The following is a 106,847-nucleotide window of genomic DNA, read 5'->3' on the forward strand; positions in this document are numbered from 1 at the left end:
TTTCTTACCTCTACATCGTCGGGATGAAGGGCGGCGTTATATTCATGGCTTGTTGCCGGTTTTTCGAGGCCAAAGATATGGGCGAAACGATCTGATGTGACCAGGTTACCATTTACGATATTCAAATCATAAACACCCAAATCAACAGCATCTGCAGCGAGCCTTGCCCGTTCTTCTGCTTCTTCTAACTTGTGCATGGCTTCCACTTTGGCTGTAACCTCTGTTGCTACTACAATCACACCCGTAATGGTATTGTTCTCTTCATAAAAAGGCTCAAAAACAAAATCAACATATACTTTTTCAAGAATGCCATTCCTAATCAAAGGTAATTCAACACCTATTCCTTCAAAAGTTTCACCAGTAACTCGGACATTATCCACAAGTTCTTCAAAGCCCTGTCCTTTTACAAAAGGTAAAACATCAAACACAGGATTACCCAACATTTCTTTAATTGATTTTCCATAGATATTGCATAAAGCATGATTGATCATGGTGACTGTCAAATCCGGACCTTTGAAAATGCCAATGCCGACCGGCGCCTGCATAAAAGTGGCATATAATTGTTTCCGCTGTAATTTTAAGCTTTCAATTCCAGCTTTTTCCCGTTTTTCCAGATAGTGATGAGCGGTAACATCCCTTGGCGCGTGAATAATGAACTGGATATCGCCTTTAGCATCAAAGATGGGGGTGTTTACGGTTATCCAATATTTTTCTATAAACTGATCTTCTCCCGGAACTGGTATATCATACCGGTACTTTTCCATGGTATGAGGTTGCCTGGTTTGGATGACCTGCTCAAAGGATAGCAGGGTTTGTTCGATGTTTTTTGATTCAGGATCTAAGGTGTTTTTAGGAAACACCGTAAAAACAGGTTTGCCGATCAGCTCCTCTTTTTTTGTGTTTGTAGCCTGCAGGTAGGTGTTGTTAGCGTCCAGTATAGTGAAGTCTGGGGTGGCAACGCTTAAGATTAGTTTGGCAATGGGGCTGTGATTAAAAATCTCTTTATATCCTTCTTCAAAAATGTTCATCTCATTATAACCATTAAGGGTGATTACCAAAGTTAAAAATAGAAGTTTTATTTACTTTTTCATGTAATATTGCAAGGTGATTCCTAAAATATGTAAATGTAATTACTTAAACCTAATGGATGTTAATGAATACAGATCGGCTTTGAGCTATGAATAATGTCATTGTAACAACTTACAAAGAATCGTTTAGGGGATTAAGCCGCGAAACCTGGTTGTTGAGTTTGGTGATGCTCATTAACCGAAGCAGTAACATGGCCGTGCCGTTTATGGGCCTGTATGTGACGCAGTATTTGTCTCGGCCTGTTTCCGATGCTGGTTTAATCATCTCTCTGTTTGGGATTGGCTCTCTTTTAGGCGCAGTAGCAGGAGGGAAGTTTACCGATGTATTTGGCTTTAGATCCGTTCAAATTTTCAGTACCCTCATTGGAGGTGCTTTTTTCATATTCTTTTCCACTGTCAGGCATTTCGAAACCTTATGTTTTTTAACACTGGTGATCAGTTTCTTTTCTGAGTCTTTTAGACCGGCCAATTTTGCTGCCATTGCTTCCTATGCAAATCCGGGTACTGAAACCCGTTCTTATTCTTTAAACAGACTGGCTACGAATCTTGGCTGGGCGGTGGGTAGTAGCGTGGGCGGTATTATTGCTTCCTATAATTATCAGTTATTATTTATTGTAGACGGTGGCGTAAACATTTTATGTGGTATTGCTATCTTGTGTTTATTGCCGGTCGTAAAAGGATATCGCAAAGCGATCCAGGAGAAATCAAAAGGATTAGTGGTGCGCAAGCCCTGGCAGGATGCTTTGTTTATGAAATTTATTATCCTCACGACCCTGTTTGTTACTTGTTTTTTTCTGATGTTCAGGGTGGTGCCTATTTTTTATAAAGAAGTGTGGCATATAGATGAATCGATGATTGGTATGATTTTGGGCCTGAACGGGATCATTATTGCTTTGTTTGAAATGGTCATGATCAGTAAAATTGAGCATAAGCGTTCGGCTGTTTTCTATATCATCGCAGGGGCTCTATTGGTAGGCTTCGCTTATCTGCTGCTATTAATCCCTGCAAAATTTCCTGTTGGTATAGCCCTCCTGGTAACGGTGGTCATCACTTTGGGAGAAATGCTTTCCCTGCCATTTATCAATACCTTCGTCATTAACAGAAGCAATGAATTTAACCGGGGCCAGTATGCTGCGGGTTATACCTTGAGCTGGTCGGCAGCACAGGTAATCGGACCAACGGCCGGCTTTTACTTAGCGGGACACTTGGGGTACAATGTTTTATGGATTGTTTTAGCACTGCTCTTATTGATTTCAGCCCTGATTTATAGCAAACTGGATATGACTGAAGATAAGTGATGATCGGTCTGGTGGCTGTATAAAGGAAAACGGGGATATTCCGTCCGAAATACCCCCGTTTAAATTAACGCTCTCACATATATAGACGACTTATTATTCGGTTTATTGTGTAAGCCTCATAAAAAAATTAAATAGGCTCATTTTTTTTCTTTCTTAAAAAAAAGTAAGTATGCTGGTTGTCCAGGTAATGCTGAAATTCAGGGCTGGTTTGTATATTCGGTGGTGTATTCTTAAATTGTTCTGGGGTAATGAATTCCCAGGTGAGGTGGTTTTCAGCTGTTATATCGATAATTCGGAGGGGAAAGTTCATTACATGCTGCATCAGGAAGATCCTTTTGCTGTCGGCCCAGGCTTGATGATCGCCAAGGTTTGCAGGCCAGGTGTATAGTTTGTGGGCCTCACGCTGATGCACACCATCATGAACATAGGCGGATGTTTTCTGGATGAGTTCAGAAATTTTTAAGGTCTCCACTGTACCAGTATACTGCCCGTCGGTTTCTGCGATCACCAAGGCTTTGGCAGTAAAATATGTGACATTTGAACCAAGGGAGGTTTCCTCTTTCAGGTCTTCGATAAAAACTAAATTTCCTTTTTTAAATTGCATGATTTTATTTTTGTGATGTCATTTCTTCCTCTTCTTCAATAGCCTGTTCCTCTTTTTTTACCGTAATCTTACCTTTCTTTAAATCAATACGGATGATGTTGTAAAGGCTCATGTAAATATTGGCGATCCAAACCAGTGCAAATCCCGCAATAAGGTAACCGCGCCAGTCGGTTAAATACAATTGGTAACCTGTAAGTATCAACATAAATGCGGTTACGTAATGACTAAAGCAATATTCGCAGGTGAGCATATAAAAGAACTTCCTTTTAAATATAAGCTTTTCTTCCTTGGATCTTTTAACACAATAGTCGCGTGGTTCACGAAACACTTCTTCATGGGTTACCGTCCAGGTGATGCAGGCAATGGGAATTGCTAAAATAAACAGCCAGTAAACAGAATGATCATGCATGTAACTATTACAATATACCTATCAGATTTGTTTTTTTAAACTTGCTACGTCCCCCGTCGGATCCAGGGCTTAGATGTGGGGTGTTACGATAGAAGGATGATTGCAATGCTTGGTTTACCAGAGATTATTACTAATTTTGTTAGCAATGAAAAGATCCGGAACTGCTGATTTACCCTTACATGGTGGCCATGTGCCCCTGTGGCTGGCTGAAAGGATGTCCCGTTTGGGCTTTGCGATCACGGAAGCGATCATTGCTGAATATGGTACTTCAGAAGTACTTCGTAGGCTAAGTGATCCATTCTGGTTCCAGAGTTTCGGTGCCGTGATGGGCATGGACTGGCATTCTTCGGGTATTACTACCTCAGTGATGGGTGCACTCAAAAGGGCTGTTAATCCACATGCCAAAGAGTTGGGCATCTATATCTGTGGTGGTAAGGGCAAACAATCCCGGCAAACACCGAATGAATTACTGGCTTTTAGTGAGCGTACCGGTTTGGATGGAAGAGCACTTGTTCGTTGCAGTAAATTAAGTGCGAAGGTGGACAACACAGCTGTGCAGGATGGATTTCAATTGTATCATCACAACTTCATAGTCAACAACGATGGCTTGTGGACTGTGGTTCAACAGGGGATGAGCCAGGGCAATTCGACCGCAAGACGTTACCATTGGCACTCTTCGGTACTGAAGTCATTTGTTGAAGAACCGCATACGGGTATTTGCGGCGTAAACCAAGGGCCTATTTTAAACATGGTAGCGCTGGAAGCACGGTCGTCAAGAGCTGCAGTGATGGCGATGGCTGCTGAAGATCCGCAAAAAATGCTTTTGGAAGTGCAGCATTTGACAATGCCCCGTCACCATGACGTACAGGCAAAAGATGTTAACCTGAAAAGACTTGGTGCGATGCTGTGGTTGACACATGACCGGCGACCTGTCGATTTTGAGGAATTGCTGTTGTTGGAAGGTATGGGGCCGCGTACCCTACAGTCTATGGCGCTGGTAAGTGAAGTGATTTATGGTACGCCATCGCGCTTTAAGGACCCTGCCCGGTTTTCTTTTGCCCATGGGGGCAAAGATGGGCATCCTTTCCCTGTGCCAGTCAACGTTTACGACGAAACTATCTCCGTGTTAAGCAAGGCGGTTGCTAAAGCTAAAATAGGGGAGAGCGATAAACAACAGGCCATAAAAAAGCTTGGCGAACTTGCCAGGGCTGCTGAAAAAAACTTTACACCTAATGAAAATTTGGAGGCGGTCCTGGAAAAAGAACGCAGAGATTCCTGGAAATACGGTGGCAGAACCATTTTTGGCAAAGCGAAACCACCTGCACGCTCACAATTATCTTTGTTTTGATTAAGCTCATCATTGCTGTTTGTAAGCTTATGATGGTGATCAGCCGATAACAATATGGGTGTTTTCAGCCGTAGGATGCCCGGTGCAGATTAAAACACGGCCTTTCTCTATTTCCTCGTCTGTCAGCACCTCGTTATAATCCATTCGCACACCACCGGCAATACAGGTGGAAGTACAAGTACTGCACATCCCGGCACCACAGCTATAAGGAAGATTGATCTTGTTTTCCAGTGCTACATCCAGGATCCTTTTAAAATAAGGGACCTTCAGCTCATGCCTCTTTCCATGGTAATCGATGATCACATTATAAGTGTTAGTGTCCTTAACTTTTTTCTCCGTCATGTCATCCTCATCAATCTCGTCTTCTGGAATGAAATAAGTTTCTCTCTTAATCTGCTCCTGTGGAAAACCCAGGGCACGCAAGGTGATTCTGCAAAGAACCATGTAATTAATTGGTCCACAGGTATAAAACAAGGCATCATCAGGATTGAATTCTAAATTGGTTTTCACCAAATGTTCAATTCGGACATTATTCAACCTTGCTGTCAGCAGGTTTTTTGACTCGCTAAAAAGGTATATAATTTTAAGCCGGTCGGGATACTTTACCTGCCATTCGTTTAGTTCCTGGTAAAACAAAGTATTGACCGCAGATTTATTGCTGTAGACCAGCACTAATTTACTCTGTTCTTCGGCAACCAGAGCGGTCTTTAATATGGAGAAGATAGGGGTGATGCCAATTCCTGCCGCAAATAAAAAGATGGTGCGTTTCTTTTCTTTTTCAGGAATATAGGTAAAGATACCATTGGGATTCAGCGCATGAAGCACATCGCCGACACCAACTTTATGATGCAGAAATTTTGTGATCTCTCCATTTTCTACCATTTTAACAGCAATGGCTAAAGGTTCATCCAAATCCGGACTACTGCAAATGGAATAAGAACGCCTGATTTCCCGTCCGTTGATGTTAAAAACAAAAGCTAAAAACTGACCCGGCAGGTAACTCAATTTTTGTCCGTTATCAGGCATCAGTTTAATAACTACATTATCTGCCGTTGCTTGTCTGTGTTCTATTATCCTGAGTGCTGTAGTCTGGGTCATTTTCTGTTTTTTATGCAAAGATCGGCATATCAAACCTATTTTAAAAGCTGGCTTTGCTACCTGTATCAGTTAATTTACGTTAAAATTAGTTAAAGAGATTTATGGTTTTAATTTAAATTATACCTTCGCGTAACTTAATTTCTTGTATGAAACTACTTTACGCTCTTTTGTTGCTTTTTTGTACCTCTGTCTCCTTATTTGCTCAAGAATCAAATACCATTAAAGGCTTTGTGGTGGATACCGCTTACACCACAAGGTTGGTTAATTCTTCTGTTTCCGTTTTAAACACCAAAGATTCCACGCTGGTAAACTTTACGAGGGTAGGCAGTAACGGTGCTTTTAATATTGGTGCTCTGAAAACCGGCAAATATATCCTGATGGTTACCTACCCTGGTTATGCAGATTATGTGGAAAAGTTTGCAATTGATTCCGCTAACCGCCAAAAAGATTTCGGAAAGGTAAACCTGACGTTGAAGGCCAAATTACTGCAGGATGTCATCATTAGGGGAACCGCCGGGGCCATTAAAATCAAAGGAGATACCACTGAATTCAATGCAGCAGCGTTCACCATAGAACCCAATTCGAAGGTAGAAGACTTGTTGAAACAGCTTCCGGGTATACAGGTGGATAAGGATGGAAAAATCACAGCACAAGGACAAACGGTGAATAAGGTTTTAGTGGATGGCGAAGAATTTTTTGGAGATGATCCAACCCTGGTGACCAAAAACATCCGTGGTGACATGGTGGATAAGGTGCAATTGTATGATAAGTCTAGTGATCAGGCTGCATTTACCGGTATCGATGACGGCCAGAAAACCAAAACCATTAACATCAAGTTGAAAGAAGATAAAAAGCAGGGGTATTTTGGTAAAATAGATGCTGGCCTCGGCACCAATGACAATTACGAGGGACAAGGGATGTTTAACTTTTTTAAAGGTAAAAAGAAGTTTTCCGCGTACGGCACGATTGGCAATACAGGAAAAACGGGTCTGGGCTGGGAGGACAGCAATAGATACGGCACTTCAGGAAATATGGAATTTAGTGATGATGGCGGGATCTATATGACTTCCGGCCAGGATGAGCTGGAATCTTTTGGCGGCAGGTATAATGGTGAAGGAATTCCTTTGGCACGCACCGGTGGTGTGCATTATGATGCCAAATGGAATGAAGACAAAGAGTCCATTAATACAAATTATAAGATAGGTTCCTTAGGTGTAACAGGCGAGAAAAATGTTCTTGTACAGAATAACCTTCCTACGGGAGTCATCAACAGTATTTCCAATCAAAACTTCGATAATTATGCCTTCAGGCAAAAACTCGATGGTATTTATGAAATTAAGCTGGATACTTCCTCCACTTTAAAAGTTTCGGTAGAGGGCACGCTTAAGACCAATGAAACAAATACCAATTACCAGGTGACCAGCTTAAATGGTAATGATGTGTTGCTGAATGCCAACGACCGCGACCTGAATAATACAACAGACCAGAAATTATTTAAAGCAACCGCCTTTTGGAATAAAAGGTTCAAGAAAAAAGGACGAAGTGTTTCGTTAAACGTGACCGGAAGTTTAAACCAATCCGATGGAAGGGGATTTTTAAAGTCGTCAGAAAGCTATTATAACAATACCGGTGATTTGGATAGCACGAATGTAACCGATCAATTCAAAACCAACAAATTGAATAGTACCGTTTTTAGCTCTAATCTTACCTACTCAGAGCCATTTTCGAAAACGTTTGCTGTCGTATTGAACTATGGCTTAGGTCTCAATAATACCGAGCAGGGACGCCAATCTTTCAATGCCTTAAATCCCGGTCAGTATACCCAACTGGATACCACTTTCAGTAATGACTATAAATTAAATCAGCTGTCAAACCAGGCAGGGGCCATTTTTAATTATAAAACCGACAAGACCGTTCTTAATTTTGGTTCTAAAGTAACGGCAGTGAATTTTGATCAGTTGGATGTCAATGCCAATGAAAATCTTAACCGAAATTTCATCAACTGGAGTCCTCAGGCATCTTACCAGTACAAATTTTCGCAACAGAAATCATTGCGTTTAAATTATAACGGTAATACCACCCAACCGACCATCAACCAGATTCAGCCCATAAGGGACAATACAGACCCTTTGAACATTGTGATGGGAAACCCCAACCTGAAACCCTCTTTCAGTAACCGTTTCAACGCAAGTTTCAACTCCTATAAAGTGTTAAGCTCCAGGTCGATCTGGATCAACGGTTCCTATGCCTTTACCATGAACCCCATTGTGAGTAACACCATGACTGATTCGACAGGTAAAAGCACCTACCAATCGATCAACTTAAATGATAAAAACACCTCTAATTTTTATATGTATGCTCACTATGATAAAAAAATCAAGGCAATTGATGTCAATGTGGGTTTTAACCTGAGTGCTAATGGCAATACTTATTTCAATTATGTAAATAATGCACTTAACCAAACCAAATCTTACAATTATTCCGGTGGCTTAAACCTGTCAACCTATAAAGCCAAAAAGTACCAGGTGTATTTAAGGGCTGGGCCAAGTTACAATACCAGCGAATCTTCTTTGCAGAAACAACTGAACAACAATGGCTGGGGATTTAATGGTAATGGAGCTTTCAAGGTTTTCCTGCCAGGGAAATTCGAAATCAGCAGCGAGGCCAATTACCAGTTTACCGCGAAAACGGAATCATTTGACCAGGATTTTAGGCGTTTCATTGTGGATGCTGCCATCTCCAAGAAGTTCCTTAAATCGGATGGCTTGCGTATTTCGATCACTGGCAGAGATTTGCTAAACCAGAATACAGGTTTCAACCGGTCTGCCTATGGCAACGTCATTTCACAAACTAATTACACCAACATCAAAAGATATTTTATGGGATCCATCACCTGGGATTTTAATCAAATGGGTGGCTCTAAAACTCAAAAATAATGGCTATGAAATTTATAACTGCAACTGCAGCCTTGTTATTCCTGATGATGGTCAATAACGCCCATGCTCAAAATGTCCGCTTTCCCTTAGAAGGTACCATAGAATACGAAAGGAAGGTGAACATGTTTGCCCTTCTCAAAAAAAACCTTGCAAACATTGGTCAAAATAGTTTTTACCAGCAGGCTTTCGATGCTTATAAAAAGAACCAGCCACAGTTTAAGGTGTTAAAGAGCACGCTTGCCTTTTCAAATAACAAGACTTTGTTTAGCCCGGTGGTTAGTAAGGAGGCACAAACCGGAGGATTTTTCAGCAATGAACCTTCGGCTAATCAATACAATACCATCTTCACAGATTTGTCTGCTGGCACCACCACCAGTCAGAAGAAGGTTTATGAAGAGACTTTTTTAGTGCAGGATTCTACAAGGAAAATTACCTGGAAAATTACTGATGAAGTGCGGGAAATAGCTGGTTATAGTTGTCGCCGGGCAAATGCAATCATGCTGGATTCTATTTATGTCGTGGCTTTTTATACGGACCAGATTCCTGTATCAGGAGGACCCGAATCTTTTTCCGGCTTACCGGGAATGATCCTTGGTGTGGCTTTGCCCCATGAAAACATCACCTGGTTCGCTACAAAGGTAAATGATGTACCGGTAGGCGCACAGGCGGTTGCTCCACCTACAAAAGGCAAGGCGATGAATTTCCCTGCATTTAAATCTTTTATAACCAATGCCTTGAAAGATTGGGGTGATTATGCCAAGGCTGCTTTGAAAGGTTTTATTCTATAGAAATACGCATCTGTGCGATGACCATGAAGTAAACTCTATGTAAAGTTTGTGCTTTGTTACCGACAATGATAACAAGGTTTCATAGCTTTGTAAGGCAATGAGTGGAGTTAAACATCATAACATCAGCAAACCGGTAATTAAAAAAGGCCAGCCGGATGATTCGTTCAAAATTCAACCCCTGCCAGCACCCTCAGGAAATTACCCTTACCATTTGAATTTCCCTGTAAGTGCAGGTCATCCAGCCAAAACTTTTGCCTTTAATTTGGTGGGTGATACCGGCGGATTGAAGTCCCCAAAGTTTCAGCAGCAGATCGCAGAAGAGTTGGGTAAACAAACAGCCGATAGCCTCTACCCAAGTCAGTTCCTGTATCATTTGGGGGATATTGTTTATCATTATGGCGAACGTGAACAATATGAAAAGCAATTTTTTACACCTTACGCTAGTTTTCCAGGGCCAATTTATGCGATTGCCGGTAACCATGATGCCGATGTAAATCCGCTTAACCCTGTACCCTATAAAAGTCTGGATGCTTTTACTTCCGTTTTTTGTGATGTGAGGCGAGGAGACCATTACTTCTCTGAAAACGTAAGCCGGAAAAACCAGTGCCAACCTAACGTGTACTGGACTTTAAATACAGAAATGGCCACCATCATTGGTTTGTATAGCAACGTGCCTAAGTATGGCTACGTCAGTGCGGAACAACAGGACTGGTTTATAAAAGAACTGATCAGGGCGGGGGAGATGCAGAACGACAAGGCCATCATTGTTTGTTTACACCATGCACCTTTCACAGCAGATACCAATCACGGTTCCAGCATTGCGATGATCGATTTTTTAGAGGATTCTTTTGCCAGAGCAGGGGTAATACCCGATATTGTTTTCAACGGGCATGTTCATAATTACCAGCGTTTCTCTAAAACCTATCCAGGTGACAAAACCGTTCCTTTTATTGTAGCTGGCTCAGGCGGGTTTGATGAATTGCATGTGCTGGCATCAAGTGACGACCCCGGTTTTACCAGTGAAGATCCCCGTTTTGAAGATGTAAGGCTTGAAAATTACAGCCTTTACCAGCATGGTTTTATAAAAGTGATCCTTGAGAAAACAGCAGATGAATTTTTTCTGACCTGCCAGTATTATACCATGGTGCATGAGGATGATAAAGACCTGCCAGCAACATTATTTGATTCCATTACTTTGGATCTGAAACGGAATAAAGAAAGCAGCCCCTCAGTCTTGAGTAACCATGCCTAATTTGTGCATTTCCTTTTTAATAATGTCATTGATGTCGGCTGATACATCATTGGCTATATACCAGCGAATTTGATTTTTAGGGTTGTAAAAAAGATAAATGACCACATCCTCGTAGATTGGGTCGACATATTCCAGGTGACGCAAACTAAAATGCTGCAATTCAGCAGCTTTCTCCAAGAGCCTTTGGTTAAAGATCTTAACTAGTAAGTGGTTTTCAGCATGCTCTTTAACTGGTGTCGTTTGAATAGTGATGATCAAGGTTGTTTATCCGTTAAGTACCAAGTAAAGATAGCTATATTCGCAAAAAATTTATATGCTAGAAATTGTTTACCAGGATGATCACTTAATTGCCATTAACAAGCCACATGGTTTATTGGTACACCGTTCTTCTATTGCAAATGATGCCAAAGAATTTGCCCTCCAGTTGTTAAGAGACCAGGTGAACCGGAGAGTGAGTCCTGTGCATCGCCTAGACAGAAAAACCGGCGGATTACTGTTGTTTGCTTTTGAAAAGGACGTTGAAATCGCTATGCATAAACAATTTCAGGAAGGGGAAGTCTGCAAGAAATATAAAGCAATTTTAAGGGGTTATGCACCGGATCAAATGGATATCGATTATCCTTTAACCAATGATAATGGGGTGGTGCAGGAATCTTTTACTTCATTCGTTACCCTTGCCCGGGCAGAACTTGCCGTAGCTTTTGGTAAACATGACAGTTCCAGGTATTCTTTAATAGAAGCGTGCCCAAGTACTGGTCGCATGCACCAGCTGCGCAAGCATTTTGCGCATATCTTTTATCCCATTATTGGCGATAGAAAGCATGGCTGCAACAAGCAGAACAAGTTCTTCAAGGAACAATGGGAAATGACAACCATGTTGCTCCATGCCTCAGAACTCGAGTTTCTTCATCCGGTTACAGGTTTGAAGCTACACCTCAAAACTGCCCTGCAACCGGAATTTAAAAGAATGATGGAGCTGATGAGCTGGGACGCTCATTAAGCAATAGGATCATTAAGCAATCGTGATCATCTTTAATCTATTTTCTGCTTCTGTCAACTGATTTTGAATTTCCTGAACGGCAGCTTGGGTTTTTAATTTCAAGTCGGGCACCAGGATTTTATAATAATTAATTCCTTCCTGCAATTGATTAGAAAACTTCTGGTAGTACTTTGCTTTTTTATCATTTAAAGCGCTCATCTGCGTAGCGATGTCTTTTTTGAGGTAATCAAGGTACAAGTTCAATTCATTGATGAACAAGTTCGGACGAATCGCATCTTTCAAGAGATTTTCTCTTCCATAAATATGATCCACCATTTGTACCAGTGAATATTTGCCGGAAAAATAAGCAAGGTTCGGCCCCGGACAAATGCTGACTGCATTGCTCTCCCGTGGTTTTAACATTGCATTTTTTAGATAAGTGGATGCGCAAAGCCCTTCGCATAAACATATTTTCTCTACAACAGCCTCGTATTTCTGCTGGTATTCTGTTTCTGACAAAGCCATTTCCTGCAGCTGTTTGATTTTAAGGTTCTGATATTCCCTTGATGCGGTGCATATCGGCTGTTCAGTAAACTCTGTGTTATTGACCAGGAACTTTTTCTTGCAGGGGCTGCCCGGTCTGCCTTTTGCTATCCGTTCCAGCCTTAAATCTTCTGCGCTACTTTTTCTGAAATTATTGAAAAGAACGCCTAAGGGAGAGGAGTTACTCAGGAAGAAATCTTTTTCTTCGGCGGTTACCAGGGCTTCCAAAGTAGTTTGGTCCACATTCGTTGCTTCAGGAACCAGTAAGAAAGGGCTTCCCCAGCCTGCAGCATCCAGCTGGTAATAGTCAATTAAAAAGTCATGCTCCTCGGCCGTTCCAATACCACCCTGCACGGTGATGCGCTGTTGAGGTTTGATGGCAAGTGGAATATCCCTGCTTTGAAGCACCTGTGAATAGATGCCCCAGAGTTCTTCCGAAAGCTCGTTTCTTTTATGTTTAAACTCTTCTAAAATCGGCCCCATTAAAAAGCCATCCGTCGCAAATGCATGTCCGCCACAGTTCAATCCTGATTCTACTCTGAATTCTGAGATCCACAATCCTCTTTTAGCCAGCATTTTTGCCTGGATGTAGGCAGAACGGTAATCGCTGACTTTTAGGATGATCTCTTTTCCTGGCTTCACGCCTTCATAGGGATAAAAAACCCTGCATTTTTCCATGTAAGCGAATAAGCGTGGGTTTAAACCCGCAGAAATAATGATGGATGCCTGTAGGTTGCTATCTGCAAAACCACGCATTGCTGCCAGTGCATCTGTATAATCGTCACCTGTATATTCGTTAGCGGCGTTGTAATTTGGTTTGTCCACTTTCGACATGATGTTGACATCAATAGATCCCGGGATGACCTGTTCGATCAGCGCTAAGCGCAATGATTGTCTTGCGCTTTCATTTTCCACCAGCATCGCTTCCTGATACCTTTTTTTCAAAGGAGAAGAGGAGGGCAACAATTCAAAATAACGCGTTAAATCGGTTTCAGGGCCAAAATCCTGCAGCTTGATCGTCGCGATTTGCTGCTTAACAATGGTGTCAAGTAAATTCAGGTAAGCAGTAATCCTTCTGGCCCTGCTGTCTTCCTCTTTTAGGGAGATAGCGTTATAAGGAATCTGATTAAGTTCAGCATGGTACTTTCTCATTCTCTCTGTTAATTCATCATCTACTATGGAAACGACAGAAGAGATACCATATTTGGCGACTTTTAAAGGGGTGTCAATAGAGTAGCCCAAGCCAAGAACGGGTATGTGGAAAGTATGTGTCATCATGGATTTATTTTTTATGTATCGCAAAATAGCGTACAATTTTCAGTATAAAACATGATATTCATCACTATATACTGCTGATCCTGCGCAATCTTGTAAGACGGATAAAAATTTTATATTTGTAAAAATTGTCTATGGAAAAAGCCAGGTTATTAGCTGCGATTATTGATAATGCCATTGATGGAATTATTACGATAGATATGCGTGGTCTTATCGAAAGTGTAAACCCGGCCGCCCTGAAGCTTTTTGGATATGAGCTTGAGGAGGTGGTAGGAAGAAACATCAATGTACTGATGCCTGAACCTGATAAAAGTGCGCATGACGGTTATCTTCATCGCTACCAGCATACGGGTGAAAAACGCATCATCGGCATTGGCAGAGAGGTAAGGGGCTTACGCAAAGATGGATCTACTTTTCCATTCCGACTGGCCGTGAGTGAAGTGCAATACGAGCAGAGAAAAATCTATACAGGTTTTATCCATGACCTTTCTAAAGAAAAAGAAGCAGAAGAACGTTTGCGGGAGTATGCCGCAGAGCTGGAAGAATTGGTCCAGGAACGCACCCGATCGTTACGAAAAACTGTGGTCGCCTTAAAAGAAGCGAAAGAAGAGGTCAGCATCTCTTTAATAAAAGAGAAAGAACTGAACCAAATGAAAAGCCGTTTTGTTTCCATGGCTTCACATGAATTCCGTACCCCCTTAAGTTCTGTACAACTTTCTGCTTCCCTGATCGAAAAGTATGCCCAGCCTTTTGATAATAAGAATATCCAAAAGCATGTAGGAAAAATCAAAAATGCCGTTGGTAACCTCACCACTATATTAAACGATTTCTTATCACTCGAACGCCTGGAAGCCGGCAATGTAGCGCCCTCCTTCAGTACTTTTGACCTGGTTAAGTTTTGTGAGGAGATCACTGAAGAAATGCAGATGATTGCCAAGCAGGATCAAAATATCATTTATCAGCATACAGGACTGCAGAGTATCACCACATTAGATCAAAATCTGCTTCGGAATTGTATGATCAACCTGATCAGTAATTCAATTAAATATTCGGGTGAGAACACTTTTATCGAATTTAATACAGAAATTACCGACAGTCAGTGTATCGTGACCATTAAAGACAACGGCATAGGCATACCAGAAACAGATCAGGTACATTTATTTGAGCCTTTTTTCCGTGCGCATAATACAGGCAATATCCCGGGAACGGGGCTGGGCTTGAACATCGTGCGGCGTTATGCTACCCTAATGAGCGGTAATGTTCATTTCGAAAGTACAATTAACCAGGGGACAACATTTATATTATCATTTTCTAAATAGATGAACAAAACGAGTATTCTGATCATAGAGGATAACAATGACATCAGGGAAAGCACCGCAGAAATTTTAGAACTTGCAGATTTTGAAGTTTTACAGGCTAAAAACGGCCGAATCGGTGTGGAAATAGCCACAAAAAACCTGCCTGACCTTATTTTATGTGACATCATGATGCCAGAACTTGATGGTTATGGTGTATTGTTCCTGTTGAATAAAAATCCGCAGACTTCTGCTATCCCTTTTATTTTTCTGACCGCAAAAGCAGAACGTATTGACATGCGTAAAGGCATGGAAATGGGTGCCGATGACTATTTAACGAAGCCTTTTGATGACGTTGAATTACTGAACGCTATTGAAAGCAGGTTAAGGAAAAAGACAAAGTACGAGGCTTTTTATAGCAAGTCTTTAGATCAGATCTCTGGCCTCATCAGCCATACCTCGGGCTTAAATGAACTTCAGAAATTAATTGCCGAACGTAAATTACGGCATATCAAAAAGAAACAGGTAATTTATTATGAGGGCGATGCAGTCACCGGAATTTTTTTAGTGGTCAGTGGTAAAGTGAAAACGGTAAAATTATCGGCGGATGGCCGTCAGCTGATGACCGGTATTTACAGTGACGACGAATATTTTGGAATTCCTGCTTTGTTGCTCAATGAACCCTATGCCGAATCTGCCGAAGCGATGGAAGATACTTCAATCTGTCTGTTGCCAAAAGACATGATAGAAGATTTATTATCCCAATATCCTGCGATCAACAAGCAGTTTATTAAAATATTATCCAATAACCTGATGGAAAAAGAAGAGCAGCTGATGCAGCTGGCCTACCATTCTGTGCGTAAACGCTTATCTGAAGTTTTAATTCGGCTGTCAAAACAAGAAAAGTCACCCGATCCCATGCTGCTAAAAGTTTCCAGGGATAACCTTGCCGCCCTTGCGGGGATGGCCACAGAAACCGTGAGCAGGATTTTGAGTGATTTTAAAGAGGAAAGCATTATTGAAAGAAAAGGCAGTCAGATCCAGATTCTGGATCTTCAGCGACTGCAGCAAATGAAAAACTGATTAACATCATGTTAATGATTGATCAGCCTCATTCCAAGGGCTACTGATTAAAGGTAATTTTGATCTAATAAATGATCAAGCATGAGAGCAGTAGCCTATAGTATCAAGTCTTATGAAAAAGAACCGCTGGCCATTGCCAACCGGAAGAAGCATGAGATTACTTTAATTTCGAACTCTTTAACCGAGGCTACGGCTGCTTATGCCGAGGGTAAAGAAGCTGTCATTGTATTGGATGACGATGAAGTGAATGCTGGCGTGATTAATAAACTGGCAGACATGGGCGTTAAATACATTGCCACTCGCTCTACTTCTATTGGCCATATCGACCTGCAGGCGGCTGAAAAAAGACATATAAAGATCGCAAATGTTCCTGCCGCAGCTGTCAGCCACCCTGCCTCTGAAACACTTTATACCATATCAGCCACCGAAACCATCCGGAACCTTGATCAATGGCAGGAAAAAAAATGCCTCGGCAATGCCTGCATCTGTTCGAAAACCTGCCGGAGTCAAACCCTTTAATCCGATGAACACCAAAGACCTTAGCGGCAAATACAATGTCGCAGCCCCGCGTTATACCAGTTACCCTACAGTTCCCTATTGGGACTCAGCTAGCTTTAGTAGTGAAAACTGGCAGAAGGCAGTTGTTACCTCTTTTAGTCAAAGTAATGCAGCCGACGGCATAAGCCTGTATATCCATTTACCCTTTTGTGAAAGCTTATGTACTTATTGCGGTTGCAATACACGCATTACCCGTAACCATGCCGTTGAAGATCCTTATATTCTTGCCGTTTTAAAAGAATGGCAGCTTTATACTGCGCTTTTGCCGAGCAAGCCTATCATTAAGGAACTGCACCTGGGCGGCGGTACCCCGACTTTCTTTAGTCCTGAAAACCTGGCAAAGCTGATCAATGGGGTTTTTAAACTTGCTGAACGTCATCCACAGGCAGCTTTCAGTTTTGAAGGCCATCCTGGCAATACCAGGAAAGCGCACCTGGAAACTTTGCATGCTCTTGGTTTTGAAAGGGTGAGCTTCGGTATACAGGATTTCGATCCGAGGGTGCAGCTGATCATTAACCGCATCCAAACTTACGATGAGGTAGAAAAAGTAACCGCACAGGCCAGGGAAGCGGGTTACAGCTCTGTTAACTATGACCTTGTTTATGGGTTACCGCTGCAGACCCTTGCGGGATTAATTGATACCATTGATTCGGTACTCACTTTAAGGCCTGACCGTATCGCTTTCTATAGTTATGCGCATGTGCCTTGGGTAAAACCCGGACAAAGAAGATATACCGAAAAAGACCTGCCCTCACCAGCGCTTAAAAAGCAGCTTTATGAAACCGGCAGGGCAATGCTAAAAGCCGGTGGTTATACAGAAATAGGCATGGACCATTTTACCTTAACTACTGACGGCCTTTATGCTGCGGAGGAAAATGGTACGCTGCACCGGAATTTTATGGGCTACACCGACCAATACAGCCGGTTAATGATTGGCCTGGGGGTTTCTTCGATCAGTGATACCTGGACGGGCTTTGCGCAAAATGTAAAAAAAGTGGAAGAATACCTGGAATTGGTGAATGCGGGGCAGATCCCTGTTTTTAAAGGACATATATTAAATGAAGAGGACTTGCTTTTACGCCAGCATATTTTAAATATCATGTGCAAGGGACGTACTTCATGGGCATTGCCAGCACAACAAAGTGAAGTGTTTTTTGAGGGGCTTGAACGGATGCAAATGCTTGCTGACGATGGCCTGGTAGAAATCGGTGAAACTACATTAACAGTAACCCCTATAGGGAAGCGCTTTTTGAGAAATATATGCATGACGCTGGATGCCAGACTTTTGGCGAATCAGCCCGCGACTCAGCTTTTTAGTATGGCAGATTAATCAAATTGGTATCGCTGATTAATCAGCGGCATTCCGCAACGCCGCTTGTCGGTTTGGATGGACTTAAATATTTGATATTTAGGTCCATTCCTCTTAGTATAAACCACATACCAAGGAAAAGCATCATAAAAGGGATTACCTTGTTGATCCGACGTCTGAATAAGTTACCGGTGAAACCCATACTTATGGTTGCCAAAAGCATTAAAGGAGCTGTTCCTAAACCAAACCAGAACATATATGCTGCAGCCTGGCCAATACCACCGGTATTTACAGCGCCCGCTAATGCGAGGTAAACAAAACCGCAGGGCAAAAGGCCATTGATCATGCCTATGATTAGATGATTCGCCTTATGCTGCAAAGCATAACTAAATAACTTGTTGAAAGGTTTGAGGAGGAAAGAGGAGTTGTTGCCTAAAGAAAGTTTGAAGATCCTGGAACAGGCCGCCGCAATAATCAACAAGCCAGTGAAAATACTAATACCCTGTTGCATATCCGAAAGCCATAGCTGACGGCCAATGAAGCCAATTAACACACCAAGAACACAATAAGAGATAATCCGGCCGGTTTGATACAATACCTTATCAAACACCAGAAAACCAACACCTGGTCTTAGTGACGGGACCGCAAACGCCAGGGGCCCACACATGCCAATGCAGTGTATACTTCCTAATAACCCAATCATAAAAGCCAGATACATTTCAGTCATTACAACATCACCTCCTTTTCATATAAATAAGCGGTACCATTACTTTTCCAATCCAGCTGCAATTTCCATAAACCACCGGCTTTACCGGTGATTGGCAACTGAAACTGATTTGCAGTATCCGTATTTAAAATCAAGTTCTGGTCCATTCTTTTATCTGCAGTCCTGATCAGTTTTACTGTTCCAGTTGCGCTATCTTTAAAAGTGATGACGATGGCGTCATGCTCGATCCTCACTTCTGGTGTTGCCTTATCCTTGATTACGTTTTCTTTTTTGTTGTAATCTATATTGTAGTGGATACCTTTCTCGTAGTAATCATTATCTACCAGGGCATCGCTGTCACTCCTGAACATCTGTACAACAAGTACGATGATAAAGCTCATAAAAGTGAGCATGCCTATAATAATTTTCGTTCCCCAGTTCATCTTTCTATTGTTTTTTTAATTATTAGGTGGTGCTATAAAAGTAGTCTTAAAACGGTCAATTACTTTTCCATCAGAGATCAACTTAAAGCTCATGTCAGACTTGTATTGCTCAATTGCATTTTGGGGCATCACCACAAAGAAGGTGATTTTTACGGAGCCACCATATTTCAACTGATCCTCTTTCTGGATGTACTGAATCGTGGCATTTTTGTCGTCCGGCTGGATTTCAAATTTAAGGTCCCTATTGGTTTTGTTAACCAATTCTGCATTATACAGGTTGCTTACCGTATGATCTTTTTTACGCAACTGGTAAAGGGTTCCGCTGGCCCTTAATATCGTCGCTTTAACGTCACTACGGCTAATCAACAGGTAACTCAGTACAGACATTAAAATGAGCAGTACGGCACTGTAGCCATAAATTTTGTTGCTCAGTTTAAAAGGTTGTTTGAGTTTAATCTCATCTTCCGATTTAAAGCCGATCAGGCGTAAAGGGCGGTCGATTTTTTCCATCACCATATCACAGGCATCAATACAGGCGGTGCAGTTGACACATTCCATCTGTGTGCCGTTCCGGATATCAATTCCCGTCGGACAAACCTGCACGCAAAGCTTGCAGTCGATACAATCGCCCAGCTGCTGTTCCTCTTTCTTTGATTTTTTACCCCTGGGTTCGCCACGCTCATAATCATAAGCGACGATGATACTCTGGTTGTCCAGTAACACGCCTTGCAGGCGGCCATAAGGACAGGCAACCGTACAAACAAGTTCCCGCATTCTGGAGAAGACCATGTAAAACATAAAGGTAAAAATGCAGATAGAGAGGAAACCAGAAAGATGCTGGGAAACCGGTTCAGTGATAATCTTGATCAGGTTTGCGGTGCCAATGACATAGGCCAGGAAGATATTTGCAATAAAAAAAGAGATGATTAAAAAGATGCTGTGTTTTAGCGTTTTTTTAAGCACCTTTTCAGTGGTTAAGGGGCCCTCATCCAGTTTTCTTTGTTTGAGGTAATCACCTTCGATCCAGTTTTCTATTTTGCGGAATACCATTTCCAGGAAAATAGTTTGAGGACAGACCCATCCACAAAAGACCCGGCCAAAAATTACCGTGAATAATACAATGAATACAATAAAAGTAAGCAAAGCCAATACAAACATGTAAAAATCCTGTGGCCAGAAAATGATTCCGAAGAATACAAACTTTCTTTCCAGCACATTGAGTAATACCAGTTGTTCGCCATTGAGCTTCATAAATGGCGCTGCAAACAGCAGCGCCAGAAAAAAGTAACTTACGGCCGAACGGTATTGGTAAAGTTTACCTTTAATGATTCGGGGATATATCCATTCACGGGATTGCGACATTTCGTTTATTGTTTATCACCTTCGGGTGCCTTGGCATTCGGAGGGTTACTGCCTTGTAATGATAAAATGTAATTGGTAAGATCAGAGATTTGCTGTGCACTCAGGGATTTTTCCCAGGACACCATCCCTTTCTCAGGTACACCATACTTAATGGTCTTAAACACATCAGCAGCGGCACCCCCATGGAGCCAGAACTCATCTGTCAGGTTAGGACCTACCGACCCTTCGCCAAGCTCGCCATGGCAAGGTGAGCACCTGTTCTTGTAGAAGCCCATTCCTGCATTAATTACCGCGGCATCGGTGCTTTGTACCATATTGTTTTCGTTGACGGCATTTTTAGCATTCCCTGGTTTGGAAAGAAAAGCTATTTTAGCTTCTTCAGCTTCCGCAAGTTCCGTTGCATATTCCTGTTCCTGGTTAGGCCCCCAGCCCAATACCTCATAATTGAACATATAAGCAATGGCAAATATAATCGAGCCATAGAATAACACCATAAACCAACCCGGTGTAGGGTTATCCAGTTCAGTAATGCCATCAAACTCATGCTCCATCACTAAGTTTTTCTCTTCCGAAAGGGGTTTTAAGCCCATCAGGCGATGCCAAAGGGTAGGTTTATCTTCTTGCTGGGCTCTTGCTTCTTCCTCCGCAAGCTTGCGTCTCGCTTTTTCCTCAGCCGTGGCGAAAGGAGTCGGACTAACCGTTTCCCTGATGTAAAATTTAATCACCTTGAGCATTAAAATGGAAACTCCAAGGATCAATACGGCGGCGATGCCGAGGGCGATCACTAATATATCTGCGTAGCTCATATCTTATCTTCTTCGTCTGTTAAAGGGAGTTGGCTCATATAGGTGACTTCTTCTTTTCTCATCACCAGCAGGACAACACCAACCAGGATGAAAAAACCGAGGAAAATACCAAGGGAAGTAATTAAATAAATGTTTTTATCGTCTACTTGTTCTAAAAATTGTCTAAACATAGCTGTATATATAAATAATTACTTGGCTTTAATATCTGTTCCCAAACGTTGCAGGTAAGCAATCAGCGCGATGATTTCTCTATCGCTTTTTACTTTAACATTGTTTTGCTGCAAGTCCAGTGCAATAGCTTTCGCCTGGATATCAAGATCCTTATTGGCCTGGTGCTCGTAACCCTCTGCATAAGGCACACCCAATGTACGCATGGCATTAATTTTGGCTATGGTGGTGGTGGTATCCAGTTGCTGTACTACCAACCAATCATAGGCAGGCATAATACTGCCCGGCGACATGGTTTGCGGGTCTAACATGTGGTTAAAATGCCAGGCATTTGAGTATTTATTACCTAAACGCTGCAAATCCGGACCAGTTCTTTTTGATCCCCACAAGTGCGGGTGGTCGTAAACAAATTCTCCAGCCTTACTGTATTCCCCATAGCGTTCTGTTTCAGAACGGAATGGTCTGATCATCTGCGAGTGGCAGTTCACACAGCCTTCTTTAATGTAAACATCACGTCCATGTAACTCCAATGGCGTATAAGGTTTCACACTGGCAATGGTTGGGATATTAGAATCAATGGTAAAAGTTGGCATCATTTCCACACCTCCACCAATCAGGATCACAATTAGGGAAAGCACCAGGAATACCATTGGTTTACGTTCCAACACACGGTGAAGCTTTTTGTCAGATCCTACAGGTATATAAGTTTCCGGTAGTGGTAAAGCTTCTGCGGGTTCATCTGCTAGTAATGTCCCTGCTTTTGCAGTTTTAATTAGGTTGTAAGTCATTACAATTACACCCATTAGGTATAAGGCGCCACCAATTGACCTTAACATGTACATAGGAAGAATCTGGATCAGTGTTTCCAGGAAATTAGGATACCTTAAAATTCCTTCTTCTGTAAATTCTTTCCACATTAATCCCTGGGTAAAGCCAGCAAAATACAAAGGAACCGCATAGAATATGATCCCGAGTGTGCCTGTCCAGAAATGGAAGTTGGCTAATTTTTTTGAGTAAAGTGTTGTTTTATAAATTCGTGGTATCAACCAATACAAGATGGCGAAAGTCAGGAATCCGTTCCATCCCAGTGCACCAACATGCACGTGTGCTACAATCCAGTCTGTATAATGTGCAATGGCGTTGATTTGTTTGAAGGCCAGCATTGGTCCCTCGAAAGTAGCCATACCATAAGCGGTAAGGCCGACCACCATAAATTTCAAGGTTGCATCTTCACGAACTTTATCCCATGCACCGCGCAGGGTAAGCAAGCCATTGATCATTCCACCCCAGCTTGGTGCAATTAACATCACCGAAAAAGCTACACCTAGAGATTGCGCCCAGCTTGGTAATGAAGTGTACAATAAATGGTGAGGCCCTGCCCAGATGTAAATAAAAATAAGCGACCAGAAGTGAAGGATACTTAATTTATAAGAGTAAATAGGGCGATTTGCCATTTTAGGAAGGAAGTAATACATCATCCCTAAATAAGGCGTAGTTAAAAAGAAGGCTACAGCATTGTGGCCATACCACCATTGTACCAGTGCATCCTGCACACCTGCAAACAAGTAGTAACTTTTGAAAGCAGAAATTGGTAATTGAAAAGAGTTTACAATGTGTAAAACAGCAACGGTAACAAACGTGGCAATGTAAAACCAGATGGCTACATACATGTGTTTCTCACGTCTTTTTATAATTGTGCCGAACATATTTACGCCAAATACCACCCATATCACTGTAATGGCGATATCAATGGGCCATTCCATTTCCGCATATTCGTGGGAAGTAGTAAAGCCTAAAGGAAGGGTAATGACTGTTGCCACAATGACAAGCTGCCAGCCCCAAAAATGAACTTTACTTAAGGTATCGCTAAACATCCTTGCTTTAAGCAGGCGTTGCAGCGAATAGTAAACACCCATAAAAATAGCATTACCCACAAAGGCAAAAATCACAGCATTAGTGTGCAGGGGCCTGATGCGGCCGAAGGTAGTGTATTGGTTTCCCAGATTCATGGAAGGAGCGAACAGCTGCGTGGCAATCAACAAGCCAACCGTCATGCCGATTATACCCCATACGATGGTGGCAACGGCAAAGTTCCTGACAATTTTATTGTCGTAGTAGAATTTTTCAGTCATATTAAAAAGTGGATGGTTTTAATGCGGGTAAAATTACAATTGCCCCCAAGTAGGGAGAATGATGTTAGTTGTGGCTAAATATGATCTTCATCACTTTTCTCCGGCGGACTTGCCGCGACTTCATCATCGAACAACATACGGATTGAAGGAGTGTAGGTATCGTCATGCTGCCCCGTTCGGGAAGCCCAGAAAAAGGCACAAAGGAAAATGAGTGCCAGCAGGATACTAATGCCGATCAGCAGATAAAGCATGTTCATAACAGGTGGTTTTTTTTAGCATATAACCTTGCGGTGATACTGGTGAACAAAATAATGGTAACGGTGCTGGCAGGCATCAAAATGGCGGCAAAAAGCGGCGACATGATTCCTTGTACAGCGAACAACAATCCAATAAAATTATAGGCCAGTGAAATGGCGAAACTCATGTGTATCACCTTTACAGCATCTTTAGCTTGCTGAATAAACTGAGGTATTTTGCTGAAATTAGCCCCATCCAAAATGGCATCGCAGCCGGGTGTAAAGTTGTTGATGTTGTCTGTAACAGCAATACCAAGATCGCTTTGTTTTAATGCACCTGCATCATTCAGGCCATCGCCAAACATGAGTACCTTTTTCTTGGCCTGCTGCAATTTCACAACATAGTTAAGCTTATCCTGTGGAGATTGCCTGAATTGCAATTGCTGAACCCTGGGAAAGAAAGGAATTAAATTGTTGCGGTCATGATCCTGGTCACCGGATAAAAGATGCAGATCTGCTCTTTTGCCAAGTTTTTGAATCAATTCTTTAAAGCCATCACGCCATTGCTGACTGGATAAGAAATAGCCGAGGTACTCGCTGTTGATCACCACATGTACCTGGCTTCCTTCAGGGAGGTTAGTTAGATTCAGACCTAAAAATGCAGCGCTCCCGAGTTTAATTTCATACCCGTTGATATTGCCCATCGTTCCGCGGCCCACTTTTTCTTTATAATCCGACACCCTGTATTTTGCGGGTAACTGAAGCCATTTAACCAGTTCACGACTTAATGGGTGTCCGGAGTTGCGGGACAGGTCACTGATCATTTGTTTTTGATCAGCTGTTAGGCTGCCCTTAAAGCTGAAGCCGGCAGCCTCAGGGTTGGTAATGGTTCCCGTTTTGTCGAATATAAAAGTGTCGATACGGGCGAGTTCTTCAATCACGGCCGTGTTCTTTAAATAGAATTTGTTTTTGTCGAAAACACTTAGTACCGCTGCCAGCGTAAAGGGCGAGCTCAATGCCAGGGCACAGGGGCATGCAATAATTAATACAGCGGTAAAAGAAGCCAATGCTTTGGAAGGGTCTGTAAATAGCCAGAAAGCACCAGCACTTGTGGCAACCAATAACAAGACAACGCTGAAATATTTGCTGGCCTTGCCGCTAAAGGTTTTTATACGGTCTTTATCTGCCGTGAAAGTTTCGTTGTTCCATAAACGGGTAAGGTAACTCTGTGAAACCGGTTTGATTACTTCCAATTCTATGGCGCCAGAAAGTTGGCGGCCACCGGCGTAGACTACTTCGCCCAATACCTTTTCAACAGGTATAGATTCACCGGTCACAAAGCTGAAATCCAGTTTCGCCTCCCCATTCAATAAGATGGCATCAGCAGGAATAATTTCGTTGCTCCTGATCAGAATCCTGTTTCCTTTTTTCAATTGATCTAAAGGCACAGGTTTATCCTTTCCATCCTCAATCACGGTTACTGCTACAGGGAAATAGGAACGGTAATCCCGTTCAAAAGAAAGGTGGTGATAAGTATGCGCCTGCATCCATTTGCCGATCAGAATAAAGAAAACCAGTCCGCAAAGCGTATCCACAAAACCTGCCCCTGTGCCCGTTGCAATTTCCCCCAGTGAACGCAGGAACATGACTGCAATCCCCAATGCAAGTGGGAAATCAAGGTTCAGGATGCCTTTTTTGAGATTCAGCCAGGCTGAAATGAAATAATCTCTTGCCGAATAAAATACCACTGGCAATGCAAAAGCGATGTTTAACCAGCCAAAGAAATTTTTAAACGCTGATTCGAAATTTGAAAGCCCAAAATACTCAGGAAAACTAAGTAGCATAGAATTGCCAAAACAAAAACCAGCCACAGCAATTTGGGTAATCAGCTTCCTGTCGCCAACCGATGTCTGTTGTTTTTTAACCACATCCTGCAGACTGATTAATGGCTCATAGCCGATGCTGGAAAGCGTTTCAACCACTTTTCTTAAAGTAAGGTCGGTATTATTAAACGTTATGGCTACTTGTTTTTTTAAGAAGTCAATTCTGGATTGTATAATTCCGGGATTGATTTTATAGAGGTTCTCCAATAACCAGATGCAGGAGCTGCAATGGATAGCGGGAATATATAAGGTGATTACCGTCATCTTTTCATCGCAGTAATCAACAAGATCAGCTACGATAGCCGGTTCATCAAGGTATTCAAAGTGTAAGGTTTGCTGTTGCTGCGTTTTGCCGGGCACATCATTGTAGGCATAGTAATTTCCTAAATTATGACTGGAAAGAATTTGGTAAACGCCTTTACATCCTAAGCAGCAAAAGTTTCGGTCGTCAAGCGTATATGGTCGTTCTGGTAGATCTTCCCCGCAATGGTAACAATTGGTTTCTATTGATAAAGACTTCGTTTCTAACATGGATATTCAATATGTTACAAATTTGCACGCTTCTGTCTCGCCCTAAAATGACCTAGCTTTAAACAAAATGTGATCCCCGTCACATTTAAACGGTATATATTGAACGAATATAATTAATTAAAAGGAAAATCACATAGAATTGTAAAATTTTTGGCATTTGCTGCAAAAAAAGGTTCTTCTGTTGGTTTTACCAAGATATACCTTTTGTAGCGGTAAATTACACCTGCCACAAGTCCTTTTTGCATGTGCAAGCCAGTGCTTTTTCAGGGTATATTCTTTTTTCCATTGCAGGAAATCGAAACTGTAATTTCTGGCTTCAGTAACGAGTTGCTTCAAAATAGCAGGAGGGAGGTCCCCGATTTTACTTGCAGGGTGAACTTTAATCCGGTATAAAACCTCATTTTTGATGATATTACCTACACCGGCAAAAATCTGCTGGTCAAGCAGGGCGTCACAAACCAGCGTATCAGGTTTCGAGAGCAGTTTTTGGATAGCCGCTGCCTCATTCCATTGATCAGACATGACATCGGCCGACCAGTCGTATATGGAATTGATATCACCCTCAATGATTAACAAGGAGCAGGTGTAGAAGTTGATTTCCGCATCTTCAAATTCGAGACGCAATCTTTCCTGCGTTTCCTTGCGTTCATTGATGCGGTAAGTTCCAAAAAGCATAAAATGAACACGCAGGGTAAACTCCTTAAAGCAAATCAGGAAGTGCTTGCCCCAAGTCTTAAATTCCCGCAATTGTTCATTTATCAGCCTTTCTTTAGCAATGGAGGTATTCCCACTTACCGCAAGAACAATTTTACCTTCGAGATGAAGAGGAAGCAATTGTTCCTTTAAAATTACGATAGAGGGACCCTCCGGCATACCTAGGAAGATAGAGAAGCCATGTCGATCACAAAACGGTAATGCACGTCACCGGCAAGGGTTCGTTCATAAGCCTCATTAATCTGATCAATATTAATCATCTCCACATCTGAAGTAATATTATGCTCAGCACAATAATCCAGCATCTCCTGGGTTTCTTTTAGTCCGCCTACGAGGGAGCCAACCAGGCTACGGCGGCCACCAATCAACTGAAAAGCCTGCACCTCAGATGGTTTTGGCGGAGCGCCTAATAAAATCATGACGCCGTTGGTGCGCAGCAGTGCCAGATAGTCATTGTAATTATGTGGTGCAGATACGGTATCAATGATGAAATCAAAACTGTTTGCTAGCCTGATCATGTTTAATTTCTCGGTTGTCAACTCAAAATGGTGGGCACCTAATTTTTCTGCGTCCTGTTCCTTGCCAGAAGAGCGGCTTAAAACCGTTACATCAGCCCCCATAGAAGCCGCTATTTTCACGGCCATATGGCCCAAGCCTCCTAAACCAACGATAGCAACTTTATCTCCCGCTTTTACATTCCAGTATTTCAATGGAGAATAAGTAGTAATGCCAGCACATAATAAAGGAGCTACTTTTTCTAAAGGTAAATTATCGGAAATCTTTAAAACAAACTTTTCAGTCACCACAATATGAGTGGAATACCCTCCGTAAGTGATGGTTTTTTTATCCTGCAGGTAAGAGTTGTAGGTTTGGGAGTGTCCATTCTCACAATATTGCTCATTGTTTTCATTACAGTTGTGGCAATGACCACAGGAATCCACAAAACAACCCACGCCAACCGTGTCGCCAACTTTGTAACGGCTAACCTGATCTCCTACACGGGTAACTGTGCCTACAATTTCGTGACCGGGTACTACAGGATACATCGTTCCTCCCCATTCATTTCTGGCGGTATGGATATCAGAATGGCATACCCCACAGTATAAAATTTTAATCTCTACATCTTCAACGCCGGGTTCACGACGATCCAATTGGTATGGTTCAAGTGGCTTATCTGCGCTTTTAGCAGCATATGATTTTATTCCATTCATAATCAGTTTCTTTCATGTTTAACCAATTATGCCTGCAAAAAGTTTAAGCTTTTTTACGCCAATCAGGAATTCATTAACAGGTTAACCATCTCTTTTAGATCTTCGAGTTCCTGTTCTAATTTTTGCACCCTTTGTTCAAGTTGTGCATTTACCTCTGTATTGGGCGGTGCAGGTTGGAAAATCTCTTCCTCCTGTATTTCCTGGAGTTTGTCGCCACCTAAAAGCTGCTGGTAACGTACTTCTTTCTGGCCTGCTTTTTTTCCTATTTGCTTCACATAGGGCGGTTCATCAGTCGCAAGTTTATGCAGGATTTCCTGTACCTCTTCAATACTTTCAAAATCTGACATTCTCGCTGCGTTGGTATTGATCTCTCCCGGGGTCAACGGGCCACGTAATAGCAACAGGCATAAAATGCTGAGTTCCTTGGGAAGGAGTGGATATTTAATGGCGAGGTTATGTTTGTATTTTGTGCTGCGGTTTCCTGCGCCGGTCGCAGTGCCCACCAAACCTTTAACCTTTAAAGTATTTAAAGTTAGTGTTACGGTTTCTTCATCATAATTAACCACAGGATTTCTGGAGGTTTTTTGATTGCAGGCGAGCATAATGGCATTGATACTCATTGGGTAATAGTCAGGTGTTGTTTTACTTTTTTCTATCAGGACACCCAATATTCTTTGTTCAGCAGCGTTAAGTATAACCAATGGTTTTATGTCTTCCATGTCGCTAATATAAAAATGATCTTTAAAACTTTAAATATTTTAGCGTGTTAAGGTAAACATAAATCAAAAATTATAACAAGAACGATAAATAAAAAAACACTTATGCCATCAGCTATAGTAAAGGAATGCAGTGAACTTTTAAAAGATGAGAATTTGAAAATTTCATTCGTTGAAAGTGCTACTGCAGGAAGAATTTGTTACGAATTTTCTTTGACAGAACATGCAGGTAAATTTTTGAAAGGAAGCCTCGTGTGTTACGATGCAGACGTTAAACAAGATCAATTGCAAGTGCAGCGATCACTTATTGATACTTACACACCGGAGTCTGCTGAGGTCACCGAAGCCTTGACCGAGGGAGCGAAAACAATAGTTCCATCTGACATTTATGTGTCTGTAACAGGATTAACTACCCCGGGAGGAAGTGAAACAGAAGAGAAGCCGGTGGGCACGATGTTTATCCATGGGAGATTCAAGGATAAAGTTTTTACAGACAGAACCGTTTTTCCAGGGGGGCCAGATGAAATTGTAATGCAAACCGTAGATCGCGTTGCTTTTTTAATTATCCGGGCAATAAAGTCTGCGTAAATGCGTATTATATACGAGAGCGTTAATTAGATGGCGGGGATATGGTTTTGATAACTGTATCCCCGTTTCTTTTTTATTTTCCAGGGATGTCCTTAAACGCTCTTTTGAAACTATTAAAGCTGCGGTCACCGATCAATAACTTTACAAATATGTTGATACTAAGTTTTTTTATTTGCTACAAAGTATCTAGCTTTAAGTTCAGGTATGAAAGAGAAAGAAAGGGATAACGAGGAAATATTACTCGGAATGGTGTCTCATATCCTGGGTTTCACCATAAGTGAATTTTGTAAGTATGGCTATTCACTTGCTTTCGAGCGAGAGTTATCGGATTTAAAAGGCTTAGTGAAGGTTGATTCAATCTATGAAAACGATTTTGAGATATTGGAATCTTTAGATGATCCTGCCGTAAATGTGCTGCTGAATTCTGTAAATAAGGTCATTAACCACGTCCAGATCTATTTCATGATCAATAGTCTGGATGAAGTAGAGGTAATGATGGATCGGGAATTCCATCAACATGCTTCTGACAACTTTCATTATTATATAAACGATGGTAGTGGCACAGATTACAAGATGCTGTTATTGGATACACATGACCTTTATTTTTCTGTGATGCACTTGATTTTCCATACTGCCTATCAACTGCGCTTAAAGGAAATCGATTTACCGGATGAAATATTCGATACTTTTTATTTTGATTTTTTAGATGTACTGGACTGTAATGCAGAGACAGAAGATAAAAACATACAATTGTTATACGACTTAATTGTGAGTTTGAATGATGATGCCATTGCCTTAAGTCGCCTTACCTGAACTTTTCCATGCCTGTTGCGGGTTGCCAGCCATAGTCAGGTTCATAATAATTCCACAACATTTTACTTAACGCTCTGATCAGCTCCCAACCCTCGTTTTCACCTTTCCAGGAAGTGTCCTGCTGATTCTTGGTGGCAATGCAAAATACATAATCTCCATGAGGAGCATTCACCAATACGACTTCAGACCGCGCCTCATCAACAGCACCTGATTTTGATGCTACCTGAATATAAGGGGGGATTTGCGATAACGCTACATCGTCATAATAGATACGGATCAGGTTTCTATAGATCCTTTCCGAAGCCGCGGGACTAATCAGCTGTCCATTTCTGATCATGGTGACCAGGTTGGCCATTTCTCTTGGGGTGGTTTGGCCCCAGCCATATTTTTGTTGATTTGCTACCCTGCCAGGCGTACGAGAATTGACCCTGGTATTATTCAAACCCATATTTTCCATCAGGTTATTGATCTCGGTACCTGTGCCCGCCAGACTTTGGCTCCATAAACTGGCGGTGTTATCACTGGTCGTAATCATGAGCATCAGCACCTTACTTAAGGCAATCTTCTCACCGTTTTTAAAACTTCCCAGGATATCTTCCCCAGCATAAAGCAAGCTGTCTTTGTAAGTCAGGATAGTTTTATAGTCGAGTTCATTCTTTTCAATTTTACTGAAAACACCGGCAGTAATGGGTACTTTAATCATGCTCGCGGTGGGGAAAATGGAATCCGCCTTAAAACCGGCCACTTTCCCTGTTTTTAGGTTTTTTACATAGATGCCAACATCACCTTTAAAATCTTTTACCAGTTCGCGCAGCAGCTTGTCTAATTTCTTGTCCTTGCGCTCCTGTCCCTGGACGGCTAGCGTTAAAAATGCAATGACTAGCGTAAAAAGGATCTTCTTCATCAGGATATAATTAGTTTATTAACGGTGGTTGAAGTTAACTTAAGCTTATAGTGGATCTAGGATGGATCTACCTTGAATTATTTTATTGCTTTTTGTAAGCTGACAAATAAATCCGGGTGAAAAAAAAAGCCCCTGAAAGGAGCTTTAAGATTTCATTTTTTGTTTAAAATGAAAAGTCGTCGTTTGTTTTCGCACCAGTTCCTTCATGGTTTTCAGAAAACTCATATCGTTTTTCAACCACTTCCTGGTGATTTTTAATATAATCAACGGTTTCGTTTAATCCTTCTGCAAATTTCTCAAAATCCTCTTTGTACAGAAAGATCTTATGTTTTACAAATACACCATCTTCTAATCTTTTTTTACTTTCCGTTAAAGTCAAGTAAAAATCTCCTGAACGCGTTGCTTTTACATCGAAAAAATAAGTTCTTTTACCTGCCCTTACTTTTTTAGAAAACACCTCTTCTCTCTCTTTGTTGTCAAATTCTCCCATGGTTGGTACTGATCTTGGTTTTTGGTTCAGGTAAATTAAAGCATTAATTATTAAACTTCAAAATACTAATTACATAGAATTATTTTCCTCTTCCAGTAATTGATGCTGATACATGTCCTTATAGGTGCCATTTAAGTCTAATAATTCTTGGTGTGTACCCTGTTCCACGATCTCTCCATTGTCCAGGACCATAATTACATCCGCATTTTTAATAGAGGAAATCCGGTGTGCAATCAGGATGCTTGTTTTATCTTTCATGATCCTGCCCAGGTTATTTAAAATTTCTTCTTCTGTTTTCGTATCCACAGCAGAGAGGCAGTCGTCAAATATTAATATTTTAGGTTCTTTAATGAGGGCCCTGGCAATGGATACGCGTTGTTTTTGTCCCCCTGAAAGGGTAATTCCCCGCTCGCCAAGCATGGTTTCGAATTTCAGCTCAAAGTCCATGATGTTGTGGTATACGGCAGCACTTTTTGCCGCCTCCATCACATCCTCTTCCACTACTTTATCCAGTCCAAAGGCAATGTTGTTTCTGATGCTATCAGAAAACAAGAAAACTTCCTGTGGCACAAAGCCTACCTGGTTTCTAAATACATTCAGGTTGAGGTTTTTCAAGGCATGTTGATCCACCAGGATCTCTCCGCTATCGGCATCATACATGCGCATGATCAGGTTGGCTAAAGTAGATTTGCCAGAGCCTGTTCGGCCAATAAGGGCTACAAACTGACCTTTTTTAATGTCGAAACTGATGTTTTTTAACGCCTGGATACCGGTATCGGGGTAGGTGAAGTTTACATTTTTAAATTGTATGCTGCCTTCAAACTTAGGGATGACCACTTCTCCGGAAACGATATCAGGCTTAAGCTGCAAAAATTCATTGATTCTTTTTTGCGATGCCGCGGCGCGTTGAATGAGTGTGGTGACCCAGCCAAGCATACTTACAGGAAAAGTTAACTGGTTAACATATACAATAAACTCTGTGATGTTACCGGCAGTGATGGCCCCATTCATCACCTGTTTGCCACCAATGAAAACGGTGAAGATGGTGCTCAGGCCAACCAACAACAAAATAGTGGGATAAAAAACTGCCTGAACCTTGGCAAGGCTCATGGAATTATGCTTGTAGGCATCACTTTCTTGTGCGAATATGGCTTTGGTATGTTCTTCTCTCACATAAGATTTAATCACCCTGATCCCGGAAAAACGCTCCTGTACAAAACTTGATAGGGTAGATAGCTGCTCCTGGATTCTTTCACTCTTTTTATTAATCATGGTATTCACGAAATAAATAGTAATGAAAAGCAGCGGGAGCGGGAGCAGGCTATAGGTGGCCAGCGTGGCATTTACCGAGTACATATAAGAAATGATGAGCAGGAAGAGTACTATCGTGTTGATGGCGTACATGATGGCAGGCCCTACATACATCCTAACGCGGTTTACATCCTCAGTGGCCCGGTTCATTAAATCGCCGGTATTATTTTTCCTGTAAAAACCGAGGCTCAGCTCCTGGTAATGCGCATAAATCTCATTTTTCATGTCAAATTCTATATGCCTTGACATCAGGATCAGTGTTTGTCGCATGAAAAACAGGAACAAGCCCCTGAGCATATACAACAAAATGACCATTGCCCCGAAATAAAAAAGACTGTAACTGAAAATATCATAGATGATGGCTTGTCTGTTAAATCCTGAAAATAAGGTGTATACCTGTATGTTTTCGATAATGAGGTTAAAAGCATGACCGATCACCTGAGCCGGGATCACTGCGAAAATATTGGAGATGATGACGAATAAAATCCCGGGTATAATCCTCCACTTGTATTTGAGGAAGTATTTATTTAAAAAACGCAGGTGCTTCATGTGCATGTAAAGTTATACAAATCGGCTTGATTATTTTATACACTTTAGTGGAAAGAAGGTAAAATAACGTTTTTTTATGCTAGTTTTGCCCCATATCTGATAAATACATGTTTATGTCTGGTAATAGCCCCGTTGTAACTTCTGTTTTAGATCAATTAACCGCACTAGGTCATAAAAAGGTTGTTTTTTGCAATGACCCGGATACTGGGTTAAAAGCCATTATTGCAGTACATGATACAACATTAGGCCCTGCTTTGGGAGGTACAAGGATGTGGAATTATGCTTCTGAAGCCGAGGCTTTGGAAGATGTCTTGCGTTTATCCAAGACCATGACTTATAAAGCAGCCATTACCGGTTTGAATTTAGGTGGGGGCAAAGCGGTAATCATTGGTGATTCCAGACAAGGTAAATCTGAAGCCATGATGCGTAGTTATGGCCGCTTCATTAAAAATCTGAACGGAGAATTTATCACTGCAGAAGACGTGGGTACCAATACACGGGATATGGAATTTATCAGGATGGAAACCAGCCATGTTACCGGTGTTCCTGAGTCCATTGGTGGGGCAGGGGATCCTTCTCCCTATACTGCAAAAGGTGTTTACCTGGGTATTAAAGCCTGCGTAAAAGAAGTTTTCGGAACAGATATGCTTGCCGGAAGATCAGTGGTGGTACAGGGAATAGGCAATGTCGGTGAGCATTTAGTAGAATTACTAAGAAATGAAAACGTAGAAGTTTTCATTAGCGATATTGACGACGAACGTTTGCAATATGTGGCTGCAAAATATAAAGCCAAGCCAGTTGATGCGGATAAAATATTCACCATTGACGCAGATATTTATGCACCATGTGCTTTAGGGGCTACTGTAAATGATCGTACTATTCCAAAAATGAAGTTTGCTATAATTGCGGGATCAGCGAACAACCCACTGGCAGATGAACAAAAACATGGTCAGTTGTTGCTGGAGAAAAACATTTTGTTTGCACCGGATTACCTGATCAATGCTGGTGGACTGATCAATTGTTATTCAGAACTAACAGGCTTTGGTAAAAAGCGCAGTATGCAACTTACAGAACACATTTATGATGCAACAAGAAATGTGCTCAAAATGTCTAAGAAAGAAAATATACCTACTATACAGGCCGCAAACCGCATTGCAGAACTTAGGATAGCAGATATCAAAAAAATTAAATCGTCGTTTTAAAAATAAATAAATAATCAGGTAAATTTACCACTCGTTCTTACATTCATGTTAAATAGAAGGCACTTAAGAATTAAAGCTTTGCAAAACATTTTTGCCTGGCAAATGACAGATAAAAAAGATCTGGAATCATCAAAGAAAGCATTGATGAAAAGCATTGATGACGTATATGAAATGTACGTACGGATGCTTGCTCTTTTATCTGAGATCACGGAATATACAGCTATTGATGCCATCGAAAGATCCAATAAGCATTTCCCTACCGCAGAAGATCTGAACCCCAATCAAAAATTATTGCACAACAAATTTATTGTGTTGCTGCAACAAAATCCAGATTTCCAGGCTAAAGTCAATAAATACCAGATCAACTGGCATGCTGACCCTGAGTTTATTAAAACTATTTTTAATAAATTAAAGTCCACGCCAGAGTATAATGCCTATTTAGCGGCTGAAGACAATGAAGGACTGGAGGAATCTAAAGAAATCATTAAATTTATTTTCAGGAAGATCGTTCTTAAAAATCAGAATGTAATTCAGGATTTTGAAGATAAATTTATCAATTGGACAGTAGATAAAGAGGTGATGCAGGGTATGGTGGCAAAAACCATCAAGAACTTTACTTCTGAAGACGCTTTCGTCAATAAATTGACGCCAATTAGTCCGGATTGGAAAGAAGACAGTAAATTTGTAGCGGATTTATTTGTTCATACTTTAAAAAACAACAATAAATACCAGGAGTTAATTGCAGAGCGTACCAAAAACTGGGAATCTGAGCGTATTGCACTAATGGATACCATTCTCATGAAGATGGCTATCTGTGAACTGTTGAATTTCCCTTCCATCCCTGTGAAGGTAACCATTAATGAGTACCTGGATTTATCAAAAGATTACAGTACGCCTAAAAGTAATTCGTTCATTAACGGTATATTAGATAAAATATTAGGTGATTTAAAACGTACCGACAGTATTAAGAAAATCGGTAGGGGATTAATAGAAGAATAGGATATGAATAAAATTTTTATGATTGCTTTGGCCGGCGTAATTTTTACTTCCTGCCAGCAAAATACGGCTCAGGAAAGCAATGAAGCCGCGACTACCGAAATTGCTGCTTCCACAGCAACGCCATCTGCGGATGCACCGGTATTGACTTTCGAAAAAGGAAGTCATGATTTCGGAAAGATCAAACAAGGTGAAACTATTCAGTATGATTTCAAGTTCAAAAATACTGGTAAAACACCATTGATTATCACTAACGCTACAGCCACTTGTGGTTGCACCGTGCCTGAAGTCCCAAAAGACCCGATTTTGCCTGGAGCAGAAGGCTCGATCAAAGTGGTATTCGACAGCACCGGGAAAATGGGCATACAGGACAAAATAATTACTGTGACCTCTAATGGTAATCCTGCAATTAATGAAGTGCACATCGTAGGCGAAATAACACAATCCTAAATTTAACTAAACAAAAAAAAGAATATGATAACATCAGTAGTAATTTTACAAGCACAGGGCGGTGGTATGTTAGGCACTTTAGTGCCTATGGTATTAATCATGGTCGTGTTTTATTTTTTCATGATCAGACCTCAGGTTAAGAAAGCTAAAGACCATAAAAAACTAATCAGTGAATTACAAAAAGGTGATAAAATTGTAACTACAGCCGGTATACATGGTAGAATTGTAGACCTAAATGAAACTACATTTTTAATTGAAGTTGAAGGTGGTACAAAGATTAGATTTGATAAAACAGCGGTATCGTTTGATGCTACAAAAGCAGTTTCACCAAAAGCATAATTTGCCCTATAGAAATTGAGCCGCTTCCGCAATGGAGCGGCTTTTTTTATTAAATTTGTTTACATTACACTATGCCGATCATCAAATTAACAAACATTGAACGAAAACGCTTCCTGACTTTAATTGTCTGTCTGTTTTTGGCGGTGGCTGGTTGGCTTTTCCTGGCATTAAATAACAAATACATTTATACGGCAGAGACCGTATTGGTTTATAAGAACTTTCCTCAAAAAAAAGCTTTTCACCCTTTACAATCCGATACCGTTGACCTGCAGGTAGAAGGCACAGGCTGGCAGTTGTTGTTCGCCAGGCTCAGAATAAAACCACAATCCATTGCCATCAACCTTGAAAAACTGAATAACAGAAATTATATTCTTTTTTCAGAGCAGTTAAATAGTGTGAATAACCAGTTGCTTACCGCGCAGAAAGTAATTTCTGTTAGACCTGACACGCTGTACTTTGATTTTTCTGCACGGACGGTAAAGAAGGTGCCGGTGCACCTGGTTTCAGATCTGGAATTCAATCAACAGTATGGAGTTTCAGCTGATGTGGTGATCAAGCCTAGTCATGTTACCGTTTCGGGGCCTTTGAAAGAGCTTAACAAAATCGACTCCTGGAAAACAGATACGTTAAGAAATAAGGAAATTCAAAGTTCTATCAAAACCAGGGTGGCTATGAATCAAAGTCATTTTAAGAATGTAAGCATTTTTCCGGGTAGCGTAGAAGTGTTGGTGCCTGTTGATGAGTTTACCGAGAAAACTATGGAGGTTCCTTTAAAAATCATCAACAACAAAGAATACCATAATGTTAAGCTCTATCCAAAAAAAGTTACCATTACCTTTATGGTGGCGCTTTCCAGTTATAAAAAAGTGAATGAGGACCTGATTGATGCTGTAGTAGATATGCAGGAATGGAAATTATCAAAACATGAGCAACTACAAGTGAGGCTTACCCGTTTCCCTGAATATTGCAAGCTCATCAAAATAGTACCCTCAAAAGTAGACTTCATCATAGAAAAATAATGCTTAAAATAGGAATAACAGGCGGGATCGGTAGTGGTAAAACGACGATATGCAGGGTTTTTGAAGTGCTGGGAATCCCGGTGTTCTACGCCGATGTGGTCGCAAAGCAGATTATGGTTACCGATGAAATCCTGATGGACGGCATCAAAGAATCCTTTGGCATGGAGAGCTACCTCGCCGATGGTATTTTGAACAACAAACACCTGGCGGGGATCGTATTTAATGATACCATTGCCCTTGAAAAGTTAAATGCCCTGGTGCATCCGGCCGTGTTCCGTGCTTTTGACCGTTGGGTAGCATCAGTGCCGCGATCATGCCCTTATACCCTTAAAGAAGCTGCTTTATTGTTTGAAAGCGGATCTTACAAAATGTGCGACTATAATATCCTTGTCACTGCGCCGCGGGCGAGTAAAATAGCCCGCGTAATGCAGCGTGATGGCGTCACAGCAACACAGGTACAGGCGCGCATGGATAAACAATTCACGGATGAGCAGAAATTGAAACTGGCGGATTTTCAAATCAAAAATGACGAAAGTTCCTCCATCATTTTGCAGGTATTAGACCTGCATGAGCAATTTATAAATAGAGTAACTAAATGATATTAGCAGATTTTTTAGTGCAAAGCCCCGTTGGCTTGTACTGTGTGTATGGAGATTTCTATTTAGACCCCAAAGTTCCTGTAAAGACGGCCGTCATTTCCCATGCCCATGGTGATCATGCTTTCCCTGGAAATGGAGCAGTTTACTGTACTAAAGCCACTTCCTTGTTCATGAAGCACCGGTACAGGCAAAACGCCGCCAAACAGTTTTTTCTGATGGATTATAAGACTTCCTTTACCATCAAAGAGGTGGAGCTCAGCTTTATTCCCGCGGGCCATATGCTGGGTTCTGCTCAGGTAATGATGACCTACCAGGGAATCAGGTATCTTTATACTGGTGATTTCAAATTACAGGAAGATGCCACCTGTGAACCCTATGAGTTTGTTAAAGCGGATGTGCTGATCACAGAAACCACCTTCGCTCATCCCGATACCCAGCATCCTTTACCAGCTGGGGAGATGATGAAGTTAAATGCGACCAGCGCCAATGTGATGCTCGGTGCCTATGTGTTGGGTAAAAGCCAAAGGTTAATCCATTTGATCAATCAATATTGTCCTGAAAAAAGAATATTAATCCACCACAGTGTCTTTCCTTTTCTTCGAATCTATGAGCAGGAGGGTATTAATTTTGGTCATTATGAACTTTTTGATAAAAAGGTGATGAAAAGCCATGGCAATATCATTTATATCGTTCCCCCAATTGTCTACAACAGCAATGTCAAAACCCTGAACGTGGTGAAGGTATTTGCGACGGGCTGGAAGGATTTGCAAAGAGCCAACCAGATTCAATTGTATGTGTCAGACCATGCAGACTGGCTCGATATCATATTGACGATTTCCAAGGTGGAACCATCCCAGGTGTGGACCACCCATGGCAGTGGCCATGCCCTTAAAGCTCATTTTGGAGATCATTTAATGGTGAAAATGCTGAATTAAATGGAAGAGGGAACAGATTACTATTTTAACGAGCAGGGTTTAATGGTTTTCACTGAAGTTTACCATTTGAAAAGGGGTTCGTGCTGCAAAAATAAATGCAGGCATTGCCCCTGGAAATACGGAAGAACAAAATCAGTGGCCGTGACTGGCGCCATAAAACCCGATCAGGGCAACGGCAACACCTAATAATACGGCGACCATTTTACGGTTGTTTACCTTGTGGTCTACACTGGATTCGAACAAGATGGTGGTAGATATATGAAGGAAAATACCAATCACAACACCCATCATTTTATTATAATAAGCAGCCAGGTTTCCGATGCTGCCATCACTTAAACCATTGCTCACATAAAAGCCTAAAGGAGCCATAATAGCGAATATAGCCACATAAAAAAGGATGTTGACCTTACTGAAGCTGCTGTGTTTCAGAATGCTGGCCAGGGCAAAAGCTGCAGGGATATGATGCAACGAAATACCGAATATTAATTCATTGTGCTGATCTTTTGCCAATGGCATACCTTCCAGAAAGGCATGCAGACATAAACTGATCATGATGCCATAAGGAAAAACATGGTTATGGTCATGTTTGTGCATGTGCCCGTGTTCCACACCTTCAGAAAACTGTTCCAGAAAAAGTTGTAATAGGAAGCCTACTAAAATAAAAACTCCGATTTCATGCGCATCAGCCCCGCTGTAAGCATCAGGAATAAGGTGTAATACGGTAATGCCAAAAAGGTAGGCTCCACTAAATGATAGGATAAGTTTTAGCAATTGCGACTTATCACTCTTTACCAGGAAGATGGATGCGCCCCCAATGAAGGCAGAGAAGAATAATACTAGTAATTTCCAAATCTCCATTATAGGTAATGTTGTAGTTTTTTATAAAGTTTTGAGGTAAACAGTGCGATAAGTATACCGAGAATCGCACCCGCAAAAATGTCTAATGGATAATGGACACCCACATAAACCTGTGCAAAGGAGATGATAAAAGCCCATGCGATGCCGAGGGGTAAAATGGCTTTCCAACGATCATAGAATACCAGGATCAGAAATACCGCAATGGCAAAGTGGTTGGTGGCATGCGCAGAAGGAAAGCTTTTTCCAGATCCGCAATGCACCCGTGGGATAATGTCTGTCCTGAGGTTAATATCGTTGCAAGGCCTTACTCTCGCCACATTAGGTTTAATAATTCTGGAAGCAACCATGTCTCCGATAGCAAAAGTGAGCAATAAGGCGCCAACCAGCAGAATACCTTGTTTGCGGTATTCCTTAATGCAAAAGATAATGATGAATAGATACAGCGGTGCCCAGAAATAACGGTTACGCATGAGTGGCATAAGCCAATCAAAAAAGGAATTAGCCAGCCCCCTGTGTATCTCTAAAAAAAGATCAGTATCAAACTGCAATAGGGATTCCATCATATCTTCTTGCAGACCATAATTAACCTGTCGGATTTATTTTCATCAAAGGGATTCAATGCATAATCACCGAATTTTTCCATCAACTGCAGACCGCTTTTTTCAAGCATTCTCTCAAAATCTTCGATCGTAAAGGCTTTCACCCTTTCCTCAAAAGCGTAATCTTTGCCTCTGTGTTCGAAATTGATATGTTTGATGATCTTTCCTTCTGAAACAAACTTCTTGATGTTAAACTCAATGCCTTCCATCGTTTTTACTTCTTTTGAAGTCAGGTTTCTTACGATTTTCAAGGTGTTAAAATAATCAATCACCAACGTCCCGTCGTCTTTTAAACCTTTGCGGAAAGATGTTAAAGAGTTGACACTGTCTCTTTCGGATTCAAAGTAGCCGAAACTCGTGAATAGATTAAGGGAGATATCGAAATAATTAATGTAAAAGAGCTTGCGCATGTCATGAACAAAAAAATGAAGGTGTTTTTGTTCAAATTGCTGGGCATACTTGATATTCTGCTCAGAAAGGTCCACTCCGGTTACATCATAACCCTTTTTTTGCAGGTAAGTGGCATGCCGTCCTCTCCCGCAAGCAATATCTAAAATCCTTGAATTAAGTGGAGGTTTCAAATAGGTGGAAAGATTATCGATCAGGAATTCAGCTTCATCATCATTCCGTTGACTGTAAAGAATATGATAATAAGGTGAATTAAACCAATACTGAAACCATTTACGCTGCATAAGAGCCGGAATTTTGTGTTTTAAGAAAAAGCAAAGATAGTATTTTGAACAGCATCCGGTAGGATTAATTATGCGAGCGCTTAAATTTTTGTTAAATTTGGGCCTATTTAAAACAACCGACTTTGACACTCATAAAATCTATCTCTGGAATCAGGGGAACCATCGGCGGAATTGCCGGCAACGGGTTAACTCCAATTGATATTGTTAAATTTACTGCTGCTTACGGCTCATGGGTTATTACAAAAACCAACATCAGGAAAATAGTTTTGGGCCGTGATGCCCGTATTTCCGGTGAAATGGTGAATAATCTTGTCATTGGAACCTTACAAGGCCTTGGTATAGAGGTTATTGATTTAGGGCTTTCCACGACACCGACTGTAGAAATTGCTGTCCCATTGGAGAATGCTGGCGGAGGAATCATTCTTACCGCAAGTCACAATCCAAAACAATGGAATGCATTGAAATTGCTGAATGATAAAGGGGAGTTTATCAGTGACACTGAAGGAAAGGATGTACTTGACCTTGCAGAACGTGCTGATTTTTCCTTTGCTGAAGTTGGCCAATTGGGTAAAGTAGTACAAAATGATACCTATCTGCAAAAACATATTGACGCAATTCTTGCCTTACCATTAGTAGATGTGGAATTGATCAGGAACGCAAACTTCAAAATTGCCATCGACTGTGTAAATTCTACAGGCGGCATTTTTGTTCCCGCGCTTTTAAAAGCCCTGGGCGTAAAAGTGATCCATGAATTGTATTGCACGCCAGATGGTCATTTCCCTCATAATCCTGAACCTTTGCCAGAGAACTTAACAGAGATATCCAAAGTGGTGCAAAGTAAAAATGCAGACTTAGGGATCGTTGTTGATCCGGATGTTGACAGGTTATGTTTCGTTTGTGAGGATGGGTCTATGTTCGGTGAAGAATATACCCTGGTTGCCGTTGCAGACTATGTGCTGCAAAACACGCCAGGCAATACAGTGTCTAATTTATCTTCTACCCGTGCATTGAGAGATGTAACAGAAAAAGCTGGTGGTCAGTACAACGCTGCAGCAGTTGGTGAAGTGAATGTGGTTAACAAAATGAAAGAAACCAATGCGGTGATTGGTGGTGAAGGAAACGGTGGAATCATCTATCCTGAACTGCATTACGGAAGAGATGCCCTGGTAGGAATTGCATTGTTTTTAACACACCTGGCGAAATTCGGAAAGTCAATTTCCTTATTGCGCAGCAGCTATCCGAACTACCATATCTCTAAGAATAAAATTACCCTTACCCCTGAAATGGATATTGATGCACTATTGCTGAAAGTTCAGGAACAATACAAAACGCAACCCAACAGTACCATTGACGGGTTGAAAATAGAGTTTGATAATGAGTGGGTGCATTTAAGACGTTCTAATACTGAGCCTATCATCAGAATTTATAGTGAGGCTCAGAATGAAACTGTGGCAGAAGGTCTGGCATCCAAAATCATCTCAGACATCAAAGAAATATTAAAATTGAATTAAACTAATGAACAGAATTTATTTAGATAATGCTGCCACCACGCCGCTCGACAAGGAAGTCATAGCTGAAATGGTTAATGTAATGGATAACTATTATGGAAATCCATCTTCTATCCATGCCCAGGGGCGTGAGGTAAGAACATTAATTGAGAAGGCGCGTAAAACGGTTGCCGGCTTATTAAATGCTGTTCCTGCGGAAATATTCTTTACTTCGGGAGGTACCGAAGCAGATAATACGGCCATCAGATGTGGCATTGCCGCTTTTGGTATCAAACATGCCATTACTTCAAAAATTGAGCACCATGCTGTAGAGCATACCTTTGATCATCTCCTTAAAACAGGCGTGATCGATAAAATCAGTTATGTCAATATTGATGCAAAGGGAAATGTGGATTACGAACACCTGGAAGAGCTTTTGAAAACAAACGAACGGTCTTTTGTGTCCCTGATGCATGCCAATAATGAGCTGGGTACCTTGACTGATATCGTTCGTGTAGGTGATATTTGTGAAGCTCACAACGCCATTTACCATTGTGATACCGTGCAAACCATGGGGCATTATAAACATGATGTAAGAAAGCTGAAAGCGCACTTTATCGTTTGTGCAGCGCATAAATTACATGGTCCTAAAGGTGTAGGCTTTTTATATGTGAACCATAGCATTAAAATCAGTCCGATGATTTATGGAGGTGCACAAGAGCGCAATATGCGTGGAGGAACAGAAAATGTATATGGGATAGTGGGTTTGGCGAAAGCATTGGAGATGGCCTATGAGAAAATGGAAGAACACCAACACCATATCCAAAGCTTAAAGACTTATTTAAAAGAGAAGTTGCAGGCTGAAGTCCGTGGAATTACTTTCAATGGAGAAACGGATCCTGAAAGCAGTCTTTATACTGTTTTGAATGTATCCTTCCCTGAAATGGATATGGGCGATATGCTGCTGTTTAACCTGGATATCAATGGTATTTCTGCTTCTGGCGGAAGTGCTTGTTCTTCAGGATCCAGCATTGGTTCACATGTGCTTACCAGTATTGCCGCAGATCCGGGAAGGCCTTCCATCAGGTTCTCCTTCAGTAAATATAACACCACAGCAGAGCTGGATTATGTGGTAGAAAAGGTAAAACATATTGTGGAGCAGAACGTAGGTGTTTAAGTGCATCTGCGATTGTAACAGAACATTTTGAAGGTTGAGGTGTTATTCTGGTAATTAATCGAGTTATTGTTCATTTAAATTTAAGATGATGATTACACCAGAAAATAATCCGGAAAACAATAGAGACGAAAAGGACGAAAAAAGAAAAACAATTTATAAAGAAACTCAAGACAGGGGCGAGGATGACAAAGATCCGGGAGAATCATCTTCAGCGTCTGATATAGGCAGGACTGATTTTATAAAGAAGGGCGAAAGAAAACATAACCCCTTGGGCTCAGGCCATGAACCAGGCACCACCCCGGGAAGTAATATCTGATGAAACCTGTTAAATAAAACAAAAAGCTTAGCCGAATCGGCTAAGCTTTTTGTTTTATAGCGCAACTTCCATTGAAAGAACAAATATAACCATTGACTATATTAAATTAACAGATGGAAGCTTGCCCGAATTGTCCTTTATCAAGGAGCTTTACGAGGAAGCCTTTCCTGTACAGGAAAGAAGAGACTGGTCGTCATTACTGGGCCTGTTAAACCACTCGGACATGCAGGTAGATCTCCTTGTCGCAGAGGGCAGTCCTATTGGGTTTATTATCTTGTGGAAGATCCAGGATTGGCGATTTATTGAACATTTTGCAGTCTCTACTAAAGTTAGGGGCAAAGGTTATGGAGCAGAAGTAGTGCGTTACTACCTGGGAATCTTTGAAGGTAGATTGCTGCTGGAAGTAGAGCCGGCAATTACCAGGGATGCCTGCAGAAGAATCGATTTCTATAAAAGATTGGGTTTAAGCTTAATCAATGTAGTTTATCGGCAACCTTCCTATATTGAAAATGACCTGAGCTATCCAATGCATTTAATGGGCACGCAGAGTTTAGTGCCATACGATTTTCAGGAATTAATAGCAGAGATTAAAAATAAGGTATATAAAAAAAGCTGATCAATTTTATCGATCAGCTTTTAAATTATTTATAGTGGAGACAAAGCTTATGATAGCTTCGTTATCAGTTAGTTTTTCATCATCTTAAGGAAAACAGCCAATTTAGCTTTCATCGCCCTGCGGTCTACAATAAAATCTAAAAAACCATGTTCTAATACAAACTCTGAAGTTTGGAAGCCCTTTGGTAAGTCTTTTTTAATGGTTTCCTTAATTACCCTGGGACCGGCGAAACCGATCAATGCAGCAGGTTCAGCAATGTTTATATCACCCAGCATGGCGTAAGAAGCCGTGACACCACCAGTAGTCGGATCGGTAAGCAGGGAGATATAAGGCACTTTAGCTTTACTTAATAAAGCCAGTTTTGCCGATGTTTTAGCCATTTGCATTAATGAAAAAGCCGCTTCCATCATTCTGGCACCGCCAGATTTCGATATCATAAGGAAAGGGATATTGTGTTCAATACTATAATCAATTGATCTGGCAATCTTTTCACCTACTACTGAGCCCATAGAGCCGCCAATAAAATTGAAGTCCATACATGCGATAACGATGTCCTCACCCTCTATCTTACCATGCGCAGCCCGAATGGCATCATTTAAGCCGGTCTTCTTCATGCTGTCAACCAGTCTTTCAGAATAAGGTTTGCTATCTGTAAACTGTAGCGGGTCGGTAGATCTTAAACCTGCAAAGAGTTCTGTAAACTGGTTATTATCAAATAACACCTGAAAATATTCTTTTGAGCCTACCCTTAAATGATAATCACAATAATGACAGACATATTTATTTTCGGTCAAATCCGCGCTGTGTAAAGCCTTTTTGCAGTTGGGACATTTGTTCCACAAGCCGTCAGGTGCTTCTTTTTTTTCTTCAGTACGCGTACTTATACCTTTTTTTTCTCTCTTAAACCAAGCCATGTTATTAGTTGAAAATGCGAGTACAAAGAAACAAAAAAAAATCTGAAGAGTGGGTGCTAGTTTTATGTTTAAGATTTTTGCTGGAAATCAGATATGTGTTGACTTTTACCGTTCTTTATGGGAAGCTATCAAAGTGGCAGGCAGAAAGACACGTTAAGCTAATTTCATTGCATGTGTCTCGACCCATTTTTCAAAGGCTGCCATAAAGCTTGTTAGAAATTCTTTGGTAGAGTCGTTTTTGAGGTTTCCGTTATCATCAAATAATGCGGAAGCGCCGCCAATGTAGGCTTCAGGCTGGGCCATGGCAGGGACATTCACAAAAACAAGCGACTGGCGCAAGTGGTGATTAGCGCCAAAACCACAGATGTTTCCAATAGAAACACTGACCACAGCTGCTGGTTTTCCATCCCATGAATTTTGTCCATAAGGACGGGAGCCAACATCAATCGCATTTTTTAAAACACCCGGTACCGAGCGGTTATATTCAGGCGTTAGGAAAAGAAGTCCGTCAGCTGCAATGATTTGCTCCCTAAACACTTTCCATTCATTTGGTGGAGTCGCTTCGAGGTCTTCGTTGAACATGGGTAGTTCCGCAATGCTTAATAGTTCTAGAGATAATGATTCAGGTGCTAATGCTTTTAACGCTTTTGCTGTTTTAAGGTTGTAAGATTCTTTTCTAAGACTTCCTACGATCACTGCAATTTTATAATTTGCCATAATTTTGGATGTTGTTTACTTTATAACAATTAGTTAATCTTTTAGTTTCAGTTAGTGGGCCTTGACTAATACTTTACGCCCCAAGTGAAAAATCAAACGCTATTCGTGAACCATCAGGCGCTATCCCAATAATCTGTACTCTTGAATTTTGTGCGGCAACAAGCGCTCTATCTATATCTTCAGGGCTAGATACACCTCTGCCGTTTATATAAGCAATGATCGTTCCTGGCGGGATTCCTAACTGATGAAAGAAACCCCCAATGCGGACCTGTGTGACAACAACCCCTGCTTTTAGGTTATAACGTTCCTTCAGTTCAGGTGTAAGGGGAGCGAAAACAGCACCAAGCCGGTTGTAGATTTCCTCAAGCGCTTCCGGATCTGAAGCTAATAATTTCTTTGGCTCCTCAGCCTTCAAAGTAGCCGATGTGCTGTTAGACTTTCCATTTCGTAAAAATTTCAACTCCACTTTATCGCCGGGGCGATGCCTTGCAATCCTTTCCGAAAATTCAGCAGACGAAAACAATTCATTTCCATCTATGCTTTGAATGATATCACCTTTCTGCAACCCTGCAGCATCGGCAGCGCTGCCTTTTTGTATGCCAGTGATGAATACGCCTTTTACCGACCCAGGTTTGATGCCTTGTTGTTTCAGGTATTGATCTTCTACAGATGGCGCCGGAAAGGAGACACCAAGCAGACCACGCTTTACCTCACCAAATTGTTTCAGGTCGTCTAGTATCTTCTTCGCAAGGTTAACGGGGATGGCAAATGCGTAACCTGCATAGCTGCCTGTTAAAGAAGCAATTGCAGTATTGATGCCGACGAGCTTGCCATTCATATCTACTAAAGCGCCGCCGCTATTACCGGGATTGATGGCCGCATCGGTTTGAATGAAAGACTCAATAGCGGTGTTGGCCTGTGGTGATCCTGAAGAATTGCTGTTGATGATACCAATACTTCTGCCTTTCGCACTGACGATGCCTGCGGTAACGGTGGTGTTCAGTGAAAATGGATAACCTACAGCAAGCACCCATTCGCCGACCTCTATATTGTCAGAATTCCCTAACTCCACTACAGGTAAATCCTTTTCATCCACTTTTAATAAAGCCAGATCTGTGTTAGGATCACGGCCAACGAGTTTGGCAATAAAAGTACGCCTGTCTGTAAATATCACTTCTATTTGTGTAGCATCTTCTATGACGTGATTATTGGTGGCAATATAACCATCACTGCTAATGACTACTCCAGAACCCGATCCCCCTGAAGGAGCATTTCCACCACCATAAGCTGAAGGAAGGTTGCCCGAGCTTCTGTTTTGGTATAAGGTTTTAATGTGTACCACGCCTGGAGTCACCGCTTTTGCTGCAGGAACAAAATCTAAATTGTTTGCGTTTGAGGGTTGGTTATTTGGGGAACTTGATTGAGGAAAACCTTTTGCTTCGTCATCCGCCGGATTGTTTTTGCAAGAAAATAACAGAACTGTTGTCATTGATAGAAGTATTGCAAACAGGCTTACAGTTGTCTTTTTCATTCGCATATAGTTTGTTTTTTATGCAACAGTTTTAAAATATAGCATCACTTCCATCTTCTTCCTTCTTATCCTTTGAACAACAACTTACTGGTATAAACAGTTCTAAATAAATTACTAATGTAAATCTATCAAAGTGCTCAACCTGATTTAGGGACTTAGCTAATCAGAATAGTGAGCAATTTGAAATGTGTAAATTCACAACTTGGGGATAGAATTGTATCGCATTCCTTTGGTATAAATTGCATAAATTAGGTTACGAATTATCGTATTCAAGAACCAGTTTTAAATGTTGTCGGTTGAATCTCAACCGCGGCCGGGAATTGAACATGCTAAAGTTATATAAAGGTCGAAATTTCAATAACATTTGAAATAAGCAAATCGATATAGGGAAAGATATGAGTAGATACTTAGGACTTTAGAACTGTTTTTATGAAAACTATCGAGAAGGATATTATACTGAAGTTATTAGAGAATAATAAGGTAACTACCATTGAAATAATTAGAGAATATTTAGATTATATCAATAGATTACACTACTCGGTTGAAGAAGTAACTTTACTTTTAGAAGAATTGAAAAAAGAGGGAAAAGTTATGTCTCAAAACCAGTTATGGTATAAGGTGTAGCCCCTCTTCTGGCCTCTAGCATCCGCTAACACTTAACCACAGCAAAGCCACTTGATTAAGCCGGGCTTTGTTATTTATTTTGCATAATCTTTAGGGACTTTGAAATTGAATTGATATGAAAAAAGAAATAGTAATATTATGTTATTTTATTACGGTATTGTTAATTAGTTGCAAAAGCCCTTCGACAAAGGAGGATATGACCAACCTTGATATAGCAAAGCCTGATCCAGTTAAAACAAAGCCGGAAAGTATTTCATTGATTAGCTTAATAGCAGCCTCTGAAAAATATGATCAGAAACTTATCCGAGTTAAAGGATACTTGAACTTAATGTTTGAAGGAAATGCTATTTACCTGTCTAAAGAAGATTGTGATCTTGGAATAGATAAAAACGGACTATGGATTGACGTTGAGACTATAAAAGTTGATTCTAAAAAATATAACCGTAGCAATAAACAATATGTGATCTTAGAAGGTATATTTCAAAGTGATAATAAAGGGCATCAAAATGGCTATAGCGGTTCAATAACTAAAATAATAAAGATTGAACCTTTGAATAACCGGTTGGACCTTTTATAGTGCAAGGTAAAGGTGATGGATACTGAGACGACCAGCTAGAAGAGGCAGGATAAAATCCCGTTTTAAAGACCCAATTTTAAATGTTATCTTTATCTAACAATCATTGTATGGATATTAAAATAAAAAATAAAATTGTTGAGAAAATTATCCAAAGTGATGATGAAGTCTTGCTAAATGAAATAAAATCATTAGTAGGCTTATCAGAAGGTGACTTTTGGGACGAACTCCCGGATGATGTAAAACAATCGGTTGATAAAGCAAAAGGTGAACTCGACCGTGGACAAGGTATTGACCACGCGAAAGTTATAGAAGAAGTGAAACGCCGCTTTCTGAACAAATAATAATGGAATATGCCATTATTTGGTCTCCAACTGCTCAACTTACTTATTTCGAGATTTTAAATTACCTCGTCGAGAACTGGACTGAAAAAGAATTAATAGCCTTCGTTAACCGTACAGAGATAGCAATCCATCATATCGCTACGAATCCTTTACTTTTTCCTTATTCGAAGGAGAGTGATACACACAAATGTGTAATAGTTAAACAAGTAAGCTTAATTTATAGAATCAATTCAACAGCCATAGAACTTTTGGTGTTTTGGGACAACCGTCAGGATCCAAATAAATCAGTAGTTTGACTTAATTCTCTATCCTTTTACAGCAGAGTCCAAACTAGAACTATGACAAATGTCAAACATAGCTGGAAGTATTGTTTAGAGTTAAATGCAGGATGAAATACGACTATGTCATATAGGCAGACATATTAAGAAAATCAGGTGATAAAATGAACAGTTATTATTTATTGAGTTGGAAACATAAAAAAGAGTTGGCAAGTGCGTTTTATGCAATAAAAAATCAAGTTGCCCACGAATTAATGCCGGAGCTTGATGGCAAAAATTCATTGCCATTTAATTTTCAACTAGGAAGAGTTAGAGAAAAAAAAGACGGATTGACTATGGATGGTGATTTAACAGACTTGAAAGAAACCTGGCTGGATTATCAGCCTAACAGCCTTGCTTGGCCGTTAATTTCGGAGAGGTTAAAATACCTAATTGAAATTAACCTAACAGGAAATGAGCAAGTAGGTTGGATTAATTGCAAGGTAGAAAGTGAAAAAGAAGAAAAACCATATTTTGTACTTCGATTCAATAAAATGTTAGACGTCTTGGATATGAAGAAAACAATGTTCGTTCCAGGAACAGACCATATCATAAAACCTGTTTTCGCTGTTTCTAAAATTAGTGCATATAGTATTTTTTCTATGCCATCATCCCACAATTTATGGAAAATTACTTCGGGGCTTTATATTAGTGAAACATTAAAAAAGGCAATACAGAAACAAAAATTAACTGGATTAGATTTCCAAAAGGTTTCAGTGGCATAAAGTTGCGAAAATTCCACAAATCTCCCCCCAATTCAACCATAACTAAGTGTAAAATATACACCACTGTGTATTTTGAACTTATTTCTCTGGGAAATAAGAAAATAATCTCTTCTTACATTTGGCTAAATCTTTATTTTTCCTAACTTCGGCATATACTAATATTTGAAAAATGAGTTTAAAAGGCTATAAAGGCGTAATTTACGGAGATGCCGTTCAGGAACTGTTTGAACAGGCTAAAAAGCATCAATTTGCACTACCTGCTGTCAATGTTACAGGTACCAATACCATCAATGCGGTAATGGAAACTGCTAAAGCAGTAAATTCACCGGTAATCATACAACTATCTAATGGTGGTGCACAGTTCTATGCTGGTAAAACCTTAAATAACGACAACTTGCAAGCATGTGTTTTAGGTGCAGTATCTGCCGCTAAACACGTTCACTTATTAGCTGAGCACTATGGTGTGGCTGTGATTTTACATACTGACCATGCAGCTAAGAAATTACTTCCATGGATCGATGGATTGTTGGATCATGGTGAGAAATTCTTTGCTGAAACTGGTAAGCCTTTGTTTTCTTCCCATATGTTAGATCTTTCTGAAGAGTCGATTGAAGAAAACATGGAAATTTCTGCTAAATATTTAGCCCGTATGGCTAAAATGGGAATGACCATTGAAATTGAATTAGGTGTTACAGGTGGTGAGGAAGATGGTGTTGATAACAGCGATGTTGACAGCTCTAAGCTTTACACACAACCTTCTGAAGTTGCTTATGCTTACGAAGAATTAAGTAAGATAAGTGATAAATTCACCGTTGCGGCGGCTTTCGGTAACGTTCATGGAGTGTACAAACCAGGTAACGTTAAGTTACAGCCTGTTATTTTGAAAAACTCTCAGGAGTTCTTGAAAGAGAAATATAATATCGCTGTTGAAAAACCTATTAACTTTGTATTCCACGGTGGTTCTGGTTCATCGCAGGAAGAAATCAGGGAAGCTATTTCTTATGGTGCCATCAAAATGAATATCGATACAGATATGCAATGGGCATTCTGGGAAGGTATCCATGATTACTATGTAGCAAACGAAGCTTATTTACAAGCTCAGATCGGTAACCCGGATGGTGAAGATAAGCCTAACAAAAAGTACTATGATCCACGTGTTTGGTTGCGTAAAGGAGAAGAAGCTTTTGTTAAACGTTTAACACAGGCATTCGAAGACTTGAACTGCAGAAACGCCAGCGACAAATTATAAGATAAAATCATGAGCGCCACAAGTCTAGCTTGTGGCGTTTTTTTATGCAAGAAATAATGGATGCTTTAGAAGTTAAAAAAGTAAGTAATGCAGATGAACTGGCAAAAGTATTTGCCATCCGTAAAATTGTTTTTGTTGAAGAACAACATTGCCCACCTGAGCTTGAATGGGAAAATGAAGAGGTTTCCATTCATTTCCTTGCGTTGCTCAACAATGTACCTTGTGGTGCCTGCCGCTGGCGCAAAACTGAAGCCGGGTATAAATTAGAGCGATTTGCCGTATTAAGAGAATACAGGGGCAAGGGTATAGGCCGTGCATTGGTAGCCACTGTTTTAGAAGACCTGCCACAAGATGCCGATTATATTTACCTGAACGCCCAGCTAGACGCCATGCCATTATATGGTAAGTTTGGTTTCAAAGCTGAAGGTCCGCAATTTGAAGAAGCCGGGATCCAGCACTTTAAAATGGTTAAAAGTTAAATATCGTCAAACGGAGAATTAATCGTTATACCGGACTCCGGTCATCCCGACGAACCAAGGGCCAATAGAGGGTTTTTTAAAACAAAAACTTAAAAACTTTCCATTTATCATATTGTTTTACTGTTTCATTTAGAATGACCACCGATAAGATTTGTCATGCTTATAGCAAGAGACCGCGGTAATACACACTGTGTTAAACAGATTTGTAGGTAACAAAATCAATTTTGAAGAATCAATTATAAGACGAATTAACATGAGAAAAATTATCGTTTTATCAATGATTTCATTAGATGGAGTCATGCAGGCACCTGGAGGCCCTGAGGAAGATCCATCAGACGGTTTCAAATATGGCGGTTGGGTTGCCCCTTATGGTGATGAGGTTTCTGGGAAGGTGATGCAAAAACTGATGAAACCTGCAGACCTTCTTTTGGGCAGAAAAACATTCGATATTTGGGCGGGCTACTGGCCACAGCATGAAAAAGGATGGCCAGGTATCAATGATGTCACAAAGTATGTATTGTCCAGGACAATGAAAAAGTCAGATTGGAAAAACTCAGTTTTTTTTGATAGCCTGGCAGATATTGAAAAGCTCAAAGATTCTGAAGGTACTGACATTCAGGTTTGGGGCAGTAGTGAAGTTATTCAATTGCTATTGAAAAATGACTTGGTGGACGAACTCTGGCTCATGATTCACCCATTAATTCTTGGTTCAGGGAAAAAGTTGTTTAACAATGGGCCGATTCCGGCAGCATTTACATTGTTAGAATCTACGGTTACGTCAAGTGGAGTGATTATCGCCAATTACAAGCGAGCTGGAGCAGTCAAGACAGGTTCAGTTGAGTTTAAGGAGAGATTTTAAAACCCCTTAAACACCTTATCGGCTACCAACATTGCTTCCTGCCATTTTTCCATATTCAATCCTAGGTCGATATCCTGTTCCTCAAAATAGCTGATCAAATCTTCCGTCGCTAGGTTGCCTGTCAGCTCATCACTTGCCATCGGACAACCGCCATAACCTTTTAAGGCACTGTCGAAACGCAGACAGCCACTTTCGAAGGCGGCTTCAATTTTCTCTCTCCGCGTGGCTGGTGTACTGTGCAGGTGTACCCCAATTTCTACTTCCGGAAAACGGCTGATCATCCCCGGTATAATTTCTTTGATCTTTTCTGGTGTCGATACGCCGGTGGTATCTGCGAAAGACAATATTTTCACGCCTTTGCTAATCAGCTGTTCTGCGTGTTCTGCTACAATTTCCATATTCCAGGGATCGCCGTAAGGATTTCCAAAACCCATGGATAAATAAACAACGGCTGTTTTGTCGCTGTGATCACAACGTTCCAGTAATTTATCAATGGTAGCTAACGATTCAGCAATGGAAGAATTGGTGTTGCGCTGTTGGAAGGTCTCTGAGATCGAAAAAGGAAAACCGAGGTAACTGATCTCCGGATATTGTATAGCTTCTTCTACACCTCTTAAATTGGCTACAATCGCAAGCAATTTAGTGTCACCGTCTAAATTAAGCAAAGAAAGAACTTCTTTGGTGTCTTTAAGCTGTGGGATGGCTTTAGGCGAGACAAAACTTCCAAAGTCTATGGTGTCAAAACCCACTTGCAGCAACAAGTTAATGTAGGCTGCTTTCAGGGGTGTATCAATAAATTCATGCAGACCTTGCATGGCATCTCTGGGGCATTCAACAAGTTTAATTTTTCTTTCCATCTTTTATGATTGCAAATCACTTTAATAATCGCATTGAAGATAATTATATTATCATCGCCTTTTAGCTAATTTTAGATGCTATCAATAGGCGATCTCATTTTCACAAATTTCATCAAGCTAGATTGGAACCATATTGGATCAAAGATGAACCTACGTTGTATCTACGTTTTTATGGAAAAAGGTAGATACAACGTACATCCATGGTAGATCCACCGTAGATCCAACATCCGGCAACTCCAACTTTACTATTCCAGATCTTCTTAAAGAAATTACCGCTCAGGACAGGACAAAAAAAAGCCGGTCATTTTTCAATGACCGGCCCTTCTTAAATAATGTATGTTAAACGAGTTCTTTTGTTGTTTTGTCTTTAGTTAAATCTACAACGATAGGGGTAGAGATACATAATGACGAATAAGTACCGATCACACGACCAATTAACAAGGCAAAGATAAATCCTCTGATGCTGTCTCCACCAAAGATGAAGATCACCAATAACACGAAGAATACCGTTAATGAAGTCAAGATCGTACGACTTAATGTACTGTTCAGCGCGAAGTTGATCAGTTTGTTACGTTCTGTTTTATGCATATCGTCTTCATGTGCTCCCGCTAGTTTCTCACGGATACGGTCAAACACAACCACTGTCTCCGTCATGGTATAAGACATTACCGTTAAGATAGCGGCAATAAAGTCTTGTCCGATTTCCAAAGAGAAAGGAAGTACACCATCTAAGATGGTATAGAAAGATAATACCAGCAATACATCATGGAACAAGGCGATAACCGCTCCTAAACCATAATTCAGTTTCTTAAACCTTACAATGATATAAATAAACATCAGTAAACAAGAGAATAAGATCGCGTAGTAAGCACTGTAAACCAGGTCGCTCGCTATAATTGGCCCAACTTTCTGGTTACTTTCAATCGTGTATTTTACATTGGTTGTGGCTAAACCAGCTTTCAATGCATCTTCTACTTGTTTATCAGCTTGAGTAGTCTGGTCAGTAATGTGGTAAGTAGTGGTGATTTTTAGTTCTGTATCATCACCTGCAGTTTTAACTTCTGGTGTTTCATCACCAAAAAACGATGTTAATTTTTCTTTTACATCTTCAGTCTGCATTGGTTTGTCGAAGTGAACGATGTAAGTTCTTCCACCTTTAAAATCAATACCAAGTTTCAATCCGTCATTCTTCACATAGAAAACAGCTCCTAAAACAATGATAACGGTAGAGATGATGTAGTACACTTTTCTATGGCCTACAAAGTCAAATGCAATGTCTCTGAAGGCATGGAGGGTATACTTGTTGCCAAAAGTAATGTCGCTGTTTTTCTCTAACAACCATTCAAACACCAGGCGTGAGATCAATACCGCACAGAATAGTGAAGAAAGGATACCAATACATAAGGTAGTTGCGAAACCTTGAACCGGACCGCTACCAAAAATGTAAAGGATGATACCTAAGATCAAAATCGTTACGTTCGAGTCAATAATAGATGGCATTGCATGTTTGAAGCCTTCTCTAATAGAAACGGCAGTACTTTTGCCATGTAAGAGTTCTTCTCTCACCCTTTCAAAAATTAGGATGTTGGCATCGACCGATAAACCGATTACTAAAATGATACCTGCAATACCTGGCAAGGTTAATACCGCGCCCAGGGATACAAGGATACCCATAATGAAGAAAAGGTTAATCACTAAAGCGAAGTTTGCAACCCATCCTGCTTTGTTGTAATACAAGGCCATAAATACCAGGATCACAATAAAGGCAAGTACGAATGAGATTAAACCATTGTCGATAGCAGCCTGGCCTAAAGATGGTCCTACTACAAACTCACCAACAATTTTTGCCGGAGCTGGTAATTTACCTGCTTTTAAGATATTAGCTAAATCTTGTGTATCGTTAACTGTAAAGCTACCCGTGATGGAAGAGATACCGTTAGGAATTTCGTTTTGAACAGTAGGGGCAGAGTATACGTTATTGTCTAATACAATAGCGATTGCTTTTTTGTTATTTGGATCTGATGCCGCTTCTGCAGTTACCTTTTTCCATTTAGCAGCGCCTTCACCTGTCATATACATGGTTACTTCCGGCTGACCATCCTGACTGTAATCAGCACGGGCATCACTGATGGCTTCACCACCTAAATCTGGTTTTCCGTCTGGGGAAGTTACTTTGATGGCATATAATTCAAAAACCTTAGCACCTTCAATCGGCTTAACACTCCACATGAATTTGAATGTTGGAGGGATAATGTTGGCAATTTCTGGTCTTGCAAAGTATTCGTTTACTTTAGCTGTATCTTTTTGGGCAACCCAACCAACAACTGGTCCGGGACGTAATGCCGGTTGTCCGTTTTGTCCTTGGTAAGTTGGTATGTTTAAAACTGAAAATAATGGGTTTGATAACGCCTGATTCTTTTGTTGTAAATCAAGGGAGTCTTTACCAGCAGGCTTTTTAGCCAGTCCGGCTAATTTACTTTCTGCCTGAGTGGTATCTGCTGTTGCTTTTGAAGTGTCAGTACCAGCTGGGGCTTGATTGTCCTTTAAACTAGCAGCAAGGGTGTTGTTGATGTTCTCCATCACAGAATAAACTTCTTCATTCTGGTATACTTGCCAGAATTGCAATTCTGCTGATCCTTGTAAAAGTTTATGTACCCTTTCTTTATCTTGCACACCCGGCATTTCAATTAAGATACGGTTGGTACCTTCTTGTTTTTGCATGTTTGGACTAACCACACCAAATCCGTCGATACGGCTTCTGATAATGGTGAACGAACGATCAATTGCGCTGGTCGCCTGTGCTGATAAATATTTTTTTACTTCTGAATTGCTTGCATTAACTTTTAGGTCTTTGGCATTATCCTGATTAGCGAAGTATTCGGCTAACTGACCATTCGGACTCAGTTTTTCAAATTCTTCTACAAATAAACCGACATAATCTTTACCACCGGCATTTAACCTTGTCTGTGCATTGGAAATAGCCTGGTTAAAGTTTTCATCATCCGGATTGTTTGCTAAAGATTTAACAAGTTCACCTAACGAGATTTCCATCGTTACGTTCATGCCACCTTTAAGGTCTAATCCAAGATTGATTTCTTTCGATTTGGCGAATTCATAATTGAAGCCGAAGATCGGATATACCGGTTCTGATGCCATCGAATCCAAATAAGCCTCCTCTTTTAAAGGATCTCCTTTGGCATACGCTTTAGCGTTTTTTTCTACGTTCCATGTAACCAGGTTAAACGAGAGAGAATACGCACAGACAATACCTAATAGTATTGCCAGAAATTTAATAAAACCTTTACCTTGCATTTGTTCGTAATTATTTGTCTTTTATGCTAATATTTTTTTTAACAAGTCGGCAAATCTAATTAATTTTTTAATTAATAGACTCCCTTATGAATATTTTATCACTTATGATACACTATTTGCTTTCGAGTGTTGAAAATGTATATGCTATTGCATTTTTTTCATCCGGTTCATGGCTTTCTATATTTGATTCTTGCCATTTAGTGAGGTCAATGTCAGGGAAAAAGGTGTCTGCCGCGTAATTTTGGTGAACCCTGGTAAGGTATATTTTATCGGTCAGGTTTAAAGATTGATTGAAAATCTCTGCACCTCCAATAATAAACACTTCATTTTCTTCCTCACAGCTGCTTAATGCTTCCTGTAAACTGTGCATCACTTCTACGCCCGGTAGGGCGAGTTCCGTGTTGCGGGTAATGACTATATTCCGGCGTTTTGGCAGGGCCTCGCCAATGGATTCGTAAGTTTTGCGTCCCATAATGATGGTATGACCCGACGTAATTTCTTTGAAGTGCTTGAGGTCGGCAGGCAGGTGCCATAACAACTGATTGTTTTTGCCGATGGCGTTGTTTTCGCTGATAGCGACAACCATAGATACGATCATACAGCTACTTCTCCTTTGATATGTGGATGCGCATCATAATTTACAAGGGTGAAGTCATCAATCTTGAAATCAAAAATGTTTTTTACTTCCGGGTTGATCTTCATTTCTGGTAATTTCTTTGTTTCACGGCTTAACTGCAGTTTGGCCTGCTCCATATGGTTACTGTAAAGATGTGCATCGCCCAGGGTGTGAATAAAATCGCCGTAACCTAAACCACAAACCTGTGCCACCATCATCGTAAGCAGTGCGTAGGACGCAATGTTAAAAGGAACACCTAGAAAAATATCGGCACTTCGCTGATATAGCTGACAGCTTAATTTGCCATCGGCTACATAAAATTGAAAGAAGGCGTGGCATGGAGGTAAGGCCATGTGATCTATCTCGGCCACATTCCATGCGGAAACAATAATTCTCCTGGAATCAGGGTTGTTTTTGATGGTGTCTATAGCCTTAGCAATCTGATCGATGTGTCCGCCATCGGGTGTAGGCCATGAGCGCCATTGTGATCCGTAAACCGGCCCAAGGTCACCGTTTTCATCTGCCCATTCATCCCATATCTTAACTTTATTGTCTTTTAAATATTTGATATTGGTATCGCCACTTAAAAACCAGATCAATTCGTGGATGATGGATTTTAAATGAAGTTTTTTGGTCGTAACAAGGGGAAATCCTTCCTGCAGGTTGAACCTCATCTGGTGCCCGAAAATGCTGACCGTGCCCGTTCCGGTGCGATCATGTTTCTGCGCACCCTCGTCGAGAACAAGCTGCATTAAATCTAAATATTGTTTCATTTTATTCTTTCGCTCTTTTCAGGAGCTTTTATTTTTTGCTGTAAAGAGTGATTCTTTGATAGGATCACAAAAATATTATAAAATTAGAATTAACAGCACAAACGGCATAATAATATTATTATGCAAAGTTCTTATCAAAATCTAGCTGCTGTTATTTTGTTATCGGTGTAGCTCTCACAGCTTTTTGTAAGTTTGTGCAATCATCTAACAAAACAATCGTATCATGCTCGCATTCGCTAATGCTAAAATAAATATCGGATTAAACGTAACAGAAAAACGTGCGGATGGATATCACAATATAGAAACGATCTTTTACCCGATAAAATTATATGATGTGATTGAAATAACGGATGCAGCACATACGCATTGTATCTTGAAAGGATTGCCTGTTCCTGGAAATCCGCAGGATAATTTATGCCTGAAAGCTTTAGCCCTCCTTAGCCGGGATTTTGATCTTCCTTCTCAGCAAATTACGCTGCTGAAAAATATTCCAATAGGTGCTGGCCTGGGTGGTGGCTCTTCTGATGCAGCCTCCCTACTGAAATTGGTTAACGAAAAGTTTAAACTGAAGCTTTCTAACGTTCAATTGAAGAAATATGCATCTCAATTAGGCGCCGATTGTGCCTTTTTTATTGATAATAAACCCATGTTTGCAACAGGCATCGGCGATCAGTTAGAGCCTGTTGAGCTTGATCTTTCTTCCTACAATATTGTGCTGGTAAAGCCTGATATTCATGTGTCTACGGCAAATGCCTATGCAGGTGTTTATCCCGATAAACCTTCCAAGGCTGTAAAAAAAATGTTACCTTTGCCTATCGATACCTGGAAAGGGGTAATTAAGAATGATTTTGAACTTTCTGTCTTTGAAATTCACCCAGAAATAGGGGAAATTAAAGACGAACTTTATCATGAAGGTGCAATATTTGCATTGATGAGTGGAAGTGGATCTACCGTATATGCCGCATTTAAAGGTGAAGTATCTTTACCACAATTGGAACAAAAATATAAAGTAATTTACAACGTTTAGTCAGAATATGGAGATCAATTTAATACGGAAAAACAATAAGTTCAATTTTGAAGCAACAAATAGTATAGGTCAGACTGTTGAATTGGATGCGAAGCCGGAAATAGGTGGAGAAGGAAGTGGGTTCAGACCGATGGAGATGTTATTGGTTGGTTTAGGTGGCTGTAGTGGTATTGATATGGTCAATGTACTTACGAAACAAAAAGAGCCTTTGAACGATATAAAAATTCAAATTAAGGCCAATAGAAGGGTAGATGAAATGCCGCCGATTTTTAATGTAATCAATATTCATTTTGACCTTTATGGCGATTTGAATGCCCAAAAGGTAGAACGGGCGTTGCAACTTACATTTGATAAGTATTGCTCAGTTTCAAATATATTGGAGCGCTCGGCAACAATAAAGTTTAGCTACGCTATCCATGTACCGGAAGTTTGGGAAAAGCAGGTTAGCTAATATAATCCTTATCTTCTTTGCTCAAAGTATTTCTGTGGTCAGTATTATCGGAGCCTTCGTCAAGGCTATCGTAAGTACTGACCACAGTCTTTGGTTTGGCTGCCCAATAGCCTAAAATAAATCCAATCAGGGTAAATACGCCCACCACTATCAGCTTTGAAATATCCTTTTTCACAAAGATAAAGTCAAATTCCACCTCATCGGTATTAATCATTAAGAACACTGTCAAAATAGCGGTGAAAATGATAATGAAAATAGTTTTAGTGCGCATAATTAAAAGCTGTAATTAAAAATTAATTCTAAGATAGGATTTTGATTGTATATTTTATTCACAAACACGACTCTTGCTCCTAAATCTACAATCGGGTCATAACGCAGGACATTCATGTGACTGCGTAGTTCAAATCCGTATGTTTTAGGTTCTCTAAAATTTGTTTCGGTTCCAAAGTTCTCATAATGAGTAAACAAAGTTGCTCTTAAGTTTCTGATGTAAGCAAGGGGGCCAATTTCTGCATCTGGAAAAGCTATCGGAAACCTATAGTTGAATAACAGGGTATTGCTCAGTTTAGTTTTTGCTAAAATATTATTATAGCCGTAAACTTTGTTGATCTCCGTGTTGAACCTCCTGATTCCGCTGGCCCGCTGGTAATTGAAGTTAACCAAAAAAGAGTGGTTTCTCCATATACCGGGAGTGTAAAAGAAATTTTCGATGGAGAACAAATCGCCGGCTAACTGATCATCAAAGGGCTGGTGAAAATACTTGACTCTTACAATTTGCGACCAGCGTGGTGCCACATCACGTTCTGACTGTCTGGTGCCGTGTGAAAAGGTGAAACGGTAATCCATCGGAAAATTTAGCGTGGTGATGAAGTTATTTGGTAAATTTTCTGGCTGGTAGCGTTTTGTTAGACTGGTGCCGATGTTGAAAGAGAAATTATAATAATCATTCAGGGCATTCAGGTTCACCGGGACCATGGCATTTAGCTTGACGTAATTTTCCCGCCAGTCGCCTTGTTTGGTAATTTTGTTCTGGGTGTAAAATGTTCGTTCTGGCCGGTTCTCATAGTTGAGGCTGATAATGGGGTATAAGGCTTTTAAACTGACGCCAGCATTGTACTCAAATCGGTTAAGGTCGCGGTGGTAATTTACACCGGTAAAGAAATCAAATGTGTTCAGCAGATTGTGTGATCTCAATTGAAGTCCGCCGACATAATCGCTTTCAATAACAGGGGTCAGGCTGTGGAAATTAAAAAGGTTACCTAGCTTTTTGTAAGGCTTGGATTCAAAGGTGCTGTCGGGGACTTTGGAAAGGATGTCTGCTGCATTTTCTTGCGCTGCTGTCGCGGCGCCGAAAAACACAAAACTGTCTTCTTTAATTTTTTCAGGTTTAAATTTTGTGCTGGCAATATTGTGTCCTTCCGGACCGTAATCATTGAACAAGATTTGGGTGGAATCTTTCGCGGGGGCAAGGTTAAATGCCCCGTATTTTGCTTCGCTCAGCGCGCTTATCTCTTGCGTAGCGAGGTCCAAGTAGTAAATATTATCAACACCGCTGTAATGGGCGTTAAATGCGATTCCTGAGGATGTGAACTGTGGCCGGTTGAGTTGTTGGGTGGTTTCGGGCAAAACTTTGATCGGAATTGTGTTTTTTCCGGAAATCCAGAGGGCTTTCCCTTTTTCGCTCACACTGACGTAAGTGATGAGTTCTTTGCTGGGGTGAAAGGCGGGGCTTTGCAAGATCAGGTTTTCGGGATTGGGATATCGGTAGGTGATTTTCCCAGTCGCCACTTCCAACTCCACAACGCTCGCTTGATTACTGAGGTCGATCTCGACAGCGATTACTTTTTTTCCGTCTGCCGAGAGCGAAGGTGAAAATAACCTTGTCCTTGGTTGCAGCTTCCTTGTTTTTTTGGTGTGCAGGTCATAAACACAAATCACGCTGAAACTGCGTTGTCCATACCTGGTGTCGTTCCTGATCTCATCCCACACTAAAACGCCATTCGCATAACTGAACCATGGCTCTTCCTGGTAGCCGATGGCAAACCACCGTGTTTCTTTTTTATTGCTGTCGATCGTTACAAAATGAGCGGTCTCCGACTTGCTTTGTTTCAGGGCTAAAATGTTTCCGTCTTCCAGTTGTCTTGGCAGAAAATAGTCGGTCGCATATTTTGCTTTTTTATTCAGCGGCTGGTAATCTTTGGTTTCATTTCCTTGAGCCTGATGTTCCCATTGATTTTTTAATTCTTCCTGCGTTGCCGCGAACCATTGCCTGCCGGTTTTTCCGGTAAGTTTTTTTAGACTCCCGGCGAAGGGGTAGAGTCTGACTGGCCGCTTCCGAATATCAGTCAGCAGACTGTCGAAAATATTTTTACCAAAGTTCTTCCGGATGTTGGAAGTCATCAGGTAGCCGAGTTGGTAGTAGCCGGGTGTGATGTCTTTGTTGGATCCGAAATTTGCCTTGCTGTAAGAAATGTTTTTCCCTTCCAGTAGTTGGGTCCGGTAAGGCATGATCCATGAAGGCTGCCTCCCCCGGCCAACCCTGGTGAGTGAAGTTTCTATTCCCACGGCATCACCCTCAAAAAACCAGAGCGGGATGCTGGCGCCCATCAGGGCAAAATAAATTTCTTCCGGAAAAGGGTGCGCCTTCCCGCCGGTGAGTTTATCGTACTGCGCTGCATGTCTGAGTTCATGAACGGCAAGGTTATTCAGCCAGTCCTGACTGTCGAAATGCTGAGGTGGTGTAGTGAAGAATTCTGACTTCTTTGGTGCCAGCTGGACGAAGCCATTTGCGATGACGCCGCGGTTTTGAAACACGATGGGAAGGGTGGTTTTTCGAAGGCCCAAACTGGCGCCTTCATAAGGGTAAATGTAGCCGAGTGTGTTGGCCATTCTTTGTGCTTCTTTCTCAAGTTCGGTGGGGTAGATCAGCTGAAATCCACGATGGTTTATTTGTCTCCAGTTTACACTAAGGGGGTTTTGTTCACCCCCGAAAATTTGAGCAAATGTCTTATGTGAAACTAAGGTAAAACTAATTATAGATAAATACTTGATAATTAAATTATTGTAAGGTATACGTTTGTTCATATTATCGATATGCTAATTTATTTAGTTTTTTAAGGTGTTGAATTTTGATTTGAAGTGATTGATAATTTTATATAAAAATCTTAATAGATTGGTATTCAATTAATAATGAATAGTATTTTTGGTGGATGTATTTGGTTAATTTCATTATATATAGGTTTTTGGAGCGGGTTTTATTCCTGTTGTAATCATTTTTATTTCTGGCGTAATTAAGTGGAAAAAATACACTTAGTGGATGTTTCTTTTCTTTTTGATTTTCAGTAAAGCTACATAAAAAGAGGAGCGTTTACCTTATTTTATTTAGCGAATTCAAAGGACTAAACTTACCTATTTCATAGGTTTCTTAATCACTATTGCCAGGGTAAATCCCATCGTTCCTGTTGATCAATCACTTGATTTCGACTATAAGATAGGAAATTTTTCGGAAGGAAAGGGGGCTATTTTGCGGGTGATAACTCTCGTTTTTGCATGTTGTTTAGCTAGGTTTTCGGTTGTTGTTTTGCTGCGATTTTAGTCGGTGAGAGGAGTGTTTTGGGCTTTGAAAGAGTGACTGTAACGCTGGCTTTTGATCGGATTTTTAGCGGGATTGATAGTTTATACTTGGTGTTTTTTGCAGTTTGAACGTCGGTGGTTTGTGTTGTTCAGGTTCGGCCGAGTAGGTTATTTTCAATTTTAGTGGCAGGGATTTTTTGTTTTTTGGTATTGGTTTTTGAGTTTTTGGTGTTGGTTTTTTGACTTTTAGTTAGGGCGGTTTTGATTTTCAGACAACAAAGTTGGCTGATTTTGGTGGATATTTAAGGTGTATTTTGTTTAGGTGTTTGTTTTTGTTTAATGAACATAATTCGGGTTTTAGCTGAACGATTTTTAGTTATTGATGTTCGATTTTTGGAACTTGATGCTGGTGATTTTGTTTTTTTTAGTGAGAATTGGTGAACAACCGCCAAAGTTTTTGGCGTATTCTGTTAGTTATTGTTGAACATTAAATGATTAGGCTGGTGACAAATGATTAGATTTTTAACCTTCACTTTTTGGTTTTTTATGGTGCAATGGGTTTTCTTTCTTGACTTTAAGTTGATTAATATCAAAATTTACGTTAATTTTTGGTTGCCGCAAGTGCGATTTGTCAAAGATAAACAGGGGTTGGTGTAGCAGTTTTTGTGAGTTTAATCATCAATTTAGGTCTGTATAGGTGGAGTTTTAAGGCCCGTAAACGACCGATATCCGTGTTGATGGTGTTGATTTTTCTCTTCGTTTATAGCGGTAATTTAGCGGCTATATCAAGCGGTATTTTTGATCTTCGACCCTATATGATGTGATAATACGAGCGGATCCGGGACTAATTTTACCAGACCTTATCAAGGGCATACAGGGCTGTTAAATGCGAAAACAACATAGTTATCTTGTTAATCTGATCCAGGAAACCGAATTAAATTACTACTGTTTCTTAGCAATAAGCGTACAAAATGAGGTGTCTTATAGAAGGATATTGTGGTATTCCTACTCCATGATAACTGCTTTATTTAATGAAGACAGTAGCTTAATCAGCGCAAAAGACGTGAGAAATTGAAGGATATTAAAGCCTGCTTTGGCGTTTTTTATAGATGGGATAGATAAATACAGCTCCTAAAATAAGCACTGCTCCCATGTAAAATCCGGGGGTCATGGTCTCTTTACTACCCAAGAAAATGAAGGCGATGATGATGCCGTAAACCGGTTCAAGGTTGGTGATCAGCGCAACGTTAAATGCCGATATCGTCTTCATGACAGACACTCCTGCAACGTAGGCCAGGGCAGTACAAATTGTCCCTAATATCATCAGGTAAAACCAATCACTTCCACTTAAATCAAAGCTTTCCTGCAGTAGTGTTCCGTCAAATAAACGGTATAAAGTGATCCAGAACAGGGCGCCCGCCATCTCATAAAAGCCAATGATTTTAGCTTCACTTTCTTGTATAAGGTTTGAGTTGATGATGGAAAACAGCGTGGATGCCAAGGCAGCACTCAGGCCAAAAATGATGCCCAGGGAATACTGACTTTCAAATTTGAAGATCAGATAAATGCCCAGAATGATGACCAGGCCAATGAAAATATTGCCCTTTGAGATGGCTTGTTTTTTGATTATCGGCTCTAAAATCGCAGTAAAAAGTGTGAAAGAGGAGAGGCATACCAAGGTAACAGATACGGTGGATACTTTAATGGAATGGAAGAAAAGTACCCAGTGCAATGCCACAATACTTCCCGTGAAAAAGAACTGCAGGAACTGCTTTTTAGTGATTTTTAAACTGGTTTTCGTGAATAAAAAATAGAGGAATAAAGTAATGGTAGCGATCACTACACGGTACCACACCATCTGTACAGCATCAATGGAAATCAATGCGCCTAATATGCCGGTAAAGCCCCAAATGAGCACAGTTAAATGCAGGATGTATAAGTTCTTTTTGGATTGCAGCGCGGTGGTCTGGGGCATTTTATTTTGGTGCTTTTTTTAATAAATAGAGGCCGAGCAGGCCGAAAAATATAGTAGGCAGTAATACAGCCAGCAATGGCGGTATGCCCCCTTTAATGGAAAACATTTTAGCAAAACGGTCGACTACAATATAAGCGAAACTTAAAAATATGCCGATTCCGAGTGATATGCCCACGCCTCCGCGGACTTTCCTGGAGGAGAGTGCTACGCCAATCAATGTTAATACGAAGGCAGATAACGGCTGTAAGTACCGTTTGTACTGTTCAAATAGAAGATCATTCATGATTCCGGATCCACGAATGGACTCTTTCCGGATTTTTTCTGATAAATCCCTGTTGCTCAGGTTTTCATAAATGTTGTCGTACACGGAAAAATCATCCGGCCTCATGTCCAATACGGTATCCTTTTTATTGGTTGAACCTGAAATAAATGTTTCCTTCAAGCCGTTAATATTCCTGATGGTATAGTTGGTGAGCTGCCAGGAGCGTTTTAAGGAGTCCCATTTGATCTCATCTGCAACTAGTTTTTTTGTTAAAACATCTCCCTTAAAGTTATCCAGCGTAAAGCGAAAACCGGATTTAGTTCTGTTATCAAAGCTTTCAATATATATATAGGTATTATCGTCAAGCTTCATGTGGATGTTTTGCTTGCTTTTCGGGTCATTTTTCTTCATGTATACGTTCTCAAAATTGTTCTTGATTTGATTGGTATACGGAAGTATGTATAGATTTGAAAATAAATTGGCAGCGAAAATAATGAAAGCAGAAATGAAATAAGGACGCAGAAAGCGGTTAAAACTTACGCCACCACTTAATATAGGTACAATTTCAGTTTGATCAGCGAGTTTGGCCGTAAAAAAGATTACCGCAATAAAATTGATCAAAGGGGACAACATGTTGACGTAGAAAGGGATGGATCCCGCATAATACATGGTGAAGACCTCCCAAATGGTCATGTCATTACCAAGGAAGTCGTCTAATTTCTCCGACAAATCAAAGATAACAATGATCACTACAAAGATCGTCAGGGTGTAGATAAATGTACCCAGATACTTACTTATAATGTACCAATCAATTATTTTGAATCTGCTTTTGAAAAAGTTCATTTATAATTTATTCCCTAATATAGTCACCATTTTATTCTTCCATGCATAAAACTCGCCGGTAAGGATTTTTTCTCTTGCTTCCTTCACCAGCCATAAATAAAAATGGAGGTTATGCAAGGTTGCAATTTGCGCACCAAGAATCTCTTTGGAGTGCATTAAATGCCTTAAATAAGCTTTTGAATACACCTGGTCAGCAAATAAATCACTGTCTGCTTCCAGTGGTGAGAAATCATCTGCCCACTTTTTGTTACCTATATTAATAATGCCGTTTTTAGTAAATAACATCCCATTTCTGGCATTCCTGGTTGGCATCACACAGTCAAACATATCCACGCCAAGTGCAATATTCTCCAGGATGTTCACAGGTGTACCTACGCCCATTAAATAACGTGGTTTTTCATAAGGTAATATGTCACACACCACTTCGGTCATGCCATACATTTCCTCAGCAGGTTCACCTACCGATAATCCGCCGATGGCATTACCCTCACGGTCCATGGAAGCAATAAACTCTGCGGACTTTTTTCTTAAGTCTTTATAAACAGATCCTTGCACAATAGGGAAGAGGGTTTGCTCAAAACCATATTTGGGTTCTGTGGTATCGAAACGTGTGCAGCAGCGTTTTAACCAACGATGTGTCATATTGATCGATGACGCTGCATATTTATAATCGCATGGGTAGGGTGTACATTCATCAAAGGCCATAATGATATCCGCACCAATGGTACGCTGTATATCCATGGCATATTCTGGCGTAAACAAGTGTTTGGAGCCGTCGATATGCGACCTGAAAGTAACGCCTTCTTCTTTAATTTTTCTTACTTTGCTCAAAGAATAAACCTGGTAACCACCACTATCCGTTAAAATTGGTCGGTCCCAACCTATAAATTTGTGTAAACCACCGGCTCCTTCAATGATATCTAAACCGGGGCGTAAATATAAATGGTAGGTATTTCCTAAAATTATTTGGGCGTCAATATCATTTTTCAGTTCCCGCTGGTGTACCGCTTTAACTGTCCCAGCGGTGCCTACAGGCATAAAAATAGGGGTTTGTATGGTGCCGTGTGCTGTTGTTATGCTGCCTGCTCTTGCTTTGGAATGTGTATCTTTCGCCTCTAGGGTAAATTTCATATATCTGTATGCTCTTCACTAAAATCTGCCAAAAATAGGAAAAAACAACAGATTAAACGTTTAATTTATTTTATCAACATCTTTCATCATTGTAGAATAAAAACCTGAAATTTAGCACCTTTTACAAATACCACCGTGGAATTGACGATTATTGAAGCCTGCCTGCTGGGCATATTAGTTTTTTGTTTGCTTGTTCAACTCTATTTCAGCCTTTTTGTACACCTGAAATTGGCCCGCATAAAGGTGGAAGAAATCCCTCAAAGTGCCTCTGAACCCATCAGTGTAGTTATTTGTGCCCGTAATGAGGTTAAAAACCTGGAGCAGAACCTCCCCGCTATTTTGGAACAGCAGTATCCTGATTTTGAAGTGATTGTGGTTAACGACCGCTCCTGGGATGGGACCAAAGAATTGTTGCAGGATTTTACTAAAATTTATAAGAATCTAAAAATTGTTACGGTGCTTGATGGGGCCCGGTTTTTTGCTGGCAAAAAGTTTGCGGCGACCATGGGCATCAAAGCGGCTTCGCATCAATGGCTGGTTTTTACTGATGCCGATTGTATTCCGGCCTCTCCTCATTGGTTAATGGACATGCAACCTCCCAAAGAGGCACAACAGGAAATTGTACTGGGTTATTCTCCATATATAAAGAAACGGGGTTTGCTTAACGCACTGATCAGGTTTGAAACTTTTTTTACCGCTGTAAATTACCTGTCTTTCGCTTTGAAAGGGATGCCCTATATGGGTGTTGGCCGTAACATGGCCTATAAAAAATCGCTGTTTTTTGAGAATAAAGGCTTCGCGGCCCATATGCATATCCCATCAGGCGATGATGATTTATTTGTCAATGCAAATGCGACCCCTTATAATACTTCCATCAGGATCAATCCTGATACGCATGTCTGGACAGAACCACAGACCACTTTCAAGGCTTATCTCAGGCAGAAAAAGAGACATTTTGGAGCAGGGAAATTGTATAAAAGTAAGCACAAATTCATCCTGTCGTCACAGATAATTATACAGTTTTTATTCTATGCGGCCCTGGTGGCTGCTTGTTTTTTCAAGCCACTCTGGTACCCTGCGCTTGGTATATTTATATTCAGCATCATCATCAGGTGCTTCATTTATCCAAAGTTATTAAAGCGGTTAAATTACCCAGGTTTAGCCTGGTGGTTCCCGGTGATGGACATACTATTATTCATTTTTTTAGTGTTTAACGGCATTCTGTCTATATTTGTTAAAAAAGTACAGTGGAAATAAAATCAACCCTCCTACAAAAATACTTCAAGGATCTCTCCGAAAAGCAGATCGCGCAGTTTGATCAGCTCTTTGACCTTTACAGCTTTTGGAACGCTCAAATTAATGTCATTTCACGGAAAGACATTGAAGAATTGTATGAGCGCCATATTTTACATTCCTTGGGTATCGCTAAATTTATCAGCTTCAAAAAGGGTGAGAAAGTGCTGGATGTTGGCACAGGAGGCGGTTTTCCGGGTATTCCTTTGGCCATTTTGTTTCCAGAAACACAGTTCCACCTGGTGGATTCGATTGGCAAGAAAATCAAAGTGGTGACAGAAGTAGCCACCGCATTAGGGTTAACCAATGTGAAGGCCAGTCACCTACGGGCTGAACAGGTTACGGATAAGTATGATTTCGTGGTTTCCCGGGCGGTTACGCGTTTGATTGACTTTTACCCATGGGTGCAAGGAAAGTTTAATAAAGACTCTAAAAATGCCATTCCTAATGGCATCCTGTATCTTAAAGGGGGTGAACTGGCAGAAGAAATTAAAGAATCAAGGTTAAAAGCGGAACTTTATCCGCTATCTGACTACTTTGAAGAGGCCTTTTTTGAAACCAAATTTGTCGTGTATATTCCTCAATAAAAGGAATTTGATTTATTGTCTGTCCACTGTGTAATTTAGTTCAGTTACCCCACAAGTAAACTGGCGGGTAGTCAATAAGTTTAGTTTTATTTTGTCTTTGATGTCTACAAACAATGGTATGCCTCTTCCAAGAATAATTGGATTAACAAATAGCCAGTAGCCGTCAATTAAGTTCAGTTGAATAAGTGAATGTGTTGCCGTCGGGCTACCAAAAAGCAAGATGTCTTCACCTGACTGCTGTTTTATTTCATTTATTCTGTCGGAAAGGTTGTCGCTAATAATTTTTGTGTTAGTCAAACCGGCATCTTTCATTGTTGTTGATAAAACAACTTTGTTGACTTGGTTATACCACTTTGAATGTTCAACGTCGTGCTTGGTTGCTGACGGCTTATTTCCTGCGTTAGGCCAGTAATTTTCCATCATCTGGTAGGTGACTCGTCCATATAACGCTGTGTCGCCTTCGCTTATGCGCTTACCAACATGATCAAAAATTTCTTCATCAACTTTAATCCAGTCCATTTCTCCGTTCAGTCCTGCTACAAATCCATCAAGCGACATGTGCATAAATGAAATTATTTTTCTCATATCATTCGGTTCTTTATTATTTTCTATGATTTGTTACAGTCTTTTTATATTACCGCTAACTCTCTAATATACGTAATTGAATCCTTTTAAATTGAGTGATTCATGAGCTGTAACAATTAGCCGGCTTTCTGTGAATCAATATACATAATGCAGACTTAAATAAAACCTTCGTGGTTCTCCTGTGAACTTTATTAATAAATTGCCGCTTTTCTTTAGCGCTATTTTGCCGTTTTATCCATTTTATTCTTGAAAGACGGGGAATGATAATGAACTTTAAAATGTAGGATTATCATTCACATAATTTCATTGTATGCGTAGCTGTGAAATTAATGATTAGTTGCATCTAAACATTGGCGTACTCCTATGTTAATAAATACAGGCATTTTGTTCTTTAACTCATTGATGTCTATATCAATACGTTTTTTTAATGGAATGATTAGCCCACTAATTCAAACGCCTATATTCATTTGGTGTCATTCCAGTTTTCTGTTTGAACAGGCGAGTAAAGTGCTGTTGGTATTTAAACCCCAACTCATCTGCTATATTATTTATTGATTTGGCAGGATCAAATATTTTCATCTTGGCTTCGTCTATCAATTTCGATTGGATATAATCCAATGCAGTATTTCCTGATTCTCTCTTTATTAGATCTCCAAAGTAATTTGGTGATAAATGCAATTGCTCTGCGCACCAGGTTACACTAGGCAAACCTAAATTTTGTGCCATGTTAGATTTGAAGTAATCATTCAACAGGTTTTCAAATCGCACTAAAACATCATTATTGACATTGGTTCGAGTGATAAATTGTCGGTCATAAAAACGCATACAATAATTAAGAAACAGTTCAATATTGGACACGATCAAGGTTTTGCTATGCTTATCAATATTCGAATCAATTTCAGACGCTATCTTTTCAAAACAATCATTTACGGTTGCTCTTTCCTTTTTTGATAAATGGAGTGCCTCGTTCACTTCGTAAGAAAAAAATGAGTAACCTTTTATGTGTTTTGCGAGATGCGTACCAACAATTAAATCAGGATGAAATACTAAAGCCCTTCCTGAAGGTTTAATAATAGCTCCTTTACTGTCAATTCCGTATACCTGACCAGGTGATATAAATACCAGTGTCCCGTCTTCGTAATCATACGGTTGACAGCCATAACGCATATCGCCACACTTTATGTGTTTTAAGAAAACGGCGTACACGCCCATATATCGTCGGAAATATTGATAGGTTGGGATCTCGTCAAAATTGACCACACTGATCAAGGGATGCAATGTATCTACACCTATAGATTCGTTATACTGCCTTACAGTATCAATCCTTTCAACTTCTTTCATTTCTAAAAATTATAGATACAAATTTAATAAACCAAATCTGGTAGGCCACCACGCTAATGCTACATCCGTAAAACTGGTAAATACATCTGTATCCTGTATAAGACCTGTGCAGATTTTACTGCCGAGATTTGCATTAGAAACAATCTTGGAGAATAAAAATTAAAACATCATACTAAACCTTTTTTATGAATGCTTATTTTAAATCTATAGCAGTCTTATTGGCAAGTAGTTTGATTGCTTTAACAGCTTGTAATAACAATAAAACCATCATGAGCAAACACTCACAAACAGCAATGAATATTGCTCGTGCTAGCTTCATCACCGTTAAATAACAAATTATATACCAATGAAAATTAAGAGAAAATGAAAGAACAAAATAGTGCTGCTCTATTTCCTAAAGGAGATAAATTACCAAATGAATGGTTTAACCCCAAAGGACAAGTTTTAATTGTGACCGAGGGAGAAGGTTTTTATCAGAAAAGGGGCAAACCAGCACAACGAATAAAGAGAGGTGATGTTGTAATTGTTCCTGAAAATGTGGAGCATTTGGCAAGGAGCTACAGTGACCAGCAAAATTGCTCATATTGCCATTACAAACTATAAGGGCGATCAAAATATAAGATGGCTGAAATTCGTGGCCGATGAGGAATTTAAAGTAGTAAATAAACAGTAAACCTCTAAGAATATGAGTACTAGAAGATTTTTTAAGTGGACACTTCTTTTTGTTTTAATCGGAAATGCAAACGCCATGTATGCACAAAACAGTTCCAGCACAAGCAATATCTTGAATGCTCAGCAGCAAAGTATTGTAAACATTTCTGCACTCACGGCAACAGGTGACCTGGAGAAACTAAAAACCGAGCTAAATACAGGTCTGGATACCGGGCTTACCATTAATGAAATAAAGGAAGTCTTAACACAGTTATACGCCTACAGTGGTTTTCCAAGGAGCCTTAACGCTATAGAAGTTTTTAAGACTGTTTTGGAAGAAAGAAAATCCAAAGGCATTCAAGATCAACAAGGAAAGAAAATTGTTTTAGGTACCAACACAACCGATAAATACGAACAGGGCAGCAAAGTTTTGGAAATTTTGACTAAAATGACACAAGTAAAACCTGCACCCGGTTTCGGAGAGTTCGTGCCACGTATGGATGCATTTTTAAAAGAACATTTGTTTGCTGATATTTTTGATAGTGATGTACTAACATTCCAGCAACGGGAATTGGCAACTATTTCAGCATTGGCTGCAATGCCGGGAGTAGAATCGCAGTTGCGGGCACATATCGGTATGGGCAAAAATACTGGAATTACTGATGCTCAACTGGTGCAAATCACCAGTTTAATAGCGCAATATATCAACAAGACGCAATCGAATAGCTTGCGGAAGTTACTATCGCAACGGACGGTTCCAGTTATCGAACCAGATATGTTGGTGCGTATTTCTGAAATTGAAATCTTGCCAGAACACTTGGAAGCATACAACACGGTTCTAAAAGATGAAGCATCTGCCTCTGTTAGATTAGAGCCTGGGGTGTTAGCCATTTTCCCAATGTACCAGCAGAAAAACCCAACGCAGATAAGGATTATCGAAATTTACGCCAATAAAGCTTCTTATCAATCGCATTTAAAGACGCCCCATTTTCTTCATTATAAGACAAATACACTTCACATGATAAAATCATTAAAATTGGTAGATATGAACAGCCTTGATAAAGAAACTATGATGGGAATTTTCAAAAAATTAAATTAGAAATCATGACAACAAAACATTTTGCAATCATTTCATCGTTTCTTTTGTTGATTGCCACCGGAGTACAGGCGCAATCAGGTTCTGATACAACGAAAACAAAAAGTGCATATAAAAAATACCAGGCTAAGGCACCAAAAACTCAGCCCTTTAATGCCAAAGCATTTCTGCCTTCTGATAAAACAATTTTACGATGGTTAGGCATGGCGGGATTTTTCGTCAATAGCAGGGGCACAACCTTTATGATTGACCCATTGTTGGATGATTTTGATATGCCCTTATTGATTGACTTTCCCATTGCTTCAAAGGATGTTCCCCAACTGGATGCTATATTAATCACACATGCGGATAACGATCACTTCAGCCTTCCGACCAATCGTAACTTGAAACCGGTCACTGGTAGCTTTCATTCGACGGTTTATGTCGATTCGCTTATGAAAAATGAAGGCTTCCATTCGTTTGGACATAACATAGGCGATAACTTCAATGTGGGGCCTGTACGAATAAAACTAACCCCAGCTGACCATGCCTACCAAAATGCCTATCCCAGAACGAGTACACGTTGGTTCAAAAATGTAGATGCCTGCGGGTTTTGGATTGAAACACCCGATGGAACCATTTGGGCGCCAGGAGATTCCAGGTTAATGCCAGAGCATCTTCAATTCCCAACACCAGATGCCATTTTGTTTGATTTTTCAGACAGTGAATGGCATTTCACATTGGCAGGTGCCGTGAAAATTGCCAATGCATATCCGGATACCCCGCTACTGTTGAATCATTGGGGATCGGTGAATGCCCCAGATTTTACGCCGTTCAATGCAGATCCAGCAGTATTAAAAAAGCTTATAGTGAATCCTGAACGCGTCATTGTATTGGCGCCTGGCGAAGCATACCACTTACAACCCCTTAAAAAAGTAAGTAGTATGCTGACAAAAAAGTAAAAGTCGATATCACTGCAGAAAAATCTAACTTGGTCTTCACCTTATTTATTGGTAGTTAATACGACGCGTTAGAAGTTAGGATTTCTATCAAAAATTGGTACCACAACAGCTACAGGTAGGTTTACCTTTAACATTTTTGTATCATTAACGGAATTTGAACGAGAAATCATTCGTGAGCGACTATAGCCGGGATTAAAATTATCTACGGCCTTATTCCTTGCCTTACTTTAAACTTTCCCTCATGTTATCCCAATACTTCTTCTAGGAATACTCAAAAGGTGATCAATGTTCACAGGGTGACGCCTTGGTCCCACTTGCTAAAATAATCCCCTTTAAATACATCATTTAGAATATAAACCTGATGGTGATTTTAATAGGTTTAAATATTAAGTTAGCCTATGGGTATCATTCATCAAATCGGACTTACTTTAATTCCTGGCGTGGGACAGGTGACCGCGAGAAATTTACTAATGCATTTTGGTTCTGCAGCAGCCATATTTAAAGCGAAAAACAAAGATTTGCTGGCCGTAAACGGTGTTGGCTCCATCACTGCCAATCAAATTACGGGCTGTAATGTGTTAACTCAGGCCGAAGAACAGCTCAGATTCATCGAAAAGCATCAGGTGGAAGTATTGTTTTTTACCGAAGATAACTATCCACGCCGGTTAAGGGAATGTAATGATGCGCCGGTTTTGTTGTATTATAAAGGTACGGCTAATTTAAACCATCCCAGGATCATCAGTGTGGTAGGTACAAGAATGGCGACTGATTATGGCCGGCAGCTTTGTGCGGCATTAGCAGAAAGTCTTAAATCTTACGATGTGCTGGTGGTGAGTGGTTTAGCCTATGGCATCGATATTACCGCTCATAAGGAAAGTCTCAAAAATAACATTCCGACAGTAGGGGTGTTGGGACATGGCCTTGATCGCGTTTACCCTTATCATCATCAACAAATTGCCCGTGATATGCTCCTTAACGGTGGCTTGTTAACAGAGTTCCCTTTAAATACCATGCCAGACCGGGAGAATTTCCCTAAGCGTAACCGGATCATTGCTGGCATAGCTGATGCAACCGTTGTGGTGGAAGCTACTGTAACAGGAGGTGCGCTCATTACCGCAGACATTGCGAATTCGTATAACCGCGATGTATTTGCCTTTCCCGGTCGTGTGAAAGATGAATTCTCACAAGGTTGCAACTTTCTCATTAAAACCAATAGAGCGGCACTGATCAATCATCCCCTGGATTTGGCTTATTATATGGGCTGGGAAGAAATAAATCGCCAGGAAAAGGCCATACAAACGCAATTACCATTGGGATTAAGCAGTGAAGAAATTAAAATATTGGAAGTTTTAAAAATAGCTCCATCGCTGGTGGATGAGATCTCTTCCAAAACCTGTATACCGCAAAGTAAACTAGCCATTCACCTTTTAAACCTTGAAATGCAAGGGATCTTAAGGGGCTTACCCGGCAATAGGTACCAGCTGAATTAGCTAGTCTATTGGCTTAGTAGGGTAAAATATTATTCTCGCAGTGTCATAATATGAGAATATAATTCTTATTTTGGGTTTATTTTTAGAATTCTAAAGCTCAAATCGTATTTTTGCACTATGTGGTATAATAATATTTTAGAAACAATTGGCAATACACCGCTTGTTAAATTGAATAACATTACAAAAGATATCGAAGCAACGGTACTGGCGAAAATAGAAACGACCAACCCGGGTAACTCTATCAAAGATCGTATGGCGATTAAAATGATAGAAGATGCTGAGAAAAGTGGTAAATTGAAACCTGGAGGAACTATTATTGAAGGTACTTCTGGTAATACAGGCATGGGCTTAGCCATGGTAGCCATTATTAAAGGCTATAAATGTATTTTTACTTCTACGGATAAGCAATCAAAAGAGAAATTTGATGCTTTGCGTGCTTTTGGGGCAGAAGTGATCGTTTGTCCTACCAACGTTGAACCTGAAGATCCTCGTTCTTATTATTCTGTTTCTTCCCGTTTGGAACGCGAAGTTCCAAATTCATGGAAACCTAATCAATATGATAACTTGTCTAATACCCAGGCTCACTATGAGCAAACTGGTCCTGAAATATGGGAACAGACTGAAGGTAAAATTACACACCTTGTGGTAGGTGTTGGTACCGGTGGTACGGCATCTGGCATCGGTAAATTTTTAAAAGAGAAAAATCCTGCCATACAAGTTTGGGGTATTGATACCTACGGTTCGGTATTTAAAAAATATAAAGAAACCGGTATTTTCGATAAAGACGAAATCTATCCTTATATCACTGAAGGAATTGGTGAAGACTTTTTACCTGCCAACGTAAACTTCGATATGATTGACCTTTTCGAGAAAGTGACTGATAAAGACGCTGCTTTGATGACCAGGGATATCGCCAGAAAAGAAGGTATTTTCGCTGGTAACTCTTCGGGCTCTGTGGTTGCCGGTTTGATGCAATTGAAAGATAAATTGAAGCCTACAGATGTGGTGGTGTGTATTTTCCATGACCACGGTAGTCGTTATATGGGTAAAATGTATAACGAAGATTGGTTAAGAGAGCGTGGTTTTTTACAGGATGATAAATTAACAGCGGGTAGTATCCTTGCTAAAAAAGAACAACAGGATATTGTGACTATTGATTGTGAAAAGACACTGATGGAAGCCATTGGCAACATGAGTTCTTTAAAAATCTCACAAATACCGGTTACACAAAAAGGTATGGTTGTTGGTAAGCTGGCGGAAAGTGATATCTTAAAAGCTTTGCTTGAGAATCCTTCCTTAAAATCTGCACAGGTACAGAGCATCATGGGACCGACTTTCCCTTTTGTAGATATGAACACCTCTATTGACCGTATCTCTGCATTAATTAACAGAGAAAACAGTGCCGTACTGGTAGAAGGTGAGGATGGTAAAATTGATATCATTACACAGTATGATATCATCAATGCCATTTCAAACTAGCTTTTAAAAAACATAAACCCATAAAAAAAGCCCTTTTTAAAAGGGCTTTTTTTATGGGTTTATGTTTGCTTAATGCGTTGGTCCGTTACCTTCCACACGCTTAATATTTGCGCCTAAGGCACGTAAGCGGATGTCGATATCCTGGTAACCACGCTCAATCTGTTCTATATTATAGATGGTAGAGGTTCCTTCTGCAGATAATGCAGCGATCAATAAAGACACACCTGCACGGATATCCGGAGATGTCATGCTGATACCCCTTAACTTATAGGCTTTGTCGATACCATTTACTGTGGCCCTGTGCGGATCACAAAGAATGATTTGTGCACCCATGTCGATCAGTTTATCCACAAAAAACAACCTGCTTTCAAACATCTTCTGGTGGATCAATACATTACCCCTGGCCTGTGTGGCAACAACCAGCACGATACTCAATAGGTCAGGCGTAAAACCTGGCCATGGCGAGTCAGCAATGGTAAGCATGGAGCCATCAATAAAAGACTCAATTACATAATGTTTTTGAGAAGGGATGTAAATATCATCACCCCTTAATTCAAACTTAATACCCAATTTTTTAAAGACATCGGGAATAACACCCAATTCATTGTAACAAACATTTTTAATGGTGATTTCTGATTCTGTCATGGCAGCAAGTCCAATAAAAGAACCGATTTCAATCATATCGGGCAACATCCTGTGTTCAGTTCCGCCTAATTTTGTCACCCCCTCTATGGTCAGTAAATTAGAGCCGATGCCGGAGATTTTAGCCCCCATACGATTCAGCATTTTACACAATTGCTGTAGATAAGGTTCACAAGCCGCATTGTAAATAGTGGTTATACCTTTAGCCATCACGGCAGTCATGACGATGTTTGCAGTCCCGGTTACAGAAGCTTCATCTAACAGTACATAAGCACCTTTTAAGTCTGTGGCATCAACATTAAAAAATTCTTTTTTACTGTCGTAGATAAATTTAGCACCCAGTTTTTCGAAGCCCAGGAAGTGAGTATCCAATCTTCTGCGGCCAATTTTGTCGCCACCGGGTTTAGGGATAGCAGCTTTACCAAAGCGGGCCAGCAATGGACCCACAATCATGATAGAGCCCCTTAATCCACCACCTTTTGTTTTAAAAACATCTGATGTAAAGTAATCAAGGTTAATGTTTTTTGCTTCGAAAGTATAAGTATCTTTTGATAAGCGTTCTACGGTTACGCCAAGATCACCTAATAATTCAATTAATTTGTTGACATCCTTAATGTCTGGAATATTGCTGATGGTCAGCTTTTCTTCTGTCAGTAAAACAGCGGATAAGATTTGTAAGGCTTCATTTTTAGCACCCTGTGGCTGGATTTCACCTTTAAGTTTTTTACCACCGATAATTTCAAATGCGTTCATATATATGTATCTCTCTAAATAAGGTGGTAACTAGTGTCTCTGCTTACCGTTGTTGCTGTTGCTATTGGTACGTGGAGGGCGGTTGTTATTCGTCCGTCCTTTACTGTTGTTGTTATTATTGTTATTGTTGCTCCTGCCGCGGTTGTTATTGGCTGGTCTGTTAATCACAGGTTTAAATTCAACTTTATTCAGGTTGATGTTTTCTTCCAGTTGTAACTCACCGCCAGAAAGTTCAGCTAAATTCTTTAAGATGGTTTCGTCAGCAACGTTGTCTTTATTCCAGGTTACATAGGCCATCTTCATGAAGTTGGCAATGCCTTGTACCATTGCTGCTTTACGCTCCGGTTCTTCCGTGTTTTTAGCTCTTTGAATGAGTGTTTCCACCGTTTTTCCGTAATGCTTAAACCTTATTTTTTGCTGCGGATAACCAATATGTTTTGGTCTAACGGCCGCCTGCTCCGGTGTAGGCTTAGGGTAGGGGCTGTCTACATCAATTTTGTAGCCCGAAATAATGTGGAGGTGATCCCAGAGTTTATGTTTGAAATCCGCAACATCCCTTAAATGTGGGTTTAAAAAGCCCATCAGCTCTATTACTGCCTGAGCATATTTGTTACGCTCATTTAAATCCGGGAGTTCGCAGATGTATTTCACCATGTTTTGCACATTGCGACCATACTCGGCTAAGATCAACTCGTTACGGGTGGTATTATAATCGAAATTCATTTTTATTTTTTCTATGGCAAAATTGATGGAGAGATTCATCAATGGCCTGTGTGTTGTTCTTAAAAGATATAATCTATTTAATTATTTGCAATTTAGCAAATTTTAATAATAATTGTTTATTTCCTAAACCCTGGAAGAAAACTGTAGCTTTTACATCAGGGAAATTACCTTCAAGGTTAACAATTTTTCCAAAGCCAAACTTCTCATGTTCTACCTCCATGCCATTTTGAAAGGCATTAGGTGCATCGGGAGCGAAACCAGGTGTTGGTACATGTGCTTTAGGCAACATGCTTGTGTTTTTAGGCAATGAACTGGTGGTTGTGGGTTTCGGTTTGCTGAAAGTATCACGCTGTTGTGTCCAGGTACGCCTTTCACTATCAAAACTATTTTCCCCCAGGCTGCTTTTCGCAGGTTTTACTTCTTCCAGTTCCAGGTATTTTCCACTAATCTCGTTAATAAAGCGACTTGGTTCACAACTCGTTAAAGTTCCCCAGCGGTATCTGGAGGTAGCATAAGTCAGGGTAAGCTTTTTTTCTGCCCTGGTAATGGCTACATAAAATAACCTGCGTTCTTCTTCGAGGTCGGTTCTTGAATTTAAAGACATCTGAGAGGGGAAAAGGTTTTCCTCTAAACCCACTACAAATACGTTTTTAAACTCCAGACCTTTAGCAGAGTGTATCGTCATTAAAGAAACTGTATCCCGGTCCTTATCGTCCTGCCTGTCGTCATTGGTTAATAACGCAATGTCTTGCATAAAAATTGCCAGACTGCGGTCTTCAATATCTTCCCGTTCAGCAAATTCCTTAATACCATTCAACAATTCTTGTATATTTTCATAGCGGCTTCTGCCTTCAATGCTTTCGTCAATATGCAGTTCCTTTAAAATACCGGAGTGCTGCGCAATAAACAAAGCCGTTTCATAGGCATCGAGTTTTTTAGCTTCTGCCGAAAAACTCTGTATCATCATGGCGAAATCATTCAACTGGTTTGCGATCCTTCCTTCAATATATTGAGAAGGGTTACAAATCACCTGCCACATGGTGATATCATGTTTATCAGCAGCTACAATGATTTTATCAACGGTGGTATCTCCTAAACCTCTTTTCGGATAATTGATAACTCTTTTAATCGCTTCTTCATCACTAGGGTTAAAAGTTAAACGAAAATAAGCAATCAGATCTTTAATTTCCTTACGCTGATAAAAAGAAAGTCCGCCATATATCTTATAAGGTACATTTAATTTTCTTAAAGCTTCCTCCATGGCCCTGGATTGTGCATTGGTACGGTACAAAATGGCGAAATCGTGGTAATTTAAACCGTTAGTCGTGCGGTCTTGTACAATAGCCTCGGCAACCAGTTTACCTTCCTCATTGTCGGTAAAAGCGCGTTGCACCTTAATCCTGTCGCCAGTTTCATTAGCCGAAAAGACGTTCTTTTCCAGTTGATTTTTGTTGTTGGCAATAATACTATTGGCAACTTCTACAATATTTTGGGTAGAGCGATAATTTTGCTCTAATTTATAAACCTGCAGTTCGGGGTAATCCTTTTCAAAATTAAGAATATTCTGAATATTAGCGCCCCTAAAACCATAGATACTTTGTGCATCGTCGCCAACCACACATAAATTCAGGTTAGCTGCAGCCAGTTTTTTAACGATGGTGTACTGTGAAAAGTTAGTATCCTGGTACTCATCCACCATCAGGTATTTAAACTTCTGCTGGTATTTATTCAATACATCAATATGGTTCTTTAAAAGCACGTTCGTTTTGAACAACAGGTCATCAAAATCCATTGCACCAGCTTTAAAGCATCGTTTGGTATAAGTTTCATAGATTACGCCAATTAGAGGGCGTTTATTGCTGCTATCCTCAGCCTGTATTTCTGCATTGTTCAGGTATTCCGTATGCGATATCAGGTTGTTTTTTGCGGAAGAAATCCTGTTGTAGACGAAATTAGCGTTATACAATTTATCATCCAGTTGCATTTCACGCAAAATCGCCCTGATCAAACTTTTACTGTCGTCCGTATCATAGATGGTAAAGTTGGAAGGATAACCTATTTTTTCTGCTTCTACCCTTAAAATCTTGGCAAAAACAGAGTGGAAGGTACCCATCCAGATGTTTTTAGCTTCATTGCCCACCACCTTCATGATCCGCTCGCGCATATCTTTCGAAGCTTTGTTGGTAAAGGTTAAAACTAAGATGTTAAAAGGATCTACACCTTTTTCAATTAAATGCGCAACCCTGTAAGTAATCACCCTTGTTTTTCCTGATCCAGCACCAGCTACAATCATGGCTGGTCCCTCGGTGTTCTCTACTGCTGCACGTTGCTGTGGGTTTAATCCTGCTAAATAATCCAAAATGAAAATAAATATTTTTAAAAATGCGAAGTTATGAAACGACGCTGTAAAAATCTGGGTTTATGTAAAACTAGTGTATTACAATCTTCAAATAACGTGGTTGAAGGTTATTTGGTACAATAAACATCAAGCCTGATGTTGCCTTGCCAAATATACGAATTAGTAGTTAATATGAAAAGGCTCTAAAAGCCTATTTTAGTCATTCTTTGCTTTTTGAAGGCGGTTCATGATCCACGTATCTTATTAAAGCTCATTGACTAAGAATATTACACGAAAGAATATTCGAAAAACAGATTAATAAGGAAACGAATAGGAAATTCAGTACACTTTATACGGTGAGCAATGAGTAGGGTTTTTAAACGTTTTGGTTCTTTGGAAGTACTTACCAATAATTTTTTTTAGTTTTATCGGTTTAATTCAGGGATGTTTTTTATAGTAAATAAGCCTTAATAACCTTTAAAAGGATGTGCTTCTTTGCTTGATACATTCAGGAACCTTTAGTATTTTAATCAAATTAAGAACTAATCATTCGTTATGCAAGAGATCAAAAAATATGTAGAAGAGAATAAGCAGCGTTTTTTAGAAGAGCTGTTTGAATTATTACGTTTCCCGTCGGTAAGTGCAGATCCGAAATATAAAGGTGATGTATTAAAAACTGCGGATTTTGTTGCGCAGAAACTTAAAGAAGCCGGTGCAGACAAGGTTGAGATTTGTCCTACTGCCGGATATCCTATTGTTTACGGAGAGAAAATTATTAATGATCAATTGCCTACCGTTTTAGTTTACGGACATTATGATGTACAGCCTGCAGATCCGTTGGAATTGTGGGATACACCACCATTTGAACCTACCGTTCGTGATGGTAAAATATATGCACGTGGTGCATGTGACGATAAAGGACAGTTTTATATGCATGTAAAGGCATTTGAGCTGATGATGAAGACCAATACCCTTGCCTGTAACGTAAAATTTATGATTGAAGGGGAAGAGGAAGTGGGTTCAGCCAACCTGGGCATCTTTGTAAAAGAAAATGTGGAGCGCCTAAAAGCGGATGTGGTATTGATCTCTGATACTTCGATGATCAGCATGGAAAATCCTTCTATTGAGACTGGCTTACGTGGTCTAGCTTATATGGAAGTTGAAGTGGTTGGCCCGAACCGCGATTTGCACTCCGGTGTTTATGGTGGTGCAGTGGCCAATCCGGCAACGATTTTGTGTAAAATGATTGCTTCCCTGCATGATGAAAATAACCACATTACCATCCCTGGTTTTTATGATAAGGTTGTAGAATTGACCGATGGAGAGAAGAAAGCTTTAAATTCTGCTCCTTTTGACTTGGAAGAATACAAAAAAGACCTTGATATTAAGTCCGAATGGGGCGAGAAGGGCTATTCGACAATGGAGCGGACGGGTACCCGTCCAACACTAGAGGTTAATGGTATCTGGAGCGGTTACATCGGTGAAGGTGCTAAAACTGTACTGCCTTCTAAAGCTAATGCTAAGATATCCATGCGCCTGGTACCTGGTCAAAGCTCTAAAGAAGTAGCTGAACTCTTTACCAAACATTTTGAAGGCATTGCACCTGATTATGTGAAGGTTAAAGTAACTGAACACCATGGTGGTGAGCCTGTTGTTACTCCTACAGATAGTATAGCTTACCGTGCTGCTGAACTGGCTATTCTGGATTCTTTTGGTAAAAAACCTATCCCGACAAGGGGCGGTGGAAGTATTCCTATCGTTGCTTTGTTTGAGGATGTTTTAGGGATTAAATCGGTATTGCTGGGCTTCGGTTTGGATAGTGATGCCTTGCATTCGCCAAATGAAAAATATGATATTTTCAATTATTACAAAGGCATTGAGACCTTGCCCTTGTTTCATAAATATTATGCTGAACTAAGCAAATAAGAAAACGCCAATGCGCTTTCCCTCCTCGGATCTAGAAATAAGATCCGGATGTCGGGAAAGCACATTGGCGTTTTCTATCTAACTTGCCAGTTGACAGGCATGGTGTATTAATTCATGAAACCGGTCAGGTTGGACTATCCGTTGATGTTATGGTTGGTGGTTAGGTTGATATTCTTGTTAGATTAGCTGGTTGTTTTGCTTGACAATATGTTGGCTGATTGCTTTATATTAATGACATGGTGATTGGTGGTTAGGCTGGTTAGATGTTGTTATTTGATTAGTTATTGGTTGTTTGCTTGATGATATTCTTGTTAGATTAGCTGGTTGTTTAGTTATTGTGATAAGCTTGGCATTTGTAGAATGATTAAAGTGCTCTTCAGCACCAGTAAAATGAGTTAATGGTCTAATAGATCATCAGATAGAATTGTTCCTTATTTATTTAAATCCCTTTATTTAAAATTTATACGTGCCGCCACCTAAGAAAAGAGCCCAAACTTCCCTTGATCTAGCTGTATCACGTGCAACCGCTGCTCCCCGGGCCAAAACAAGGGCTCCAGGAAAGCCGCCGGTGAAACGCAGGCCGGTGAAGAAAAAGTCGAAGGGTATGGCCATGCATTGGAAGGTGATCATCGCCTTTGTGCTGCTCATCCTTTTATCCCCTTTATATTATGCTTATGTATTACGGCTATTTACTTCCACCATCAGCTGGGTGAAGGATTTGGGGGAGGATCCAAATTACAGGACTTACAATAGTTTCGATATCAAGATACCCAAGAAACACAGCATCCATGGGATCGATGTTTCTTATTACCAGGGAAAGATTGACTGGCCGAAGGTGAAAGCCATGGAGGAAGATGGCGTCCGTGTGAAATTTGCGATAATTAAGGCGACTGAAGGCGTAATGCTGGTCGATCCTTATTTTCAGCGTAACTGGCGTGAAGCAGCGAAAACAGGTATTGTTTGCAGTGCTTACCATTTTTTCAGACCAAAAAAATCCGGCGACTGGCAAGCTCGGTTTTTCCTGCAAACCGTAAATTTCGAAAAGGGCGACCTCCCACCCGTGGTAGATATTGAGGAATTAAATGGTGTTTCTCCTGCAAATATGCGCAAAGAACTCAAAGCTTTTCTTTCACATGTAGAACGGAAAACTGGGGTGAAGCCCATCATTTATTCCGGACTAAGTTTTTATAAGGATTATTTAGACGGCTATTTTGAGGAGTATCCGATGTGGGTAGCTCATTATTATCAGCCTCAATTAAAACTAGAGGACTCTAAATGGGTTTTCTGGCAGCATTCTGATAAAGCACGGATCAATGGGATTAATCATGTGGTTGATTTTAATGCTTTCAATGGCGATAGTACAGCTTTTGAAGCGTTGAAGTTGAGGTAAGGGGTGATATTCTATGACCGCCGAATGTTTACCGAACAGGGCGTGGCGATGTTGTCAAGCGTGCTCAACAGCGAAACAGCAATAGAGGTAAAAACATGGAAGTGGTATTCCAATATCTGGATGAACTGCTTGAGAACAAAGACCCGTATAAGCTTTAACGAAAAAGCATCGGTGACAAGATTAATTCCGATTAGAGTTAATAACAAATACCTATCTTATAATGAAGTTTTAAAAATTACAAATAAAATAGTCTTATTATTTTCCTTATGAAAAATCGCTTACTGTACTCCGCATTATTTGTATTTACGATGCTATTATCATCTTGTGGTAATTCCGACACCTATATAATTTCGAAACAAGATAGTTTACTTAAGGTTTCCTATACGGATTCTCTTGGTCATGTAGTAATGCCACCAAAAGTGAAATATGCCCCCTATACTTTCGTTATTGACTCAAGTGACCGTGTTTTTTTCTATTCTTTTCCCGAGAGAAATCCGGACAGAGGTGGTGTTTACGATGACCCTGAACCTGACTTGCTCCACTTAATGCCGAATCATATTTTCCTCATTCCAAAGGGCTCTGAAAAGAGTTTTTTCGAGGAAAGTGTCCTGAAACAAAAAAGTCAAAGATTATTAAAAAATATAAAGGTGGCTTCATTTAAAGACACGATTACTTCAGATTTTTTAAAATACCTAATAGCTAGATCCGAAGACGAGAAAAACGTGAAAGCAATGAAAGACAAGACAGAAAGCATAAACGTGAGTATAAGGCTTGCTTTGCCAGAAGAACGGAATGTCATCACCCATAAGGTTATTGGGAAGTATTATGGAGATTGACGTCGTAACTATCTCAAACCTTCAAATTTCTTCCGGGTATCATGATGCTCGTTTAACATCAAAGCCTTCAATAGCAATTCCTTAGCTTTCTTTTTGTCACCCCTGGCAATGTAATAATCACCCATACTGTCATAAACATTAAAACTTTCAGGGTAAAGATCTATATTCATCTTAAAAAAGCTGTAGGCTTTAGCATAGTCCTTGTTTTCGAGATTAATGTATCCTAAAATATTAACTGTATTTTCAGGCGGCATTACATTATATCCCAACATTGCAGAAACCTTTTTATAATGATTCTGCACAAACTTCAGATCAACCAAAGGATCATTCAGGTCATCGGCTAATTCAAAACCTTTAAAAAAGGAACGGAAAGCATCATATGCTGCAATCAGTGGTACAGATGAGTGGTTGTCTTCATGGTAATATTTCCAGTCCCATACCAATTGGTTCTTCTTGTTTTTTAAGAGCACTTCTCGGAATTTGAGGTTATTTCTCACATGCACATTCTTAATTGCTGTGTCTTTTACCACCCTCACCATATCCATTCCCTTTTCCATCGTATTTGCAGCTGCATAAAATAGTTTTTTACCCGCAAAATTCTTCTGCGCCAAAACGGTGTTGGCCTTTTTAAGCAGTGATTGCTGATCCCACCAGATACTTGGATCAATAGCGACATAGGAATTAAATAGGGAAGGATGGTTAATAAGGGTATTCAGCACAGTTAATCCCCCTAAAGAATGGCCAACAAACATTCGATACGGATCAGTGTGATAGTTAGATTCAATATGTGGGATCAATTCCTTTTCAAGAAATAAAATGAATTTTTCACCGCCTCCGGAAGTTTTTAGTGCGGAAGAATCGACTGTCCCATCAGACCATTCAGTGGAATGTGTAGGAGTAAGGTCTCTCACCCGGTCGGTATTGGAAATTGCCACAACAATCATTTTCGGTATCTTTCCAATGGAACTTAAATGCTGAACAACACCGGTTACCGAATGAAATGCTGCATAACCATCTAATAGGTACAAAACCGGATAACTGGCTTCTACCTTGACGTTGTTATTTCCGGCCTTTGGAACGTAAATCAGTATTTCTCTTTTTTCGTTCAATATTGCAGAATGAAGTGTGTCAATTCTTCCCATTACAATGTCGCCTTTACTTTGAGCGAATGTTTGGGTGCAAACAAAAATTAACAAAATGAGGGCCGCGTTTTTAATTTGCATGGTTGCTTTAGCAATAAGGTGTGTGAATAAGATCAGTGTTTGATTTTTTTGTTACAATAAGTCGACTTTAAATCACCCACTGCTCACAGCTTTCCAAAAATTCCTCATCTGCATCAGCACCAATTCCTATGGTGTCAGGAACATCAAGCATATAACCTTCATAAGTAAGGCCGCCAACTACCGGATCTACTAAATGACCCAGTAAACAGGTGTCCAGATCAAAGAAAACCACATTCGGACTCGCCAATGCAAAATGCAAATTAGCACTTAAGGCAATCCTGCTTTCCAGCATACTGCCAATCATGCATTTAACACCTGTTTTTAAAGCTTCCTCATGAATTTTCTGGGCCTCTAAAATGCCGCCTGATTTTGAAAATTTAATGTTCAGGTACTCACAAGCCTTGCTGTTAATCAGTTTACGGGCATCGTGGTGGATGTAGCAACTTTCATCAGCCATAATCTTGATAGGCGAGTTGAGGCTTAATTCCGGAAGGCGGTCATCAAACCAGGTGCGCATCGGTTGCTCACAAAACTCAATATTGTATTTTTCCAATGCTGCCAAAGCAAATAGCGCATCATCAAAACTCCAGCCCTGGTTAGCATCTAAACGGATGGAAGGTGCATCACCCACTGCTTTCCTGATCTGGGCAACTCTTTCAATGTCATCATGCACATTTTTTCCAAGTTTGATCTTTAAAATATTGCAACCCTGCCTCTGGTATTTCAACGCTGTTTGCGTCATTTCTTCTGGCGTACCGATGCCGATGGTCATGTCGGTTTCGATGGTCCGCTTTTTACCGCCCAGAAACTGGTAGAGCGGCAACCCTGCATTTTTAGCAGCGATATCAAATAAAGCCATGTCAAAAGCACTTTTAATGGTGCCATTATGGTCTGCATAACCTAAAAGGTCTTTCATCCTTTCGGGGATATCCAGCGGGTCCTTGCCAATCCAGATCTTTGCAAAATCTTTTGCCATGGCGATACAGGTTTCCTGCGTTTCACCCACAATCATGGGGAAAGCTGAACATTCTCCCACACCATAAATCCCTGCATCTGTATAAATTCTGATAAACACATTCTGTGCAAAATGCATGGTGCCGGTGGCAATTACAAAGGGCTCCATAGGGATGCTAAAGCGGTAAATTTCGGTATGGGTGATCTTCATCTGTATAAAAAATTATAAAGGTTAGTTGAATAGGCTGGTAAATGGAGGAGGTTTTATCCTGCCTGCATGAGGGTAAAAGTACAATTTATCTTTTTACCTTTATAGTATGAATAATGAACCAAATCATTTAATTAAGGCATCCTCACCATATTTATTGCAGCATGCCTATAATCCTGTTAATTGGTATGAATGGGGTGATGAGGCTTTGCAAAAAGCCAAAGCCGAAAACAAACTGATTTTGGTCAGTATCGGTTATTCTGCCTGTCACTGGTGCCATGTTATGGAACGTGAAAGTTTTGAAAATCATGAAGTGGCAGAAGTAATGAACCAGCATTATGTGTGTATAAAGGTTGACCGCGAGGAACGCCCGGATATCGATCAGATCTATATGCTGGCTGTGCAACTGATGACTGGCCAGGGTGGCTGGCCTTTGAATTGTATTTGCCTGCCCGATCAACGCCCGATTTATGGCGGAACTTATTTTGGGAAAAGTGATTGGATCAACGTATTGACTAGTATTGCCGAAATGTATCAGTTAGAACGGGAAAAAACTTTGCAGTATGCAGACCGTTTAACAGATGGTATCAGAAACGCAGAGAAGATTATTCCTAATGTTAAAACCGCGGATTATACCATAGATGATTTAAAAGAAATTGTGGAGCCCTGGAAACGTTCTTTTGACATGAGCCAGGGTGGTTATAACCGTTCTCCAAAATTTCCTTTGCCCAACAACTGGCAGTTTTTGCTGCGGTATAGCTATTTATCCCATGACAATGCTACTCATGTAGCCACCCTGTTAACGTTGGAGAAAATGGCCCTTGGTGGCATCTACGATCATATCGGTGGCGGTTTCGCCCGTTATTCGGTTGATGAACGGTGGCATGTGCCTCATTTTGAGAAAATGATGTACGACAATGGCCAGTTGGTCAGCCTGTATGCTGAAGCTTATTTAGCTTCTCAATTGCCTTTATTTAAGCAGGTTGCCCAAGAATCTATCGCCTGGGTGCAAAGGGAGATGACTTCGCCCGAAGGGTTATTTTATGCTGCCTTAGACGCCGACAGTGAAGGGGTAGAGGGTAAGTTTTATGTTTGGTCGGCCGATGAATTTGAAGTGCTGACCGAAGGTGATCACCTCCTGATGGCAGCATATTTCAACGTAACCGAAGCTGGTAATTGGGAGGAAGAGGAAACAAATATCCTGCTCAGAAATAAAACCGATGAAGAATTTGCACATGCTAAAGGGATTACTGTAGAAGAACTTCAATCGAAAGTACAACTTGCAAAAGAAAGGTTACTGGAACAGCGCAATCGCAGGGTTAGACCAGGTTTGGATGATAAATGCCTTACGGCCTGGAATGCCATGATGATTAAGGGGCTGGCAGATAGTGCCAATGTTTTCAAGGAGCCAGTTTACTATGAAATGGCTAAAAAAGCCGCTGACTTCATATTAACCAGTCTCAGGACTGAAAACGGGGGATTGTACCGGAATTATAAATCTGGAAAAGCCAGCATAGTTGGGTTTTTAGACGATTATGCTTTTTTAATTGAAGCCTTACTTGCTTTATATGCTGTAGACTTCAAGGAGTCATGGTTGCTGGAAGCCAGGAAATTGACCGACCAGGTTTTGAATGATTTTAATGATAACGACAGTCCGATGTTGTTTTACACGAGCGCCGGCAGCGAAGCCTTGATAGCGCGTAAACATGAAATCATGGATAATGTAATTCCTTCTTCCAATTCTGTAATGGCGCAGAACCTGCAGGTATTGGGTCTTATGTTTGATAATGACGCCTACCTTGAAAAAGCGTCTGCGATGCTTGCAGCAGTGAAGCCACAGATCAAAACTTATGGTTCTGCTTATTCTAACTGGGCCACACAATTATTAAATGAAGTATATAGCTTAAATGAGATCGCTATCACAGGAAACGACCTTGAAAGTGTAACAAAGGAGTTAAATGCGGTTTATATTCCTAACAAAGTTACAATTGCAGGAACAAATTCTACATTACCTTTGTTAAAAGATAGGCAAAGCTTAGAAACAAAAATCTATATTTGCCGGAATAAATCATGTCAGCTGCCTGTAAACACAGTTGAGGAAGCGATAAAATTAATAAATTAAAAAAGATTCTAATGAGTATTAAACCTAATACAGTAGTTTCCTTAACGTATGAATTGCATACGACGAACGAAGAAGGACAACAAGTTTTTGTAGAAAAAGCTGATGAGCAAAATGCCCTGGTTTTTTTATATGGTGTAGGTATGATGTTGCCAAAATTCGAAGAGCATTTGCTTGGCTTGACCGTTGGCGATGAGTATAGTTTTGAACTATCTGCTGCGGATGGTTACGGAGAGATCGATCCGGGCGCTTATGCAGATTTACCTAAAGATATGTTTAAGGATGTAGATCTTCCTAATGTTGGAGATGTTATTCCTTTACAGGATAACCAGGGAAACCATTTTAGAGCTGGTGTTACTGCAGTTCACGAAGAATCTATCTCGGTTGACTTAAATCATCCAATGGCTGGTAAAAACTTAATTTTTGCTGGTAAGATTCTTTCAGAACGTGAAGCAACGGCTGAAGAATTAAGTCATGGTCATGCTCATGGCGCTGATGGCCATGCTGGTCACTAGTTCTTAAAGAAATAACTATTAAAGGCGCGGTTTATCCGCGCCTTTTTTGTTTTATGGAGTGCTGTATTTGAAGGTAACGATCTATTGTCGTAAGCTTATACAGAAATCGTAGCCGATCTACTGTGGATGTACAAAAACGGGCCGTATCATCCTGTAGATGATACGGCCCGCTAACGTAATTTATATTCTTTTACTTGTACATTTCGACACGTAAATCAGCTATTTCTTCGCTTGTGATGTAATCATCGTAAGTCATCATTCTGTCTATGCTCCCTCTTGGCGTAAGTTCGATCACTCGGGTAGCCACAGATTCTGTTAAGGCATGGTCACGGGAAGTAAACAGGGCGGTGCCTCTAAAGTCCTTCAAACCGTTGTTAAGTGCAGTAATCGATTCCAGGTCCAGGTGATTGGTTGGCTCATCAAATAACAACAAGTTTGGGTGTTTCAGCATCATCTGGGAGAACATACAACGCATTTTCTCACCACCAGACAATACTTTACAGTTTTTCAATACTTCTTCACCAGAGAATAACATACGGCCCAGGAAGCTTCTCACAAACTGCTCATCTTTATCCGTATCAGAATATTCTCTTAACCAATCAACAAGGTTCATGTCTTTACCGTTGAAATAGTCAGAATTATCATTCGGTATATCGGCCACATTAATGGTGACGCCAAATTTAAAATCGCCTGTATAATCTTTATCACGACCAGTTAACACGTTATAGAAGGCGGTAGTTGCTAAACTGTTCTGGGAAATTACAGCAATTTTATCGCCTTTATTCACCATGAAGTTAACGCCCTTAAACATCACTTCGCCGTTGGAAACCTTCGATAAGTTTTCCACCTGCAGAATCTGATCTCCGGCTTCTCTGCCTAAATTGTTAAATAAAATGGCAGGATATTTACGACTGGAAGGTTGAATTTCCGTTAGGTCGATCTTGTCCAAGGCCTTTTTACGGGAGGTTGCCTGTTTTGATTTGGATGCATTAGCACTGAACCTTTGAATAAATTCCTGCAGTTCTTTAACCTTATCTTCCAGTTTTTTGTTCTGGTCACTGCGTTGTTTCAAGGCAAGCTGGCTAGACTCATACCAGAAGGTATAGTTACCAGAGTAGATATTCATTTTGCTGAAATCAATATCAACAATATGTGTACAAACGGCATCTAAAAAGTGCCTGTCGTGAGAGACCACCAATACAATACTCTGATAATCTGCCAGGAAGTTTTCCAGCCAGGCAATGGTATCTATATCTAAATCGTTGGTAGGCTCATCTAAGAGCAAGACGTCAGGGTTACCAAATAAAGCCTGTGCCAATAAAACACGTACTTTCTGGTTACCGTCAATTTCTTTAAGTAGTTTATAGTGTTGTTCTTCCTTGATACCCAAATTGCTGAGCATGGTGGCAGCATTGCTTTCCATGTTCCAGCCATCCATTTCGGCGAACCTATTTTCAAGTTCTCCCGCGCGCTCCCCATCTTTATCGGTGAAATCTTCCTTCAAATAGATGGCATCTTTCTCCTTCATGATATCGTACAGTTCCTTGTAACCCATCATAACAGTTTCAAGAACGGAGAATTCATCAAACTCGTAATGGTTTTGTTTTAATACGGCCATTCTTTCCCCCGGTGTAAAAGCCACGCTACCAGAGGTTTGGTTAACTTCACCAGAAAGAATTTTTAGGAAGGTTGATTTACCTGCTCCGTTAGCACCAATTACACCGTAACAATTGCCATGGGTAAATTTTAGGTTAACATCTTCAAATAAGGTACGTTTTCCGTAACGCAGAGATAAATTAGAAACTGAAATCATATATGCTTAAAAAATTATTTGCAAAGGTAGTCAAAATTTATAAAATGGTTTTTATGAGGCAAGGGTGCATGTAGCTATATAGTTTGTTAAATTACATAAGATCTACATATTGCCATGATTTAATTATTGCTTTTCAAAGAAATCCCGGCAAATCCTGGTCAACTAAAAATGAGTATTCAAGATAGCTGACATTTTCGCCTGAATTATGAAGTGTAGAATCGATGGGCTAAACGATCTAAGAGAATTTGATAAATATCATTTAATATTTAGCCTTCATGTGAAATTTAATTTCTCAAAGCGTTATCAACTGCGCTTATATAACATAAGAAATTTTAGGCAGGAAACCAACTATTATTTAAACAAAAAACATTGTAATCTTTTGATAAACAATTTTTTACAAAGTGTGTTCTAGTTTTAATTAACCGTGAATTTAAAGAATATGTTATGAAAAGTTTATCTATTTTCTTATTAACGGCACTTGTAGGGGTAGGGCTTTCCTCAAGTGCACAAATTCAAAAAGGTAATGTGATGGTAGGGGCCAACTTTGCAGATATCAGTCTGGATTTAGACAGGCCAAACGTCTTTAATGCCTTCCTTACGCCAAAAGCCGCCTGGTTCATTAAAGATAATGTAGCCGTCGGTGCTTATGTAGAGTTTGGAATTCAAACGGCAAAAGGTCAAACCACCACCACCACCTACGGAGTTGGTCCTATGGCAAGGTATTACACGGGTTCTGATGTGGAAGTATTGAGACATGGTCGTTTATTTGGCGAGGCTACGGTTGGTTTTGGTGGTCAGAACGTGAGCGACGGTGGGGGTTCTACTAATGGTCTTAATTTTAGCCTTGGTCCTGGTTTTGCTTATTTCATTACCCCCAATATCGGTGTGGAAGCCTTGTTTAAATATAATGGTTTAGCCGGTTTTGGAAGTACCAATTATCAAAATAACTTAAACTTACAATTTGGCTTGCAAATCTATCTTCCTGGAAGAGGTACTGCAGACAAAGTAAGGGATGATGTAAGGTAATAATGCGAAAGGCTAAGTTTTGAAATTAATTTGGTTCTGAACATTTTCTAATTCACTGCCTAAATCAGGTGACTGTATTCCTCTTTAAAAGGCAGTGCAGGATAGTCTTTTGTTTCTTTTTTGGGCTACCTAATCCCTTGCTACTCTGGAGAACTAAGTGTTAATGATTAATTAAACTATTTGTAATGGTGTTTTGTTGTTGTACCAAATAGCAACATCATGAAAAAGCCAGAGAAAAAACATTCATTTTTCTATCGTAACAGCTTGTCCCTCGTTTTTTTGTTTATTTTTCTTTTAACCCTGAGCGCCCAGGCCTATGCGGGTTGGAAAGAACATAATGAGGAACTTCAGGATAAAAATGCGAAAGAATTGGAGTTTAGGACTTACCTGCAAAGTGGTCATTTCATCTCGGCTACCTTTGAAAATTTTGAAAGTGAATTTCTACAAATGGCCTTGTATGTTTTACTTACTGTTAAGCTAAGGCAAATTGGCTCTGCAGAATCTAAATCATTGGATGAAGAGGAAGAAGTGGATCGTGAACCGGTGCCCTCCGAAGATGCCCCATGGCCGGTGAAAAAAGGTGGCTGGATCTTGAAATTATACAGTAACTCATTAGGTATTGCTTTTTCTATTTTATTCCTATTAAGCTGGGGCATGCATTTGTACGGAAGCTTGCGAGATCATAATGTAGAGCAAATGTTATTGAACAAGCCTACAGCTACCGTCGTGGAGTTTCTGATAGAACCCCGGTTTTGGTTTGAAACGTTTCAAAACTGGCAAAGTGAATTTTTATCCGTTTTGTCTATTGTGTTCTTAACCATTTACTTAAGACAAAAGGGCTCTCCTGAATCAAAACCTGTAGATGCACCTCATATGGAAACAGGTAAATAACTACAAAAAAAATAGAATACTGCTATGGATTTTCATTACTTTAGAACTATAAACATTATAAATATTTGAACCAATAATCATGAAATCAACTAGCCGTAGGAATTTTTTGAAAGATATGGGGATGTTATCTGCTGCTGCAGGGCTTTCCTCTTTGATGCCATTTGACGTAGCTGCTTTTGCTAAAAAGGAGTTTTTTAAGATCTCTTTAGCAGAGTGGTCATTTCATAAAGCATTGTTTGCCGGGAAAATGACAAATATGGATTTTCCTTTAATAGCTAAGAATGATTTTGGGATTGATATTGTAGAATATGTGAGTGTTTTCTTTAAAAAGAGCGAATCTGACCCCGCATACATTAAAGAATTGTTAAACAGAACTAAAAATGAAGGGATTCAAAATCACCTGATCATGGTTGATGGTGAAGGCAATTTGGGCGACTTGGATGAAAAAAACCGTATTCAGGCTGTTGAAAATCATTACAAATGGGTAGAAGCTGCGAAAGCGCTGGGTTGCAAAACGATCCGTGTTAATGCTGCTGGTAAAGGTACTGAGGATGAAGTTAAAACTGCTGCCGTGGATGGTTTAGGCAGACTGGCTGAATATGGTAAGAAGCATCAAATTAATATTATTGTGGAAAACCATGGCGGCTACTCTTCTGATGGCAAATGGTTGTCATCGGTGATGAAACAAGTGAACAATCCTTATTGCGGTACCCTGCCGGATTTTGGGAATTTTAAAGTGAGTGCCACGCGTGAGTACGATAAATACCAGGGTGTAAAGGATCTGTTGCCTTTTGCTAAAGGGTTAAGTGCCAAATCCATGGATTTTGATGGAAATGGGAATGAATTGACCATTGATTATGACCGTATATTCAAATCTGTAAAAGACGCTAAATGGACTGGGATCGTCGGCATTGAATATGAGGGATCCAACTTGTCGGAGGAAGAGGGTGTTAGGAAAACAAAAGCTTTATTGGAAAGAATCAAAAAACAATATTCATAATTTTCAGAATTAATTTATCGCTTTTTTAAAGATTGCCCGAAGTCAGAAGTTAGGTTTAACTTCTGCTTTGTATGGCATTGCAGGACATTTCATAATATTAAATTTATTGGGAACAGGCTTGATTGTAACCTTAAAGGTTAACTTTGCTTTTTGAGTTTACAAAGAGATCATATGGCAGCTGAAATCAATATCCTTACAGAGATTATACAAAGAAGACGGAGTATTTTTCCTATAAATTATAATCAAAAGGAAGTTCCTGTTGAAGTAATTAAACAGCTTCTGGAAAACGCAAATTATGCACCTACGCATAAATTAACGGAGCCCTGGCGGTTTGTTGTCTTCAGAGGAGAAGGAAAGAAAAGACTAGGATTCGAGCTGGCACGTATTTATAAGGATACTACTCCTCCGGCTTTATTTTTGCAAAAGAAATATGATAGCATCACCGCAAAAATAGATCAGGCCAGTTGTGTAATTGCCCTCAATGCACAGTTGCATCCTGAAAAATTGCCCGAATGGGAGGAGGTTGCCTCCTTAGCTTGTGCTGTTCAAAATATGGCGCTTACGGCTGAGGCTTTGAATGTAGGTGCTTATTGGAGTTCGCCAGGTTTAATCACTGAATTAGGCGAGTTCCTGAATTTGGCTGAAAATGAAAAGTGCTATGGCTTTTTTTACATGGGTTATTATGAGGAGGAACCTGCTCCGGTTAAAAGAACGCCTATTGCCACAAAGGTGACCTGGGTTGAGGATTAAGATTACAGCAAATAGAAATGGAAAATATTAAAGCTCAGTTATATCATCTGTGTCAGGATTTAATGGGACAAAGAATTGAAACTGCAGAAACCGCATTGGAACAGGCTCGTGAAGCCAGTAATGATGATACTAAAAGCAGTGCTGGCGACAAGTTTGAAACTACACGCGAAATGATGCAACAGGATATTACCAGGAATAAAAGCTTGCTGATGGACGCGAAACAAAATCTACGGGTGCTGGAAGCTATCAAAGACACACCAAAGAGTGATCGGGTTAAAAGTGGTAGCTTGGTGGAAACCTCAGAAGGTGTGTTTTACATCAGTATCAGTGTTGGTCAGTTGAGTGTTGATGGGAAACCTTTTTTCGCCATTTCTGCACTGTCGCCAATAGGGCAGTTGCTTTTGGGAAAGAAGGTTAATGATTCCATTAGTTTCAATAACAAGAAATACATTATTAAAGATATCAATTAGTAAGATTGGCTTTTTGCTGTTGGATTCTTGAACCAAATGAATTGATAATCACTGGTTCTGTTGAAATAGCGGAAAATACGCCTTAACTCTTAAGCTGAATCGCTATACTAGCAAGAGAACATTTGAGTTAAATTCTTTCAACCGTTTTCAAAGCAAAAAGAACATCAGGTAACCTGACTCACTCAAAATAAACTTGCCAAGCTTCGCCAAATACCCCTCTTCCAAGTATCCTAACCTCCCTGCCCGGATACTAAATATAAAATAGCCTATCCTGTCAAGAGACCTAGGAAGTTTTGCCCTTTTTCAGGGCAAAAGATTCCAGTCTCGTACAGGATAGGCTATTTTAAAAACTGTTTTTGATGCTGTTACTCAACGTATTCGCATTCCAATAACCACTTGATATGATTCTTCTGATCGTATATAACGGATCATTTTCATCACGCTTCGTTGCTAAAATATAAGCTGATTTCATGCCGCGCTTTTTAAGCTCTGGTATCGCCTCCGGGTTCCATAATCCGAAAGGAAAGGCAAAATCAGTTACTTTTTTACCGGTGATCGCTTCCAGTGTTTTTGTTGGTTTTTCAATCTGAATTTCCCAATCTTTTCCTTGGTATTTTTTAACATTATGGTGATCCCAGGTATGAGATCCTATCACATTTCCAGCATCAGCCAATGCCTTAATGTCATCTTTTGTCATATAATTGGGCCTTCCAATAGCTACTGTCATGATAAAAAATACCGCTTTAAAACCATATTTTTCCATTTCAGGAGCCGCAATGGCAAATTGATTCTTTTCCGTATCATCAAAAGTAATCATGATCGGCTTTTCAGGAAGTGGGGTGCCATTGTTTAGATAAGCATAATATTGATCCGGTAAAATGGTTTTGTAACCACTATCGGCAAGCATTTTCATATGTTCCTTAAAGGTGGCAATCGGGATGATGTAATCTTTAGCAGCCTTGGAATCTGTAGGTTTCCAGTCGCGAACCTGATGGTAACACAACACGGGAACTTGTTTCCTCGCTAAAATTGTCTTGGCATCAGCGACCTCAATTTTAGCGACGTCGACAGGCTTTTCGGCTTTTTCTTCAGGATTAACACTTGTTTCGGCGAGCAGCAGGTCTTTGCCGACCTTGTCGTCACTTGGCGTTTTTGATTGGCAACCGGCGACTAGTAAAAGCGCTGCTGCGGCAATGGATAAGAAATGGTTTTTCATTAAAATATAATTTGTCTTTTATAGGTGATGCAGCAATCGTAAGCCTTATTTGCTTAGATGAGTTCCAGGTAATTTGATAACGCTAAATCTCTGAATACTGTGCAAAACTATGAAGATATCTTATTTATTACAATGTCGGGTAAAGATGTGGTGTAATAATTCAATATTTTAGGCATTTATTAAGATTACATACATGAATAAATTCTACATCCTGCTCTTATTAGTGCTGGTTTCTTATGATGACCTTGCTGCTCAAAACAAAACCTTTACTATAAGCGAACAGGTCACAAGCTCTCCGAAAGCTAACTATCAGCTCGCGTCCGGATTTTCACCTGCTAAACTAAAAAAAATGGTGTTCTCCACTTCGGTAGATCCACATTGGTTGAAGCTGAGTAATCGTTTTTGGTATGAGTATGAAACTCCAAATGGAAAGCATTGGTACATGGTGGATCCCGCAAGCAGAACTAAGAAAGTCATATTCAACAATGAAAAATTGGCTGCCGACATTACCCGCATAGTTCGTGATCCCTTTGATGCACAACATCTGCCTATCGAAGAATTGAAATTCTCTAGTGATGAGAAAAGTATCACCTTCGAGGTTAAAAGTTCTGTTGATGAAATAAAGAAGGATAGAAAAGATAAAAAGGCTGCTGATTCCATGCAAAAGAAAATATTTTTCTTTAATTATGATATCGCTTCCCAAAAGCTTACCGAAGTTCCTGATTACGCTAAGGCTAAGGCAAAACCATCATGGGGAGCTGTAGCACCTGATTCTTCTGCTGTTATATTCTCCCGCAATTATAATTTGTATTGGATGAATAAGGAGAACTACAAAAAAGCGGTTAAGAATGAGGAAGATAGTACGATTGTGGAACATCAGCTGACTAAAGATGGGGAGAAATTCTATGCTTATGGTAGTGATGGTGATGGTGAAGACAATGTGGCAAATGAGAAAAATAACAAGAAAAGGCGTCGAGCGTATGTGATGTGGTCTCCAAATGCTAAACACTTTGTGTTAAGTCGCAGAGATTCACGGAAGGTCAAAGATTTATGGGTGATCAATAGCACTGCATCTCCAAGGCCTACCATTGAAACTTACAAGTATCATATGCCCGGTGAAAAAGAAGCTCCCGTGGATGAAATACTTTTATTTGATTTTCAGGCAAAAACGTTTAAAAAACTAAATACTGCTGCATTTAAGGATCAATCTGTATCCATCTGGCCGGCACCTTTTTTAAATAAAGATCGCGATGATGAATTCAGGCCTTCTTTGTGGTTGGGTAACAATAGTAAGATCTACTTCTCGCGTACCAGCAGGGATTTGAAAAGGATTGATATCTGTATGGTTGATATCCATACGCAGGAGATTACTACTTTGATTGATGAGCGCTTTAATACTTATGTGGAGATTAACAGACCGGGATTGGTAAATGATGGGAAGGAGATTATCCATTGGTCTGAAAGGGACGGTTGGGCTCATTTTTATTTGTTTGACGCTAACGGAAAGTTGAAAAATCAAATGACCAGTGGTTCTTTCCACTGTGAGAGTATAGTGAACATAGACCACAAAAACAGGGTCTTATATTTCACTGCCAATGGGAGGGAACAAGATGAGGATCCTTATTATATGCACCTTTACCGCGTGAATTTTGATGGTTCTGGGATGAAGCTTTTGAACAAGGGGAATTTTAACCATGAGGTGAACATGAACGACGAGGCTCGTTACTTTGTGAACAACTTCTCCAGGGTTAATAGCGTCCCTAAATCTGTTTTAATGGATGGAAATGGCAACCAGATCATGGATTTGGAAACTGCTGATCTTTCTTTATTAATGGCAAGCGGTTACAAATTTCCTGAGCCTTTTAAGGTGAAAGCAGATGATGGTATAACGGATATTTATGGGGTAATGTATAAGCCATTTGATTTCGATGCCAATAAAAAATACCCTATCATCCAATATGTCTACCCGGGGCCTCAGACCGAAGCTGTAAACAAATCTTTTACTAAAAGCATGGATAATACGGATCGTTTGGCACAGTTAGGCTATATTGTGGTTTCTGTAGGTAACAGGGGTGGTAACCCGGCACGCTCCAAGTGGTACCATACTTTTGGTTATGGAAACCTAAGAGATTATGGGCTGGCTGATAAAAAGGCTGCTGCAGAGCAATTGGCTGCAAGACATCCTTTTATTGACATCTCCAGGGTGGGTATTACCGGACATTCGGGTGGTGGTTTTATGTCAACCGCTGCCATGCTGGTCTATCCTAATTTCTTTAAAGCTGCTGTTTCTAAAGCGGGTAACCATGACAATAGCATTTACAACCGCTGGTGGAGTGAAAAGCACCATGGTGTGAAAGAGATTATTTCTAAAGGTGATACTACTTTTAAGTACAATATTGATAAAAACCCCGAACTGGCGAAAAACCTGAAAGGGCACCTGATGATCATGACGGGTGATATTGATAATAATGTTCACCCGGCAAATACCGTCAGATTAGCAAATTCATTGATGAAAGCTGGTAAAAGGTTTGAATTTGTAATCTTGCCCGGCCAGCGCCATCACTTTGGTGAATTAACTGAATATGCTTTCTGGAAACTCGCCGATCACTTTAATAAATACCTGATCGGTGATTTCATACAGTCTGATCAGGTTGATATCATAGAAATTGACAGGGAAGTGGAGAAGAATGGTAGAGTATTATAAATACAAAATGCCCTGGCGAATAACCAGGGCATTTTTTTATAATGAAATTAGCAATTTTGAATGTTGCTTATTCTGATTAGAAGTGGAACATTACACCTAACTTAGGAGCAAAGGTATCAGCATCTAAACCAAATGAATTATTTTTGCTTTCACCACCTGTCACTTCGTCTTTAACTTTGAAGTGGTTGTAAGCTAATCCATTAACTGAAAATTCTATACCGATTCTCTTTGTTGGATAAAAAGCAAATCCCGGAGCAAGGTTTACACCAATGCTGGTTGTGCTCGCATATTTATCATCAGCAACATCTCCTTGGTCACTCACAAATTTGTTGTTTCCAAATGCCATTGGAACTGATAATTGTCCGAAGAATTTGAACTGGTCAGACAGGTCAACATAGTAACGACCGAATGGTGAAACTTGAAATGCTTGGTTTAAATTGTTATCGCTTACTTGTTTGTCATAAGTGTAACCAACACCTGTACCAATTGCAAAATTATCGCTTACAAAATAACCTACACTAGGTACAATGTTAAAACTAACATCAGATTTAGCTGCACCGTCTGTTTTCGATGTGTTAAAACCTACATTTCCGCCTAATAATACATTTCCTTTTTCTGTTTGGGCTTGTGTTGATAAACCAAATGCTACAACTGCAACCATTGATAATAATAACTTTTTCATCTTTTCTTTTTGTTTTAATTTATAAATAAGGCCATTTGCGTGTTTATATTTTCTGACCATTGATGTCATATAGTCAATAGCTGTGCCAAAGCGATTGTGGTTCTCAGCTGCCCTGAGAGCGGTTTTTGTTAACTTGTTAATTCATAGGATGATAAATTTTACTAGCTCCATACATATTATTTTGTGGTGACAATCATTGGAATCTACAATTGACTGAGGTAAACCTGGCCTTCAGTCATTTTGACTATAATTGTTAATTCGTCAGTTGTATGAATAACTTTTTGGCAGTACTTTTGCTTTATGACGTAAGGTTTTAAAAAAAGTGGGGTGCTTAAAATTAAAGTATTTTAATTTTTATAAAACTATTATATCCCTTATAAACGTTGTTAATCTATGAGACTACAAATTGACCGTAAACCTGTTAAAGTATATCCTGATCCAAAACGTGTAATTGCAAGATTTTTTTTTAACGGAGAACAGCGTGCACAACAAATCATAAGGCTGGTGCTTAAGTTAACTAAAGAGGAAGTTTTTTCGCAAATTTCTCCCTTGCTTCAGGAGTATTCCAAACGGCACCGTAACATTACCAAGATCCTGGCAAGACATTGTAAGAAGCTTAAATATATCATGGACTCCATGGGGGTTGATTATGATATTTTGGATAAATACCAGCGTCTATTAATCGGATCTTATTTTACCCATGAATATTCCATAGAATCTGCAGCATTTTTTAACCCCTCCATTGTACAGGATCCTGATCAAACTGATTTAGTGGAAGGTGAAAAGCGGGTTATCATCAGTTTTAGGGCTGTGGGTGAAGGTCATATTTCTTCTGTGGTTTTTAGAAGAGCCTTAATAGACAGGCACAATAATATTTTTGTAACTGCTGCAGGTAATTATATTGATGAGGCTGAAGTGATCCGCAATGCAGTTTATGATAAAAAGCTTTTTCTTAAAAAGGCCATTGATTCCAAGATTGATATAGAAGTGTTAGATGAAGTTGGCAGTAGATTGCAGGATAAATTTGATTATTCTTTATTAAGAAGGGTTATCCTGGACTCCAAAAATCTGCAGGAGAATGATCTTAAAAAACTGGAATACGATAAGGTATTATGGTTGTCTGATGCTTACCATGAGATTAGTTTTTCAAGAGATACGGACATTTCAGACCGCGTAATTTTCCCTATTTCGGAATTTGAACGTAAAGGGATTGAAGATGCGCGCTTCGTACGTTTTATAAATGACGACGGAAGCATCGTTTACTATGCTACTTATACCGCTTTCGACGGTGCGATAATTATGCCTAAATTATTGGAAACTACTGATTTTTACGACTTCAAAGTGAGTCCGCTTCATGGTTCAGGTGCAAGGAATAAAAATCTGGCTTTATTTCCCAGAAAAGTCAATGGTAAATATGCCATGATGTCCCGTATTGACGGGTTTAATAATTACCTGATGTATTCAGACAGATTGACTGTGTGGGACAACCCCATAAAGCTTCAGGAGCCTGAGTTCCCCTGGGAATATGTTCAAATTGGGAACTGTGGGTCTCCCATTGAAACAGAAGAGGGTTGGCTGGTGATTACGCATGGTGTTGGCCCGATGCGTAAATACTGCCTTGGTGCTTGTTTATTAGATTTAGAAGATCCTTCTATTGAGATTGGCCGCCTGCACGAGCCCTTAGTAATGCCGAATATAGAGGAACGCGAAGGTTATGTGCCAAATGTGCTTTACTCTTGCGGTTCAATTATAAACAATGGGGAACTCATCATTCCTTATGGCTTATCGGACTATTGTTCTTCGTTTGTTACAGTGAATTTAGAAACGTTGTTGAACAAGCTCAAGGCTTCAGTAAGTAAAACTAGCTTAAAGCTTCAGTGAGTCAAACAAGTTTTTAGGTTTTCCGAATTTGATGGTAGAGGGTGATATAATCTTCTACCATTTTTTCTGTGGAAAATTTGCTGATGGCCCAATCGCGGCAATCCATCCTGCAAATCCCCTTTATCTGTTCTACCATTGCTGCCGCCTCCGCCACATCCTTCACTAAATAGCCTGTCACCTTATCACTAATCAATTCTGGCATAGAGCCCCTGTTAAAAGCAATAACAGGCGTTCCGCATAGCATCGCTTCGGCAACACTTAAGCCAAAAGGCTCATCAAAGTTAATGGGATGCAAAAGTGCATAGGCTTTGCCTATTAATTCATCTCTTTTTTCAGGTCCTGCAGCACCTATAAATGTGATATGGTCATCTAAAAGTGGCTCAATCTTTTCTTTGAAATAAACCTCATCCTGAACAATTCCCGCAATAATTAAGCGCCTTTTACTTTGTTTTGATATTTGAATGGCTTCTGCCGTTCCTTTATCCGGATGTATCCTGCCGAAGAACAACAGGTAATCTTCAGGGTGCTCATTATAAGTAAAATGACTCGTGTTTAGCCCGTTGTAAACAGTTCCCAGATATTGAAGGTTTGGGTGCCTGTTGGCATCACTTATCGCGGCATAATAACTATTGTTGTTATATTTCTGGTACACCTCAACAATCTTCTCTGAAGAGAAGCCATGAATAGTTGTTATCATGGGCGTGCTGATTAATTTCGAATAGGTGAGGGGCAGAAAATCGAAGTGGTTATGGATCAGCTCAAACGAACTTGATTGTTCCATCAGGTGGCTGATATGCAGGCATTCCAGCACCTTGGCATCCTGTGAGCGATCTTCTTCGTAACCTTTTTCAACCACAAATTGTAATTGACCTTTAGTCAATGAATCACCCGTTGCAAAGAGAGTAACGTCAAAACCTTTATTGACCAATCCTTCGGCAAGGTTCGAGGCGATCTGTTCCCAGGGGCCATAGTGGCGTGGAGGGGTTCTCCAGGCCACTGGCGCTAATATAGCAATCTTCATCCTTCAGTTATGGTTGAGAAGCTACTATTTTCTGAGTATCATATATCTCGTTATTGTGAATAAATTCATATTCAAATTCCAGCGCCTTGAGGACTGCTAAATGCGAGATCCAGTAAGCAAGGGTACTTTCTGCGCCTTGGTTACGGTTAACGCCGTGCGGTTGCAAGCCATCGCCACAGCCTTTGGTTTCATGATCGTAAAGTGGAAGCCTTAAGCTGTTTTCACCGAGAAACCACTGGTAACTCAGGTACATCTGTCTGATGTATTTCAAATCATGTGAAATCTGGTAACCTTTGAAGTACATCAGCACCATAGCCATCGTTTCAATAGCCTGTTGATCATAGATAGCCATTTCTTTAGTTCTGTACAGCCATCCATCATTGCCAATCGGACTAAGGTATCCTTTATCAAGGGTGAGCATCGTTAGAAACTCCATACTTTCCAAGCCAATGTCTAATGATTCCTGATTATGGGTAATTTCATAATGGGATAAAAGCGCCAGCGGCAAAATACCATTATCATAAGTAAGCTGTTCCTCAAACCAATGCCAGTTTTCGCCCTTATTACTCTTAAATGCTGTGATTAATGGCTTAGCCAGGTTATCCATATGCTCAATCATACCCTCATCATAAGGATGAGCTTTTAAATAATGGCTCAGCCCGATCATCGTGTTGGCAATTCCCCGGAGGTGCTCCAGTTGGGAGAAATGCGGGACGGATTTATCAAACAATTCCTTGCCAAATTCACGGTAGGAGTTGTTAGGTGCATTATTGATCAAGTACCCTAATGCCCAGATCGTCCTTCCAAATGAATCTTCAGAACCCACATCATCTAAGTATTCCCTCCTGAAGCTTAAAAAGTTCCTGAAGTTTCCATCATCGCATTGCATGTATTGAATATAACTCAAGTAGACAGGAATAAGTTCTATTGCCGTTTTACTCTTGTTCTGCTGGTAGGCAAGAATCACTGCAATCAACGCGCGTGAATTATCATCCAGGCAATAACCCTCTTTTAAATTAGGTATCCCGTATTTAGCATGTTGAACTATGCCTGTATCATCTGTTAATCGCTGGATATGCGCCAGACTAAAAGCAGGCATTAAATCAGGATCAATGATCGGCTTATGTTGCTCATTGGCCTGATTAGCATCTGTAATAGCCTGTTTTAAAGCATCAATGAAAACCTTTCCAATAGTGGGCCATCGAAGGTGCTTTCCGTACTGATAAGCATTCTTTTTTAGGAGTGCAAGTTTGTCCGGCTCATCAAATAGTTCATTGACGATATTTGACAAAGCTTCATGATTTCTAAAATCAAACAACCTGCCCCTGTTATCTGCAAGCAGTTCCTGTGCATGCCAGTAGGGTGTAGAAATTACTGCAGCACCCGAACCTACAGCATATGACAGTGTTCCACTGGTAATTTGTGCCTCATTGAGGTAAGGAGTGACATATAAGTCGCATGCCGTAAGGAAATCATATAATTCCTCCTCAACAACAAACTTATTAATGAAGACGACATTATTCTCCACATCTAATTTTCGGGCAAGCTTTCTAAGGCTATCACGGTATTCTTCGCCGGAATTACGAATAACCCCGGGGTGCGTGGTACCTAATATAACATATAATACATTGGGATGTTTCTCAACGATTTTAGGCAGGGCTTGAATCACTGTTTCCAGCCCTTTATTTCTGCTAATTAACCCAAAAGTGAACATTATCTTTTTGTTCCTGAAGATTTTGGAATTTTTAACGGGATTATCCTTTTTAGGTTCATAGTCAGGAACCCCATGCTCTATCAGCTGAATTTTACTCAGCGGGATATCATAAATGCTGGTTAAAAAGCCAACTGCCCGGTGACTCATCACCACAATTTTAGCAGAATGCTTTGCAATTTCCCTCACGATGGTGAGCTGCATGAAATTGGGATCTTTTAAAATTGTATGAAGGATCGTTATTAGCGGTCTTTGTATCCTGGCAATCATGGGAAGTACATATACACCATTATCACCACCATAAATACCAAACTCATGTTCTAAAACACATACATCCGATAAACTGGTGTTAATATAATCAGCACCCCTTATATAATCTTTTTGATTGTCTTGTCTGATGATATATTTAACTTCCTGAGGAAATTTATAGGTGTCAAGGCGATCGGAATCACTCATTGCAACCACAAAACTTTCCTTAGAAATTGTTTTTTTATCAAAACCAATGGCATTCAGTAAATTGTAATTGAACGTGGCAATGCCACACTCACGGGGAGGATACGTTGATATATAAGCGATTTTCATCAGTAATTTATTTGTCTTTTAATTGATTGAAGTCTACACTACAAACAATCTAAAGCGAAAAAAGTTCCATAAGAGCGGTGGAGAATATCTGATTTTTAGTTTTTATGACAAAAAATAGGCTGTAAACAAAAAAGGCAGACTATTTA

The 106,847-nt window shown here is 40.1% G+C and carries 101 protein-coding genes (1 of these 101 cut by a window edge); 54 read left to right on the forward strand and 47 right to left on the reverse strand.

Features of this window, described 5'->3' with window-relative positions:
- On the reverse strand, window positions 1-1,058 hold the start of the coding sequence (locus tag WG905_RS15340; protein ID WP_339592620.1) for a PAS domain S-box protein. 1,609 nt of this gene lie to the left of the window's left edge; 1,058 of the gene's 2,667 nt are visible here — the first part of the coding sequence; its start codon is at window positions 1,056-1,058; the stop codon falls past the left edge of the window.
- Between the two features lie 119 nt (window positions 1,059-1,177).
- Between WG905_RS15340 and WG905_RS15345 the strand changes: the two genes are divergently transcribed.
- Window positions 1,178-2,386, forward strand: coding sequence for an MFS transporter (locus WG905_RS15345; RefSeq protein ID WP_339592621.1), 1,209 nt, complete (start codon window positions 1,178-1,180; stop codon window positions 2,384-2,386).
- Window positions 2,387-2,513: 127 nt separating this feature from the next.
- On the opposite strand, the gene WG905_RS15350 is transcribed toward WG905_RS15345, so the two are convergent.
- Together WG905_RS15350 and WG905_RS15355 are read right to left on the reverse strand one after the other, a co-directional pair.
- The gene (locus WG905_RS15350; protein ID WP_339592622.1) at window positions 2,514-2,990 is read right to left on the reverse strand and encodes a hypothetical protein; all 477 of its coding nucleotides are present in this window, start codon (window positions 2,988-2,990) and stop codon (window positions 2,514-2,516) included.
- A 4-nt stretch (window positions 2,991-2,994) separates the two neighbouring features.
- On the reverse strand, window positions 2,995-3,399 hold the full coding sequence (locus tag WG905_RS15355) for a hypothetical protein (RefSeq protein WP_339592623.1): 405 nt from the start codon (window positions 3,397-3,399) through the stop codon (window positions 2,995-2,997).
- A 145-nt stretch (window positions 3,400-3,544) separates the two neighbouring features.
- On the opposite strand from WG905_RS15355, the gene WG905_RS15360 reads away from it, so the two are divergent.
- Window positions 3,545-4,747, forward strand: a complete 1,203-nt coding sequence (locus tag WG905_RS15360) for a DUF763 domain-containing protein (RefSeq protein ID WP_339592624.1) — start codon at window positions 3,545-3,547, stop codon at window positions 4,745-4,747.
- A gap of 39 nt (window positions 4,748-4,786) precedes the next feature.
- On the opposite strand, the gene WG905_RS15365 is transcribed toward WG905_RS15360, so the two are convergent.
- Window positions 4,787-5,845 (reverse strand): 2Fe-2S iron-sulfur cluster-binding protein, encoded by a 1,059-nt coding sequence (locus WG905_RS15365; protein ID WP_339592625.1) that lies wholly within the window; start codon window positions 5,843-5,845, stop codon window positions 4,787-4,789.
- A gap of 146 nt (window positions 5,846-5,991) precedes the next feature.
- Between WG905_RS15365 and WG905_RS15370 the strand changes: the two genes are divergently transcribed.
- From WG905_RS15370 to WG905_RS15380, 3 genes are all read left to right on the forward strand, one after another.
- Window positions 5,992-8,781: a TonB-dependent receptor gene (locus WG905_RS15370; protein WP_339592626.1), complete on the forward strand. Its 2,790-nt coding sequence runs from the start codon at window positions 5,992-5,994 to the stop codon at window positions 8,779-8,781.
- Between the two features lie 5 nt (window positions 8,782-8,786).
- A complete protein-coding gene (locus WG905_RS15375) occupies window positions 8,787-9,569 on the forward strand; it encodes a GLPGLI family protein (RefSeq protein ID WP_339592627.1) in 783 nt (260 codons plus the stop codon).
- 97 nt (window positions 9,570-9,666) lie between these two features.
- The gene (locus WG905_RS15380; RefSeq protein WP_339592628.1) at window positions 9,667-10,821 is read left to right on the forward strand and encodes a metallophosphoesterase family protein; all 1,155 of its coding nucleotides are present in this window, start codon (window positions 9,667-9,669) and stop codon (window positions 10,819-10,821) included.
- On the opposite strand, the gene WG905_RS15385 is transcribed toward WG905_RS15380, so the two are convergent.
- On the reverse strand, window positions 10,798-11,079 hold the full coding sequence (locus tag WG905_RS15385; protein ID WP_339592629.1) for a hypothetical protein: 282 nt from the start codon (window positions 11,077-11,079) through the stop codon (window positions 10,798-10,800). The two genes, WG905_RS15380 and WG905_RS15385, sit on opposite strands and share 24 nt — an antisense overlap.
- A gap of 55 nt (window positions 11,080-11,134) precedes the next feature.
- Between WG905_RS15385 and WG905_RS15390 the strand changes: the two genes are divergently transcribed.
- Entirely contained in the window at window positions 11,135-11,821 is a 687-nt protein-coding gene (locus tag WG905_RS15390; RefSeq protein ID WP_339592630.1) for a pseudouridine synthase, read from the forward strand.
- Between the two features lie 12 nt (window positions 11,822-11,833).
- Here the strand turns inward: WG905_RS15390 and WG905_RS15395 are convergent, their stop codons facing one another.
- Window positions 11,834-13,621: a hypothetical protein gene (locus WG905_RS15395; protein ID WP_339592631.1), complete on the reverse strand. Its 1,788-nt coding sequence runs from the start codon at window positions 13,619-13,621 to the stop codon at window positions 11,834-11,836.
- A 131-nt stretch (window positions 13,622-13,752) separates the two neighbouring features.
- Between WG905_RS15395 and WG905_RS15400 the strand changes: the two genes are divergently transcribed.
- From WG905_RS15400 to hemN, 4 genes are all read left to right on the forward strand, one after another.
- Complete coding sequence (locus WG905_RS15400) at window positions 13,753-14,937, forward strand: PAS domain-containing sensor histidine kinase (protein ID WP_339592632.1); 1,185 nt, start codon at window positions 13,753-13,755, stop codon at window positions 14,935-14,937.
- Window positions 14,938-15,996: a response regulator gene (locus WG905_RS15405; RefSeq protein ID WP_339592633.1), complete on the forward strand. Its 1,059-nt coding sequence runs from the start codon at window positions 14,938-14,940 to the stop codon at window positions 15,994-15,996.
- An 81-nt stretch (window positions 15,997-16,077) separates the two neighbouring features.
- Window positions 16,078-16,515 carry a Rossmann-fold NAD(P)-binding domain-containing protein gene (locus tag WG905_RS15410; RefSeq protein WP_339592634.1) on the forward strand — a complete coding sequence of 146 codons (438 nt, stop codon included), beginning with the start codon at window positions 16,078-16,080 and terminating at the stop codon, window positions 16,513-16,515.
- Window positions 16,516-16,519: 4 nt separating this feature from the next.
- A complete protein-coding gene (gene hemN / locus WG905_RS15415) occupies window positions 16,520-17,884 on the forward strand; it encodes an oxygen-independent coproporphyrinogen III oxidase (protein ID WP_339592635.1) in 1,365 nt (454 codons plus the stop codon).
- A gap of 22 nt (window positions 17,885-17,906) precedes the next feature.
- Here hemN and WG905_RS15420 read toward each other — a convergent pair whose 3' ends face one another.
- The 11 genes from WG905_RS15420 to WG905_RS15470 form a co-directional block, all read right to left on the reverse strand.
- Entirely contained in the window at window positions 17,907-18,566 is a 660-nt protein-coding gene (locus WG905_RS15420; RefSeq protein WP_339592636.1) for a sulfite exporter TauE/SafE family protein, read from the reverse strand.
- Between the two features lie 23 nt (window positions 18,567-18,589).
- Window positions 18,590-19,012 (reverse strand): FixH family protein, encoded by a 423-nt coding sequence (locus tag WG905_RS15425; RefSeq protein WP_339592637.1) that lies wholly within the window; start codon window positions 19,010-19,012, stop codon window positions 18,590-18,592.
- Window positions 19,013-19,027: 15 nt separating this feature from the next.
- On the reverse strand, window positions 19,028-20,374 hold the full coding sequence (gene ccoG, locus WG905_RS15430; RefSeq protein ID WP_339592638.1) for a cytochrome c oxidase accessory protein CcoG: 1,347 nt from the start codon (window positions 20,372-20,374) through the stop codon (window positions 19,028-19,030).
- Window positions 20,375-20,379: 5 nt separating this feature from the next.
- Window positions 20,380-21,180 (reverse strand): cbb3-type cytochrome c oxidase N-terminal domain-containing protein, encoded by an 801-nt coding sequence (locus tag WG905_RS15435; RefSeq protein ID WP_339592639.1) that lies wholly within the window; start codon window positions 21,178-21,180, stop codon window positions 20,380-20,382.
- A complete protein-coding gene (locus tag WG905_RS15440) occupies window positions 21,177-21,350 on the reverse strand; it encodes a hypothetical protein (RefSeq protein ID WP_339592640.1) in 174 nt (57 codons plus the stop codon). The genes WG905_RS15435 and WG905_RS15440 overlap by 4 nt, the downstream gene beginning before the upstream one ends.
- An 18-nt stretch (window positions 21,351-21,368) precedes the next feature.
- Window positions 21,369-23,480, reverse strand: a complete 2,112-nt coding sequence (gene ccoN / locus WG905_RS15445; protein WP_339592641.1) for a cytochrome-c oxidase, cbb3-type subunit I — start codon at window positions 23,478-23,480, stop codon at window positions 21,369-21,371.
- Between the two features lie 74 nt (window positions 23,481-23,554).
- Window positions 23,555-23,737 (reverse strand): cbb3-type cytochrome oxidase assembly protein CcoS, encoded by a 183-nt coding sequence (gene ccoS, locus WG905_RS15450; RefSeq protein WP_339592642.1) that lies wholly within the window; start codon window positions 23,735-23,737, stop codon window positions 23,555-23,557.
- Window positions 23,734-26,130, reverse strand: coding sequence for a heavy metal translocating P-type ATPase (locus tag WG905_RS15455; protein WP_339592643.1), 2,397 nt, complete (start codon window positions 26,128-26,130; stop codon window positions 23,734-23,736). The genes ccoS and WG905_RS15455 overlap by 4 nt, the downstream gene beginning before the upstream one ends.
- Before the next feature lie 129 nt (window positions 26,131-26,259).
- Window positions 26,260-27,003, reverse strand: coding sequence for a DNA-formamidopyrimidine glycosylase family protein (locus tag WG905_RS15460; RefSeq protein ID WP_339592644.1), 744 nt, complete (start codon window positions 27,001-27,003; stop codon window positions 26,260-26,262).
- 2 nt (window positions 27,004-27,005) lie between these two features.
- A complete protein-coding gene (locus WG905_RS15465; protein WP_339592645.1) occupies window positions 27,006-28,055 on the reverse strand; it encodes an NAD(P)-dependent alcohol dehydrogenase in 1,050 nt (349 codons plus the stop codon).
- Between the two features lie 62 nt (window positions 28,056-28,117).
- Complete coding sequence (locus tag WG905_RS15470; RefSeq protein WP_339592646.1) at window positions 28,118-28,774, reverse strand: YceH family protein; 657 nt, start codon at window positions 28,772-28,774, stop codon at window positions 28,118-28,120.
- Between the two features lie 102 nt (window positions 28,775-28,876).
- Here WG905_RS15470 and WG905_RS15475 point away from each other — a divergent pair, with 102 nt between their 5' ends.
- Both WG905_RS15475 and WG905_RS15480 read left to right on the forward strand, forming a co-directional pair.
- On the forward strand, window positions 28,877-29,359 hold the full coding sequence (locus WG905_RS15475) for a CinA family protein (RefSeq protein ID WP_339592647.1): 483 nt from the start codon (window positions 28,877-28,879) through the stop codon (window positions 29,357-29,359).
- A gap of 204 nt (window positions 29,360-29,563) precedes the next feature.
- Complete coding sequence (locus WG905_RS15480; RefSeq protein ID WP_339592648.1) at window positions 29,564-30,172, forward strand: hypothetical protein; 609 nt, start codon at window positions 29,564-29,566, stop codon at window positions 30,170-30,172.
- Here WG905_RS15480 and WG905_RS15485 read toward each other — a convergent pair.
- The 3 genes from WG905_RS15485 to WG905_RS15495 form a co-directional block, all read right to left on the reverse strand.
- On the reverse strand, window positions 30,165-31,076 hold the full coding sequence (locus WG905_RS15485) for a serine hydrolase (RefSeq protein WP_339592649.1): 912 nt from the start codon (window positions 31,074-31,076) through the stop codon (window positions 30,165-30,167). The two genes, WG905_RS15480 and WG905_RS15485, sit on opposite strands and share 8 nt — an antisense overlap.
- 163 nt (window positions 31,077-31,239) lie before the next feature.
- Window positions 31,240-31,566: a DUF3276 family protein gene (locus WG905_RS15490; RefSeq protein WP_339592650.1), complete on the reverse strand. Its 327-nt coding sequence runs from the start codon at window positions 31,564-31,566 to the stop codon at window positions 31,240-31,242.
- 69 nt (window positions 31,567-31,635) lie between these two features.
- Window positions 31,636-33,426 (reverse strand): ABC transporter ATP-binding protein, encoded by a 1,791-nt coding sequence (locus WG905_RS15495; RefSeq protein ID WP_339592651.1) that lies wholly within the window; start codon window positions 33,424-33,426, stop codon window positions 31,636-31,638.
- Between the two features lie 113 nt (window positions 33,427-33,539).
- On the opposite strand from WG905_RS15495, the gene WG905_RS15500 reads away from it, so the two are divergent.
- The 8 genes from WG905_RS15500 (at window position 33,540) to WG905_RS15535 (ending at window position 39,152) form a co-directional block, all read left to right on the forward strand.
- Window positions 33,540-34,628 carry a Glu/Leu/Phe/Val family dehydrogenase gene (locus WG905_RS15500; RefSeq protein ID WP_339592652.1) on the forward strand — a complete coding sequence of 363 codons (1,089 nt, stop codon included), beginning with the start codon at window positions 33,540-33,542 and terminating at the stop codon, window positions 34,626-34,628.
- A 102-nt stretch (window positions 34,629-34,730) separates the two neighbouring features.
- Entirely contained in the window at window positions 34,731-35,627 is an 897-nt protein-coding gene (gene nusB, locus WG905_RS15505; protein ID WP_339592653.1) for a transcription antitermination factor NusB, read from the forward strand.
- A gap of 3 nt (window positions 35,628-35,630) precedes the next feature.
- On the forward strand, window positions 35,631-36,074 hold the full coding sequence (locus WG905_RS15510; protein WP_339592654.1) for a DUF1573 domain-containing protein: 444 nt from the start codon (window positions 35,631-35,633) through the stop codon (window positions 36,072-36,074).
- 24 nt (window positions 36,075-36,098) lie between these two features.
- Complete coding sequence (gene yajC / locus WG905_RS15515; protein ID WP_431844525.1) at window positions 36,099-36,413, forward strand: preprotein translocase subunit YajC; 315 nt, start codon at window positions 36,099-36,101, stop codon at window positions 36,411-36,413.
- A 71-nt stretch (window positions 36,414-36,484) separates the two neighbouring features.
- Window positions 36,485-37,432: a CdaR family protein gene (locus tag WG905_RS15520; RefSeq protein ID WP_339592655.1), complete on the forward strand. Its 948-nt coding sequence runs from the start codon at window positions 36,485-36,487 to the stop codon at window positions 37,430-37,432.
- Complete coding sequence (gene coaE, locus WG905_RS15525; protein WP_339592656.1) at window positions 37,432-38,031, forward strand: dephospho-CoA kinase; 600 nt, start codon at window positions 37,432-37,434, stop codon at window positions 38,029-38,031. Before WG905_RS15520 ends, coaE begins: the two co-directional genes overlap by 1 nt.
- Window positions 38,028-38,966 (forward strand): MBL fold metallo-hydrolase, encoded by a 939-nt coding sequence (locus tag WG905_RS15530; RefSeq protein ID WP_339592657.1) that lies wholly within the window; start codon window positions 38,028-38,030, stop codon window positions 38,964-38,966. The genes coaE and WG905_RS15530 overlap by 4 nt, the downstream gene beginning before the upstream one ends.
- Window positions 38,967-39,152 carry a C1orf53 family protein gene (locus tag WG905_RS15535; protein ID WP_339592658.1) on the forward strand — a complete coding sequence of 62 codons (186 nt, stop codon included), beginning with the start codon at window positions 38,967-38,969 and terminating at the stop codon, window positions 39,150-39,152.
- Here the strand turns inward: WG905_RS15535 and WG905_RS15540 are convergent.
- Genes WG905_RS15540 through WG905_RS15550 form a run of 3 tightly spaced genes read right to left on the reverse strand, consistent with a single transcriptional unit; the run spans window position 39,099 to window position 41,115 of the window.
- The gene (locus WG905_RS15540; protein ID WP_339592659.1) at window positions 39,099-39,824 is read right to left on the reverse strand and encodes a ZIP family metal transporter; all 726 of its coding nucleotides are present in this window, start codon (window positions 39,822-39,824) and stop codon (window positions 39,099-39,101) included. The two genes, WG905_RS15535 and WG905_RS15540, sit on opposite strands and share 54 nt — an antisense overlap.
- Window positions 39,824-40,387: a phosphatase PAP2 family protein gene (locus WG905_RS15545; RefSeq protein ID WP_339592660.1), complete on the reverse strand. Its 564-nt coding sequence runs from the start codon at window positions 40,385-40,387 to the stop codon at window positions 39,824-39,826. The genes WG905_RS15540 and WG905_RS15545 overlap by 1 nt, the downstream gene beginning before the upstream one ends.
- The gene (locus tag WG905_RS15550; protein ID WP_339592661.1) at window positions 40,384-41,115 is read right to left on the reverse strand and encodes a class I SAM-dependent methyltransferase; all 732 of its coding nucleotides are present in this window, start codon (window positions 41,113-41,115) and stop codon (window positions 40,384-40,386) included. Before WG905_RS15550 ends, WG905_RS15545 begins: the two co-directional genes overlap by 4 nt.
- A 122-nt stretch (window positions 41,116-41,237) precedes the next feature.
- Between WG905_RS15550 and glmM the strand changes: the two genes are divergently transcribed.
- The 4 genes from glmM to WG905_RS15570 all read left to right on the forward strand — a co-directional run bounded on the left by glmM (window position 41,238) and on the right by WG905_RS15570 (window position 44,711).
- The gene (glmM, locus tag WG905_RS15555; protein ID WP_339592662.1) at window positions 41,238-42,626 is read left to right on the forward strand and encodes a phosphoglucosamine mutase; all 1,389 of its coding nucleotides are present in this window, start codon (window positions 41,238-41,240) and stop codon (window positions 42,624-42,626) included.
- Window positions 42,627-42,630: 4 nt separating this feature from the next.
- Window positions 42,631-43,779 (forward strand): cysteine desulfurase family protein, encoded by a 1,149-nt coding sequence (locus tag WG905_RS15560; protein ID WP_339592663.1) that lies wholly within the window; start codon window positions 42,631-42,633, stop codon window positions 43,777-43,779.
- Window positions 43,780-43,864: 85 nt separating this feature from the next.
- A complete protein-coding gene (locus WG905_RS15565) occupies window positions 43,865-44,095 on the forward strand; it encodes a hypothetical protein (protein ID WP_339592664.1) in 231 nt (76 codons plus the stop codon).
- Between the two features lie 49 nt (window positions 44,096-44,144).
- Window positions 44,145-44,711, forward strand: coding sequence for a GNAT family N-acetyltransferase (locus tag WG905_RS15570; RefSeq protein ID WP_339592665.1), 567 nt, complete (start codon window positions 44,145-44,147; stop codon window positions 44,709-44,711).
- Window positions 44,712-44,779: 68 nt separating this feature from the next.
- Here WG905_RS15570 and accD read toward each other — a convergent pair whose 3' ends face one another.
- The 3 genes from accD to WG905_RS15585 all read right to left on the reverse strand — a co-directional run bounded on the left by accD (window position 44,780) and on the right by WG905_RS15585 (window position 47,873).
- Window positions 44,780-45,625 carry an acetyl-CoA carboxylase, carboxyltransferase subunit beta gene (gene accD, locus WG905_RS15575; RefSeq protein WP_339592666.1) on the reverse strand — a complete coding sequence of 282 codons (846 nt, stop codon included), beginning with the start codon at window positions 45,623-45,625 and terminating at the stop codon, window positions 44,780-44,782.
- Between the two features lie 153 nt (window positions 45,626-45,778).
- The gene (locus tag WG905_RS15580; protein WP_339592667.1) at window positions 45,779-46,342 is read right to left on the reverse strand and encodes an NADPH-dependent FMN reductase; all 564 of its coding nucleotides are present in this window, start codon (window positions 46,340-46,342) and stop codon (window positions 45,779-45,781) included.
- 73 nt (window positions 46,343-46,415) lie between these two features.
- Window positions 46,416-47,873, reverse strand: a complete 1,458-nt coding sequence (locus WG905_RS15585; RefSeq protein ID WP_339592668.1) for a trypsin-like peptidase domain-containing protein — start codon at window positions 47,871-47,873, stop codon at window positions 46,416-46,418.
- 739 nt (window positions 47,874-48,612) lie between these two features.
- On the opposite strand from WG905_RS15585, the gene WG905_RS15590 reads away from it, so the two are divergent.
- The 7 genes from WG905_RS15590 (at window position 48,613) to WG905_RS15620 (ending at window position 53,044) form a co-directional block, all read left to right on the forward strand.
- Window positions 48,613-49,074, forward strand: coding sequence for a hypothetical protein (locus tag WG905_RS15590; RefSeq protein WP_339592669.1), 462 nt, complete (start codon window positions 48,613-48,615; stop codon window positions 49,072-49,074).
- A 107-nt stretch (window positions 49,075-49,181) separates the two neighbouring features.
- A complete protein-coding gene (locus WG905_RS15595; RefSeq protein WP_339592670.1) occupies window positions 49,182-49,415 on the forward strand; it encodes a hypothetical protein in 234 nt (77 codons plus the stop codon).
- Between the two features lie 2 nt (window positions 49,416-49,417).
- Entirely contained in the window at window positions 49,418-49,711 is a 294-nt protein-coding gene (locus WG905_RS15600; RefSeq protein WP_339592671.1) for a type II toxin-antitoxin system RelE/ParE family toxin, read from the forward strand.
- Between the two features lie 146 nt (window positions 49,712-49,857).
- Entirely contained in the window at window positions 49,858-50,457 is a 600-nt protein-coding gene (locus tag WG905_RS15605) for an imm11 family protein (RefSeq protein WP_339592672.1), read from the forward strand.
- A 169-nt stretch (window positions 50,458-50,626) separates the two neighbouring features.
- On the forward strand, window positions 50,627-51,706 hold the full coding sequence (fbaA, locus tag WG905_RS15610) for a class II fructose-bisphosphate aldolase (RefSeq protein WP_339592673.1): 1,080 nt from the start codon (window positions 50,627-50,629) through the stop codon (window positions 51,704-51,706).
- Window positions 51,707-51,750: 44 nt separating this feature from the next.
- Window positions 51,751-52,185, forward strand: a complete 435-nt coding sequence (locus WG905_RS15615) for a GNAT family N-acetyltransferase (RefSeq protein WP_339592674.1) — start codon at window positions 51,751-51,753, stop codon at window positions 52,183-52,185.
- A gap of 253 nt (window positions 52,186-52,438) precedes the next feature.
- Window positions 52,439-53,044, forward strand: coding sequence for a dihydrofolate reductase family protein (locus WG905_RS15620; RefSeq protein WP_339592675.1), 606 nt, complete (start codon window positions 52,439-52,441; stop codon window positions 53,042-53,044).
- Here the strand turns inward: WG905_RS15620 and WG905_RS15625 are convergent.
- The 4 genes from WG905_RS15625 to WG905_RS15640 form a co-directional block, all read right to left on the reverse strand.
- Entirely contained in the window at window positions 53,041-53,901 is an 861-nt protein-coding gene (locus WG905_RS15625) for a hydroxymethylglutaryl-CoA lyase (RefSeq protein ID WP_339592676.1), read from the reverse strand. The genes WG905_RS15620 and WG905_RS15625 overlap by 4 nt on opposite strands.
- 339 nt (window positions 53,902-54,240) lie before the next feature.
- A complete protein-coding gene (gene secDF, locus WG905_RS15630) occupies window positions 54,241-57,213 on the reverse strand; it encodes a protein translocase subunit SecDF (RefSeq protein WP_339592677.1) in 2,973 nt (990 codons plus the stop codon).
- A 112-nt stretch (window positions 57,214-57,325) separates the two neighbouring features.
- Window positions 57,326-57,811: a dihydrofolate reductase gene (locus WG905_RS15635; RefSeq protein ID WP_339592678.1), complete on the reverse strand. Its 486-nt coding sequence runs from the start codon at window positions 57,809-57,811 to the stop codon at window positions 57,326-57,328.
- Window positions 57,808-58,602 carry a thymidylate synthase gene (locus WG905_RS15640; protein WP_339592679.1) on the reverse strand — a complete coding sequence of 265 codons (795 nt, stop codon included), beginning with the start codon at window positions 58,600-58,602 and terminating at the stop codon, window positions 57,808-57,810. Before WG905_RS15640 ends, WG905_RS15635 begins: the two co-directional genes overlap by 4 nt.
- 223 nt (window positions 58,603-58,825) lie before the next feature.
- Here WG905_RS15640 and ispE point away from each other — a divergent pair, with 223 nt between their 5' ends.
- Both ispE and WG905_RS15650 read left to right on the forward strand, forming a co-directional pair.
- On the forward strand, window positions 58,826-59,629 hold the full coding sequence (ispE, locus tag WG905_RS15645) for a 4-(cytidine 5'-diphospho)-2-C-methyl-D-erythritol kinase (RefSeq protein WP_339592680.1): 804 nt from the start codon (window positions 58,826-58,828) through the stop codon (window positions 59,627-59,629).
- 7 nt (window positions 59,630-59,636) lie between these two features.
- The gene (locus WG905_RS15650; protein WP_339592681.1) at window positions 59,637-60,080 is read left to right on the forward strand and encodes an OsmC family protein; all 444 of its coding nucleotides are present in this window, start codon (window positions 59,637-59,639) and stop codon (window positions 60,078-60,080) included.
- On the opposite strand, the gene WG905_RS15655 is transcribed toward WG905_RS15650, so the two are convergent.
- The 5 genes from WG905_RS15655 to tgt form a co-directional block, all read right to left on the reverse strand.
- On the reverse strand, window positions 60,073-60,351 hold the full coding sequence (locus tag WG905_RS15655) for a LapA family protein (RefSeq protein WP_339592682.1): 279 nt from the start codon (window positions 60,349-60,351) through the stop codon (window positions 60,073-60,075). The genes WG905_RS15650 and WG905_RS15655 overlap by 8 nt on opposite strands.
- Window positions 60,352-60,353: 2 nt before the next feature.
- Window positions 60,354-63,164: a TolB-like translocation protein gene (locus tag WG905_RS15660; RefSeq protein WP_339592683.1), complete on the reverse strand. Its 2,811-nt coding sequence runs from the start codon at window positions 63,162-63,164 to the stop codon at window positions 60,354-60,356.
- A gap of 1,570 nt (window positions 63,165-64,734) precedes the next feature.
- Complete coding sequence (locus WG905_RS15665; protein WP_339592684.1) at window positions 64,735-65,628, reverse strand: DMT family transporter; 894 nt, start codon at window positions 65,626-65,628, stop codon at window positions 64,735-64,737.
- Window position 65,629: 1 nt separating this feature from the next.
- On the reverse strand, window positions 65,630-66,733 hold the full coding sequence (locus WG905_RS15670; RefSeq protein WP_339592685.1) for an LptF/LptG family permease: 1,104 nt from the start codon (window positions 66,731-66,733) through the stop codon (window positions 65,630-65,632).
- The gene (gene tgt, locus WG905_RS15675) at window positions 66,734-67,864 is read right to left on the reverse strand and encodes a tRNA guanosine(34) transglycosylase Tgt (protein WP_339592686.1); all 1,131 of its coding nucleotides are present in this window, start codon (window positions 67,862-67,864) and stop codon (window positions 66,734-66,736) included.
- Window positions 67,865-67,999: 135 nt separating this feature from the next.
- Between tgt and WG905_RS15680 the strand changes: the two genes are divergently transcribed.
- Together WG905_RS15680 and rsmG are read left to right on the forward strand one after the other, a co-directional pair.
- Window positions 68,000-69,121: a glycosyltransferase gene (locus tag WG905_RS15680; RefSeq protein WP_339592687.1), complete on the forward strand. Its 1,122-nt coding sequence runs from the start codon at window positions 68,000-68,002 to the stop codon at window positions 69,119-69,121.
- Window positions 69,112-69,744 carry a 16S rRNA (guanine(527)-N(7))-methyltransferase RsmG gene (gene rsmG / locus WG905_RS15685; protein ID WP_339592688.1) on the forward strand — a complete coding sequence of 211 codons (633 nt, stop codon included), beginning with the start codon at window positions 69,112-69,114 and terminating at the stop codon, window positions 69,742-69,744. Before WG905_RS15680 ends, rsmG begins: the two co-directional genes overlap by 10 nt.
- Before the next feature lie 12 nt (window positions 69,745-69,756).
- On the opposite strand, the gene WG905_RS15690 is transcribed toward rsmG, so the two are convergent.
- Window positions 69,757-70,329 (reverse strand): dihydrofolate reductase family protein, encoded by a 573-nt coding sequence (locus WG905_RS15690; protein ID WP_339592689.1) that lies wholly within the window; start codon window positions 70,327-70,329, stop codon window positions 69,757-69,759.
- Window positions 70,330-70,773: 444 nt separating this feature from the next.
- A complete protein-coding gene (locus tag WG905_RS15695; protein ID WP_339592690.1) occupies window positions 70,774-71,670 on the reverse strand; it encodes a helix-turn-helix domain-containing protein in 897 nt (298 codons plus the stop codon).
- Between the two features lie 185 nt (window positions 71,671-71,855).
- On the opposite strand from WG905_RS15695, the gene WG905_RS15700 reads away from it, so the two are divergent.
- The 7 genes from WG905_RS15700 (at window position 71,856) to WG905_RS15730 (ending at window position 77,327) form a co-directional block, all read left to right on the forward strand.
- Window positions 71,856-72,002: a hypothetical protein gene (locus tag WG905_RS15700; RefSeq protein ID WP_339592691.1), complete on the forward strand. Its 147-nt coding sequence runs from the start codon at window positions 71,856-71,858 to the stop codon at window positions 72,000-72,002.
- A gap of 31 nt (window positions 72,003-72,033) precedes the next feature.
- Window positions 72,034-72,273: a cupin domain-containing protein gene (locus tag WG905_RS15705; protein WP_339592692.1), complete on the forward strand. Its 240-nt coding sequence runs from the start codon at window positions 72,034-72,036 to the stop codon at window positions 72,271-72,273.
- Between the two features lie 145 nt (window positions 72,274-72,418).
- On the forward strand, window positions 72,419-73,420 hold the full coding sequence (locus WG905_RS15710; RefSeq protein ID WP_339592693.1) for a carboxymuconolactone decarboxylase family protein: 1,002 nt from the start codon (window positions 72,419-72,421) through the stop codon (window positions 73,418-73,420).
- Between the two features lie 5 nt (window positions 73,421-73,425).
- Window positions 73,426-74,358: an MBL fold metallo-hydrolase gene (locus tag WG905_RS15715; RefSeq protein ID WP_339592694.1), complete on the forward strand. Its 933-nt coding sequence runs from the start codon at window positions 73,426-73,428 to the stop codon at window positions 74,356-74,358.
- Between the two features lie 93 nt (window positions 74,359-74,451).
- On the forward strand, window positions 74,452-74,544 hold the full coding sequence (locus WG905_RS15720) for a hypothetical protein (RefSeq protein WP_339592720.1): 93 nt from the start codon (window positions 74,452-74,454) through the stop codon (window positions 74,542-74,544).
- 212 nt (window positions 74,545-74,756) lie between these two features.
- Window positions 74,757-75,848 (forward strand): DNA-processing protein DprA, encoded by a 1,092-nt coding sequence (dprA, locus tag WG905_RS15725; protein WP_339592695.1) that lies wholly within the window; start codon window positions 74,757-74,759, stop codon window positions 75,846-75,848.
- 117 nt (window positions 75,849-75,965) lie between these two features.
- The gene (locus tag WG905_RS15730; protein ID WP_339592696.1) at window positions 75,966-77,327 is read left to right on the forward strand and encodes a pyridoxal-phosphate dependent enzyme; all 1,362 of its coding nucleotides are present in this window, start codon (window positions 75,966-75,968) and stop codon (window positions 77,325-77,327) included.
- A gap of 69 nt (window positions 77,328-77,396) precedes the next feature.
- Here the strand turns inward: WG905_RS15730 and murA are convergent, their stop codons facing one another.
- The 3 genes from murA to WG905_RS15745 form a co-directional block, all read right to left on the reverse strand.
- A complete protein-coding gene (gene murA, locus WG905_RS15735; protein ID WP_339592697.1) occupies window positions 77,397-78,722 on the reverse strand; it encodes a UDP-N-acetylglucosamine 1-carboxyvinyltransferase in 1,326 nt (441 codons plus the stop codon).
- A 30-nt stretch (window positions 78,723-78,752) separates the two neighbouring features.
- Window positions 78,753-79,445: a DUF4290 domain-containing protein gene (locus WG905_RS15740; protein ID WP_339592698.1), complete on the reverse strand. Its 693-nt coding sequence runs from the start codon at window positions 79,443-79,445 to the stop codon at window positions 78,753-78,755.
- 73 nt (window positions 79,446-79,518) lie between these two features.
- On the reverse strand, window positions 79,519-81,804 hold the full coding sequence (locus tag WG905_RS15745) for an ATP-dependent helicase (protein WP_339592699.1): 2,286 nt from the start codon (window positions 81,802-81,804) through the stop codon (window positions 79,519-79,521).
- Between the two features lie 534 nt (window positions 81,805-82,338).
- Here WG905_RS15745 and WG905_RS15750 point away from each other — a divergent pair.
- The 3 genes from WG905_RS15750 (at window position 82,339) to WG905_RS15760 (ending at window position 85,935) form a co-directional block, all read left to right on the forward strand.
- Window positions 82,339-83,709, forward strand: coding sequence for a dipeptidase (locus WG905_RS15750; protein WP_339592700.1), 1,371 nt, complete (start codon window positions 82,339-82,341; stop codon window positions 83,707-83,709).
- A gap of 466 nt (window positions 83,710-84,175) precedes the next feature.
- A complete protein-coding gene (locus WG905_RS15755; protein ID WP_339592701.1) occupies window positions 84,176-85,099 on the forward strand; it encodes a glycoside hydrolase family 25 protein in 924 nt (307 codons plus the stop codon).
- A gap of 266 nt (window positions 85,100-85,365) precedes the next feature.
- The gene (locus WG905_RS15760) at window positions 85,366-85,935 is read left to right on the forward strand and encodes a hypothetical protein (RefSeq protein ID WP_339592702.1); all 570 of its coding nucleotides are present in this window, start codon (window positions 85,366-85,368) and stop codon (window positions 85,933-85,935) included.
- Window positions 85,936-85,943: 8 nt separating this feature from the next.
- On the opposite strand, the gene WG905_RS15765 is transcribed toward WG905_RS15760, so the two are convergent.
- Both WG905_RS15765 and WG905_RS15770 read right to left on the reverse strand, forming a co-directional pair.
- Window positions 85,944-87,158, reverse strand: coding sequence for an alpha/beta hydrolase-fold protein (locus WG905_RS15765; protein ID WP_339592703.1), 1,215 nt, complete (start codon window positions 87,156-87,158; stop codon window positions 85,944-85,946).
- A 67-nt stretch (window positions 87,159-87,225) separates the two neighbouring features.
- Window positions 87,226-88,323, reverse strand: coding sequence for a mandelate racemase/muconate lactonizing enzyme family protein (locus WG905_RS15770; RefSeq protein WP_339592704.1), 1,098 nt, complete (start codon window positions 88,321-88,323; stop codon window positions 87,226-87,228).
- Window positions 88,324-88,429: 106 nt separating this feature from the next.
- Between WG905_RS15770 and WG905_RS15775 the strand changes: the two genes are divergently transcribed.
- Window positions 88,430-90,442: a thioredoxin domain-containing protein gene (locus tag WG905_RS15775; RefSeq protein ID WP_339592705.1), complete on the forward strand. Its 2,013-nt coding sequence runs from the start codon at window positions 88,430-88,432 to the stop codon at window positions 90,440-90,442.
- Window positions 90,443-90,453: 11 nt separating this feature from the next.
- The gene (locus tag WG905_RS15780) at window positions 90,454-90,954 is read left to right on the forward strand and encodes an FKBP-type peptidyl-prolyl cis-trans isomerase (RefSeq protein WP_339592706.1); all 501 of its coding nucleotides are present in this window, start codon (window positions 90,454-90,456) and stop codon (window positions 90,952-90,954) included.
- 190 nt (window positions 90,955-91,144) lie between these two features.
- Here the strand turns inward: WG905_RS15780 and WG905_RS15785 are convergent, their stop codons facing one another.
- Window positions 91,145-92,767: an ABC-F family ATP-binding cassette domain-containing protein gene (locus tag WG905_RS15785; RefSeq protein ID WP_339592707.1), complete on the reverse strand. Its 1,623-nt coding sequence runs from the start codon at window positions 92,765-92,767 to the stop codon at window positions 91,145-91,147.
- A 444-nt stretch (window positions 92,768-93,211) separates the two neighbouring features.
- Here WG905_RS15785 and WG905_RS15790 point away from each other — a divergent pair, with 444 nt between their 5' ends.
- The 5 genes from WG905_RS15790 to WG905_RS15810 all read left to right on the forward strand — a co-directional run bounded on the left by WG905_RS15790 (window position 93,212) and on the right by WG905_RS15810 (window position 96,904).
- Window positions 93,212-93,793, forward strand: coding sequence for a hypothetical protein (locus WG905_RS15790; RefSeq protein WP_339592708.1), 582 nt, complete (start codon window positions 93,212-93,214; stop codon window positions 93,791-93,793).
- A 219-nt stretch (window positions 93,794-94,012) separates the two neighbouring features.
- The gene (locus tag WG905_RS15795; RefSeq protein WP_339592709.1) at window positions 94,013-94,684 is read left to right on the forward strand and encodes a DUF6766 family protein; all 672 of its coding nucleotides are present in this window, start codon (window positions 94,013-94,015) and stop codon (window positions 94,682-94,684) included.
- Window positions 94,685-94,763: 79 nt separating this feature from the next.
- Window positions 94,764-95,684, forward strand: a complete 921-nt coding sequence (locus WG905_RS15800; protein ID WP_339592710.1) for a TIM barrel protein — start codon at window positions 94,764-94,766, stop codon at window positions 95,682-95,684.
- Window positions 95,685-95,834: 150 nt separating this feature from the next.
- A complete protein-coding gene (locus WG905_RS15805) occupies window positions 95,835-96,434 on the forward strand; it encodes a nitroreductase family protein (protein WP_339592711.1) in 600 nt (199 codons plus the stop codon).
- Between the two features lie 17 nt (window positions 96,435-96,451).
- Entirely contained in the window at window positions 96,452-96,904 is a 453-nt protein-coding gene (locus WG905_RS15810; protein WP_339592712.1) for a 3-oxoacyl-ACP synthase, read from the forward strand.
- Window positions 96,905-97,247: 343 nt separating this feature from the next.
- Here WG905_RS15810 and WG905_RS15815 read toward each other — a convergent pair whose 3' ends face one another.
- A complete protein-coding gene (locus WG905_RS15815; RefSeq protein ID WP_339592713.1) occupies window positions 97,248-98,120 on the reverse strand; it encodes a polysaccharide deacetylase family protein in 873 nt (290 codons plus the stop codon).
- A 193-nt stretch (window positions 98,121-98,313) separates the two neighbouring features.
- Between WG905_RS15815 and WG905_RS15820 the strand changes: the two genes are divergently transcribed.
- The gene (locus WG905_RS15820) at window positions 98,314-100,824 is read left to right on the forward strand and encodes a S9 family peptidase (protein ID WP_339592714.1); all 2,511 of its coding nucleotides are present in this window, start codon (window positions 98,314-98,316) and stop codon (window positions 100,822-100,824) included.
- Between the two features lie 76 nt (window positions 100,825-100,900).
- Here WG905_RS15820 and WG905_RS15825 read toward each other — a convergent pair whose 3' ends face one another.
- Window positions 100,901-101,566 (reverse strand): outer membrane beta-barrel protein, encoded by a 666-nt coding sequence (locus tag WG905_RS15825; RefSeq protein ID WP_339592715.1) that lies wholly within the window; start codon window positions 101,564-101,566, stop codon window positions 100,901-100,903.
- A gap of 333 nt (window positions 101,567-101,899) precedes the next feature.
- Here WG905_RS15825 and WG905_RS15830 point away from each other — a divergent pair, with 333 nt between their 5' ends.
- Window positions 101,900-103,387: a glycoside hydrolase family 130 protein gene (locus tag WG905_RS15830; protein ID WP_339592716.1), complete on the forward strand. Its 1,488-nt coding sequence runs from the start codon at window positions 101,900-101,902 to the stop codon at window positions 103,385-103,387.
- 13 nt (window positions 103,388-103,400) lie between these two features.
- On the opposite strand, the gene WG905_RS15835 is transcribed toward WG905_RS15830, so the two are convergent.
- Complete coding sequence (locus tag WG905_RS15835) at window positions 103,401-104,408, reverse strand: glycosyltransferase family 4 protein (RefSeq protein ID WP_339592717.1); 1,008 nt, start codon at window positions 104,406-104,408, stop codon at window positions 103,401-103,403.
- A gap of 7 nt (window positions 104,409-104,415) precedes the next feature.
- Complete coding sequence (locus tag WG905_RS15840) at window positions 104,416-106,701, reverse strand: glycosyltransferase family 4 protein (RefSeq protein WP_339592718.1); 2,286 nt, start codon at window positions 106,699-106,701, stop codon at window positions 104,416-104,418.
- Between the last annotated feature and the right edge of the window lie 146 nt (window positions 106,702-106,847).

It is taken from the genome of Pedobacter immunditicola (assembly GCF_037482985.1).
GTDB classification, from domain to species: Bacteria; Bacteroidota; Bacteroidia; order Sphingobacteriales; family Sphingobacteriaceae; genus Pedobacter; species Pedobacter immunditicola.

What these genes read in the sequence shown, in the direction of transcription:
- WG905_RS15345 (WP_339592621.1), top strand. Translation starts at nt 1,178, where the DNA reads ATGAATAATGTCATTGTAACAACTTACAAAGAATCGTTTAGGGGATTA.
- WG905_RS15350 (WP_339592622.1), bottom strand. Translation starts at nt 2,990, where the DNA reads ATGCAATTTAAAAAAGGAAATTTAGTTTTTATCGAAGACCTGAAAGAG.
- WG905_RS15355 (WP_339592623.1), bottom strand. Translation starts at nt 3,399, where the DNA reads ATGCATGATCATTCTGTTTACTGGCTGTTTATTTTAGCAATTCCCATT.
- WG905_RS15360 (WP_339592624.1), top strand. Translation starts at nt 3,545, where the DNA reads ATGAAAAGATCCGGAACTGCTGATTTACCCTTACATGGTGGCCATGTG.
- WG905_RS15365 (WP_339592625.1), bottom strand. Translation starts at nt 5,845, where the DNA reads ATGACCCAGACTACAGCACTCAGGATAATAGAACACAGACAAGCAACG.
- WG905_RS15370 (WP_339592626.1), top strand. Translation starts at nt 5,992, where the DNA reads ATGAAACTACTTTACGCTCTTTTGTTGCTTTTTTGTACCTCTGTCTCC.
- WG905_RS15375 (WP_339592627.1), top strand. Translation starts at nt 8,787, where the DNA reads ATGAAATTTATAACTGCAACTGCAGCCTTGTTATTCCTGATGATGGTC.
- WG905_RS15380 (WP_339592628.1), top strand. Translation starts at nt 9,667, where the DNA reads ATGAGTGGAGTTAAACATCATAACATCAGCAAACCGGTAATTAAAAAA.
- WG905_RS15390 (WP_339592630.1), top strand. Translation starts at nt 11,135, where the DNA reads ATGCTAGAAATTGTTTACCAGGATGATCACTTAATTGCCATTAACAAG.
- WG905_RS15395 (WP_339592631.1), bottom strand. Translation starts at nt 13,621, where the DNA reads ATGATGACACATACTTTCCACATACCCGTTCTTGGCTTGGGCTACTCT.
- WG905_RS15400 (WP_339592632.1), top strand. Translation starts at nt 13,753, where the DNA reads ATGGAAAAAGCCAGGTTATTAGCTGCGATTATTGATAATGCCATTGAT.
- WG905_RS15405 (WP_339592633.1), top strand. Translation starts at nt 14,938, where the DNA reads ATGAACAAAACGAGTATTCTGATCATAGAGGATAACAATGACATCAGG.
- WG905_RS15410 (WP_339592634.1), top strand. Translation starts at nt 16,078, where the DNA reads ATGAGAGCAGTAGCCTATAGTATCAAGTCTTATGAAAAAGAACCGCTG.
- hemN (WP_339592635.1), top strand. Translation starts at nt 16,520, where the DNA reads ATGAACACCAAAGACCTTAGCGGCAAATACAATGTCGCAGCCCCGCGT.
- WG905_RS15420 (WP_339592636.1), bottom strand. Translation starts at nt 18,566, where the DNA reads ATGATTGGGTTATTAGGAAGTATACACTGCATTGGCATGTGTGGGCCC.
- WG905_RS15425 (WP_339592637.1), bottom strand. Translation starts at nt 19,012, where the DNA reads ATGAACTGGGGAACGAAAATTATTATAGGCATGCTCACTTTTATGAGC.
- ccoG (WP_339592638.1), bottom strand. Translation starts at nt 20,374, where the DNA reads ATGTCGCAATCCCGTGAATGGATATATCCCCGAATCATTAAAGGTAAA.
- WG905_RS15435 (WP_339592639.1), bottom strand. Translation starts at nt 21,180, where the DNA reads ATGAGCTACGCAGATATATTAGTGATCGCCCTCGGCATCGCCGCCGTA.
- WG905_RS15440 (WP_339592640.1), bottom strand. Translation starts at nt 21,350, where the DNA reads ATGTTTAGACAATTTTTAGAACAAGTAGACGATAAAAACATTTATTTA.
- ccoN (WP_339592641.1), bottom strand. Translation starts at nt 23,480, where the DNA reads ATGACTGAAAAATTCTACTACGACAATAAAATTGTCAGGAACTTTGCC.
- ccoS (WP_339592642.1), bottom strand. Translation starts at nt 23,737, where the DNA reads ATGAACATGCTTTATCTGCTGATCGGCATTAGTATCCTGCTGGCACTC.
- WG905_RS15455 (WP_339592643.1), bottom strand. Translation starts at nt 26,130, where the DNA reads ATGTTAGAAACGAAGTCTTTATCAATAGAAACCAATTGTTACCATTGC.
- WG905_RS15460 (WP_339592644.1), bottom strand. Translation starts at nt 27,003, where the DNA reads ATGCCGGAGGGTCCCTCTATCGTAATTTTAAAGGAACAATTGCTTCCT.
- WG905_RS15465 (WP_339592645.1), bottom strand. Translation starts at nt 28,055, where the DNA reads ATGAATGGAATAAAATCATATGCTGCTAAAAGCGCAGATAAGCCACTT.
- WG905_RS15470 (WP_339592646.1), bottom strand. Translation starts at nt 28,774, where the DNA reads ATGGAAGACATAAAACCATTGGTTATACTTAACGCTGCTGAACAAAGA.
- WG905_RS15475 (WP_339592647.1), top strand. Translation starts at nt 28,877, where the DNA reads ATGCCATCAGCTATAGTAAAGGAATGCAGTGAACTTTTAAAAGATGAG.
- WG905_RS15480 (WP_339592648.1), top strand. Translation starts at nt 29,564, where the DNA reads ATGAAAGAGAAAGAAAGGGATAACGAGGAAATATTACTCGGAATGGTG.
- WG905_RS15485 (WP_339592649.1), bottom strand. Translation starts at nt 31,076, where the DNA reads ATGAAGAAGATCCTTTTTACGCTAGTCATTGCATTTTTAACGCTAGCC.
- WG905_RS15490 (WP_339592650.1), bottom strand. Translation starts at nt 31,566, where the DNA reads ATGGGAGAATTTGACAACAAAGAGAGAGAAGAGGTGTTTTCTAAAAAA.
- WG905_RS15495 (WP_339592651.1), bottom strand. Translation starts at nt 33,426, where the DNA reads ATGAAGCACCTGCGTTTTTTAAATAAATACTTCCTCAAATACAAGTGG.
- WG905_RS15500 (WP_339592652.1), top strand. Translation starts at nt 33,540, where the DNA reads ATGTCTGGTAATAGCCCCGTTGTAACTTCTGTTTTAGATCAATTAACC.
- nusB (WP_339592653.1), top strand. Translation starts at nt 34,731, where the DNA reads ATGACAGATAAAAAAGATCTGGAATCATCAAAGAAAGCATTGATGAAA.
- WG905_RS15510 (WP_339592654.1), top strand. Translation starts at nt 35,631, where the DNA reads ATGAATAAAATTTTTATGATTGCTTTGGCCGGCGTAATTTTTACTTCC.
- yajC (WP_431844525.1), top strand. Translation starts at nt 36,099, where the DNA reads ATGATAACATCAGTAGTAATTTTACAAGCACAGGGCGGTGGTATGTTA.
- WG905_RS15520 (WP_339592655.1), top strand. Translation starts at nt 36,485, where the DNA reads ATGCCGATCATCAAATTAACAAACATTGAACGAAAACGCTTCCTGACT.
- coaE (WP_339592656.1), top strand. Translation starts at nt 37,432, where the DNA reads ATGCTTAAAATAGGAATAACAGGCGGGATCGGTAGTGGTAAAACGACG.
- WG905_RS15530 (WP_339592657.1), top strand. Translation starts at nt 38,028, where the DNA reads ATGATATTAGCAGATTTTTTAGTGCAAAGCCCCGTTGGCTTGTACTGT.
- WG905_RS15535 (WP_339592658.1), top strand. Translation starts at nt 38,967, where the DNA reads ATGGAAGAGGGAACAGATTACTATTTTAACGAGCAGGGTTTAATGGTT.
- WG905_RS15540 (WP_339592659.1), bottom strand. Translation starts at nt 39,824, where the DNA reads ATGGAGATTTGGAAATTACTAGTATTATTCTTCTCTGCCTTCATTGGG.
- WG905_RS15545 (WP_339592660.1), bottom strand. Translation starts at nt 40,387, where the DNA reads ATGATGGAATCCCTATTGCAGTTTGATACTGATCTTTTTTTAGAGATA.
- WG905_RS15550 (WP_339592661.1), bottom strand. Translation starts at nt 41,115, where the DNA reads ATGCAGCGTAAATGGTTTCAGTATTGGTTTAATTCACCTTATTATCAT.
- WG905_RS15560 (WP_339592663.1), top strand. Translation starts at nt 42,631, where the DNA reads ATGAACAGAATTTATTTAGATAATGCTGCCACCACGCCGCTCGACAAG.
- WG905_RS15565 (WP_339592664.1), top strand. Translation starts at nt 43,865, where the DNA reads ATGATGATTACACCAGAAAATAATCCGGAAAACAATAGAGACGAAAAG.
- accD (WP_339592666.1), bottom strand. Translation starts at nt 45,625, where the DNA reads ATGGCTTGGTTTAAGAGAGAAAAAAAAGGTATAAGTACGCGTACTGAA.
- WG905_RS15580 (WP_339592667.1), bottom strand. Translation starts at nt 46,342, where the DNA reads ATGGCAAATTATAAAATTGCAGTGATCGTAGGAAGTCTTAGAAAAGAA.
- WG905_RS15585 (WP_339592668.1), bottom strand. Translation starts at nt 47,873, where the DNA reads ATGAAAAAGACAACTGTAAGCCTGTTTGCAATACTTCTATCAATGACA.
- WG905_RS15590 (WP_339592669.1), top strand. Translation starts at nt 48,613, where the DNA reads ATGAAAAAAGAAATAGTAATATTATGTTATTTTATTACGGTATTGTTA.
- WG905_RS15595 (WP_339592670.1), top strand. Translation starts at nt 49,182, where the DNA reads ATGGATATTAAAATAAAAAATAAAATTGTTGAGAAAATTATCCAAAGT.
- WG905_RS15600 (WP_339592671.1), top strand. Translation starts at nt 49,418, where the DNA reads ATGGAATATGCCATTATTTGGTCTCCAACTGCTCAACTTACTTATTTC.
- WG905_RS15605 (WP_339592672.1), top strand. Translation starts at nt 49,858, where the DNA reads ATGAACAGTTATTATTTATTGAGTTGGAAACATAAAAAAGAGTTGGCA.
- fbaA (WP_339592673.1), top strand. Translation starts at nt 50,627, where the DNA reads ATGAGTTTAAAAGGCTATAAAGGCGTAATTTACGGAGATGCCGTTCAG.
- WG905_RS15615 (WP_339592674.1), top strand. Translation starts at nt 51,751, where the DNA reads ATGCAAGAAATAATGGATGCTTTAGAAGTTAAAAAAGTAAGTAATGCA.
- WG905_RS15620 (WP_339592675.1), top strand. Translation starts at nt 52,439, where the DNA reads ATGAGAAAAATTATCGTTTTATCAATGATTTCATTAGATGGAGTCATG.
- WG905_RS15625 (WP_339592676.1), bottom strand. Translation starts at nt 53,901, where the DNA reads ATGGAAAGAAAAATTAAACTTGTTGAATGCCCCAGAGATGCCATGCAA.
- secDF (WP_339592677.1), bottom strand. Translation starts at nt 57,213, where the DNA reads ATGCAAGGTAAAGGTTTTATTAAATTTCTGGCAATACTATTAGGTATT.
- WG905_RS15635 (WP_339592678.1), bottom strand. Translation starts at nt 57,811, where the DNA reads ATGATCGTATCTATGGTTGTCGCTATCAGCGAAAACAACGCCATCGGC.
- WG905_RS15640 (WP_339592679.1), bottom strand. Translation starts at nt 58,602, where the DNA reads ATGAAACAATATTTAGATTTAATGCAGCTTGTTCTCGACGAGGGTGCG.
- ispE (WP_339592680.1), top strand. Translation starts at nt 58,826, where the DNA reads ATGCTCGCATTCGCTAATGCTAAAATAAATATCGGATTAAACGTAACA.
- WG905_RS15650 (WP_339592681.1), top strand. Translation starts at nt 59,637, where the DNA reads ATGGAGATCAATTTAATACGGAAAAACAATAAGTTCAATTTTGAAGCA.
- WG905_RS15655 (WP_339592682.1), bottom strand. Translation starts at nt 60,351, where the DNA reads ATGCGCACTAAAACTATTTTCATTATCATTTTCACCGCTATTTTGACA.
- WG905_RS15660 (WP_339592683.1), bottom strand. Translation starts at nt 63,164, where the DNA reads ATGAACAAACGTATACCTTACAATAATTTAATTATCAAGTATTTATCT.
- WG905_RS15665 (WP_339592684.1), bottom strand. Translation starts at nt 65,628, where the DNA reads ATGCCCCAGACCACCGCGCTGCAATCCAAAAAGAACTTATACATCCTG.
- WG905_RS15670 (WP_339592685.1), bottom strand. Translation starts at nt 66,733, where the DNA reads ATGAACTTTTTCAAAAGCAGATTCAAAATAATTGATTGGTACATTATA.
- tgt (WP_339592686.1), bottom strand. Translation starts at nt 67,864, where the DNA reads ATGAAATTTACCCTAGAGGCGAAAGATACACATTCCAAAGCAAGAGCA.
- WG905_RS15690 (WP_339592689.1), bottom strand. Translation starts at nt 70,329, where the DNA reads ATGAGAAAAATAATTTCATTTATGCACATGTCGCTTGATGGATTTGTA.
- WG905_RS15695 (WP_339592690.1), bottom strand. Translation starts at nt 71,670, where the DNA reads ATGAAAGAAGTTGAAAGGATTGATACTGTAAGGCAGTATAACGAATCT.
- WG905_RS15700 (WP_339592691.1), top strand. Translation starts at nt 71,856, where the DNA reads ATGAATGCTTATTTTAAATCTATAGCAGTCTTATTGGCAAGTAGTTTG.
- WG905_RS15705 (WP_339592692.1), top strand. Translation starts at nt 72,034, where the DNA reads ATGAAAGAACAAAATAGTGCTGCTCTATTTCCTAAAGGAGATAAATTA.
- WG905_RS15710 (WP_339592693.1), top strand. Translation starts at nt 72,419, where the DNA reads ATGTATGCACAAAACAGTTCCAGCACAAGCAATATCTTGAATGCTCAG.
- WG905_RS15715 (WP_339592694.1), top strand. Translation starts at nt 73,426, where the DNA reads ATGACAACAAAACATTTTGCAATCATTTCATCGTTTCTTTTGTTGATT.
- dprA (WP_339592695.1), top strand. Translation starts at nt 74,757, where the DNA reads ATGGGTATCATTCATCAAATCGGACTTACTTTAATTCCTGGCGTGGGA.
- WG905_RS15730 (WP_339592696.1), top strand. Translation starts at nt 75,966, where the DNA reads ATGTGGTATAATAATATTTTAGAAACAATTGGCAATACACCGCTTGTT.
- murA (WP_339592697.1), bottom strand. Translation starts at nt 78,722, where the DNA reads ATGAACGCATTTGAAATTATCGGTGGTAAAAAACTTAAAGGTGAAATC.
- WG905_RS15740 (WP_339592698.1), bottom strand. Translation starts at nt 79,445, where the DNA reads ATGAATTTCGATTATAATACCACCCGTAACGAGTTGATCTTAGCCGAG.
- WG905_RS15750 (WP_339592700.1), top strand. Translation starts at nt 82,339, where the DNA reads ATGCAAGAGATCAAAAAATATGTAGAAGAGAATAAGCAGCGTTTTTTA.
- WG905_RS15760 (WP_339592702.1), top strand. Translation starts at nt 85,366, where the DNA reads ATGAAAAATCGCTTACTGTACTCCGCATTATTTGTATTTACGATGCTA.
- WG905_RS15765 (WP_339592703.1), bottom strand. Translation starts at nt 87,158, where the DNA reads ATGCAAATTAAAAACGCGGCCCTCATTTTGTTAATTTTTGTTTGCACC.
- WG905_RS15770 (WP_339592704.1), bottom strand. Translation starts at nt 88,323, where the DNA reads ATGAAGATCACCCATACCGAAATTTACCGCTTTAGCATCCCTATGGAG.
- WG905_RS15775 (WP_339592705.1), top strand. Translation starts at nt 88,430, where the DNA reads ATGAATAATGAACCAAATCATTTAATTAAGGCATCCTCACCATATTTA.
- WG905_RS15780 (WP_339592706.1), top strand. Translation starts at nt 90,454, where the DNA reads ATGAGTATTAAACCTAATACAGTAGTTTCCTTAACGTATGAATTGCAT.
- WG905_RS15785 (WP_339592707.1), bottom strand. Translation starts at nt 92,767, where the DNA reads ATGATTTCAGTTTCTAATTTATCTCTGCGTTACGGAAAACGTACCTTA.
- WG905_RS15790 (WP_339592708.1), top strand. Translation starts at nt 93,212, where the DNA reads ATGAAAAGTTTATCTATTTTCTTATTAACGGCACTTGTAGGGGTAGGG.
- WG905_RS15795 (WP_339592709.1), top strand. Translation starts at nt 94,013, where the DNA reads ATGAAAAAGCCAGAGAAAAAACATTCATTTTTCTATCGTAACAGCTTG.
- WG905_RS15800 (WP_339592710.1), top strand. Translation starts at nt 94,764, where the DNA reads ATGAAATCAACTAGCCGTAGGAATTTTTTGAAAGATATGGGGATGTTA.
- WG905_RS15810 (WP_339592712.1), top strand. Translation starts at nt 96,452, where the DNA reads ATGGAAAATATTAAAGCTCAGTTATATCATCTGTGTCAGGATTTAATG.
- WG905_RS15815 (WP_339592713.1), bottom strand. Translation starts at nt 98,120, where the DNA reads ATGAAAAACCATTTCTTATCCATTGCCGCAGCAGCGCTTTTACTAGTC.
- WG905_RS15820 (WP_339592714.1), top strand. Translation starts at nt 98,314, where the DNA reads ATGAATAAATTCTACATCCTGCTCTTATTAGTGCTGGTTTCTTATGAT.
- WG905_RS15825 (WP_339592715.1), bottom strand. Translation starts at nt 101,566, where the DNA reads ATGGTCAGAAAATATAAACACGCAAATGGCCTTATTTATAAATTAAAA.
- WG905_RS15830 (WP_339592716.1), top strand. Translation starts at nt 101,900, where the DNA reads ATGAGACTACAAATTGACCGTAAACCTGTTAAAGTATATCCTGATCCA.
- WG905_RS15835 (WP_339592717.1), bottom strand. Translation starts at nt 104,408, where the DNA reads ATGAAGATTGCTATATTAGCGCCAGTGGCCTGGAGAACCCCTCCACGC.
- WG905_RS15840 (WP_339592718.1), bottom strand. Translation starts at nt 106,701, where the DNA reads ATGAAAATCGCTTATATATCAACGTATCCTCCCCGTGAGTGTGGCATT.